This is a genomic window from Clostridium tagluense (assembly GCF_003865095.1).
Lineage (GTDB): Bacteria > Bacillota > Clostridia > Clostridiales > Clostridiaceae > Clostridium_AD > Clostridium_AD tagluense.
Genome location: NZ_BHYK01000001.1, coordinates 230687 through 331140, shown reverse-complemented (window position 1 = coordinate 331140; position 100454 = coordinate 230687). Strand labels below are relative to the sequence as shown.

Annotated in this window: 87 protein-coding genes, 2 tRNA genes, 1 pseudogene, 4 riboswitches and 1 other annotated feature (1 of these 95 cut by a window edge); of the genes and pseudogenes, 21 read left to right on the top strand and 69 right to left on the bottom strand. The window is 32.1% G+C overall.

Features of this window, described 5'->3' with window-relative positions; genetic code table 11:
* Positions 1–447: 447 nt before the first annotated feature.
* From Ctaglu_RS01545 to Ctaglu_RS01535, 3 genes are all read right to left on the bottom strand, one after another.
* Positions 448–1584 (bottom strand): hypothetical protein, encoded by a 1137-nt coding sequence (locus Ctaglu_RS01545; protein ID WP_124997344.1) that lies wholly within the window; start codon positions 1582–1584, stop codon positions 448–450.
* A 284-nt stretch (positions 1585–1868) separates the two neighbouring features.
* Positions 1869–2285 (bottom strand): hypothetical protein, encoded by a 417-nt coding sequence (locus Ctaglu_RS01540; RefSeq protein WP_124997342.1) that lies wholly within the window; start codon positions 2283–2285, stop codon positions 1869–1871.
* A 141-nt stretch (positions 2286–2426) separates the two neighbouring features.
* Complete coding sequence (locus Ctaglu_RS01535) at positions 2427–3821, bottom strand: L,D-transpeptidase family protein (protein ID WP_124997341.1); 1395 nt, start codon at positions 3819–3821, stop codon at positions 2427–2429.
* Between the two features lie 263 nt (positions 3822–4084).
* Between Ctaglu_RS01535 and Ctaglu_RS01530 the strand changes: the two are divergent.
* Positions 4085–6506: pseudogene (locus Ctaglu_RS01530) on the top strand (GxGYxYP domain-containing protein).
* Between the two features lie 148 nt (positions 6507–6654).
* On the opposite strand, the gene guaA reads toward Ctaglu_RS01530, so the two are convergent.
* The 4 genes from guaA to Ctaglu_RS01510 form a co-directional block, all read right to left on the bottom strand.
* Positions 6655–8190: a glutamine-hydrolyzing GMP synthase gene (gene guaA, locus Ctaglu_RS01525; protein ID WP_124997339.1), complete on the bottom strand. Its 1536-nt coding sequence runs from the start codon at positions 8188–8190 to the stop codon at positions 6655–6657.
* A gap of 31 nt (positions 8191–8221) precedes the next feature.
* Positions 8222–9676 (bottom strand): IMP dehydrogenase, encoded by a 1455-nt coding sequence (gene guaB, locus Ctaglu_RS01520; RefSeq protein ID WP_124997338.1) that lies wholly within the window; start codon positions 9674–9676, stop codon positions 8222–8224.
* A gap of 349 nt (positions 9677–10025) precedes the next feature.
* Positions 10026–10123: riboswitch (purine riboswitch) on the bottom strand.
* A 182-nt stretch (positions 10124–10305) separates the two neighbouring features.
* Entirely contained in the window at positions 10306–11934 is a 1629-nt protein-coding gene (gene groL / locus Ctaglu_RS01515) for a chaperonin GroEL (protein WP_124997336.1), read from the bottom strand.
* A 124-nt stretch (positions 11935–12058) separates the two neighbouring features.
* Positions 12059–12346 (bottom strand): co-chaperone GroES, encoded by a 288-nt coding sequence (locus Ctaglu_RS01510; RefSeq protein WP_124997334.1) that lies wholly within the window; start codon positions 12344–12346, stop codon positions 12059–12061.
* A 320-nt stretch (positions 12347–12666) separates the two neighbouring features.
* On the opposite strand from Ctaglu_RS01510, the gene Ctaglu_RS26435 reads away from it, so the two are divergent.
* A complete protein-coding gene (locus Ctaglu_RS26435; RefSeq protein WP_124997333.1) occupies positions 12667–13323 on the top strand; it encodes a TIGR01906 family membrane protein in 657 nt (218 codons plus the stop codon).
* Between the two features lie 33 nt (positions 13324–13356).
* On the opposite strand, the gene Ctaglu_RS01500 is transcribed toward Ctaglu_RS26435, so the two are convergent.
* The 13 genes from Ctaglu_RS01500 to Ctaglu_RS01440 form a co-directional block, all read right to left on the bottom strand.
* On the bottom strand, positions 13357–14070 hold the full coding sequence (locus tag Ctaglu_RS01500) for a TVP38/TMEM64 family protein (RefSeq protein ID WP_124997331.1): 714 nt from the start codon (positions 14068–14070) through the stop codon (positions 13357–13359).
* An 86-nt stretch (positions 14071–14156) separates the two neighbouring features.
* A complete protein-coding gene (locus tag Ctaglu_RS01495; protein WP_124997329.1) occupies positions 14157–15038 on the bottom strand; it encodes a DNA-3-methyladenine glycosylase family protein in 882 nt (293 codons plus the stop codon).
* A 19-nt stretch (positions 15039–15057) separates the two neighbouring features.
* Positions 15058–15471 carry a C-GCAxxG-C-C family (seleno)protein gene (locus tag Ctaglu_RS01490; protein ID WP_124997328.1) on the bottom strand — a complete coding sequence of 138 codons (414 nt, stop codon included), beginning with the start codon at positions 15469–15471 and terminating at the stop codon, positions 15058–15060.
* Positions 15472–15753: 282 nt separating this feature from the next.
* The gene (gap, locus tag Ctaglu_RS01485) at positions 15754–16794 is read right to left on the bottom strand and encodes a type I glyceraldehyde-3-phosphate dehydrogenase (RefSeq protein ID WP_124997326.1); all 1041 of its coding nucleotides are present in this window, start codon (positions 16792–16794) and stop codon (positions 15754–15756) included.
* A gap of 344 nt (positions 16795–17138) precedes the next feature.
* Positions 17139–18521: an NADPH-dependent glutamate synthase gene (gene gltA / locus Ctaglu_RS01480; protein ID WP_124997324.1), complete on the bottom strand. Its 1383-nt coding sequence runs from the start codon at positions 18519–18521 to the stop codon at positions 17139–17141.
* Positions 18521–19390 (bottom strand): sulfide/dihydroorotate dehydrogenase-like FAD/NAD-binding protein, encoded by an 870-nt coding sequence (locus Ctaglu_RS01475; protein WP_124997322.1) that lies wholly within the window; start codon positions 19388–19390, stop codon positions 18521–18523. The genes gltA and Ctaglu_RS01475 overlap by 1 nt, the downstream gene beginning before the upstream one ends.
* 139 nt (positions 19391–19529) lie before the next feature.
* Positions 19530–19633: riboswitch (glycine riboswitch) on the bottom strand.
* A gap of 285 nt (positions 19634–19918) precedes the next feature.
* Positions 19919–21085 carry an iron-containing alcohol dehydrogenase gene (locus tag Ctaglu_RS01470; protein ID WP_124997320.1) on the bottom strand — a complete coding sequence of 389 codons (1167 nt, stop codon included), beginning with the start codon at positions 21083–21085 and terminating at the stop codon, positions 19919–19921.
* Between the two features lie 330 nt (positions 21086–21415).
* Positions 21416–22264 (bottom strand): 3-hydroxybutyryl-CoA dehydrogenase, encoded by an 849-nt coding sequence (locus Ctaglu_RS01465; RefSeq protein ID WP_124997318.1) that lies wholly within the window; start codon positions 22262–22264, stop codon positions 21416–21418.
* A gap of 125 nt (positions 22265–22389) precedes the next feature.
* Positions 22390–23400 carry an electron transfer flavoprotein subunit alpha/FixB family protein gene (locus Ctaglu_RS01460; protein WP_124997316.1) on the bottom strand — a complete coding sequence of 337 codons (1011 nt, stop codon included), beginning with the start codon at positions 23398–23400 and terminating at the stop codon, positions 22390–22392.
* 13 nt (positions 23401–23413) lie between these two features.
* The gene (locus Ctaglu_RS01455) at positions 23414–24196 is read right to left on the bottom strand and encodes an electron transfer flavoprotein subunit beta/FixA family protein (RefSeq protein ID WP_124997314.1); all 783 of its coding nucleotides are present in this window, start codon (positions 24194–24196) and stop codon (positions 23414–23416) included.
* A 13-nt stretch (positions 24197–24209) separates the two neighbouring features.
* Complete coding sequence (locus tag Ctaglu_RS01450; protein ID WP_124997312.1) at positions 24210–25349, bottom strand: acyl-CoA dehydrogenase; 1140 nt, start codon at positions 25347–25349, stop codon at positions 24210–24212.
* A 73-nt stretch (positions 25350–25422) separates the two neighbouring features.
* The gene (locus tag Ctaglu_RS01445; protein ID WP_124997310.1) at positions 25423–26202 is read right to left on the bottom strand and encodes a short-chain-enoyl-CoA hydratase; all 780 of its coding nucleotides are present in this window, start codon (positions 26200–26202) and stop codon (positions 25423–25425) included.
* A gap of 199 nt (positions 26203–26401) precedes the next feature.
* Positions 26402–27040 (bottom strand): redox-sensing transcriptional repressor Rex, encoded by a 639-nt coding sequence (locus Ctaglu_RS01440; RefSeq protein ID WP_124997308.1) that lies wholly within the window; start codon positions 27038–27040, stop codon positions 26402–26404.
* A gap of 344 nt (positions 27041–27384) precedes the next feature.
* On the opposite strand from Ctaglu_RS01440, the gene abc-f reads away from it, so the two are divergent.
* Positions 27385–29310: a ribosomal protection-like ABC-F family protein gene (gene abc-f / locus Ctaglu_RS01435; RefSeq protein WP_124997377.1), complete on the top strand. Its 1926-nt coding sequence runs from the start codon at positions 27385–27387 to the stop codon at positions 29308–29310.
* 617 nt (positions 29311–29927) lie between these two features.
* Here the strand turns inward: abc-f and Ctaglu_RS01430 are convergent.
* The 17 genes from Ctaglu_RS01430 to Ctaglu_RS01350 form a co-directional block, all read right to left on the bottom strand.
* Positions 29928–31199: a M14 family metallopeptidase gene (locus Ctaglu_RS01430; protein WP_124997306.1), complete on the bottom strand. Its 1272-nt coding sequence runs from the start codon at positions 31197–31199 to the stop codon at positions 29928–29930.
* A 313-nt stretch (positions 31200–31512) separates the two neighbouring features.
* A complete protein-coding gene (gene dltD / locus Ctaglu_RS01425) occupies positions 31513–32712 on the bottom strand; it encodes a D-alanyl-lipoteichoic acid biosynthesis protein DltD (protein WP_124997304.1) in 1200 nt (399 codons plus the stop codon).
* Positions 32712–32951 (bottom strand): phosphopantetheine-binding protein, encoded by a 240-nt coding sequence (locus Ctaglu_RS01420; RefSeq protein WP_124997302.1) that lies wholly within the window; start codon positions 32949–32951, stop codon positions 32712–32714. The genes dltD and Ctaglu_RS01420 overlap by 1 nt, the downstream gene beginning before the upstream one ends.
* A gap of 14 nt (positions 32952–32965) precedes the next feature.
* Entirely contained in the window at positions 32966–34111 is a 1146-nt protein-coding gene (gene dltB, locus Ctaglu_RS01415; RefSeq protein WP_124997300.1) for a D-alanyl-lipoteichoic acid biosynthesis protein DltB, read from the bottom strand.
* Positions 34112–35587, bottom strand: coding sequence for a D-alanine--poly(phosphoribitol) ligase subunit DltA (gene dltA / locus Ctaglu_RS01410; RefSeq protein ID WP_124997298.1), 1476 nt, complete (start codon positions 35585–35587; stop codon positions 34112–34114).
* Between the two features lie 519 nt (positions 35588–36106).
* A complete protein-coding gene (gene kamE, locus Ctaglu_RS01405; RefSeq protein ID WP_124997296.1) occupies positions 36107–36895 on the bottom strand; it encodes a lysine 5,6-aminomutase subunit beta in 789 nt (262 codons plus the stop codon).
* Positions 36895–38451, bottom strand: a complete 1557-nt coding sequence (gene kamD / locus Ctaglu_RS01400) for a lysine 5,6-aminomutase subunit alpha (RefSeq protein WP_124997294.1) — start codon at positions 38449–38451, stop codon at positions 36895–36897. The genes kamE and kamD overlap by 1 nt, the downstream gene beginning before the upstream one ends.
* A gap of 1 nt (position 38452) precedes the next feature.
* Positions 38453–39922 carry a lysine 5,6-aminomutase reactivase ATPase KamC gene (kamC, locus tag Ctaglu_RS01395; RefSeq protein ID WP_124997292.1) on the bottom strand — a complete coding sequence of 490 codons (1470 nt, stop codon included), beginning with the start codon at positions 39920–39922 and terminating at the stop codon, positions 38453–38455.
* A gap of 1 nt (position 39923) precedes the next feature.
* Complete coding sequence (gene kamB, locus Ctaglu_RS01390; protein WP_124997374.1) at positions 39924–40949, bottom strand: lysine 5,6-aminomutase reactivase subunit KamB; 1026 nt, start codon at positions 40947–40949, stop codon at positions 39924–39926.
* A 19-nt stretch (positions 40950–40968) separates the two neighbouring features.
* Positions 40969–42222, bottom strand: coding sequence for a lysine 2,3-aminomutase (kamA, locus tag Ctaglu_RS01385; RefSeq protein WP_124997290.1), 1254 nt, complete (start codon positions 42220–42222; stop codon positions 40969–40971).
* A 97-nt stretch (positions 42223–42319) separates the two neighbouring features.
* Positions 42320–43357, bottom strand: a complete 1038-nt coding sequence (gene kdd / locus Ctaglu_RS01380) for an L-erythro-3,5-diaminohexanoate dehydrogenase (protein WP_124997372.1) — start codon at positions 43355–43357, stop codon at positions 42320–42322.
* 15 nt (positions 43358–43372) lie between these two features.
* Positions 43373–44038 carry a 3-oxoacid CoA-transferase subunit B gene (locus Ctaglu_RS01375; RefSeq protein WP_124997288.1) on the bottom strand — a complete coding sequence of 222 codons (666 nt, stop codon included), beginning with the start codon at positions 44036–44038 and terminating at the stop codon, positions 43373–43375.
* Between the two features lies 1 nt (position 44039).
* A complete protein-coding gene (atoD, locus tag Ctaglu_RS01370; protein WP_124997286.1) occupies positions 44040–44693 on the bottom strand; it encodes an acetate CoA-transferase subunit alpha in 654 nt (217 codons plus the stop codon).
* Positions 44693–45520: a 3-keto-5-aminohexanoate cleavage enzyme gene (gene kce, locus Ctaglu_RS01365; RefSeq protein ID WP_124997284.1), complete on the bottom strand. Its 828-nt coding sequence runs from the start codon at positions 45518–45520 to the stop codon at positions 44693–44695. Before kce ends, atoD begins: the two co-directional genes overlap by 1 nt.
* Positions 45521–45575: 55 nt before the next feature.
* Positions 45576–45956, bottom strand: a complete 381-nt coding sequence (gene kal / locus Ctaglu_RS01360; RefSeq protein WP_124997282.1) for a 3-aminobutyryl-CoA ammonia lyase — start codon at positions 45954–45956, stop codon at positions 45576–45578.
* Positions 45957–46103: 147 nt separating this feature from the next.
* Positions 46104–46284: riboswitch (Lysine riboswitch) on the bottom strand.
* A 54-nt stretch (positions 46285–46338) separates the two neighbouring features.
* On the bottom strand, positions 46339–47259 hold the full coding sequence (locus Ctaglu_RS01355; RefSeq protein WP_124997280.1) for a GNAT family N-acetyltransferase: 921 nt from the start codon (positions 47257–47259) through the stop codon (positions 46339–46341).
* Positions 47260–47345: 86 nt separating this feature from the next.
* Positions 47346–48317, bottom strand: coding sequence for a helix-turn-helix domain-containing protein (locus tag Ctaglu_RS01350; RefSeq protein ID WP_124997278.1), 972 nt, complete (start codon positions 48315–48317; stop codon positions 47346–47348).
* 392 nt (positions 48318–48709) lie between these two features.
* Between Ctaglu_RS01350 and Ctaglu_RS01345 the strand changes: the two genes are divergently transcribed.
* The 6 genes from Ctaglu_RS01345 (at position 48710) to Ctaglu_RS01320 (ending at position 54857) form a co-directional block, all read left to right on the top strand.
* Positions 48710–49693 carry an ABC transporter substrate-binding protein gene (locus Ctaglu_RS01345; protein ID WP_124997276.1) on the top strand — a complete coding sequence of 328 codons (984 nt, stop codon included), beginning with the start codon at positions 48710–48712 and terminating at the stop codon, positions 49691–49693.
* Complete coding sequence (locus tag Ctaglu_RS01340; RefSeq protein ID WP_124997274.1) at positions 49690–50721, top strand: FecCD family ABC transporter permease; 1032 nt, start codon at positions 49690–49692, stop codon at positions 50719–50721. Before Ctaglu_RS01345 ends, Ctaglu_RS01340 begins: the two co-directional genes overlap by 4 nt.
* Positions 50718–51731 carry a FecCD family ABC transporter permease gene (locus tag Ctaglu_RS01335; RefSeq protein ID WP_124997272.1) on the top strand — a complete coding sequence of 338 codons (1014 nt, stop codon included), beginning with the start codon at positions 50718–50720 and terminating at the stop codon, positions 51729–51731. The genes Ctaglu_RS01340 and Ctaglu_RS01335 overlap by 4 nt, the downstream gene beginning before the upstream one ends.
* Positions 51732–51742: 11 nt before the next feature.
* Positions 51743–52528, top strand: a complete 786-nt coding sequence (locus Ctaglu_RS01330) for an ABC transporter ATP-binding protein (RefSeq protein ID WP_124997270.1) — start codon at positions 51743–51745, stop codon at positions 52526–52528.
* A gap of 18 nt (positions 52529–52546) precedes the next feature.
* Positions 52547–54271, top strand: coding sequence for an ABC transporter ATP-binding protein (locus tag Ctaglu_RS01325; protein WP_124997268.1), 1725 nt, complete (start codon positions 52547–52549; stop codon positions 54269–54271).
* Positions 54272–54473: 202 nt separating this feature from the next.
* The gene (locus Ctaglu_RS01320) at positions 54474–54857 is read left to right on the top strand and encodes a metal-dependent transcriptional regulator (protein WP_124997266.1); all 384 of its coding nucleotides are present in this window, start codon (positions 54474–54476) and stop codon (positions 54855–54857) included.
* A gap of 2 nt (positions 54858–54859) precedes the next feature.
* On the opposite strand, the gene Ctaglu_RS01315 is transcribed toward Ctaglu_RS01320, so the two are convergent.
* The 5 genes from Ctaglu_RS01315 to Ctaglu_RS01295 form a co-directional block, all read right to left on the bottom strand.
* Positions 54860–55699 (bottom strand): formate/nitrite transporter family protein, encoded by an 840-nt coding sequence (locus Ctaglu_RS01315; protein WP_124997264.1) that lies wholly within the window; start codon positions 55697–55699, stop codon positions 54860–54862.
* 188 nt (positions 55700–55887) lie between these two features.
* Complete coding sequence (locus Ctaglu_RS01310) at positions 55888–56304, bottom strand: hypothetical protein (RefSeq protein ID WP_124997262.1); 417 nt, start codon at positions 56302–56304, stop codon at positions 55888–55890.
* 126 nt (positions 56305–56430) lie between these two features.
* Entirely contained in the window at positions 56431–57543 is a 1113-nt protein-coding gene (locus tag Ctaglu_RS01305) for a hypothetical protein (RefSeq protein WP_124997260.1), read from the bottom strand.
* A 265-nt stretch (positions 57544–57808) separates the two neighbouring features.
* Positions 57809–59836: a urocanate hydratase gene (gene hutU / locus Ctaglu_RS01300; protein ID WP_124997257.1), complete on the bottom strand. Its 2028-nt coding sequence runs from the start codon at positions 59834–59836 to the stop codon at positions 57809–57811.
* Between the two features lie 257 nt (positions 59837–60093).
* Positions 60094–60561 (bottom strand): response regulator, encoded by a 468-nt coding sequence (locus Ctaglu_RS01295; RefSeq protein ID WP_124997255.1) that lies wholly within the window; start codon positions 60559–60561, stop codon positions 60094–60096.
* Positions 60562–61067: 506 nt separating this feature from the next.
* Here Ctaglu_RS01295 and Ctaglu_RS01290 point away from each other — a divergent pair.
* A complete protein-coding gene (locus Ctaglu_RS01290) occupies positions 61068–61946 on the top strand; it encodes an AI-2E family transporter (RefSeq protein ID WP_307720454.1) in 879 nt (292 codons plus the stop codon).
* Positions 61947–61955: 9 nt separating this feature from the next.
* On the opposite strand, the gene tsaD is transcribed toward Ctaglu_RS01290, so the two are convergent.
* Positions 61956–62978, bottom strand: a complete 1023-nt coding sequence (tsaD, locus tag Ctaglu_RS01285; protein WP_124997253.1) for a tRNA (adenosine(37)-N6)-threonylcarbamoyltransferase complex transferase subunit TsaD — start codon at positions 62976–62978, stop codon at positions 61956–61958.
* Between the two features lie 258 nt (positions 62979–63236).
* Between tsaD and Ctaglu_RS01280 the strand changes: the two genes are divergently transcribed.
* The 3 genes from Ctaglu_RS01280 to Ctaglu_RS01275 all read left to right on the top strand — a co-directional run bounded on the left by Ctaglu_RS01280 (position 63237) and on the right by Ctaglu_RS01275 (position 65388).
* Positions 63237–63875: a RusA family crossover junction endodeoxyribonuclease gene (locus tag Ctaglu_RS01280; protein WP_124997251.1), complete on the top strand. Its 639-nt coding sequence runs from the start codon at positions 63237–63239 to the stop codon at positions 63873–63875.
* 108 nt (positions 63876–63983) lie between these two features.
* On the top strand, positions 63984–64127 hold the full coding sequence (locus Ctaglu_RS24965; RefSeq protein WP_185732558.1) for a hypothetical protein: 144 nt from the start codon (positions 63984–63986) through the stop codon (positions 64125–64127).
* A 151-nt stretch (positions 64128–64278) separates the two neighbouring features.
* Positions 64279–65388 (top strand): branched-chain amino acid aminotransferase, encoded by a 1110-nt coding sequence (locus Ctaglu_RS01275; RefSeq protein ID WP_264166403.1) that lies wholly within the window; start codon positions 64279–64281, stop codon positions 65386–65388.
* A 47-nt stretch (positions 65389–65435) separates the two neighbouring features.
* Here the strand turns inward: Ctaglu_RS01275 and Ctaglu_RS01270 are convergent, their stop codons facing one another.
* The 3 genes from Ctaglu_RS01270 to glgP all read right to left on the bottom strand — a co-directional run bounded on the left by Ctaglu_RS01270 (position 65436) and on the right by glgP (position 69412).
* On the bottom strand, positions 65436–66812 hold the full coding sequence (locus Ctaglu_RS01270) for an MATE family efflux transporter (protein ID WP_233439647.1): 1377 nt from the start codon (positions 66810–66812) through the stop codon (positions 65436–65438).
* A 27-nt stretch (positions 66813–66839) separates the two neighbouring features.
* A complete protein-coding gene (locus tag Ctaglu_RS01265; RefSeq protein WP_124997247.1) occupies positions 66840–67673 on the bottom strand; it encodes a hypothetical protein in 834 nt (277 codons plus the stop codon).
* 119 nt (positions 67674–67792) lie between these two features.
* Entirely contained in the window at positions 67793–69412 is a 1620-nt protein-coding gene (glgP, locus tag Ctaglu_RS01260) for an alpha-glucan family phosphorylase (protein WP_124997245.1), read from the bottom strand.
* 277 nt (positions 69413–69689) lie between these two features.
* Here glgP and Ctaglu_RS01255 point away from each other — a divergent pair, with 277 nt between their 5' ends.
* The gene (locus Ctaglu_RS01255; protein ID WP_124997243.1) at positions 69690–70301 is read left to right on the top strand and encodes a DUF4230 domain-containing protein; all 612 of its coding nucleotides are present in this window, start codon (positions 69690–69692) and stop codon (positions 70299–70301) included.
* 86 nt (positions 70302–70387) lie between these two features.
* Here the strand turns inward: Ctaglu_RS01255 and Ctaglu_RS01250 are convergent, their stop codons facing one another.
* From Ctaglu_RS01250 to Ctaglu_RS01235, 4 genes are all read right to left on the bottom strand, one after another.
* On the bottom strand, positions 70388–71332 hold the full coding sequence (locus tag Ctaglu_RS01250) for an ROK family protein (protein WP_124997241.1): 945 nt from the start codon (positions 71330–71332) through the stop codon (positions 70388–70390).
* Between the two features lie 285 nt (positions 71333–71617).
* Positions 71618–72457: a TPM domain-containing protein gene (locus tag Ctaglu_RS01245; RefSeq protein ID WP_124997239.1), complete on the bottom strand. Its 840-nt coding sequence runs from the start codon at positions 72455–72457 to the stop codon at positions 71618–71620.
* Between the two features lie 10 nt (positions 72458–72467).
* Entirely contained in the window at positions 72468–73037 is a 570-nt protein-coding gene (locus tag Ctaglu_RS01240; protein WP_124997237.1) for a LemA family protein, read from the bottom strand.
* Between the two features lie 279 nt (positions 73038–73316).
* Positions 73317–74327, bottom strand: a complete 1011-nt coding sequence (locus Ctaglu_RS01235; RefSeq protein ID WP_124997235.1) for a MarR family transcriptional regulator — start codon at positions 74325–74327, stop codon at positions 73317–73319.
* Positions 74328–74693: 366 nt separating this feature from the next.
* On the opposite strand from Ctaglu_RS01235, the gene Ctaglu_RS01230 reads away from it, so the two are divergent.
* Entirely contained in the window at positions 74694–76358 is a 1665-nt protein-coding gene (locus Ctaglu_RS01230; protein WP_124997233.1) for a SulP family inorganic anion transporter, read from the top strand.
* Positions 76359–76424: 66 nt separating this feature from the next.
* Here the strand turns inward: Ctaglu_RS01230 and Ctaglu_RS01225 are convergent, their stop codons facing one another.
* Positions 76425–76823: a CoA-binding protein gene (locus Ctaglu_RS01225; protein ID WP_124997231.1), complete on the bottom strand. Its 399-nt coding sequence runs from the start codon at positions 76821–76823 to the stop codon at positions 76425–76427.
* 209 nt (positions 76824–77032) lie between these two features.
* Here Ctaglu_RS01225 and Ctaglu_RS01220 point away from each other — a divergent pair, with 209 nt between their 5' ends.
* A complete protein-coding gene (locus tag Ctaglu_RS01220; RefSeq protein ID WP_124997229.1) occupies positions 77033–79033 on the top strand; it encodes a fructose-1,6-bisphosphatase in 2001 nt (666 codons plus the stop codon).
* A gap of 113 nt (positions 79034–79146) precedes the next feature.
* Here Ctaglu_RS01220 and Ctaglu_RS01215 read toward each other — a convergent pair whose 3' ends face one another.
* From Ctaglu_RS01215 to Ctaglu_RS01205, 3 genes are all read right to left on the bottom strand, one after another.
* Complete coding sequence (locus Ctaglu_RS01215; protein WP_124997226.1) at positions 79147–80457, bottom strand: S1C family serine protease; 1311 nt, start codon at positions 80455–80457, stop codon at positions 79147–79149.
* A 353-nt stretch (positions 80458–80810) separates the two neighbouring features.
* Positions 80811–82037, bottom strand: coding sequence for a peptidase T (gene pepT / locus Ctaglu_RS01210; RefSeq protein ID WP_124997224.1), 1227 nt, complete (start codon positions 82035–82037; stop codon positions 80811–80813).
* Between the two features lie 137 nt (positions 82038–82174).
* Entirely contained in the window at positions 82175–82765 is a 591-nt protein-coding gene (locus Ctaglu_RS01205; protein WP_124997222.1) for a DUF1836 domain-containing protein, read from the bottom strand.
* Positions 82766–83141: 376 nt separating this feature from the next.
* Here Ctaglu_RS01205 and trhA point away from each other — a divergent pair, with 376 nt between their 5' ends.
* Complete coding sequence (trhA, locus tag Ctaglu_RS01200) at positions 83142–83795, top strand: PAQR family membrane homeostasis protein TrhA (RefSeq protein ID WP_124997220.1); 654 nt, start codon at positions 83142–83144, stop codon at positions 83793–83795.
* Between the two features lie 127 nt (positions 83796–83922).
* Positions 83923–84411, top strand: a complete 489-nt coding sequence (locus Ctaglu_RS01195; protein WP_124997218.1) for a thioredoxin family protein — start codon at positions 83923–83925, stop codon at positions 84409–84411.
* Between the two features lie 75 nt (positions 84412–84486).
* Here the strand turns inward: Ctaglu_RS01195 and Ctaglu_RS01190 are convergent, their stop codons facing one another.
* The 12 genes from Ctaglu_RS01190 to Ctaglu_RS01135 form a co-directional block, all read right to left on the bottom strand.
* Positions 84487–85659: an NAD(P)-dependent malic enzyme gene (locus tag Ctaglu_RS01190; protein ID WP_124997216.1), complete on the bottom strand. Its 1173-nt coding sequence runs from the start codon at positions 85657–85659 to the stop codon at positions 84487–84489.
* 53 nt (positions 85660–85712) lie between these two features.
* Positions 85713–86342, bottom strand: coding sequence for an endonuclease III (nth, locus tag Ctaglu_RS01185; RefSeq protein WP_124997214.1), 630 nt, complete (start codon positions 86340–86342; stop codon positions 85713–85715).
* A gap of 146 nt (positions 86343–86488) precedes the next feature.
* Positions 86489–87448, bottom strand: a complete 960-nt coding sequence (locus Ctaglu_RS01180) for an L-threonine 3-dehydrogenase (RefSeq protein ID WP_124997212.1) — start codon at positions 87446–87448, stop codon at positions 86489–86491.
* Positions 87449–87551: 103 nt separating this feature from the next.
* Entirely contained in the window at positions 87552–88745 is a 1194-nt protein-coding gene (locus Ctaglu_RS01175) for a glycine C-acetyltransferase (RefSeq protein ID WP_124997210.1), read from the bottom strand.
* A gap of 285 nt (positions 88746–89030) precedes the next feature.
* The gene (locus tag Ctaglu_RS01170) at positions 89031–89738 is read right to left on the bottom strand and encodes a lysophospholipid acyltransferase family protein (RefSeq protein WP_124997208.1); all 708 of its coding nucleotides are present in this window, start codon (positions 89736–89738) and stop codon (positions 89031–89033) included.
* Positions 89739–89776: 38 nt separating this feature from the next.
* Positions 89777–90769 (bottom strand): tRNA epoxyqueuosine(34) reductase QueG, encoded by a 993-nt coding sequence (gene queG, locus Ctaglu_RS01165; protein WP_124997206.1) that lies wholly within the window; start codon positions 90767–90769, stop codon positions 89777–89779.
* 14 nt (positions 90770–90783) lie between these two features.
* On the bottom strand, positions 90784–91368 hold the full coding sequence (epsC, locus tag Ctaglu_RS01160; protein ID WP_124997204.1) for a serine O-acetyltransferase EpsC: 585 nt from the start codon (positions 91366–91368) through the stop codon (positions 90784–90786).
* 35 nt (positions 91369–91403) lie between these two features.
* On the bottom strand, positions 91404–92315 hold the full coding sequence (cysK, locus tag Ctaglu_RS01155; RefSeq protein ID WP_124997202.1) for a cysteine synthase A: 912 nt from the start codon (positions 92313–92315) through the stop codon (positions 91404–91406).
* A 142-nt stretch (positions 92316–92457) separates the two neighbouring features.
* Positions 92458–92717 (bottom strand) — a binding site (T-box leader).
* Between the two features lie 169 nt (positions 92718–92886).
* Positions 92887–93867, bottom strand: coding sequence for an NAD(P)/FAD-dependent oxidoreductase (locus Ctaglu_RS01150; protein ID WP_124997200.1), 981 nt, complete (start codon positions 93865–93867; stop codon positions 92887–92889).
* 142 nt (positions 93868–94009) lie between these two features.
* Positions 94010–94085: transfer RNA gene (locus Ctaglu_RS01145), tRNA-Trp, on the bottom strand.
* A gap of 24 nt (positions 94086–94109) precedes the next feature.
* Positions 94110–94185 (bottom strand) — tRNA-Trp (locus tag Ctaglu_RS01140).
* 240 nt (positions 94186–94425) lie between these two features.
* A complete protein-coding gene (locus Ctaglu_RS01135) occupies positions 94426–95046 on the bottom strand; it encodes a CBS domain-containing protein (RefSeq protein WP_124997198.1) in 621 nt (206 codons plus the stop codon).
* A 184-nt stretch (positions 95047–95230) separates the two neighbouring features.
* Between Ctaglu_RS01135 and tsaE the strand changes: the two genes are divergently transcribed.
* Genes tsaE through rimI form a run of 3 tightly spaced genes read left to right on the top strand, consistent with a single transcriptional unit; the run spans position 95231 to position 96841 of the window.
* A complete protein-coding gene (gene tsaE, locus Ctaglu_RS01130; RefSeq protein ID WP_124997196.1) occupies positions 95231–95689 on the top strand; it encodes a tRNA (adenosine(37)-N6)-threonylcarbamoyltransferase complex ATPase subunit type 1 TsaE in 459 nt (152 codons plus the stop codon).
* Positions 95686–96399 carry a tRNA (adenosine(37)-N6)-threonylcarbamoyltransferase complex dimerization subunit type 1 TsaB gene (gene tsaB / locus Ctaglu_RS01125; protein WP_124997194.1) on the top strand — a complete coding sequence of 238 codons (714 nt, stop codon included), beginning with the start codon at positions 95686–95688 and terminating at the stop codon, positions 96397–96399. Before tsaE ends, tsaB begins: the two co-directional genes overlap by 4 nt.
* Positions 96392–96841 (top strand): ribosomal protein S18-alanine N-acetyltransferase, encoded by a 450-nt coding sequence (rimI, locus tag Ctaglu_RS01120; RefSeq protein WP_124997192.1) that lies wholly within the window; start codon positions 96392–96394, stop codon positions 96839–96841. Before tsaB ends, rimI begins: the two co-directional genes overlap by 8 nt.
* 77 nt (positions 96842–96918) lie before the next feature.
* Here rimI and Ctaglu_RS01115 read toward each other — a convergent pair whose 3' ends face one another.
* The 3 genes from Ctaglu_RS01115 to Ctaglu_RS01105 form a co-directional block, all read right to left on the bottom strand.
* Entirely contained in the window at positions 96919–97560 is a 642-nt protein-coding gene (locus Ctaglu_RS01115; RefSeq protein ID WP_124997191.1) for an ECF transporter S component, read from the bottom strand.
* A gap of 87 nt (positions 97561–97647) precedes the next feature.
* Positions 97648–97761, bottom strand: a riboswitch (FMN riboswitch).
* Positions 97762–97818: 57 nt separating this feature from the next.
* Positions 97819–99981, bottom strand: coding sequence for a Tex family protein (locus Ctaglu_RS01110; RefSeq protein WP_124997189.1), 2163 nt, complete (start codon positions 99979–99981; stop codon positions 97819–97821).
* Between the two features lie 387 nt (positions 99982–100368).
* Positions 100369–100454: the 3' portion of a methyl-accepting chemotaxis protein gene (locus Ctaglu_RS01105; protein WP_124997187.1), read on the bottom strand. The gene runs 2029 nt beyond the window's last position; the window shows 86 of its 2115 coding nt (coding positions 2030–2115); the start codon falls outside the window, past its right edge; it ends in the stop codon at positions 100369–100371.

Genomic DNA, 100454 nt, shown 5'->3' with positions numbered 1-100454 from the left:
TTTGTAAGAACAAAAACATTAAATTCCATAAGTTTAAGGCTAAAAAGACAACGACCTTATTTCTTAAAGTTGTAATTGACATACAAATATTCCTATGTGCTTTTTTCATAAGTCAGTTAACACTATCTCTAATTATATAAATTAATTTTAGATATCCATCAGGGGTTCGCGTATGCCCTATCAGATATTTCAATATTGTATCTCTTACAATTTATATTATATAATCATATTATAGCTTGTCATGAAACTTAATAAATTCTTTATAATTATAATACAAAAAAGTGTTTATGATATTTCTTAATTTAAGAAATATCATAAGCACTTTTTTAAATTATGTTATCTACGTATTGATTATACTTAGTCAATTTTATTCTACTCCTGTAAAAATAATAGCCAATCACTGATTAGTATATTTTTTAAAAAGGATATCACCTTACAAATAAATATTTAATTAATAATATCTACCACTTTTTCTTTTTTCCACCTAATAGCTATAAGTATCAATCCAATAGAGACTAAAATGAAATAAGCTAAAGGTAAAAAATATTTAGGAAACCAAGTAATTGTTAGATTGTTCATAAGATATTTAGAAGATACATATATTATAATAAAAGTTATTGGTACTTGTACTCCTATAAGGGTTATATAATTTGGTGCTATCCTTGAAATAAAGGTTACTATTAAAGTAACAGCAAAACCTAAAACATATATTGCTATTATTGTAAGTTGTATATACTGTATGAAATTAATATTATACCAGTATAAATGAATATTAAAAACTGAATTTATGCTAGAATTTAAAAACATTCCTACTTTATTATGTGAATATAATATGAAAAAACAAGCAAGGTGTATGCTTATTATTATAAAGCTTGATATTAACGCTGAAACTAGCTTATTTCTAAATATTTTTCTTCCTGTCTTAGATGTATATTGAAGGTAATTTACCTTATTTATACTATCCTTTATATAAATAGGTGAAATCATAAATATTATACTTAAGACTATAAGCATTGCTACATTTTTTATTAAGTTGTTATAATTTTCAAAAACAAAATATGGAAGGATAGATGTTATAGAATCATTTTTAACTACTTCATTATATCTTTCCAATTGATTTTCGTTTAAATTTCTATCTATATTTCCATCAATTTCTCCGTACCGTTCTATAATATTCTCTCGAGCCTGCAATTCCCAGAATATATCTACATTATCCTCAAAAACAACTTTATCGCGTAATTTACCTAACTTCTCATTATTCCTATCTATTCCTTTGAACTTTTTATAGGTAGTTATTCCTGCAGATGCAAACTCTGGCCTAGCCTTAAGATACTTGTTAGCTTCCTGAATCTGGTTATTGTATAGTTCCTTAAAGTTTATAAATTCCTTTTTATCCATAGAAGTCCCATAATCCTTTAACATTTGAATACTTATTTTATAATTGTCCTTTTCTGGTCTTCCATTAGGAAAATATTTAAAATCAAAACTTATGAATAGATAATACATTATTAAGCTAATAAACATAATCATAATAACCATCTTAAAATTAAAAATTTTCTTTATCTCATTAAAAACTATCCTCATGATATACTTCCTTTCCCTAATATATATTTTGTTTTTTAAACCTTCTTATGCATATGCCACATATAGTTATGAGAATCACTGACCATACAGCTATTGTAATAACTTCATAATACTTAAAAGTAGCAAAAGGACCTTTTTCCATAAACCACAAAAACGGATTTGAGATAAGTGCAAAAGGGGTGACGTAAGCATTGTTAGTAACTCAAAAGCATAAAAAAAGATTCAGCCTAAGCCAAACCACTTTATATAATAATTACTAATTGTGGAATATCTATTCTTATATATTATTCTTTATATTTCTCAATATATTCTAGAAGTGCCATGCTAACTAAATCCATGCTTTTATAGTCTTTATATGTCTGGGTAAAATCCTTAAACTGCTCCCAAACTTCTGAATACAATCTAATAGTAGTTGTGGTCTTAAATTCCCCATTAAGCATATCTTCATCAATTTTTAGTTCTTGTTTTTGTGGTACATCCATTATAATTTTGTAATCTGTTATTTTCTCTTCTGTTTCAGTTTTATTTGCTACTTTTTTCTTTTCTTTTACAAAATCATAAGCTGAATCAATAGCTTCCTCTATGCTATCCGAATTAAAGCTCATACAAGGTGTTTCATCATCTAAAGTTAAACAAAATTTAGAACTTGATTGGATTTTTACCTTATATCCATCATCTATTAGCTTTTCTAATTTATTCATTTTTCACACACCCTTCAAATATATATTTGTTTTTAAATACTTTTTAAATACATTCTTCAGTTTGCTACCTAATATTTATGTATTTATTATGCCATACTTTAATATATATTATGTTTTATAATCATCTTCTTATAAATAGTTTTATTCCTCATAACAAACAATCGGAGTTCCCTCTTCTATATTTTCAAAAATTTCTTTAGCTAAATATATTGGAGCATTTATGCATCCATGGCTTCCTCTTCTCTTATATATCTCTCCTCCAAAAGAATATCTCCAACTTGCATCATGTATTCCTATATTCCCGAAAAAAGGCATCCAATAAGTTACTGGAGCTTCATAACCAGGTCCAGTTAATGTTGCCCCCTTTTGTTTATAATTAAGCATATAAGTTCCAAGGACAGTAGAATGTCCTCTATTTGGATTCCCCGATACTACAGAACCTTGTGTTATAAGCTCTCCATTTTTATAAAACCATAAATGCTGCCTTGTTATATTAACTTCTACATAAGTGTTGCCTATTTCATTTTCCGCCCTATATAAAGCCTTATTAGCATATATAGGTTCTTTTTTAAATACATTACCAAGTTTTATATTTTCTAATAATGCTTCTGTTTCAGCCTCACGATTAATTTCCCATCCATAAAGTCCACCGCTAACTTCTACTATTTTCCCCATAGAGGTTTTAAATTTTCTTGCGATTCCAACGGTATCATATTTTTCACTCAATTTTTTAACATATTTCATAACTGCTATTTTGCTTATAACAGTTTCTAAATTTTTATCAATACTAAGCCACTCATTTATTATATTTCCATCTAATATTTCCTTTTCATTCCCAAATTTATAAGTGATTTTTGCTTTCACATACTCATTTAGTAAATTCTTAGTTTCAAGTGCTTTATAAGAACTTAAAGTGTACCTTGGATTTTCATAACAAAGGGTTTCATTTAAATCTAATTTTCTTACTCCTTTTAATATGCCCATTTCTATATTTTCATAAAATCGATCTTTAATTATCTTATTTCCATATACTTCTTCAATGACTTTATAGGAACCATTTATATACTTAAAGCTTACATTCTGAGGTTCTATAATATCTGTAGTTAAACAATTTAATCCATTTATCTTATTTTTTAAATTATCTTTATTGTAAATAAATAAATCTTCAACATAATATTTTTGATCCTTTAGTAATGAAATTATCCATTTAAAAGAGTTTCGCCCTGGATAAACTTTATCAATACTATTTTTTTCATTGTACTCCATTCCTATATCTCTTCCTATTATCTCTTCTATTTCCCCATTTCTTTCTGCTAACTGTAACCTATAATCTATAACATAGCCTCTAATTGTATCCTCTGTATCTTCATGTGCTTTTAATGACACATCTACACCATTTATTACCGTATTAAAAAAGAAATGCTTAGAAAAGTATAAGGAAATAATTAAATATATTAGTAAAATTGAAGCTATGAAAATAATAACATTTCCTGTCCCCTTGCTTCTAAAAAGCTTTTTTATATCAACATTCTTCATACCGATTTATACCTTTCATCTAAAATTTAAATATTATAACTAGTTTATAATATGTTTGTATTTTTGATTTTAAAACTAAATATCTAGATACTAAGTCTGAAATTTGTTTTTATATATTACTTCAAACATAGATTTAATTTGGAACCAGTACCAAAACATTTCTTTAGCATAATATATTGTAATATTATATTTTTTGGAGGTTTTATATGTATACCAGGTATCCTTATTTCTATAACATGCTGAAATTAAATAAATATGTGCAGATGAACAATGAAATTATGTTTGCCAATATGATAAGGTGTTGGGATAAAACCATATCTCCTAGAGAAATAAAAACTGGAATGAACCAGGCTTCTGAAGTACCCTTAGATGACAAAAATATAAATCTTGTTTCAGATTCTCAAAATTATAATGACATGCCAAAACATTTTCGTAAATCTTCTGATTTAATAAATACGCAAAACAATAAAGAATTAAATCTAAGTGGATTAAACACATTAAACATTTCTGGTAGTCAACAATTTTCTGAGTTCAATTTACCTCTTATAATAGATAGCATAGGGGCTTCATTACCTATAGCAGTTATTGACTTAAGACAAGAATCACATGGATTTATTAATGGAACTCCTGTTAGTTGGGCTAATGCAAGAAATGATGCTAACATAGGTTTAACAATGGGTCAAGTTTTATTAAATGAATTTATTAAACTAAGTAGTATTAAATTAGGTGTGCCTATTACCTATTATAATCATCCCAATATAACTATAGTTCCAACAAAAGTTTCAGATGAAGATTATCTTGTTAATTCTAAATCACTATCATATATTCGCATCCCCGTTACTGATGGGAAGATACCTACAGATGACATGGTCGATTACTTTGTTGCGTTAGTAAAGATACAACCTAAAAATACCTGGCTTCATTTTCACTGCAAACAAGGAATAGGAAGGACTACTACCTTCATGATTATGTATGATATGCTTAAAAACTCCCACCAAGTTGCAGCTGATGATATTATAAATAGGCAACTATTATTAGCAAATTTTGATGAGAGTCATATTAAATCTTTTAAGAATAATGAAAGAATTAATTTTTTGCAAAACTTTTATAAATACTGTAAGGAGAGTAGTGATGATTAATATTACATGGCGCGACTTTAAAAAAACTCTCGATACTAATAATTATATAAAAAATCCTACAATTCCAACTTATTTATATGTTATTTCTCAAAACTCAATGACGCCTAGTGAAAAAGCAATGATAGCTACTCTTCAAGGCTTGGTTAATAGTCATTCCTCATCTCAAATATATACACTTAACTCCTCACAACCAGATTATCAAATATGGCTAGATGATTTAAAAAACAGATATGGAATTTCATATGAAAATGTCTCAGAGCCGTGGAGATTATTAGATATATTTAAAGATTATATAGACGGATATGTACTTTATAATAATAATTCTCTAAAAGATCCTTCAATAAATAATGCTTGTTCACTTGCTGCGTTAAATAATTGCATTGCAGTTGATGAAGTTATCCAAGATAAAGTACGCACCTATGGTATCACAAATATTAAAGGTGACTGTAGGAACACAGATGAAGCCTGGGCTTTCAATAATTTATGGAATTCTGGGCTCAACCATTCCATAGTAATTCAGTTATCTCCAGGCAAAGCTTCCGCGTTAAGAGATTATGCCATAATGACCAAATCACTAGTATTTTATGAGGATAAAATTAGCGATACATCTCTTCGCGATAAAATATTTTCTTCCATGGAAAATGACTCCATCTGCCTCGGTTGGGGACCAGATGAATTTATTAATGTTAGTACAACCTCAAAATATGGTGTTAGTATGGTTGCTGCAGATTGGTCTTATAATCTAACTGTTTTAAGTTCATTTCCTTCATTACCAATGACTCAAAAAACGTTAATGAATGTTCTAAGTAAAGAAAATGTTCATAATGTAACATTTATTATGTCTGATGGGGATAATGAGCAGTGGAACCTTGGAACTAATTATGGTTCTCACAAATGGTATGGCTCGCCTTATAAGGGTAGATTCAATTTGGGTTGGTCCTTGAGCCCATCCTTATATTACCTAGCACCTACTGTATTTAACTTATATTATGAGAGTGCAGCTCATGGATCTACTGATGATTATTTTATAGTACCACCATCTGGAAATGGCTATATGTACCCAAGTAAATTTGATAAGAATACGCTTGGAATGTATATTAATAGATTAAATGATTATATGGAAAAGGTAGATGAGAATTATATAGCAATTATTGATGACTCCTCTTTTCGCAATAATGAACTTTGGAGTAAATTTACTGTTAAGCCTAATATTTGCGGACTGTTTTATCTTGATTATCATAAGCATGACAACTATCATGGAGAAATTATTTGGTCAAATAATAAGCCTATAGTCTCCTGTAGAGATTTACTTTGGGATAGTCTGGAAAGTGAAAATGAGTTAGTGGAAAATATTAATAAACGGATTAACTCTGGGCAAGTAGATATTAATAATGCTAATAGTTATACCTTTGTTTATGTTCATGTTTGGAGCAAAAACCTTAGTAATATTGAAAGGGTTGTAAATAAGCTAAAGGAAAATTCTAAAGTGAGAGTAGTCACACCTAAAACATTTATGGAACTTATAAAGAAGAATGTTAAGCAGTAGTATTATAATACTCCTAGCTACACCCAAATCTATCAAGCAATTTAATTATTTAAAAAAAGTATCTATGACATCTCTTTTTATAGAAAATACCATAGATACTTTTTTTTATAACATTTTATTGATATTGCTAGGTTTATGATTCCTTATCTTATTCCCACTCAATAGTTGAAGGTGGCTTAGATGTTACGTCATAAACAATTCTGTTTACCCCTTTAACTTCGTTAACAATCCTTCTAGATACCTTATCTAATACTTCATATGGTATCCTAGCCCAATCTGATGTCATTCCATCTGAGCTAGTTACAGCCCTTAGAGCAACTGTATGACAATATGTTCTCTCATCTCCCATAACTCCAACGGACTTAATGTTAGGCAGACATGCAAAGTATTGCCATATTTCACTTTCTAGTCCCGCTTTAGCTACTTCATCTCTGAATATTGCATCAGCTTCTCTAGTTATAAATAATTTTTCATCTGTTATTTCTCCAAGTACTCTTATAGATAAACCCGGTCCTGGGAATGGCTGTCTCCATACTAGGTAATGAGGAATTCCAATTTCTTCTCCAACTGCTCTAACCTCATCTTTAAATAATTCACGCAGTGGCTCTATTAGTTCAAAATGCATATCTTCTGGAAGTCCTCCAACATTATGATGACTCTTTATAGTAGCTGAAGTCGAAGTACCACTTTCAACTACATCCGGATATATTGTTCCTTGCACAAGAAAGTCTAATTGTCCGAGTTTATTAGATTCTTCTTCAAAAACTCTTATAAATTCTTCTCCAATTATCTTTCTCTTTTGCTCTGGATCACTTATACCTTTAAGCTTACCTAAGAATCTATCTTGAGCATTAACTCTTATTATATTCATATCAAATTCGCCCTTGAATATTGTTTCAACTTGGTCTCCTTCATCTTTTCTGAGTAGACCGTGATCTACAAATACGCAAGTTAACTGCTTTCCTATGGCTTTATGTACAAGCATTGCAGCAACTGATGAATCCACTCCTCCAGAAAGAGCACAAAGCACCTTTTTATCTCCAACTAGTTCTTTTATAGCCTTTATTTTTTCCTGCGCAAAAGATGACATTGACCAATCACCCTTAACTTCGCATACATTATATAAGAACTTTCTAATCATTTCTTCACCAAAAAGAGTATGTTTTACTTCTGGGTGAAATTGAACTCCATAAAGCTTTTTAGAAACATTAGCCATAGCAGCTACAGGACAATCTTTAGTAGTTGCTATTATATCAAAGCCTTCTGGTACTGTGGATATGTGATCTGTATGACTCATCCAGCATTGGTTTTCGTCTATTCCTGCAAAAATAATAGAATCCTTGCTTAGTTCAACTTCTATTTTGCCATATTCACGAACATCAGGTGTTATAACTTTCCCACCAAAAGTTTGTGCCATTAATTGAGCACCATAGCATATTCCTAAAATAGGAATACCCATCTCAAATATTTCACTTTCCACTTTTGGAGCACCGCTGGCGTATACACTATTAGGACCGCCAGTGAATATTATTCCTTTTGGATTCATATTTTTTATTTTTTCCGCAGAAAATGTGTATGGTATTATCTCGCAGTAAACATTGTTTTCTCTAACTCTTCTTGCAATAAGTTGGTTATATTGACCACCAAAGTCAACTACTAAAATTAATTCTCTATTATTCAATATTTTTTCCTCCTTGTAGGCTTAAGGTTTTTCATTAGTTATTTACGCTATAATTTGGTGCTTCTTTTGTAATGTGTACGTCATGTGGATGACTTTCTCTTAGTCCTGCTGAGCTTTGAATAACAAAGGTTGAAGTCTCAAATAATTGTTCTAGAGTTGCTGATCCTAAATATCCCATTCCTGAACGTATACCACCAATCACCTGATATATAGTTTCTACAACGTCTCCTTTAAATGGTATTCTTCCTTCTACTCCTTCTGGCACTAACTTTTTATTTCCTTCTTGGAAATATCTATCCTTGCTTCCGCAAGCCATAGCAGCTAATGAACCCATGCCTCTATATACCTTATAGCTTCTTCCTTGATAGATTTCCATTTCACCTGGTGCTTCAGTGCATCCTGCAAACATAGATCCCATCATAACTACTTTTGCTCCCGCGGCTAGTGCCTTAACTATGTCTCCTGAATATTTTATGCCACCATCTGCAATTACAGGTACTCCGTATTTATTTGCCTCTTCTACGCAGTCCATAACTGCTGTGAGTTGTGGAACTCCTACTCCAGCCACAATCCTTGTAGTACAAATTGATCCAGGACCTATGCCTACTTTTATACAGTCAGCTCCTGCCTCAATTAAATCTCGGGTTGCCTGCGCCGTAGCAATGTTTCCTGCTATTATTTGAAGTTCTGGGTAAACAGATTTTATTTTCCTTACTGCATCCATTACTCCTAAAGAATGACCATGAGCTGTATCTAGGGTTACTACATCTACTCCAGCCTTTACTAAGGCTGTTACTCTCTCCATCATATCTGAAGTTACACCAACAGCTGCCCCACATAATAACCTTCCCCTAGAATCCTTTGCAGCAATAGGGAATTTTATAGTTTTCTCTATATCTTTTATTGTGATAAGTCCTCTTAAATTGTTTTCACTATCTACTAAAGGTAATTTTTCTATTTTATGTTTTTTAAGAAGTTGTTTAGCCTCTTCCATACTTGTTCCTTCTGATGCAGTAATTAAATTTTCACTTGTCATTATATCTTTAATTTTTTTACTATAATCAGTCTCAAAAACTATATCTCTATTAGTAATTATTCCAACCAATTTACCCTTTGTTGTAATTGGAACTCCTGATATTCTATATTTACTCATTAATGCTAGTGCATCTTCTAGAAGATTATCTGGTGATAGAAAGAAAGGGTCTGTAATTACGCCATTTTCTTGTCTTTTTACTCTGTCAACTTCAACGGCTTGTCTTTCAATACTCATGTTCTTATGTATAATTCCTATTCCGCCTTCTCTAGCCATAGCAATAGCCATTCTAGACTCAGTAACAGTGTCCATACCTGCACTAATTAGAGGTATGTTAAGTTTTATTTTTTTTGTAAGGTAAGTAACTAAGCTAACATCTCTAGGTAGTACCTCTGACTTATTTGGAACTAGCAATACATCATCAAATGTATATGCTTGTTTTAGTATCTTTGCCATTTAATCAACATCCTTTCAGAATTCTATTTTAAATTTATAAAATTAGGTGTAAGACTCATATCCATTTGGGATATTTATAATTCACCTTTATAATTAGCATAAAAATACTTATATATACCGAATTTTTAAAATATGATAGCTTCAAACTCTTAAAATATGGGGTAAATTAAAAGTTTAAAGCTATCTAGCAAGAGCTGCTAAGCTATAGAGAGCTACTAATATTCTCTCTTTGTATAGTTTTGTGACTGCAAAATAAAATTTTGCACTCACAACTCTACATAAGATGCAAAGCATAAAAAGGCATACCAATCCTACTTTGACTAAAGTAAAATTAGCATGCCTAAAGTAAGCTCATACTAAAATTACTCATAGTAGTCAATTTGCGGCTGACCGTAGATACTCCTTGCCATATTCAAGGGATATATGAGTGACGCTATTGTTTTTAAAGTTATTATTAATAATAGTAAATGTTTAAGAATTTGTCAATGACTATTTCTTACTAATTCTTAAAACTATTAGAAACATAGTTTTAATATTTAAAGGAATAAAAGAATTAACTAGGTTAAGTCCTAGTTAATTCTTTTATTTCAATATATTTTCATTTGAAATTATTATTATTTAAATTACTTTTAGTACATTCCTTCCATTCCCATTCCTGGTCCGCCACCCATTGGAGCTGGATTTTTTTCTGGAATGTCTGCTACTGCAACCTCTGTTGTTAAGAATGTTGCTGCAACAGATGCCGCGTTTTGTAGTGCTGATCTTACAACTTTTGTTGGATCTACAATTCCCGCTTTTATCATGTTTACCATTTCTCCACGTAATGCATCATATCCAACTTCTCCAGCGCTTTCTCTTACTTTTTCTATTATAACTGAAGCTTCTGCGCCAGCATTTGTAACTATTTGTCTTAATGGTTCTTCTAATGCTCTTTTAATTATGTTGATACCCACTTGAACATCTGCTATATCTGATGTTAATTTGGCAATCTCTAAAATAGCATTAATATAAACTGTTCCACCACCAGGTACGATTCCCTCTTCAACTGCTGCTTTTGTAGCTGCAAGAGCATCTTCTATACGGAGTTTCTTTTCTTTAAGTTCTGTTTCAGTAGCAGCTCCAACTTTTATTACAGCTACTCCACCTGCAAGTTTAGCAAGTCTTTCTTGCAATTTTTCTCTATCAAAATCTGATGTAGTTTCTTCAATTTGTCTCTTAATTTGAGAAACTCTATCATGTATTGAATCTTTTTCACCTTTTCCGTTTACTATTGTAGTGTTTTCTTTAGATATCTTAACACTTTCAGCTCTTCCAAGCATATCAACAGTAACATCTTTTAGTTCTCTTCCGAGTTCTTCACATATAACTTCTCCACCAGTTAAGATTGCTATATCTTGAAGCATTTCTTTTCTTCTATCACCAAAACCTGGAGCTTTAACAGCTACGCAAGTAAATGTTCCTCTTAATTTATTAACAACTAGTGTAGCTAATGCTTCACCTTCGATATCTTCAGCTATTATAAGTAGCTTTCTTCCTTGTTGAACAATTTGCTCAAGTATTGGAAGTATATCTTGTATGTTAGTAATTTTCTTGTCTGTTATTAAAATATAAGCTTCTTCAAGGTTTGCTTCCATTTTTTCAGGATCTGTAACCATATATGGACTTAAATATCCTCTATCAAACTGCATTCCTTCAACTACATCTAGCTCAGTTCCCATAGATTTTGATTCTTCTACAGTTATAACGCCTTCATTACCTACTTTTTCCATAGCATTAGCTATTAGAGTTCCAATTTCTTCATCACTAGCTGATATTGCAGCAACTCTAGCTATATCTTCTTTACCGTTAACTGGTTTAGAAGATTTTTTGATTTCTTCAACTGCTTTGTCCACAGCCATTTTTATACCAGTTCTTATTAGCATAGGATTGGCACCAGCTGTAACATTTTTCAAACCTTCTCTTATTATAGCTTGAGCAAGAAGTGTAGCTGTAGTTGTTCCATCTCCTGCTACATCATTTGTCTTTGTAGCAACTTCTTTAACAAGTTGTGCTCCCATATTTTCATAAGGATCTTCTAGTTCTATTTCTCTAGCTATAGTAACACCATCATTTGTTATTAATGGTGAACCAAATTTTTTATCTAAAATAACATTTCTTCCTTTGGGTCCTAGTGTAATTTTAACTGTATCCGCAAGCTTATCTACACCTCTTTGCATAGCTCTTCTTGCGTCTTCTCCAAATAATATATTTTTAGCCATTTTAAACCCTCCTATACGCTAATAATTAAATAATAATCTATCAACAATTAAACAATAATTTAATATTATTGTTTAATTGTTTAATTGTTGAATTATCACTTAATCATTATTGCGTTTAATTAAATTATTTTTCAATTATAGCTAGTAATTCTTCTTGTTTTAATATGATATATTCAATACCATCATATTTTATTTCGCTTCCTGAATATTTAGAGAATAATATTGTATCCCCTACTGTAACTTCCATTTTAATTAGTTTTCCATCCTCAACTTTTCCTGGTCCTACAGCCACTACCTCAGCTTCTTGTGGTTTTTCCTTTGAAGCCCCTGCAAGAAGTATTCCACTTTTAGTAGTTTCTTCTGCTTCTAATCTTTTAATTAATACTCTATCACTAAGTGGTCTAATGTTCATTTTAAACCCCTCCTTATATATTTTTTTGTTTTTGTTAGCACTCCGCACATCTGAGTGCTAATGTAACCTGTAACTAATATACTAATTAATAATGGATATAATATCAAATTCGTCTATTCTATATATTATACCATTTATAACGAAATATTCAAACTATGTTTGTTTATCATGGAATTCTATAGTTTATCTCTCATTTACTTTATTTTTCTATAATTTGTATTCCTATTGCATTTTGACACCATTTAATATGCCTTATTTATAATTATAATCATTGAATATGCTTTAATATATTGTTAAAATTAATAACCAGAGGTGATTTTATGAATATAAAAACTTTTTTTGAATTTTGCTTAAAAACATTTTTTATTTTGTGTTTTACTTTTTCTTTTATAACCTTAAGCGTTTATTTCACTTTGCTTTTTAAGCCCTTATATTATATGGATATTAATGTTTTAAATATTGAAGATTCCACCAATTTAAATAAAGGGGAACTAAAAGCTAATTATGACTATCTAATTACATATTTAACCCAAAATACAAGTGAAGAATTCAATCTTCCAACACTTCCTTCATCTGATCATGGCAAAATTCACTTTAAAGAAGTTAAAGTAATATTTGATAAACTTAAGATAATGCTGCTTTTCTCCATATTAATAAGCATTTTAGGTGTACTAGTAAACAAGAGGCATAAAAAAATAAGATACTTGCTCCGCAGCTCCATAGTTTTAATAATAATACCAATAATGTTACTTATACCTTTTATAATTAATTTCGATAAAAGTTTCACTGTTTTTCATCAAATCTTCTTCAACAATGATTACTGGCTATTTGACATTACAACTGACCCAATAATAACAATCCTTCCACAGAATTTTTTCTTTCATTGCTCACTATTAATAATTTTCTCCATTATTATAATAAGCATAGCCTTAAGATGTATATATAAATCACAATACAAAAAACAGCATTCTTTATAAGATTATATTATCAAATGCAATCTCCTTAATTTTTCAATAAGTTTTTTTCTTTTTAATGATAGCCTTGATTATTGCATTCCCTTTAAATATTCCTATTAGGGATAAAATAATCATGGTTATGCCTATAGTTATTAAACTTGTAACATCCCATGCATATATTTTTTGTCCAAAGTAAGAGGATATAAAAATGCCTGGAATTCTACCTAAGGTTGAATATATAAAGAAATCTTTAAAAGAAATATCTGATACTCCACATATATATGCTAGGGCATCTTTTGGTATTCCTGGGATTAAATAAAATATAAATACAACAAATTTTTTACTTCCTGCTTTTAATATTTTTCTAAAAAATTTTACCTTCTTATTTAGTATCAATTTTTCTACAAGAAGCTTACCATAGTTATTAGATATAAAATATACTACTATACTTCCTAAGGTAATACCCATTAAAGATATTATTCCACCTAAGAAAGTACCAAAAATGTATCCTCCAGCCACTTGTATAAATTCACCTGGAATAAAGAAAACGACAACTTGTATAACCTGCATCAGAATAAAAACTAAAATGCTGAAATTCCCATAAGAACGAATAACTTCTTTTAATATATTGGGGTTCTTAAACATATATGAATACTTGAAATAATATTCATATCCAATATATATGAATAGCAGCAAAACTGATGATAGTACTATATATTGTTTATATTTTGATAGCTTTATTGTGATAGAATTCCATATTGTTTTCATTGTTTTTTATCCTCATCATTCTTATAAAATTCAACATTATTCCCTATACTTATCTACTATTAGTATTTTGCTTAATTTTTGCTATTTTATTCGATTTTAATGTTATTTTCCCTTGCATAATAAAATAAATACTGTTGTGCGAACCCTGCCGTGTTTTCAAATTTATCTCTAGCAAAAATCCTTATTTTTGGTAGAGACACATCTGGTGCTAAGTAAAAAAATTGCATAGCTCTCTTTACCCATACATCCACTGGAAAAGCAGAATATTTTTGCATAGAAAATAACATGATACAATCAGAAACCTTTGGGCCAATACCACTAAGTTTTTTTAATTCTTCATGACAAACATTATCTTCCTGAGATTTAATAGATTCCAAATTCACTTCACCAGTATATACCCTATGCACTGTGTCTTTTACGTACTTAGACCTAAATCCTAGACCACAACTCTGAATGTCTTCTAATGACGCTCCTTCTAAATCTGCAGCGGTTGGAAAGGTGTAGTAGGTTTCGCCTTTATATTCTACTTTTTTCCCCCATTTTCTGCTCAAATTGTCTATTGCTCTTTTTATCATGGGGATTCTATTATTTGAAGAAATTATAAATGACATGGTAAGTTCAAAAGGCTCCTGTTGCAATAGTCTGATGCCATAGCCAAAATCAACGGATTTTTTAAGAAGAGGATCTTTCTGAAATTCATCTTTGATAACTGTATAATCTCTTTTAAGGTCAAAATAATCACACCAAAGTAGATTAAATTCTTCTTCATTTATATTATATATTTTTACCTGCGTATTTTTCTTTTCTACTTCTATTACCTTGCCATATGCCACCCCTATGTAGTTACCACTTGCTTGTTTGTTCCATCTAAAACATTGGCCGCACTCGAATATATGGTCTAATTCGAAATTCTCTACATCTTTTATAATGATACCTTCATTAAATGATTCAATATTTTTGTAATCCATAATTTTCCCTTTCCTTAGTTCAGTTATTTATTTTTAATTCTCGCGCAACAATTTCATCTAATATCTCAGTAGCTGTTTCAATCATAACCCTGCAACCACTATCTTGCTTTTTATATTTTGCTTTAAGTGACCCACAATTATCTGTCCCTAACTTTGCTTCAAACTTTTGGAAGAACTCCTGACATAGCTTCTTAACTCGCTCTCCTTCATGTGCTTTTTCTTTAGTGAATAATATACCTATAACTGAAAGCGAACCTGTTATAGCCCCACAAACGCTTTCAACACCCATTCCACCACCAAAGGATGACATAGCTTTAAATGTTTCACTTTTCAAATTCATATTATATTCATCACTAGCAGCATAAATCATCACCTCAGAACAACTTAAATCATATTCTTTAGTATAATATTTGTTTATTTTATCAATTAACATAAATATCGCCCCCCAATTGTTTAACCTTATTATATCAAATTATTATCACTTAGTTATGAATTTTTTGTGTTTTTTAATCCTTTTAGTCCTTTAATGTCAAATAGTTGTTAACCGACCCTTATGTTTTGCCCATTTTCCACTTAAGCAACTCCATAATTCACTGTTTAAAACTAAAGAAGGACGGTTAACAATTATTAACTAATAAACTAGTTAATAATTGTTAACCGTCCCCGTTTCTCCTACAAAAATCATTCCTTCATTTTAGATACTAATCCTTAGCACCTATATTACCATTTTCATATTTTTTGTATTACTTATTTTACTTGCTACAAGATTTACTAAATCTACTGTTCTAGATGAATATCCCCATTCATTATCATACCATGCTAGAACCTTTAAAATGTTTTTGCCTATGACCATGGTTGAAAGTCCATCAACTATAGATGATCTATCATCACCCTTATAATCTATAGATACTAATGGTTTTTCTGAATAACCTAATATACCTTTAAGCTCATGTTGCGATGCATATTGGAATGCACTATTTACTTGCTGCACAGTTACTTCCCTCGACATTTCACATATAAGCTCTGTTATAGACACGGCTGCGGTAGGTACCCTTAAAGATGAACCATTGATTTTGCCTTCAAGACTAGGAATTACCTTTGCAAGCGCTTTCGCAGCACCAGTAGTTGTAGGAATTATCGATTCCCCTGCTGCTCTAGCACGCCTTAGATCTTTATGAGTTTTGTCTAGTATTTTTTGATCATTAGTATATGAGTGTATTGTTGTCATACACCCATTAACTATACCAAATTGTTCATCCAATACTTTAGTAAAAGGTGCAAGGCAATTGGTAGTACAAGAAGCATTGGAAATAATATGGTGTTTTTGAGGATTATATTTTTCGTCATTAACTCCCATAACTATTGTTATATCCTCATTTTTTGCCGGTGCGGTAATTACTACCTTTTTAGCTCCTGCTTCAATGTGTTGCATAGCCTGCTCTCTCTTTGTATATATCCCTGTTGATTCTATAACAACATCTACGCCTAGTTGCTTCCAAGGCAAATTCTTAGCTTCTTTTTCGTTAAACACTTTAATTTCTTTACCATTTATTATTAATGAGTTACCTTGCGTTTCTACTTTGCCTTTAAATGTTCCATAACAAGAATCATAGGTAAAAAGATGTGCAAGAGTTTCTACATCTGCTCTTGCATTTATAGCTACTATTTCTGCTCCCTCATGTAAATTATCTTGTGCAATTCTTAATACAACCCTTCCTATTCTTCCAAACCCATTTATAGCAATTTTTACACACATATTTACTCCTCCAATATACATCTTATTTTATGTATTGTGATACATTATTTCTTTATAAAATTTAAAATACGCACATATTTTCAGTATTTAATATAGTTTTATATAATATATTAAACCGTTTACAATCAAATGTAATATATATAATTTTATGTGCTATACTATTTATATCAATGTACTACACTTTTGTCAATAGTAAATTTGTGAATATTTTTCTAAATATGTAATTATATATTCTATTAGCTACTTATTGCTTATGTTTGCTTTGATTATCTAAAAAAAATAAATATTAAAAAAAACTCCATAAACTAAAGTTTATGGAGCTTTTTTTAATATTTATTTTTTTATTAGTTTGCTAGCATTTCATTTATAGCTTTAGCAGCTTTTTTGCCTGCTTCCATTGCCAAAATAACTGTAGCAGCTCCTGAAACAGCGTCTCCACCAGCATATACATTCTTTTTAGAAGTTAAACCAGTTTCATCTTCTGCAACTATACACTTCCATTTATTAATCTCTAAACCTTCTGTTGTTGATGCAATTAATGGATTTGGTGATGTTCCTAGTGACATTATAACTGTATCTACATCAATTACAAATTCTGAACCTTTAATAGCTATAGGTCTTCTTCTACCTGAAGCATCTGGCTCGCCAAGTTCCATTTTTATACAGTTCATTCCTATAACATTTCCCGCATCATCTCCTAGGATTTCAATTGGATTCACAAGTAAATCCATTATAACTCCTTCTTCTTTTGCATGATGCACTTCTTCAGCTCTTGCTGGAAGTTCTGATTCTGATCTTCTGTATACTATATGACCTTCTGCACCTAGTCTTACTGCTGTACGTACAGCATCCATTGCAACATTACCTCCACCTACAACAGCAACCTTGCTGCCTGTTCTAATAGGGGTACGGTAACCCTCTTTATATGCTTTCATCAAATTGTTTCTAGTTAAATATTCATTAGCAGAGAATACTCCATTTAAATTTTCTCCCGGTATTCCCATGAACATTGGGAGTCCTGCACCTGAACCAATAAACACAGCAACAAAATCTTCTTCTTCCATTAACTGATTTATTGTTACAGTTCTTCCCACAATAACATTTGTTTCTATTTTAACTCCTAATTTTATAACATTTTCTACTTCATGTTTAACAACTGTTCCTTTTGGTAATCTAAATTCTGGAATTCCATACACCAAAACTCCACCAGCTTCATGAAGTGCTTCAAAAATAGTTACATCATATCCATCTTTAGCTAAATCCCCTGCACATGTAAGTCCAGCAGGACCACTTCCTATTACAGCAACTTTCTTACCATTTTTAGACTTTGTTTGTGAAATATCAACATTATGTACTCTTGAATAGTCACCTACAAATCTTTCAAGTTTACCTATAGCTACAGCTTCTCCCTTTATTCCAAGTATACATTTGCTTTCGCATTGAGTTTCTTGTGGACAGACTCTTCCACAAACAGCTGGTAATGCACTATATTTTGCTATTACTTTAACCGCCTCTTCAAATTCTCTATTCTTAACATGTTGAATAAACCCAGGAATATCTATGGCTACAGGACATTTAGTAACGCACTTTGGATTTTTACAGTTTAAGCATCTTGCAGCTTCTTCAACTGCCTCATCTTCTGTATAACCTAGACATACTTCTTCGAAATTAGTTGCTCTTATTTTCGGTTCTTGTTCTGCTATTTTCACTCTATTCATTTTACTCATTATTTAGTACCTCCTAATCCACAGCCTGGTTTAATGCCTTCATTTTTAGAAACTTCTTGCGTTTTATACATTGTTTGTCTTCTCATTGCTTCTTCAAAATTAACCTTGTGACCATCAAATTCTGGTCCGTCAACACAGGCAAACTTAGTCTCTCCGTCTACAGTAAGTCTACAAGCTCCACACATTCCTGTACCATCTACCATAATAGGGTTCATACTTACAATAGTTGTTATTCCAAGTTCTTCAGTTAATTTACAAACAAATTTCATCATTATCATTGGTCCAATGGCAATAACTAAATCGTATTTTTTGCCTTCATTTTGAACTAAATCTTTTAATTTATTTGTAACAAGTCCCTTATATCCATAAGAACCATCATCAGTACATGGATAAACGTTGCCTGCTACACTCTTCATTTCTTCTTCCATAATCACATATTCTTCAGCCTTTGCGCCTATTATTACATCTGCTTTTACACCTTGCTCATTTAGCCATTTAACTTGAGGATAAACTGGAGCTGTTCCAAGTCCACCTGCTATAAAAATAATTTTCTTATTCTTTAGTTCTTCAATGCTTTCACTCATTAATTCTGATGCTTGTCCAAGTGGTCCTACAAAATCTAAAAACGAGTCACCAACTTCATAGTTTTCCATTTCTTTTGTTGAACAGCCTATTGTTTGAACTACAATAGTAACTGTACCTCTTTTAGTGTCATAGTCAGAGATTGTAAGTGGTATTCTTTCACCTTTTTCGTCCATTTTGATAATTACAAATTGACCTGGTTTTGCTGATTTAGCTACTCTTGGCGCCTCAATATCCATTAAAAATATTTGTGGTGCTAATGCTCTTTTCTCAATTATTTTATACATTTTTATTCCTCCATATTCATCTATGATTTTATATTTAATTTTTTTGCAACATATTTATTAGTAAAACGATTGCAAGGCATCTTTATTTAGATACCTAAAGTAAATAGACAGGCAGTAAAGAGCATAGAAATACTAATGCTATTCACTACCTGTCCTTTTATCTGAAAGTTTCCTCAAAATAGTAAACTATTTGAGTTTCTTCTTCGATGCCCATACTAAATGGATCTCTCCAGGGACATGTCCAATTATTGTACTCTACCTGAAAGCTTCCGAGTGATTTTTAGCAAAATTTACTCGTTTCTTCTTCGGTTACCCCAAAATATATGGGATATCTCCAACAATTATCATCCACCCATATTAAATTACATTTATAGTTTAAGTCTTTCTACGTATATAGTCAACATAAACTAGCTTATCTCCTATTTGTTTTTTCTATAAGTAGCATAAAAATAGCATAAATTTGCAACTTAAAATCATCTTTTAAAATTGCAAATTTATTTTATATTACTTTATTCTAATCATTTAAGTCTAAAAATTAACTTTTTCTCCTGTAAATGTGCACGTAAATATTTTTTTCATTTCATCCACATTTATTGATCTTGGGTTAGATCCTGTGCATGCATCTTTTATAGCATTTTCAGCCATAAAATCTACATTTGCTTCAAATTCTTTTTTAGTTATACCATATTCAGCTAAAGAACATGGTATATTCATAACTTTATTTAAATCTCTTATCATATTAGTTAATGAATCTATTAATTCATCTTGCGTATTTCCACTTAAATTTAAGTTTCTTGCAATAGCCGCATATCTATCTCCACAAGCTTTTTTGTTGAAATCTATAACATATGGAAGAAATATTGCATTTGCACAGCCATGAGGGATATGTAATACAGCACCTGTTTTGTGTGCCATACTATGAGCAATTCCTAGTAGTGCATTTGAGAATGCCATTCCAGCTAAGCATTGCGCAATGTGCATTTCATTTCTCGCCTCTTCATTTCCTTCAAAGGACTTTAATAAATTTTCTTTAATCATAGTTATAGCTTGCATTGCCATTGGGTCTGAAAAGCTTGAATGAAGTCCTGCTACATAAGCTTCAATTGCATGAGTTAATGCATCCATGCCCGTATGCGCTACTAATTTAGGTGGCATTGTTTGAGCCAGTGCAGGATCAACTATTGCTATATCTGGTGTTAAATTGAAATCCGCTAGTGGATACTTTATTTTTGCTTTATAGTCGGTAATTACTGAAAATGCTGTAACCTCAGTTGCTGTTCCACTAGTTGATGGTATAGCTATAAATTTAGCTTTTTGTCTTAGTTCTGGAAGACCAAAGGGTATAACCGCTTGTTCAAAAGTAAATTCTGGATATTCATAGAAAATCCACATTGCTTTTGCTGCATCAATTGGTGAGCCCCCACCAATTGATACTATTAAGTCTGGCTCAAACTCTCTCATTACTTTTGCACCATTCATAACTGTTTCTACTGATGGATCTGGTTCTACTCCAGTAATATGCTTAACTTCAATTCCTGCTTCTTTTAAGTAATCTTCAACCTTATCTAAAAATCCAAATTTTTTCATAGAGCTTCCACCAGTAACTATTACTGCTTTTTTACCCTTTATAGTTTTTAAAACTTCTAATGAATTTTCTCCAAAATAAATGTCTCTTGGTAGTGTAAATCTATTCATTATATTTCCCCCCTATTTATATATAGAATCATATGTTTTTATACTTATATATTTTTATACTTATATGTTTGTCAACACTTATGCCAACTTTGTTATTTGTTTAACTACATTGTTAATTATATAACGTCAGCAATTTAAAGTCAACCTTCAAGCGACAAAATTTGATATATTTGGTAAAATAGTTTTAAATACTAACTTTTTTTTACTTAAACCTTACATGTTTTAGATATAGATAATTTTCATTTTTAACAAGTACGAAAAACAAGAGCATTATAACTTGCTATAAGTTATAATACCCTCTAGATTCATTTCTCATATTAAAATATTATATTATCTTGTATAATTAAAGAATCCTTTTTTAGTTTTTCTTCCTAATAATCCGCCTCTAACATATTTTCTTAAAAGACTATGAGCTCTGTATTTAGAGTCCCCAGTTTCTTTATATAAAACATCCATTATAGCAAGACATACGTCTAGTCCTATAAGGTCACCTAGTGCTAGTGGTCCCATTGGGTGATTAGCTCCTAGCATCATTGCTTTATCGATATCTTCTGCTGATGCAATACCTTCTGCAAATATTCCTATTGCTTCATTGACCATTGGTATTAATATTCTGTTTACCACAAATCCTGGTGCTTCTGCAATTTCTACAGGATCTTTTCCAATAGATATAGCAACTTCCTTTACAATGTTAAAAGTCTCTTCTGATGTTGCCATTCCTTTTATTACTTCTACAAGCTTCATCATTGGTGCTGGATTAAAGAAATGCATTCCTATAACCTTATCAGGTCTATTTGTAGCAGCTGCTACTTCTGTTATAGAAAGTGAAGATGTATTTGATGATAAAATAGTTTCTGGTTTGCAAATTTTATCGAGTTCTGCAAAAATTTGTTTCTTGATTTCCATGTTTTCTACAGCAGCTTCAACTACTAAATCACAATCTGCTGCTAAACTCATATCAGTAGTTCCTGTGATTCTTGAAAGTATTTCTTCCATATTTTCTACTGTTATTTTTTCCTTGCTAACTAATCTTTCTAGATTCTTTTTGATTCCAGCAAGTCCTTTATCTACAAATTCATCTTTTATATCTCTTATTATTACTTCATATCCTTTAGCTGCAAATGCCTGAACAATTCCAGCTCCCATAGTTCCAGCTCCAAGTACAAAAATCTTTTCCATAAATAACACGCTCCTCAAATTTCATTTTATTTAAAACTAAAAATAGTAACTATTTTTAAAACTTACTCTAATACTAAATTCTAGCATTAGAGCAAGTTCACTTTAATTAAACCTATTTAATTATATTATTTTTCATCATTTAATGCATTGATCTGAGCTACCATTTCAGGTAGAACTTTTGTATAATCTGCAGCTATTGCAATATCTGCAACTTTCATGATAGGTGCAGATGCATCCTTGTTTATAGCTATTATAAAATCAGAATCTTGCATACCAGCTAAATGCTGAATTGCTCCTGATATACCACAAGCTATATACACAGTTGGTCTAACAGTTTTTCCTGTTTGTCCTACTTGAAGTGATTTATCTACCCAACCATTCTCAACTGCTGCTCTCGATCCTCCAACAACTCCGCCTAGGCTAGTTGCTAGTGTTTCCAGTATTGCAAAGTTTTCTTTAGATCCAACGCCACGACCACCAGATACAATGATATTCGCTTCTCCAATATCTGCTATATCTTTAGCAAGCTTTACAACTTCTAAAGTTTTAGTTCTGATATCAGCCTCTGTTAGATTTACAGTAACTTTTTCGATCTTGCAAGTTCTATTTTTATCTTTAGCTAATTTTTCAAAAACTCCTGGTCTAATAGTAGCCATTTGTGGTCTATGATCGGAGCAAACTATTGTAGCCATAAGATTTCCTCCGAATGCTGGTCTTGTCATAAGTAAATTTTTAGTTTCTGTATCTACATCCAAGGAAGTACAGTCAGCTGTAAGTCCTGTTGAAAGTCTTGCTGCTACCCTTGGTCCTAAATCTCTTCCTAAATAACTTGCTCCAATAAATATGACTTCTGGCTTTCTTTCGATAGCAAGTTCACAAATAACTTTTGCATAGGCATCAGTTGAAAAGTGGGCAAGTAGTGGGTGCTCAGCTACTATAACTTTATCTGCTCCAAATGCTATGAGTTCAGACGTCATAGCATCTGTATTATCTCCAAGTACTACCGCTGTTAATTCTACTTTTAATTTATCTGCTATTTCCCGTCCCTTACCTAAAATCTCAAGTGATACTTTTTGAAGTTCTCCATCTCTTTGCTCAGCAAAGACCCAGATTCCTTTATAATCTTCTATATTCATGCTAAATCCCTCCTTAAATAAAGTGGTTTTCTTTTAATTTTGAAACTACATACTGAGCTGCTTCTTTAGGTGGTAACTTTACAAGTTCTCCGTTTCCCTTAGGTTCTTTAGTCATAGACTTCTTAACCTTTGTTGGCGAACCGCTTAGTCCAAGAAGAGCTTTATCTGCTCCAATAATATCTGCATTCCAAACTTTAACTTCTTTATTTTGATACATATCAAAAATGTTTTTTATATTCATGTATCTTGGCTGATTTAACTCTTTTATAGCTGTTAAAAGAACCGGTGTTTTAACTTCTATGTTTTCATATCCATCTTCCCAAGCTTTTCTAACTTTTAATCCGCCTTTAATTATCTCAACTTTTTCAACGTATGTTATTTGAGCAAGACCTAAGTGTTCTGCTATTTCTGGACCAACTTGCGCTGTATCTCCATCAATTGCTTGTCTACCTGCAAAAACTACATCGTAGTCCAATTTTCTCAAAGTTGCTGCCAATGCATGTGATGTAGCTAATGTATCTGCTCCTGCAAATGCTCTATCAGATACTAAAATTGCGTCATCCGCTCCCATAGCTAGTGCTTCTCTTAATGCTTTTTCCGCTTGTGGTGGTCCCATACTTATAACGGTTACATGAGCACCATCGCTATCTCTTAATCTTAGTGCTTCCTCTAGCGCATTTTTATCATCTGGATTTATGATTGATGGAACTCCTTCTCTTATAAGGGTTCCTGTCTTTGGATCTATTTTAACTTCATTTGTATCTGGAACTTGTTTTAAACATACAACTATATTCACTTTTAATCCCCTCCTACTTTAATAAGTTTGCAGCGATAACCATTTTTTGTACTTGTGAAGTTCCTTCGTAAATCTCAGTTATCTTAGCATCTCTCATCATTCTTTCTACTGGATATTCTTTTGTATATCCATATCCTCCGAAGATTTGAACAGCTTTAGTTGTAACTTCCATAGCCGTTTCTGATGCGTATAATTTTGCTCTAGCAGCTTCTAAACTGTATGGAAGGCCATTATCTTTATTCCATGCTGCCTTATATACTAAAAGTTTTGAAGCTTCAACTTTAACATCTAGTTCAGCCATCATCCATTGAAGTCCTTGGAATGCTGATAGAGGTTTTCCAAATTGTTTTCTTTCTTTCATGTATTTAGCTGCTGCTTCTAGTGCTCCTTCTGCAATTCCTAGTGCTTGAGCTGCTATACCAATTCTTCCTCCGTCAAGAGTTTTCATTGCTATACCAAATCCTTTTCCTTCTTTTCCAAGCATGTTTTCTTTTGGAACTATGCAATTTTCAAATACAAGTTCAGTAGTTGAAGAGGCTCTTATTCCTAATTTATCTTCGTGTTTACCAATTGAAAATCCAGGAAACTCTTTTTCAACTATGAAAGCAGTAATTCCTTTTGTTCCTTTGCTCTTATCAGTCATAGCAAAGACTATAAATGTATCCGCTACTCCGCCATTCGTGATAAATATTTTCGAACCATTTAATATATAATTATCGCCCTCTAAAACCGCTGTAGTTTGTTGCTCAGACGCGTCTGTTCCTGCATTGGGCTCAGTTAATCCGAAAGCACCTAATTTTTCACCTTTTGCAAGTGGAATTAGATATTTTTTCTTTTGCTCTAATGTACCAAACATGTCTATTGGGCCCGCGCACAATGAAGTATGGGCTGAAAGTATAACGCCTGTAGTTCCACATGCTTTTGATAATTCTTCAACAGCTATAACGTAAGATAAATTATCGCCACCCGCTCCACCAAATTCAGTTGAAATTGGAATACCAAGCATATGATATCTAGCCATTTTCTCTACAGTTTCCATAGGAAATCTTTCTGTTCTATCTATTTCTGCGGCTATTGGTTCAACTTCATTTATTGTGAATTCCCTTACCATTTGTTTTACAAATTCTTGTTGTTTTGTCAATGAAAAATCCATAACACTTCCTCCTCACTATTCTCTGATAAAAATAATAATTATTATCTTTATCTTATTTTTTTAAATTTTATGTTTATTTATTTTTAAAGCATTTTTCTGATTTTTCAAGAAATGCTGTCATTCCACTTTTTTGATCTTCTGTGGCAAAGCACGCGCCAAAAATTTCAGCTTCATAAATTAAAGCTGTATCTATATCCATTTGCATACCTCTATTGATTGCTGTTTTACATAACTTAACAGCTATAGGTGCATTGCTAACAATTTTTTTAGCTAATAGTTTTGCTTCTTCAATTAAATTTTCAGGTTCTACTACCTTATTAACAAGCCCTATCCTTAAGGCTTCTTCTGCATTAATAATTTCTGCAGTAAATAATAATTGTTTAGCCATACCTGTGCCCACAAGTCTAGCAAGTCTTTGTGTACCTCCAAATCCAGGTGTTATTCCAAGGCCTGCCTCTGGTTGTCCAAATTTTGCTTTTGATGAAGCTATTCTGATATCACAAGCCATAGAAAGCTCACAACCTCCACCTAGCGCAAAACCGTTTACTGCCGCTATTACAGGTTTTTCTAAAGTCTCTAGTTTTCTAAATACACTGTTTCCTAAATTACCAAATTTTCTACCACCCATTGCATCTAGATCCTTCATTTCTGAGATATCAGCTCCTGCGACAAAAGCTTTCCCCGCTCCTGTTATAATAACTGCGTAAATCTGGTCATCATTTGCAATTTCATCAATTGCGAGTTCCAGCTCTTTTAATGTTTCTGTGTTTAATGCATTTAGAGCTTTGGGTCTACTAATTGTAATAACTGCAACTTTGTCTTCTTTTTGAAAAAAAACATTTTTGTATTCCACAACAATTCACTCCTTACGAATTAATCCATTATTAACAATTCGTTAATAATATAACAATTAAGATTGAAAAAATAGTTGAGGTACTTTGCCCCAATCACATTATATCTCTTTACGGCACTTATTTCAACAAAAAAAACACCTTTTTATTTAAAAACAGTGTTTTCCAACTTTTAATTATGATAAGTGTTCCACCACTATTTTATGGATATGTCCTGTCATTCATTAAACAACTGAGGGTTAAAAGACTTTCACTTAAATGGACATTCTCTACTATTATTTCTTCCGGTACCTCTAAATCTACAGGTGCGAAATTCCATATACCCTTAACCCCATTTGTTACCATCATATCAGCCACTGTTTGAGCATTGTTTTTGGACACACAGATTACACCAATGTCTATGGGTGTTTCTTTTAAAAACGCCACTAATCCATCTATATCTATTACTTCAACATCTCTAATTTTCAGGCCTATAAGCTTTGGATTAATATCAAAAATACCCGCTAAGTTAAATGCTAGCTTTTCAAAATTAGTGTAATTTGCAATAGCTTGCCCAATATTGCCTGCACCTACTATTATCATCTTATATTCTTTTGATAATCCTAGTATTCCGCTGATTTCATTTAATAATTCTTTTACGTTATACCCGTACCCTTGTTGTCCAAAATCTCCGAAGCAATTCAAATCTTGTCTAATTTGAGATGCTGTAAACCCAATTTTCTCCCCTAATTCTTTTGAGGATATTCTATCTACATCATTTTTTAAAAGTTCTCTTAAGTATCTATGGTATTTAGGCAATCTTTTAATAACTGCCATTGATATATTCTTTTTTCTTTCCACAGTTTACATCCCTCCACCAACATCATAAATTTCATATTATTTATTTTACCACACTATTATAAGTTAACACTACTTTTTATTACAAATTTAATAGTTCTTATTGTATTTTCCCCATTTTACTTCCTTTCTACACTGTTTTTTAAAATTAATCCACATATATTTGTTTTTCACTACAAAAGTTTCAATATAAATAGTACAATAATATATGAATGAACTTTAATTGTTATTTATAATTAGTAGAGTCTCATATTTTTAGCAATTCAACTACATTAATTGCTTCAAATAACATTGCATTTTATTATTGTAATAATATTTTAATACTACAGAGTAGGAAGGTGAACATAATAATAGTTCTAAGTTGCAAAGATATTCACAAAAGTTATGGTATAGATGTTATTTTAGACAAAATAACTTTTAGTATAAATGAAGGTGAAAAGGTCGGTTTTATTGGTGCTAATGGAGCTGGTAAATCTACACTTTTCAAAATACTTACAAATCAATTGGATTCTGATAATGGTGAGCTATTTATAGATAAAAACAAAAGAATTGGTTATCTATCTCAGGATTTAAGATTAAATTCCAATAATACTATATACGAAGAAACACTTTTAGTATTCGATAATCTATTAGCCTTAGAAAAAAACCTTAAAGATTTAGAATCAAAAATGAATGAACCTTATGATGCTTCAAAAGAAGAATACACTAACAGAATAATAAAAGAGTATACATTAACCTATGACCTTTACAATAATCGCGGAGGATACACCTATAAAGGAGAAATTAGTAGGGTTCTTAAAGGACTTGGCTTTATGGAAGAAGATTACAATAAGCCAATTAACATATTAAGCGGTGGTCAAAAAACTAGAGTTGCACTATGCAAGTTATTACTTAAAAATCCAGATGTACTTTTATTGGATGAACCTACTAACCACCTAGACTTAGATGCAATAGAATGGTTAGAAGATTATTTGAAATCCTATAAAGGAACTATGTTTATAATATCCCATGATAGATTCTTTTTAGATGCTATTTCTAATAAAACCTTTGAACTGCTTAACGGTCATGTAGATTGTTATAATGGGAACTATACAACTTTTATTGACTTAAAGAAGAAAAATTATGAGATTCAGTTAAAAGCCTACAATTTGCAGCAATCAGAAATAAAAAGGCAAGAGGATATTATAACTAAGTATAGATCCTTTAATAGAGAAAAAAGTGTAAGAGCTGCAGACAGCAGACAAAAATCTTTAAACAAAATGGAAAAGATTGATCTACCCGATAGGGATCCTAAAGAAACCAGGATGAATTTCGAAACAGAAATTAAAAGTGGAAATGACGTTCTGCATATAGAAAATTTATCAAAATCATTTGGAGATAATCTTTTGTTCCAGAATTTAAATTTAGATATGAAAAGATCAGATAAGATTGCTCTTATTGGTGAAAATGGTCGCGGTAAAACCACTCTTTTTAAAATTATTATGGATAAAATGGCCAGTGATACAGGCATAAAAATATTAGGAAAAAATATTTTTGTAGGATATTATGACCAAGAACAATCAAATTTGAATGATGGAAAAACTATAATAGACGAGGTTTGGGATGAATTCCCTAAACTTACTACCACAGAAGTGCGCAGTGCCCTGGCTGCATTTTTATTCATAGGAGAAGATGTATTTAAAAGTATATCCGCATTAAGTGGTGGAGAAAGATGTAGGATTAATCTTCTGAAAATCATGCTATCTAAATCCAATTTCTTACTATTAGATGAACCAACAAATCACTTGGATATTATGTCCCGTGAAGCCTTAGAAGACTCAATCCTAGGATATGACGGCACAGTTATTGTAATATCTCATGATAGATATTTCTTAAACAAGGTAATTACTAAAATACTTGAATTAAATCAAGATGGCCTCAAAGAGTATTTAGGTAATTATAATTATTATATAGAAAAAAAGAAAAACCCTCTTAGGTTCCAAGTGGAAGAAGCCCAGGCCGGGATGTCAAAAACTCAAATTAATTTTGATAAAAAGAAGAAAAGAGAAGAGTCAAAGTTAGAAAAACAAAAGAAAACGGACCTAAAAGACCTGGAAGATAAAATTTCCTCATTGGAACAAGAATCGGAAAAATTGAATAACGATTTATGCCTTGAAGAGGTTTATTCAAACCCTACTCGAAGTTCTGACGTAAATAATCAACTTTCAAATGTTAAAAAGGAACTTCAAGATCTTTATGCAGCTTGGGAAGCCTTTTTAGATGACTCAGAATAAAAAAGTATGAAATTTATCCTGCGTGCCTTGCAAACGAGCTCGAAACTGGAAATTCCATTTAAAATTCTAATCTTTTGCCATATAAAATTTCCTATCGCTCACATTCGCCATCCTGGCTCAGGTTCGCTAGCCTGTCGTCCTGACAGGCTTACGGAAATTTTATATCGCAAAAGAAGAATTTTTAAATGGAATTTCAATGTTTCTTCGCTTCTTATTGCAATTCACTACGGATAAATTTCATACTTCCCAATATATTACTATTTTAACAGCCATCAAAAATATATAATAAGTTACAGACTCTTAGTTTATTTAGTGAACCTTAGGGTTTTTTACTATGAAAAATAATATGTATTGGTATTTTTTCTCAGATTATGCTAACAAAAGTATATATTGCGCAGAATGCATTTGAATAAGCCTTAGTAATTCAAAATTCATTTTATTTGTAGCTGCGTTAAGAAAAAAGCATGTTTGAGCGACAGCGAGTTTGCTTTTTTTAGCAGATGCAGATAAAATAAATTTTAGAATTACTTGGCGAAGTGAAAGCATTTTAGCAATATATACTTGACCTTATAGCATAATCTAAGAAAAAATTTCATGCCTTTTAGCATTTATAAAAGTTAAACCAATGCTCCTTCTAATAAGACTTTGATATTGTCTTTATAAATTTTATTAAATTGACTTATTGGAAGAGGATTTTCTCCAAGTCCAACCTCAATGGTATATCCAGGTTTTCTATATTTATCTATAAACCAATCCTTATATCCTGCAAAACTTGTAATTCCATAAGTTTCCGCGAGTTCATAACCACTTAATTTTGAAAATGTTTCCCCTATTTTTCTAGCTTCAAGCCTCGCCAAATTTTGAAAATCCCAGTATATCACTTCCCCTTGACTGTGATAGGCTATTACTAATCTAAAATTATTTTTTCTTGTAAAATTCGCTAGAGCTTTAGACTCCGATTCTGATTCTGGCGACGTACCTGAATATCTTGTAGGCCCTGGTCCATACACCCCATAGCTTTTTTCTGCCTCCTTTGACTCTAACCATAGAGCATCATAATTATGATTAAGGTCTACCCCCCTTATATTTGCGCTCCAAGTTTTAGAAAAATCCGTACTTCCATTATTCCACTTAATTAAATCATTGTAGTATGGATTACTCCTATCTAGCCCATTAAGCACTAAATCAACGCCATCTGGATTCACCATAGGCATCACATATATACTGCTCTTATTCCATATATCCTGGACATCGTACCCCTCTAAATTTTGTCCTGTAGCATAGGCTTTAGAAAAATTTTCAATAAACTTCATTAAAAGTACAGTAGTTATCCATTCAATAGCATGATGAGACCCATTATAAAAAACTTTATTAGGTCCGTTCCCCAGTTTTACATAATAAAGTTCTTTTCCTAGCTCACTCTTGCCTGCACTGGCAACTTCAATAAATGGGTACCTAGCCTTTAGTCCTTCTAAATCTTTTTTCATAATATCATAAGTGTAGTCAATATTTGTATAAACAACCTCCAATGAATAAGGAACTATAATCTCACTTCCAACTTTCAGATTATTAGGATTTATTTGAGGATTAGCAGTAATTATACTTAGAGGTGTAGTGTAATACCTCCTTGCTATAAGATATAGTGTATCTCCGGGTCTAATTCTGTAGGTATCATAACCCATTAAAAATCTATTCATGAGTTTATAAGTGTCGTCATTTACTACTCCGGTAGGTGATAGCCCAAAATATCTTTGGAACATCGATACTGCTGCTGCAGTTTTAGGTCCATAAATTCCATCTATTCCGTCCACACTGTAACCTAATTTATTAAGTAGTGCTTGTATTTCCATTACCTCGGTTCCTCTTGAGCCTATCTTTAGGATTTGCAAATTCCCCCTCCTAAAATTTCTTATAGTACTATCTTATGATATTTAATGAAAAGTGTTACAGATTTAAATGAATATATCGAAAATAAGCTTAAATTTACAATCACATCACCATATTTAAACCAACAAAAAAGCACGTAAGAATTTTTACGTGCTTTCTTGTTGATTAATGAATATCATTCTTGAAATATCAAGGACCACACACTAGAATTAAAACTGATTATAAATATAAGTAACTTTTGCATCAGGCTGAAATAAAAAAATATAACCGCAACCTAAGATGGCAATTGTATAAATAGCTATTATAAAAATTATATTATTTTTTAATTTCATTATAATATTTATCAATGGCTTCATTAACATACACCCAACCTTTCCATCCTAAATGGGAAGCATCTTTTAAAAAATAATTTTCATTTTCATGCATTGAAAAATCAGCAACTTCAAAGTCATAAGAATTAACCATATTATCTATCTTTTTATAATAAGCTTGCCTATCACTTTTATTAAAACCGGCATAATCATACCATTTGCCGTTTACAGGTATATTTAAAATTAATGGTTTAATTCCTTGTTCCTTGCAAACATCTAACAGTAATTTAAAATCCTCATATTCTGGAGATACCTTATAGGTATCTTTTTTCATTGATCCCTTTTGTTTTTCAAAGGTTCCTTTAATTCTGGAATTATAGATATGATTTTCCATGCCAAATTTATTATTATTTGACTTTGGTTTAGCAGTTTCCACAGCTTTTTTTAATTCATCATTCCAATTAATATTTGTATGCTGTGGTTGTTGATATTTTACAAGTTCAGGATTAGACTTAAGATATTTATTGCTATTTATATCATCCTTTAATGTTAACAGCTCATATTTTATCCAATAATATGGTGTCATTAAATATCTATTAGTTGTACTTATTAAGTCCTTATTACCATAAAGAGTGCAATATGTCCTCATAATCTGAAAATCTTTATTAGGTTTTTTTGAAGTAATTGATATTATTCTTTTTGCGAACTCTTCTTTTGTAGTTAAACTTATATCATTATTAAACAAAAAACCATATACCTGCAGCTCAGAAGAATTAGCTTCGAAAGTATTTTCATCAATACCTGCCTTTGTAAACCATTGAGGGGAGAGCACAAAAACAACCTTTTGTCCTTTTAAATTCTTACCAAGTGCTCCAAAATCAGCAACATGCACTAAACATTTATAACCTGATGTTCCTATAAGATTGATTTGGAAACCATCTTTTTTGCCATTAAAAAATTTAAAGGGATGAGTAGAATACCCATTGCTAGCTACAAATTCAGAGGAACCAAACATCAAAAGATTATCGCCTTCTCTTGCTCCCATTTTTTGAAGCATTACACCTTTAAATTTATTAGCAGTTAAATTTTCTCCAAACTTGTCATAATATTTTTTTGAAATAATACCTTCATAATAGTTTTGATAATAAAATAAAAAACCAATACTAATAACAATAGAGCAAACAAAAGCTATGACCTTTTTCATTATATTCTACTTTTAGAGAGGGTTTGAAGATACTCAGTAATTTTGTTTGGTGTTTCTATATCTTTTCTTTCAACAACAGCAGGGTCAAGTATGATATTAGTTTTTTCCTCTACTGCTACAATCAGTTCAATAACTCCTAATGAATCCAATCTTCCGCTGTCAAATAAATTCACATCACCTTCTTCATGTAAATCCTCCCCAGTAATTTCTTCTAATATATTAAAAACTAATTCTTGCATATAAATGCCTCCTTCTATTTAAATAAATATCCTGAAAATATTAAAAAACTAAAACATATCAAATTAAAGGTTACAACAGTTGAAGCAATTTTAAAATAAACCTTTCCTTTGATTTTTTTGTAGAGTACTTTTCTCTGAAAATAATCTGTAACTATGAGCAAAACCCCATGAAAGGCACCGTAAACGACATAATTCAACTGAATTCCATGCCATAGTCCCATGGTTATCATGTTTATCATGAAACCAATATATGAAGCTGTATATCTACTCTTGAACCACTTTTTCTTAATGGCACTCATTACGAATCTATTATAAATAAAATCTCTAAACCAAAAAGATAAGCTCATGTGCCACCTATTCCAAAAATCTTTTATATCCTTACTTATAAATGGAAGATTAAAGTTTTCAGGTGTTTTTATTCCCATTATATAGCTTACACCTATTGCAATTAAACTGTAACCGGCAAAATCAAAAAACAAATAAAAGCTATAAGAATACATATATTTAATTGCATTTAATAAAGTATGTGGTCTTAATGAGATTATATTAATGAAATATTTTTGTATATAATATCCTATTAGGAATTTATATCCTACGCCCTGTAAAATTTTAAATATTCCATCACCTAAATATTCAACATATTGTCTAGGTTTAATAGCCTTATTGCTTTCCTCCATAAATCTAATTGAACGATCCACGGGTCCAGAGCTTAAGGTTGGGAAAAATAATATAAAATAAGCAAGATCAAAAATATTTATTTTGGTTATATACCCATCAAAAATTTGTATTAGCATCTGAATAACTTTGAAAGTCAAATAAGAAATTCCTAAAAACCCAAGCTCTTTGTGTATAAATATATTGCTGAACTTTGAGTATATTAAAGGTGATAGACCAATTACTATTATAATCCAAAGTAACCATCTTTGTTTAAACTTTCTTACCATAAAGCTATAAATTATAATTAATAAAAATTCCATTACAAAAAATACAATTAAATATTCAACTTGTTGTCTTGAATTACCAAAAATCAAATAAATCATAAATAAGCTCGCCGGTAGTCCATACCACTTTATCCTTTTACCAAGCAAACCAACGACAATTGCGGGAATCAGTACCAAAATCATTAAATAAAAATACAAAAAATCTCCATAAGGAAGCATCTAAAATTCCTCCATTATCTTTTTTCTATCGATTTTTCCATTTCTATTTATAGGTAAAGCTTCTATTACCTTTACTTTGCGAGGTATCATATATGAAGGCAATAAATTCTTCAAGGAATTTTTAACTAAGATAATTATGTTTCCTTCAAACTTATCATTTAGCACTACAACTGTTGCCAAATATTTAATTTTATTTTTTTCCTTAATAGGTACTACAACGGCATTTTTTATGAAAGGAAGTTTTTTTATATTATTTTCGATGTCTTCAATTTCCACTCTATAACCATTAAGTTTAATTTGATTATCTATTCGTCCCTCATAATATAGTAGCCCATTATCAATATACCCCGTATCTCCTGTCCTATAACCCCTCTTTTCAACATCTGAAATTTCTCTTTTAAAAAAGGTTTTTTTTGTTAAAATAGGATCAGCAAAATATCCTATGCTTACACTGTCACCTACTATTAATATTTCATTTGTATTTTCTTCTATGATTATTTCACAGTCTTTTTTTACGTACCCAACTGGAAGACTTTCTTTACTTAAAAGCATTTCTTGTTTTATTTCAATTGCAGTTACTGCCACTGTTGCCTCTGTTGGACCATAGAAATTTATTATTTTAATCTTAGGAAATCTTTCCAATAATTTTTTTACACATTCCTTGGAAAGTGTTTCTCCACAGAATAACAACTGCCTCAATTCAGGTAATAATTTTTCATTAAATTGCTCACTTTGCAAACACATTTCTGCAAAGGAAGGAGTAGAAACCCAAGTTGTAATTCCTGAAGACTTGAAATTTATAAAAAGCTCAAGTAAATTAGCTATCATCTCTTTATCAATACTATATAGTATTGAACCAGAAACCAATGATAAATAAGTATCCATAACAGATAAATCAAAAGAAAAAGGCGCTTGATTCATAAATATTTTATCTTTTTTATCAATTAAATCCATACTCCAATCAATGAAACTTTGAATACAATTTTGGGTTATCTGTACTCCCTTTGGTTTACCAGTACTTCCTGAAGTATATATAATGTAATAAACCTCTTCCCCCTTAATTCTATAACTAATATTTGGAATTTTATTTTTATATTGTAATACATTTTTTTCTATTTCATTCTTATTTAATATTGTATCTGCAGGAATATCAATTAAATTATCTGATATGTTTATAATTAGTTTAGCACCAGAAGTAAATAAAATATCCTTAAGCCTTGTACTTGGAGTTGAGCTATCTACTGGAATATATGCATGTCCACTTTTTACACAAGCTAAAAAACTTATAAGCATTAAGTGATCTTTATGTCCAAAAACTATTATTGGAGTTTTGTCTTTTCCAAATAACTCTATAATATTTACAGCAAGTGAATCAGATTTTGTTTTTAACTCTCTATAAGTTAAGTTGCTATTCTTATAGATATGAGCTATTTTATTAGTATTACAATAACTCTCAATTATATCAATAAAATTCATAAATTCGCCTTCCTTCCTCCATATAAATTTATATCTCTTACATTTCCTTTCTTTTAATTTTAAAATTATCAATTCAAAATAACATTATTACTCCAATTAAACCCCACAATTCTACTTAATTCCTATTTCACTAAAATTTATTATATCAGTACTTTGCATAAATTCATATTTTAATATTTTTTTTCATAAAAATTTATCTTGTTTTGATAATTCATTTTATTTTAATGAACTAAATTATTCTCTTACATGTTTATATAAAGATAGTGCAAAATAATATTGGAATATATTATTTTGCACTATAAAAATGATGTCTTTTAAATTATAAGGAATGTAACACCATAGCAATTACAGTTACGTTCAAAAAACATAATAACCTTAATAAGTCTCCATTCCTTCAATTTATTTTAAAGGAGTGGAGACTTAAATAGTGACTTCTTACGTTCAATGTATTATAAATAAGATAATTATATTAAAATATTTCAAGCTGAACCCATTAAAATTTCTCTCTAAGTTTATTTTTTAAACAAGTCCTCTCTCAACCATTTCTGTAATTGCGAAACTTGCTATGTCCCCAGCAAATTTTCCTGGTCCGAAACCTGCATCGTATCCAAGTTCTTTAGCAAGTTCATGTGTTATTCTTGGACCTCCACAAATTAATACAACTTTATCTCTGATTCCTTCTGCTTCTAATAATTCTACTAGGTTAGTAAGGTTTTGAATGTGTACATCCTTTTGAGTTACAGTCTGAGAAACTAGAAGAACATCCGCTTTAAGTTCTATAGCTTTTTTAATAAATTCTTCATTCTCAACTTGACTTCCTAAGTTCAAAGCTTCTATCATAGGGTATCTCTCAAGACCATAGTGTCCTGCAAAACCCTTCATATTCATTACAGCATCTATACCAACTGTATGAGCATCTGTACCTGTACTAGCGCCAATTATTATAACTTCACGTTTAATGTTTTCTTTTATATACTCTCCAACTTCTTTCATATCCATTACTTCACATTCTACAGTTTGAACATGGATTTCTTCATAGTTTACAGTATGTGTTAATGAACCGTAAATCACATAGAAAGCAAATTCTTTATCTAAAGAACCATGATGAGCACAGATTGGATCTTTAAGTCCCATAGATCTAGCAAGCTGAAGTGCCGCTTCTACTCCTCTTTCATTATCCTCTACTGGAAGTGTAAAGCTCATTTGAACCTTACCATCATTCATCGTATCTCCATAAGGTTTAAGCTTTTTTAAATCTAAACTTTTATCATACTCTTTAACTTCTAATGAATATTGTCCTTCGCTCATTACTTTTTCCCTCCTAACATTAAATCTATAAATGGGTTGAAATAAGCTTTTTCTTTTTGAACAACTCCTGCAAGGCCTTTTCCACCTGTTAAAGGTCTTTTGATTCCTGCAAATTTTCCTTGCTCAAGGGTTCTGAATAACCCTTCTTTTTCAATTTCGCAAATTAAGTCTGTTGCTTTGTTTAATACCTCATCAACTCTTGTTTCCATCATGCCACCTTTTTTGAAGGTTATTTCTGATCCTAAATCCTTCATAGTTCTAAATATATACTGAGCATTGTCTATTGATATCGCTCTATCTGCCATAAATGGAGTGTGTATTGCTTCTGTAAGCATTCCAAGAAGATGTAATTTTTGTCCTGTCATAATAGTAACCATGTTGAATAATGCATCTTGCACTTGTCCTTTAAATATATCTCCAGTCTTAAACTTAGTTGGAGGCATATATTTGAGTGGAGCTTTAGGAAAGATTTCTCTTGCCATTTGCGCTTGTGCAAGTTCAAATAAAAATCCATTTTCAACATCTGGACTTATTTCAAAAGCATGACCAAGTCCCATTTGCTCTTCTGGAAGTCCAGCAACTAATGCAAATTGTTCATTTATAAATTGAGATGCAAGTACAGTATGAGCTTCTTCTACCGCATCTGCTGTAGTTAAGTAGTTATCTTCTCCAGTGTTTATTATAACTCCAGCGAATCCATTGATTATTCTTGAGAAATATTGATCAACTATAGTTCTTTGCATATTGATGTCGCGGAATAGAATTCCGTATAGAGCATCATTGAGCATAACGTCCAATCTTTCTATAGCTCCCATAGCAGCTATTTCAGGCATACATAATCCAGAACAATAGTTACAAAGTCTTATGTATCTTCCAACCTCTTCTCCAACTTCATCAAGAGCTGCTCTCATAAGTCTGAAGTTTTCTTGGGTTGCAACTGTTCCTCCGAAGCCTTCTGTTGTAGCTCCGTAGGGAACAAAGTCAAGTAAACTTTGTCCTGTAGTTCTTATAACCGCTATTACATCTGCGCCTTGCTTTGCAGCTGCTCTTGCTTGAATTATATCCTCATATATATTACCTGTAGCAACTATTACATAAAGATATGGACCACTTTTATCACCGAACTTTTCAAGGTATGATTCTCTCTTACCTCTATTTTCACTGATTTTAGCAACCATTTCTTTAGCAACTTTATCTACAGCCATTTTGATTTCGAATGCATCATGCATAGGAAGTTTAGTTAAGTCTATTTCACCTTTTGCTACTTTTTCTGAAATTTCTTGTGTTGAAAGGCCAGTTTCAATCATAGCATTTCCAATAAACATTGCAGCACCAAGTCCTAATCCATTGCCATTTTTAATGTTGTCTACTACGATATTGGGAATAGGTACTCCTACTTCATCTACCCCATCAATGCCTAAAAGTCTACAAACAGTTCTTTCTACTGTTACTGTAGTATGTATATCAATAAATTCTTGAGTATCTCTTGCTATATTTTTAGCTGATTGTCTAGCTTTATCGACTACAGCCCAATTTAAATTCAACTTGCTTTCCATATTATTCCTCCTCATTATAAAAACCTTTTGCTATATCTACTATTTCCTTTTGAAGGCCTAGTAATAATGCTATATTAAGTGCATCTTTTGGTACTTTATTTTCTTTTGAAACCTTCTCTAACTTATACTCCATATGCTCTTGTATTAATTCAACAGAGTGAGTTTTATTATTATTTATTTTATATTTTAAATCATCAAAATCTACATTTTTAAGTCCCATTACTTGATAATGCTCCATACTACCTTCAACCACTCCGTCATAATGAGTCGATATAAGGCTTGCAGAATTAAATTTAGTCAAGTATCTAGCAAGAGATTTTACAAGAAAGTACCCTTCTTTTGGGTTAGTGCCTCTTGCAAACTCATCTAGAGCTATAAATCCATCTTCTCTTTTTGCACACTCTACCACTTCTTTTAATTTTATTATCTCTGCTCCAAATGTGCTTAAACCTTTGGAGATAGACTGCATGTCATCTGAAACAAAATGAATAAACCCAAGAATCGGAAATTCAGCATCTTTTGCAAATACAAAAAAACCCATTTGGCCCAGCAATAGATTCAGAACAATAGTTTTTAGAGTAACACTTTTACCTCCCATATTCGCACCAGTTATAATAGTTGTTCCTGCAAATAGATCTATACTAACGGGGGTAAATCGTTTTTTATCTTTTTCTAATATTTCTTTAATTTCAGGACTAAAGGCGCTAGCAAGGTGAATCTTCATTTCGTTACAAATTTTTGGCCGTATCCCCCCATAAGCTATGGATAAATTGGCTTTAGCAATTAAAAAATCTAATCTACCTACGGCTTTTATATTCTGGTTTAGGGCCTTAGTATCTTTAGAAATATCTAATGTTAGCTCTTTTCTAATCCTTAGTTCTTCCGCTTCTTCCTCTATAACTAAGTCTAGCCGTTGCTGCTTTAACTCACTTATTTCTTCATCATTTTTTGCAGTAAAAATCTCTTTTTCCTTTTGTTTTTTCTTTTCACGAATGGATTTCAAGGTTTTAGAATACTCATCATAAACATAAAAAGTAGGTATTCCTGCCCCCTGTGGGTCCAGAGTATAAATAATTCCCTGTAATGATTCTAGATGAAGGTCTTCTATATTAAGATCTAAGCCCTCCAACACATTTTTTAATTCTGTTACCAGCATTGAAAAATATTTGATTTCGTATAATTCAACCTCATCTAATATTTTGTCTTCGCTACATCTTTTAATAGAATTTCTAACATCTTTAAGTTTACAAAATATTCTTCCTATTGCGTTATACTCTTCCACATGAGAATTCATAGAATTAATTATACTTTCTAGACTATTTAATTCATTGTTCAATTTATCTATTTCTGAATCTTTAAAAGGCACAATATTTTTTTTTTCTTGGAGTCCATAGGTGGTAGTTATTCCTAGTTTATCCATAACAAAAGAAAACCCAACTTGCTCCCTCTGCTGCTTATCTAAAAATTTCATTTTACGCCCCTCCAATTACATCAAATACAGGTACATTTAAATTATTCCTAAGTCCATCTAAAAACTTATACTTATCAAATTCATACCCATAAGGTGATTTTGGATTAGATGTAACACATACTATATTAATTGGATTTATTGTTTTTATGATTCCACCTTGAACTTTAAATTTATAAAGGGTATCCCTAGTTAAAAACAACTTTGTTCCATCTTCAACTAGGAAAGTTACTCCTCTATACATTTTTGTGGTGCTCATAATATCTTCTAAAAGGTTGTCTGAAACTACACCCTTAATAACTACATAAGAAGTAGTTTCGTCCAAAGCCTGAGCAATTTCCTTAGAAGATCCGAGTGCTGTAAGTGCATCTAGAATTTTCATATTATTGCCGCGGCTAATAATACCTATTCTTCCTTTGCACAAAACTTCACTGGCCAGCTTTAATATTTCATCATCTACTTCATTTTCTGTGGATAATAATTTAACAGCATGACTAGTTTCTTCTATAACCGCAGCCATACTTTTTGAAAGTGAGGCTCCAGTTGATAAAATTGTAGCATTTGTAATTGCTGGAGACGCAAAAGTTTTTCTACTAAGAGCCCCATCCACAATTGTAAGCTTACTTCCAAACTTCTTAAGATCCTCACATATTAAAGTCATATAAGAATTTACAGATGGACCACCTAAATCCACATATCCGTCGCTTAGCGCTCTGCATATAACTATTTCTCCCATAGGAGTATTGAACCCGGTAGTTTTTAAAATCTCTCGAGTTATATCACTATTTAATAAACATTGCTTGGCAGTAGCAATTAAAGTTCCGCACTCTACATAAATTTTAGGTTTTTCTGTTGCAGTTACTATATCTTGATCTTCTCCGTCTCTTCCTATAGAGGTAAGGCCGAGGGATATCCTCCCTCTGGCCTCTTTTAATATATGATTTAAGGTTGTTGTTTTTCCTACATTTTTATTCATTCCTATTATAGAAATGCTCTCATATTTCTGAACCATTTGGAAAATACTGAGCATTTCTTGATTAAGTTTCATTTTACTCGTGATGCGCTCTTAAATTTCTTTCAAGTCCAACTGGTTCCATTGCCATTCCTTCATGATTTAATAAACCCGCTACTCCTACTTTGTGAACCTTTTTCTTACCTTCGCATACGTCACAATGACAGTCTGATGTATAGCTAGTTGGTTGCTCATAAGAAGTTATAACACCTTCAAAATTTCTAAGTACTACTTTTTCAGGGCTTTGAGATATAAGATAGCTTGGCATTACTGGAATTTTTCCACCGCCACCTGGTGCATCAACAACAAATGTTGGTATACAGAATCCTGAAGTATGCCCTCTTAATGCTTCAATAATTTCTATTCCTTTAGCTACTGGTGTTCTAAAGTGCTCAAGTCCCATAGAAAGGTCACATTGATAGATATAGTATGGTCTAACTCTAATTTTAACAAGATCATGAACGAGTTCCATCATTACATGTGTACAATCATTAACCCCTCTTAAAAGAACTGTTTGGTTCCCTAAAGGTATTCCTGCATCTGCCATTCGAGCACAGGCAAGTTTTGAATCTTCTGTAATTTCATTTGGATGATTAAAATGAGTATTAAGCCAAATTGGGTGATATTTCTTTAACATATCTACAAGTTCTGGCGTAATTCTTTGTGGAAGAACTACTGGCACTCTTGAACCTAATCTTATTATTTCAACGTGTGGAATTTCTCTTAATTTTTTGATTATATATTCTAATTTATCATCTGAAACAAGTAGTGCATCTCCACCTGATAATAATACATCCCTAACTTGTGGCGTATTTCTGATGTACTCTATAGCCTTATCTATTCTATCCATTGGCATAGCACTATCGCTTTGTCCTGCAAATCTTCTTCTTGTACAATGTCTGCAATACATTGAACACATATCAGTTACTAATATTAATGCTCTGTCTGGGTATCTATGAGTTAGTCCTGGCACTGGAGAATCTGCATCTTCATGTAATGGGTCCAATAAATCAGCGTCTGCTTGATGCAATTCTAATGCAGTTGGTATAGCTTGCTTTCTTATTGGATCGTGTGGATCACTAGGGTCTATTAAAGATAGATAGTAAGGAGTTATAGCCATCCTTAATGTTTTAATACATTGTTTGACTCCTTCTTCTTCATCTTCTGTTAGAGGTATATATTTTTTTAACTCCTCTACAGTTTCAATTCTATTTTTAACCTGCCATTTCCAATCATTCCACTGCTCATCTGTTACATCTTTAAATAATTCAAATCTTCTATTAACTTTCATATTAGTACCTCCATCGTATAATAATTTTTATTTCATGATGTGTAGCTGATATATTAATACATTTTAGATCGAATATATTTTATCCTATAAAACAAAATTAAACGTATAATTCTTCGAATACACTTCTTAATGTTTCATTTTCTCTTAACTCTTCAAGGGTTATTTCTGCATGTCCTTTAGTGTATCCATTTCCTACTATCATAGTAACGTCTTTACCTACACCTTCAGCTCCAAGTGCTGCTTTTGTAAAGCTTGTAGCCATTGAGAAGAAGTAAACTATTCCGTCATCTTTTACTGGCAAAATTGTTGACATTTCAGTATTTGGAACGTTAACCATGTTTATTGCTACATCAACTTCGCATCCATTATTATGTGCTAGAGTAGTGTTCATTACATCAAGAGCGTTTCTAGCATCTCCTATAACTATTTGCATTTTAAGGCCTAATCTTGCAAGTCTTGCTGCTTCTTCTTCGTTTCTTACAAGACCTATAACATTGCCTGTTGGTCCTACTCTTTTAACTGCTTCATAGCTACAAAGCATTCCTGATTTTCCTGCTGCACCTAGAAGTAGAACTGATTGACCTGGCCTCACAAGTTTAGCAACTTGAGCTGGTGCTCCTGCAACGTCTAATGCTGCTAATGCTAAATTTTCATCCATATCTTTTGGAAGTTTTGCATATAGTCCGCTTTCAAACAAAATAGCTTTTCCTTTTATTACAACTCTATCAATATCTGGTTTAATATCTATAATTTCATCTATTTTTAAAGGTGTTAATGATAATGAAACTAATGTGGAAATTTTGTCTCCAACTTTAAGATCTGTTTTGCCTTTTAAAGCTCCGCCTATTTTTTCAACTGTTCCAATAAGCATTCCACCTGAACCTGTTACAGGATTTTGCATTTTTCCACTAAGCGTTACGATTTCAATGATTTTAGCTTTTATTTTTTCAATGTCATGTCCCGCTTCTTCCTCTATTTGAGTAAAACTAGCTGAGTCTATATTTAAAGCTTGAACATCAATTAAAATTTCATTATCGAATATATTCATATCATTTGATATTTTAGTTGCTGGTTGTGGTAATACACCTTTTGGTTCAATTGACCTGTGAGTTCCGTATTTACATCCTTTATTCATCATGAGTTCCTCCTCTTATACATCCATTGTTTTTAGATTTTCTGATATTATTAGTTCTGCCCCAGTAAGTGATTTAACTTCTTCAACTGTTGTCTCTTTATGAATTTCAATAAGTACAAGCCCTTTATCCGTAACTTCCATTACTCCAAGTTCTGTAACTATAAGGTTAACTTGTGCTTTTGCGGTTAGTGGTAAGGTGCATTTCTTTAATATTTTAGGAGTTCCTTTAGCTGTATGTTGCATTGCAATAATAACCTTTTTAGCTCCTACTACTAAATCCATTGCTCCACCCATACCTGGAACCATTTTACCTGGTACAATCCAATTAGCTAAATTACCTTCTTGATCTACTTCCAGCGCTCCAAGAACAGTCATATCAACGTGTCCGCCTCTTATTAAAGTGAAAGACATAGCGCTATCAAAGTATGCTCCACCAGGTAGTATTGTAGTAAATTGGCCACCTGCATTAGTTATATCCTTGTTTTCTTCTCCCTTTGGCGGAGTAGCTCCCATGCCAACCATACCATTTTCTGATTGGAAAGTAACATGAACACCTTCAGGAATATAGTTTGTAACTAATGTTGGAAGTCCTATGCCTAAATTAACAAGTTGTCCATCTTTTAATTCTTTACCAATTCTTTTTGCAATAATTTGTTTTGCAAGCTTACTATCTGTAATCATCTTAGCTCTCCTCCCCTATAATATAATCAACCAATACACTTGGAGTAATAATATTGTTTGGATCAAGCATTCCAACTTTCACAATTTTTTCTGCTTCTACTATCACAATTTCCGCTGCAGTAGCTATTAGTGGATTAAAGTTTCTTGTTGTCCCATAATAAACCGCATTTCCAACTTCATCTACAACACTCGCATAAACAAGTGCTAAATCTGCTTTAATTGGAAGTTCTAATAAATATTCTTTTCCCTCGATGGTAAGTTTTTGTTTTCCTTCTTCCACCATAGTACCAACTCCTGTAGGCGTAAGCACTCCACCAAGACCAGCTCCCGCTGCTCTTATTCTTTCAATTAATGTTCCTTGTGGTACAAGTTCTACTTCCATTTTTCCTTCTGTCATAAGTCTTCCTGTTTCGGCATTTGTTCCTATATGAGAAGCTACAACCCTTTTCACTTGACCATTTACTATAAGTTTACCTATACCTCTATCTATAAAACTTGTATCATTTGCTATTATAGTTAAGTCTTTAACCTTTGTCTCTATTAATAAGTCTATCATCTTTTCAGGTGTTCCACAGGCTAAAAACCCACCTATCATTATTGACATTCCATCTTTAAGTAACGGCCTGACTCTTTCTAAAGATACAACTTTATTCATTATTTCTCCCCCTGTAAACCTAATATTTCTCTTGCTTCCTTTGGACTAGCTATTTCTCTGCCTAGCTCTTTTGCAAGTCGAACTACTCTTTCTACTAATTCTGCATTTGATTTAGCTGGTATGCCTTTTTCAATATATACATTATCTTCAAATCCAACTCTTACATGTCCACCCATAATAATAGCCATGGCTGCCATTTGAAATTCGCTTCTACCTATACCTGATACAGTGTATGTACTTCCCGCTGGAATGCTTCCTGCCATAAATACCAAATCTCTTGGCGTTGCAGAAATTCCTCCATTTACACCCATAACAAAATTGAAATGCATTGGAGTTTTTATAAAGCCTTTCTTTTGAAGTCTTATAGCCATGTCTATCATGCCCTTATCAAAAACTTCTATTTCTGGCTTTACGGAAAGTTCCATCATCTTTTGGCCAAATTCTTTAATAGTGTTTTCGGTGTTTACGAAAACGTCATCTCCACCAAAATTACAGGTTCCCGCATCTAAAGTTGCCATTTCAGGTTTTAGATCAACAGGTTGTAATCTTTCTGCGTTACTCATACCAACCGCTCCGCCTGTAGAAGGCTGAACAATAACGTCTGGACATCTTTCCTTAATAGCTTCCATACAGGCTTTAAATCTCTCCCTATCTTGAGTAGGTGTCCCGTCATCTTTCCTTACGTGTAGATGAATAATGCTAGCCCCTGCACTATATGCTTTTTCAGCTTCTACTGCTATTTCCTCAACAGTATATGGTACGTTTGGATTATGTTCTTTTGTAACTTCTGCTCCGCATATAGCTGCAGTAATAATTAATTTTCCCACGTTGTAACCCCCTCTTTAAATATCAATTACTAAATGAAAAAGTTTACATTCGACGTTATTTTCTTTGCTTATCTTTTAGAACAACACAAGTCCCACTGGCCCTACAAACTACTATTGGCTCTTCTAATACATCACAAGCTGAATCATTTATATCCGGTCTTGGTACTATAACTTTTCTTGCTTCAAAAATCATTTTTCTTGATGAATTTCCTACCTTCACTATTTCTCCAACAGCTTCGATAAAGTCTCCTGCATAAACTGGTGCTAAAAATTCTACAGCATCATATGCTTTGAATAATCCTTCATCACCATCATTTAAAATCAAAAGTTCTGTAGCTACATCACCAAATAATTGAAGCATTCTTGCTCCGTCCACTAAATTTCCACCATAATGTGCATCATGCGCACTCATTCTCAATCTGATTAACGATTTCATTTTAATTTCCTCCTCTTTTATTGTAGTTGTCAGGATTGCAATACTTATGCTGCTTTTATTTTAAAAATAAAAAAAGGCGCTGAATTTTCAGTGCCTTAATTAACAGAAGTACTCAACCTATTAATGCAATGAAAAATTACTTTTCATTACATAAATAGCTCTCCATAAAAATCTTTATGGCAGTGATAGAAATACTACTCTCTATCCCCAAGAATATCTTGAAGAACCAAAATACTCTTTCGGCAAATAAATCCTTCGTTTTTGATATTGGATGTCCATATCCTTAGCATTCAAAAACTACCTCTTTTTTTGCACCTCTATTTATGTGAATTTATTAAATTTTAATTTATTGTTCTCAATTGAATTATAATCTGTTAATAATTCAAATACAATACTTTTCTTCAAAAAAATCAATATTTTTTTCAAACCAATAAGAAAATACACTTTCCTCTTCAAATCCTATCCGTTTATACATGTTCACTGCAATATCATTAGATGTAATTACTAAAAGTTTAATTTCATCTAAATTTTTCTCATATAGCTTTTTAATGCATTTTACTATTAATGCACTTCCCAAGCCTTTTTTTTGGTAAATAGGCGCAATCCCTAGGGTATCAACCCATCCTGTATTCCCATCTATAGAAAGCTCATATATACCACATGGATTATTTTGGTCAAAACATATTCCAATCAAATCTTCATTATTAGCATATTGAACTATATAATCCTTTACATCCAGGTCATCAATAGTTCCTCCATTAGGACTATTTCTAAAGGTTTTATTATGAATATTCATATATTCCTGTGAATTTAATATACAAAGAGGCCTAAGGTCTATTTTATTATTTACTTTTAAAACCATATTTTCATCTTTTTTATATTTCATTACTACTGCATCATAAATATGAGTAAATTCCAATTTACGAATATATGGGATGAGATGTACTTCATTTTTACGAATACCAATTTTTATATTTTTGGCAGTGTATGCATTACAACATTTAACTATTCTCTCCATTAAAAAGCATAAATTTTTTTCTGCATTTTCTCTTTCAACACAAATATCTGTAATAAATGCTTCTCCTTTAATACTGATTTCTTTAGTTATTACAGCGCTGCTTCCTTTAATGTGCCCCCTATCAAATAGTATAAAAACAGTGTCTCCCTCATCAAAAGTATCACTTTCATATATTTTAGTCATTTCTATATAGGTTTTATTATAAATTAAATCTGTACTTTTAATGAAATTATATAGTTCCTTCTTTTGCTGAGAAGATATTATTTTAAATTGTTTAATTTCCATTGGCTCATCCCCTTTTAATCATTTATCCAATAAATAATAAACGCAATTTATCTACTGCGCTATAAATTTTTATAGGTTTTATTTCATCACAATCCGAAACCCTTTCGGAATTGTCTGGGTGTTATGCCATGTGTTTTTTTAAATGCCGCTGTAAATTTCGATGGGCTTTCATAACCACACTTTTCTGCGATGTTTTTGATGCTTAGTTCATCAGCGCCTAGAAACATCATTGCCCGCTTCATTGTTTCTGTACGAATATAGTCGAAGATTGTCATATGGTAAAGTTGCTTGAAGGAGCGTCGCAGCTTTGTCTCACTCATCTCTGCAAGTCGGCACATAGCAATCATAGAGGGAGGGTTCAATACGTCCTGGTCTATGTTTACCTTCACCCCGTATGTTTTTTGTTCATTCTCCCATGTCACATGATTGCGACGGTTATCAATCCACGGCCTTTCGCGCTGTGTATTGCACACAATCAACGACAATAACTCACCCATCTTACATTCGAAATTCATCAGTGGCATATCACCGCTTCGTACACCCCACCGTATTTGCTCAAGAACAAGGGTGATATTTGGGGTATTGTAATGAGTTTCCTGTAAACAAGCTAGATTATCCATTGAAAAAGGTGGGTCAAGTGGTCTATCCTTAAGGAATTTTTGAATAAACTCTTCAAAAACCAGAACACAGGTATAGCAAGTGTGAACATTTGCGGGGAAGGTTATTTTTAGTGGCTTTTTAGGATTAACAATCACATGATTTATTGGAGTCAAGTGTTTTGCTGACTTCCCCCTCTGGGTAAATGTAATATCCCCGCAATCCACGCAGAATATCAACATACAAGGCTTTTCTATCTCCATTGTATATGATAGCGTCTTAGTTGGAATGAACCAAGCGCTGCTTACAAACAGCCCTTTGGCTGCATTCATTTCCATAATCCAGCCATTTTCCCAACTGGGTGGGAAGTTGTATTTGATGCCATTACCGTAAGGCCGTTTCTCCAAACCAAAGTTGGCTGCCATAGCTCCAAAACCCAATTGATATTCATTCGTAGTCATATTGACACCCCTCTTTCCTCACAAAGTAAACACAACACTTTATGATACTTTGTATTACAAACTGCTAATTATAGTGTATTATAACATTTCCACAAATATGGGACAAGCATAAAAAATATCCCGAAACGGTACAATCCTGCTCCAAAATGAATAAATTATAAATAGAAAAATAGTTAAAAAATACTGTTGCATACTGTGTTTAAGTCAATTGCCATTGTCTTCTAAGTTCTACTTAGTTACAAGCTGTCCTGTTGACAGACTAAAAAGTGATTGATACAATTGCTAATAGTTAGAACAGCCTAACATTTACCCTCTAGGCTTTATGAAATCGTCCTTATGACGCCCACTAGCCTTGAAAAACTTGTTTTTATCTAAAAGGAGGAATATATAAAATGAAAAACAAATTGATTTCCCTATTATGCGCAGGAGTAATTCTGGCATCTGGACTAGTAGGCTGCAGCACCGCAAGTACTTCCAAATCGCCTGCTACTAAGCCTTTGACTGTGGAAAACTCGTCGGAAAATGTTTCTGCAACTCGCACCATATCAACTAAACTTGGAGATGTAAAAGTTTCTTCAAATCCCAAAAGGGTTATTGTGCAGTATCTCATGGGAGACGTTATATCCCTTGGCATTAAACCCGTTGGTATATCTGAAGTATATACCGGCGCGGCATATCATAATATAACTGCTGGCATTAAAGACTTAGGACACTTTGGAAGCTGGGATGTTGAAGCTGTTATGCTTTTGAAGCCTGATTTGATTATCACCATTGATAAAGAACAGTCTGAAAAGCTTTCTAAAATTGCACCTACGGTTTATGTTCCTTATGGGGATATCTCAACAGAAGAAAGAGTAACACTGATTGGACAGGCATTAAATAAAGAAAAAGAAGCTAAGGAGGTTATTGGGAATTATCACGCAAATATTGAAGCATCAAAAAAGAAATTGCAAAAAGCTGGATTTAACAACCTAACAATCTCAGTATTAGAAGGCGACCAAAAAAGTATGGGTGTGAAAGGCGGAAAATTTGGTACGGGAATGGTAGCATACAATGCCCTTTCACTAAAAGCACCACAAAAAGTTCAAAAAAATATTATAGATAAGGATTCCTTCGCAGAAGAAGTTTCCTTTGAAGTTCTTCCTGAGTATTGTGGCGATTATATCATTCGTAATGTATATGAAGGCATGGACGATTTAACCAAAAATAAAATATGGAACTCACTTCCTGCAATCAAAAATAATCGCCTAATTGAAATGGAATTTGGTTTAAGCTATTACACAGATATTTATTCAGCAAATGCCCAAGTAAATTATATTACAAATGCTTTGCTTAAAGCTCAGAGCAGTAAGGTAATTGGAAAGGATAAACAATGACAGACATAAGCTCTATAGAGCCGAAAAAAAATGGACAGCTCAACTTCACCCTCTATATGATATTAGGAGTAGCACTCCTTTTACTGGCAACTGCAGCTTCAATTTCCTTCGGCGCAGCCGACATGGATTTGTCAATGGCATGGGGCGCAGTTTTCAGTTTTGATTCTAGTCTGACAGAGCACCGTATTATACAAAGCCTACGATTTCCCCGTACGGTGGCAGATATGATTGTGGGAGCCAGTCTGGCAGTAACAGGTGCAATTATGCAGGGAACTACTCGAAACCCACTTGCGGACTCTGGACTTATGGGCATAAGCTCTGGAGCCGCCTTTGCAATGGCACTATGCTTCGCTTTTTTACCTGAACGCAATTATGCTCAAACTATGCTCTTTGCATGCCTTGGTGCTGCAGTGACAACCGGTTTAACTTATTTTATTGCATCTATGAGAAAAAGAGGTATGACATCCCAACGCCTTGTTTTGGCAGGTATGTCTATCTCTATGTTATTCGGGGCCTTTAGCTCTGCCGTTGCAATAAAATACAATATAGGACAAGCATTAAGCTTTTGGACCGCAGGGGGTACAGCTAGTGCGAAATGGATTGAACTTCTAGCCATTAGTCCTCTGTTTTTTATTGGTACAGCGGCTGCAATTATTATTTCCCCCTCCGTCACCGTACTTAGCCTTGGAGAGGAAGTTGCCACGGGACTTGGACTTAACACAACACGTGTCAAGGCAATCTCCACACTTATTGTACTGGTGCTTACTGGACTTTCGGTAGTTACGGTTGGCCCTGTTGGCTTCGTTGGTCTTATAGTCCCCCATATCGTGCGGTATATGGTAGGTGTAGACTACCGCTATATCATTCCTGCATCAGCATTGTACGGAGCTGGATTTTTGGTTGTAGCAGACTTTTTGGGACGACTCATTAACCGCCCTTACGAAACACCCCTGGGTATTATCTTTGCTATTGTAGGCGTTCCGTACTTTCTTTATCTCTCCAGAAAACAAAGGAGGCAATTTGAATGAAGAAGCAAAAGTATACTCTTCAAAAAGGCTTACTTACCCTATTGATTCTCGTTGTACTTGTGCTAGCTATCTCCATTTTCAGTATCAATTCCGGCAAGATGAACCTATCGCCGGTAGAGGTACTAAGTGTAATTTTAGGCAAGGGCACGGATCAGCAGAACCTTATTGTGTTCCAGTTCCGGATGCCTCGCATCCTGCTTTCCATACTTGTAGGCATAGGTATGGGAGTGTCGGGCTGCATCATGCAGAGCCTTCTTAAAAATGATATGGCAAGCCCTGGCACCCTTGGTATCAGCTCTGGATCTGGGCTATTTATGCTGATTTATGTGTCTGTATTTTCCATGAATGGATATTCATCCGCATTCACACTACCTTTGATGTCCTTTGTTGGAGGCATAACCGCTGCTGCACTAATTTTCCTATTATCTTATCATAAAGGTAGGAATATCTCCTCAATAGGTCTGATTCTCACCGGCGTTGCCATGAGTAGTGGCTACGGTGCCCTATCACTAATGCTAACCCTTAAGCTTGACAAAGCACAGTTCGAGTTTGCGCAGCGCTGGCAGGCGGGTGACTTGTGGGGGACTGATTGGAAATATATTGCAGTTTTGCTTCCATGGACACTGCTGCTGTTTTTTTATGTACTTTATAAGTCTCGAATGCTTAATGCCTTGAATTTAGGAAATCAGACGGCCACAGGTCTTGGCGTTAGAGTTAAAAAAGAGTTTTTAGGGCTGTCCCTAGCGGCGGTGGCGCTTTCCTCTGGTAGCGTGGCACTAGGTGGAAATTTCTTCTTTGTTGGGATGATTAGCCCCCACCTAGGGCGCAAACTGATTGGCCCCAATCATAAAGTACTGATACCTGCTTCTGCACTAATTGGATCGCTAGTTGTACTTGTTGCAGACACTATCACTCGTACGGTAAGTTTAGGCGCGAATATTCCAACCGGTATTATCATCACCGTTTTGAGTACTCCATACTTTCTCTACCTACTAGCTAAAGCAAATTAGGAGGCATACATATGAACAGTATTGTAACAAATAACTTAGATATAGCTTATGACGAAACATTGATTGTAAAGTCGCTTAATATGAATATTCCCCATGGACAGATTACCTCAATTATTGGTCCTAACGGATGCGGCAAGTCTACAGTGTTAAAGGCTGTGGGCCGTATTTTAAAACCGAAAAATGGCCTGATTTATTTGAACGGCGAGGATATTCGAAATCTCTCCACAAAAGCGGTTGCTCAGGCAATGGCTGTGCTCCCCCAAACACCAACGGCTCCCAGTGGATTAACTGTGAAGGAACTGGTAGCCTACGGACGTTTCCCCCATCAAAAAGGCTTTGGAAGGCTGACTGCGGAGGATAATAGAATTGTGAAATGGGCTCTTGATATAACAAAGCTTACGGAGCTTGAACACCGAGAGGTGGATACACTTTCAGGAGGTCAACGCCAGAGAGTATGGATAGCCATGGCCCTTGCACAGCAGACAGACCTAATTCTTCTGGATGAACCAACAACATACCTCGACCTTTCACATCAGTTGGAGGTGTTGGAACTTCTCCATTCCCTAAACAAAAATCAAGGCTGTACTATTGTAATGGTGCTACATGATTTAAACCTTGCAGCGCGCTTTTCCGATTATATGATTGCCATACGTGGTGGCGACATAATCAAGCATGGAACACCAAAAGAGGTGATGACTGTCCCTGTGCTAAAAGAGGTATTCACTATCGATGCCAAGATTGTTCATGAACCTAGTACCGGAAGACCAGTATGCATTACCTATAATTTACTCAAATAAAAAAAGAGGTGCTATCATTTGAATATTTGCTTAAGAGTTCTGAAAGGTGCAAAAAAATATTGGATTTATATATTTATTGGAATGATTTCTGTAATTATTTCTACACTACTTCAGCTTTATTCTCCCTGGGTAATTCGGGAGCTCACTGCTCTTGCCATAAATGGCGATCCCGAAATCGCTTCTAAATCCCTTAGCATGGGGCTAATACTGCTTGCAACTTACGTTCTGAGGTGGTTTTGTTCTTTTACCAAGGGATACTTCACTCACTACGGTGCGTATCACTATGTTGCAGATTTACGTACAGCTTTGTATAACAAAATGCAGCATCTTTCCATGGGATATTATAATGATAAGCAAACAGGCCAACTGGCTAGTCGCATCATGAACGACGTGGTTAATACTGAGCTTTTGATTGCCCATGCTGTGCCTGATTTAATAGTTAATGTGTTGACCCTTGCAAGTGTGGCTGTGATGCTTTTTCTCATTAATGTTAAATTGGCCTTTATCAGCCTAATTGCCATTCCATTTTTGATGATTGCTAATGTAGGATATTCCAAATATGTCCGCCCACAATGGCGCCTAAACCAGAAAGCCCTGGGGGAACTGAGCGGTGCCCTTCATGATAATCTTTCGGGAATGAAAGAGATTCAGGTATTCAATCAACAGGATTATGAAACAGAAAAAATTGGCAGTCTTGCACGTCGCCAAACCAATGCCTTCCTTAATGCCACAAAAATGGGCGAACTGTTTCACCCGTCTATTGTGTTTCTTAGTTCAGTAGGTTCTGTAGCCGTTATTATTTACGGTGGCTATCTTAACTCCATAGGGGAGGCTTCTATCGCTGACATAGTAGGATTTATTATGTATCTTACACTGTTTTATGAACCCATAACCAACCTGTCCAACGTTAACGAGAACCTAAATAATGCTATTGCTGGCTGCGAGCGTGTATTTGAGGTTATGGACGAGGTTTCTAGTGTACAGGAAAATCCAAATCCCACAGAATTAAAAAATGTAAAGGGCGCGGTAGAATTTTGCAATCTTACATTTCATTACAATCCAGATTTAACAGTACTTTCTGGCATCAATCTAAAAATTAAGCCAGGTCAAACAGTTGCTTTAGTAGGCACCACCGGAGTGGGAAAATCTACAATTGCCAGCTTACTCAACCGCTTTTATGACCCTACTGAAGGTGAAATACGAGTAGATGGAATCAACATTCGGGACATATCCCTTAAAAGTCTACGTAGCAACGTCAGCATGGTACTTCAAGACACCTTTCTATTCAACGGCACAGTATACGAGAATATCGCTTACAGCTGTAAAAATGCATCACATAAACAGGTGATAGAAGCATCTAGGGCCGCCAATGCCCATGAATTTATAGAAACATTGGAGGATAGCTATAAAACCATTATTGGTGAACGTGGAGTTCGCCTATCCGGAGGACAAAAACAGCGAATCTCTATTGCCCGAGCTTTGCTACGAAACGCGCCTATTCTGATTTTGGACGAAGCAACCTCTTCCTTGGATACTAAAACAGAAAGAGAAATCCAGCATTCCCTAGAATACTTGTTCAAAGGGCGTACCACACTGGTTATTGCCCACAGGTTATCCACAATCCGCTCAGCAGATCAGATTGTGGTTCTAGCTGGAGCAGGTATTGCCGAGCAGGGTACTCATGATGAACTTATGAAAAAAGGAGGTTCCTATGCCAAGTTGTGTTCTATGCAAGCTTCATAACCATTACTCCAACTAGTAAAATATCCTGTCAAGAAGAACCCTCTTCTTGACAGGATATTTTATATTCATGCGATAATACAAATCTATTTCATATACACCTTGCATTTTAGGTTTTATAAATACTCTTTATTTTTATTAAACAACAGGTTATAATTAAAATATTAAAATAGTATAACTTGATTTTTGATATGGAGGGAAACTAATGAAAAACTTGACTTTTACCATGGAAAACTACCTTGAAGCTATATATAACCTATCTACTGAGGGGAAAGGAGCAAGAGTATCCGATATAGCTGAAATTCTTAATGTAACAAAAGCAAGCACCAATAGTGCCATGTCAACTCTCTCAGAAAAAGGATTGATTATAAATGAAAAATACAAGGAGGTATTCCTTACTCCCACAGGCCTTAAACTAGCTGAATTCACATCCAAAAAACATGAAGTGATTCAGAGATTGTTCGTAGAGGTTTTAAAGATTGATGCTCGTATTGCAGATAAAGATGCCTGCGCAATTGAGCACGTTATCAGCAGTGATTCGATTTATGCAATGCAACAATTCCTTTCTAATTTTACAAAAGAAAAATGATATTACCTATCAACATCTTTTAAAACTGCTTTATTAAATATTAACCAATAGGCTAGTCCTACAAAAATCCCGCCTCCAACTATATTCCCCAGTGTTGTAGGAATCAAATTTTGAGCAATATGTACAAAATTAATATTTGCTACTTTTTCTGCACTTTGGTGAGACAATTGTACATAATCAGGATTAACTTTTGCAAATAAACCTAACAAGAGATAGTACATATTTGCGACGCTGTGTTCAAAACCTGCAATAACAAATGCCATTATTGGGAAGAAAGAAATAAACACCTTGGAAACTACATCCTTCGCTGCATAGGATCCCCAAACTGCTAATGATACTACAAAATTACAAAGTATTCCGCTTGTAAAGGCTTGAATAAATGTAAGTCCACATTTATAAGCTGCTACCTTTATTACATATCCACCAAATTTCCCTCCGCTTGTGCTTAATAACCCACTATAATATATTAAAACTACAATAATAAATGCACCAATGAAATTTGCAAAATATACTATTGCCCAATTTTTAAGCATTTTTTTTAGTGTTATTTTCTTTTGAGCATAAGCTACAGTAAGTAAACAATTTCCAGTAAAAAGTTCAGCACCGCAAATTATAACAAGCATAAGTCCTACTGGAAATATTATTCCAGAAACAAGTTTAGCTACTCCTACATTTTCTATACTATGAGATGCCATTGCTGCTGAAAATCCTCCAATAGCTATAAATGCCCCTGCCAATATTCCAAGAATAAGCGTTTGAATAAACTTATTATTTGCCTTTTGTATTCCAAGGGATTCTACATAGTTACATACCTCTTTTGTGCTTAACATTGATTTATCCATATTAAAACTCCTTATAACATTTATTATTCTTTTAACAATATTTTAATGAAAATAAAGGGATAAATAATTAAAATTAATTTGAATTATTTATCCCTAATACCTATATAAGGCATCTTCAAAAAATAACTAGTATATACTAGCCTATATTTTTAAGATGCCTAAATAATAAATCTGAATGGGTTTTATTATTAATTAGCTTTATATATAACTTGTCCTAAATAAGTACATAATATAATTATTATCATGCATAACACCACTTGAATTGTTCCTTTTTTTATTAAAACTGAAAATTTCCTGCTATGTTTTTTGCTTATTCCATTTTTTTTAGTGGTTAATGTATTATCGTGTTGTATTGCTTTAGGATTAGGGTAAATGACCTCATCTTTTAAATAAGCAGCTATACTTATAATTAAAACAAAAGCTGATAAAATTATTGTAATAGAAAAAAAGTTCATATCCATAGCGTAACCTATCAATGCAGCTACTGGTATAATAACGCCCAGTAACATAGCCAATTTGCTACCTATTGATTTTGTTATAGACTTTGGCTTAGATTTTACATGGGCTTTTGTGTTTAGAGACCTATTAGTATTATTCTTTTTCATAATAACCCTTCTTCCATATTTTTTTCCAAAACTCTTACGGTTATTATACCAAATTTTTAAATATTTGTTAACAATATTTTATATCTAAACACAAAATCAAACTATATTGTCATAATTTTTTAAAATTTAAAAAAGTTCTATATTGTATATATCAATATCTTCTAATACTGTTCCTTCTGAAATAGCATCCTCAGGGAATATTTTAGCTAAAACTTTTTTAAATGATGCAATCTGCTCGTTAGAAAGTTCTAGCTTCTTTGCTAAGGTATTCTTCACCTTGATAAGATTATCAGCTTCTAATTTGTATATAAACTCATTACCTATAATTCTTATATTATTTTTATTATCGAATTCCATATCTCCAGTTGTATCAATACTTATGCTTATCTGCTTTAAATTGCTTATTGATTTATTATCACTATTAATTTTAGCTATATTAAGATAGGCACTTACCTTATCCTTTGGATTTTTTTCACTGGCTACCCAACTTCTGAAGGCAATGTTTTTACCATCCTTAGATATTACAGCGTCGAATATTTCTTCTTTATCCTTATTGGACTCAAAGATCTTATTACCATTAAGGAATAGATTAGCTTTTGGTGCTGGGAATATATGCGGTGTATTGCTGTAAAGAATATTTTTTTTGCTTATAGTAACATCTCTTATAGTACCCACACAAGATATTAGCTCTGCTTTACTTTTTATGTTATATACTGCATATCCTGAAACTGAAGGATTAATATGCCCTGTGACTAAAATATTCACATTATCTATCCATTTCATGTCAATAATTTGTTGGACGTTTTTATTATCTATAACAATATCTGTTAGGCTTTCGCTTTTAACATCGTAAATAACTATATGCGGTGGATATGTTGCTTTTTTTTCATTAAAATACCTAAATACTATTTTTGTTTTATCCGGAGAAAGCTTTAATATATCCTTAGATTTTGAATCATCACCTATGGATTTAATTTGCTGCTTTATTTCATCATAAAGATAAACATTGTTATTCTTTTCAAATGCTATCTTTGTTATTTTACTATTAACTACAATTTTTTCGTCATTATTAACTTCAGTCTTTTCACTGGGTATAACTTCTCTATTTTCACTTGTATTTTTAATAATCTTCCATATTTTATTTGGACCTGCCATTAGAGCAATTATGCTTAAAACTAAACACAAAGCAATAATGAATAACTTGAAATTTTTATTTACTTTTTTCCCATGGATATTCATAATTTTGCTCCTCTTACAGACATAAAAATAATTACTATTTTAAATCATTGAAACCTAGACCATTATACCCCACTTATACTAGTGTATCAACTAGAATGTTTTATATTTAACACAATTTCTATATGTTAAAATATTCATATAGGCACTTCTTATATAGCCCTTACATTTCTTCATTTTTTATAAATATTAATAATATATTTATAAGTAAAAAAAGGCATAAGTTTAATTTAACTAATGCCTTTTTCTTTACTTATAAATATTTTTTTTATTTATTAAAAACTTTTTCTATTGCTTTTGAAATAATTGCATCATCTGTTAAGTATGGCAATGTAATATGATCAATGTCAGCATTTTTCTTGTTGTAATCTATGCTTGTCTCTATTGAGTGTGGATTTCTAGCCCAAGCACGCCTGGCCACTCCACCCATAACATCCCAAGCCATAGATGACTTTATAATACTATCTATTCTGTCACTACCATCAAGGACAAGCCCAAAACCACCATTAATAGATTTACCTATACCTACCCCTCCACCATTGTGAAGAGCAATTAAACTCATGCCTCTGGCAGCATTTCCTGCAAAACATTGAACTGCCATGTCTGCCATTACATTACTTCCATCTTTTATATTAGAAGTTTCTCTAAATGGGGAATCAGTTCCACTAACATCATGATGATCACGACCAAGCATTATAGGACCAACTTCACCCAGTCTCACCATATCATTAAACTTCAAGGCAATATCTATTCTACCCTGTGCATCTTGATAAAGTATTCTAGCCTCAGTTCCAACTACCAATTTATTCTTTTCTGCATCTCTTATCCATATATAATTATCTCTGTCCTGTCCCCGTCTATTTGGATCAATACATCCCATAGCTGCCTTATCTGTCTTTACTAAATCCTCATGATTTCCACTTAAGCAAACCCATCTAAATGGTCCGTAACCATAGTCAAAAAGCATCGGTCCCATTATGTCTTCTACATAGGATGGGAATATAAATCCATCTTTCTCATCTACACCATTCTTAGATATTTCTATAGCGCCTGCATCATAAACAGCCTTCATAAATGAATTCCCATAATCAAAGAAATATGTTCCTGTAGCTACCATTTTCTTAATTAACTCAAAGTGTTTAATCAAGGTTTTATCAATTAACTTTGTAAATTTATCTCTATCTTCTTTTAATAACCTGGTTCGCTCATCAAAGGTAACTCCTTGAGGTGCATATCCTCCATCATAGGGTGCATGACAAGAGGTTTGGTCTGATAGTAAATCTATGTTTATATTGTTATCTACTACATATTGGAGTAAATCCACTATATTTCCGTGATAAGCAATAGATATAGACTCTTTTTTCTCTATTTTTTCTTCCACAATTTTAAATATATCTTGAAGGTTATCTGAGGCAATATTTACCCATCCTTGATCCAATCTTGTTTTAATTCTTGAATAATCAACTTCTGCTATAATTCCAATTCCATTTGCAATTTCTATAGCTTTAGGTTGAGCCCCACTCATTCCACCAAGTCCAGAAGTTATAAATGTTTTACCTCTTAAATCACCATCGTCTGGTATTCCAAGTTTCAATCTTCCTGCATTAAGCAAGGTGTTAAATGTACCATGTACTATCCCTTGTGGTCCAATGTACATCCATCCTCCTGCTGTCATTTGGCCATAGTTTGCAACTCCAAGTTGGGTTGCTACATGCCAATCCTTTGGATTATCAAACATTCCTATCATAAGCCCATTAGTTATAATAACTCTTGGTGATTGAGGTGATGATTTGAAAAGTCCAAGTGGATGTCCTGACTCTAGTACAAGTGTTTGATCTTCCGTTAAATTTTCTAAATATTTTTTTATCAGTCTATACTGCATCCAATTTTGACATACCTGTCCTGTTTCACCATAGGTCACTAATTCATAAGGATATAATGCTATATCTGAATCTAGATTATTCTCAATCATTACTTGAAAAGCCTTACCTTCTAAGCAATTACCGCTATATTCATTTATAGGCTTACCATAAATTCTGCCTTGTGGTCTAAAACGGTATCCATATATTCTTCCTTTTGTAATTAATTCCTCCATAAATTCTGGTGCAAGCTTTGCATGATATTTTTCTGGAATATACCTAAGTGCATTCTTAAGAGCAAGCTCAGTCTGATTCTTTGTAAGAGTAAATCCTCTGTCTGGTGCTCTTCTTATCCCCGCTGTAAACTCAGGCATACTTGGTAGTTCGTCATCTATTTTAATAGTCATAGCCTGTTCAATATCAAAATTATTAATCATATATGTGCCCTCCTATATTTTAACACTATTGTGTTATGTAACTACTCTGAATATTATTATTATTATTTTCTTCATGTTTAATATATTCTGCACTTTTTTACATATCCCTTCAATTTTCCACTATAAATAGCCATTAAATATTGTTTACACGTTAATACTTCATTATGCTACACTACTATAAATAATGAGTATAGGAACATTAAGGGGGATAACAATTAATAATTGTTATCCCCCTTAATTATTCATATACTCATTAACTAAAATTTATATTTTTCACCGCAATATTTACAAAATTTCGCAAGTTTCTCGTCATCATCCATTTTTACCCCACAGTATGTACAAAACAATGGCTTCATATGTTTACTGTATTTATTTAATAATGGTTCATTTTCAACCATAACTTTTTCCAATTTTTCTTTAGTTATGGGAGTATGTATAAACCCATCTATTACACTATTATTAAAATCCTCTAATTTAATATCATTACTTGAGGATAAAACACACTTTGTTTCAGGATACATTTCTTTTATTTGTTTCAGTATTTTATCACCTGTTTTTTCTTTCATAATAAAATTTGCTATAATAAAGTTACAGTTTAACTCCCTTGCATCCCTAACTGCATTAAATTCATTACTTATGATAACCTCATAGCCTAAATTTATAAGCATGTCCCTCATAATAAAATTTTCAAATTTACAATCATTAACTAAGAGCACTTTATACATATTTTTTCTCCTATTCAAAATATTTTTTATATGATTTGTTACTCTTTTAATATTTATTTTACTAAATAAAAAAACTCTTATGATTTTATATGAGTTATAAAATCAGTAATAATTTAGAATATATTATACATAATAAAAGTGTACCATTATATTTAAAGCTTTACAATTTCTTTTACATAAAAAATACAGATTACTGATATTTTATATACAAAATTTATGATATAATCGTTTAATGACACTATTACTAAAAATATCATTAATTAAGGAAGTGAATTAAACTTGTTTAACGATAAAAAAATCCCTTATATAAAATTAATTCCTATAATTTTATTATCATTTATTTTATTAAGAGTAGTAAATGATATAGAAATACTTACAACTTCCTTTAGCGTTTTTATATCCTACATAAGTTCCTTTATATGGGCATTCGGTATTGCTTACTTATTAAACCCTATAATGGTTAGTATTGAAAAAAATTCCATACAAAACGTGCTTTAACTTTACTTATTATATATGTATGTGTTTTAGGCATATCATTTTTTAGTATCACCATACTAACCCCCAATATAGGTGTAAGTATTCGTGAATTGACAGATGCCACTCCTGGGTACATAGCTAAAACTCAAATTTGGGTTTCTAATAATATGGATAAGGTTCAATTACTTGATAAATATGGTGTAACCAAATATTTAGAAGAAACTGCCTCAACATTCATGTCTAACTTAACTAGGTACCTAAATACAGGTATTAATTTTGCTTTCCTGACAGCTGTAGGCTTTACCTCTTCTTTTATGAAGTTTTTGCTTGGATTTGTTGTGTCGCTTTATCTTTTAAAGGATAAAGAGATATTAATACTAAATATAAAGAGACTGATTTATGCAATCTTTAAAAAAGAAAATGCAGATAGTTTACTAAAATTTAGTAAAGAAGCAAATTCTATTTTTTCAGGTTTTGTTATAGGTAAATTTATTGACTCTGTTATTATTGGTTTTATATGTTTTGTGGGCCTTAGCATTTTAAAAATGCCTTATGTTGCACTTATAAGCTTAATAGTTGGAGTTACAAATATGATCCCTTATTTTGGACCATTAATTGGAATGGTTCCCGCTTTCTTTATTACTCTACTTGATAGTCCTGTAAAAGCTTTTTGGGTACTTTTATTCATAATTATTCTTCAACAATTTGATGGATTATATTTAGGTCCAAAAATCCTTGGAAAATCTGTTGGTTTAAGTCCCTTGCTTATTATTCTTTCCATACTAATAGGTGGTGGAACCTTTGGAGTTCTTGGTATGTTCCTTGCAGTACCCACCATGGCCATTGTTATACTACTAGCTGAAAGATTCATTAATAGGAGACTAAAAGAAAAGGATATTAAGTTATAATATCCTTTCCTATCTTTCTCCAAGTTTTAAGTTTGGTATTGCATTGAGTTTTAGACCAGAAACTCTTTCTCTAATTAATTCAAAGTAAGCTGCACTTCCAATCATAGCTGCATTATCAGTGCAAAGCACCATTTCTGGAAACAAAACTTTTATATTTTTCTTTTGCCCTTCTTTTATCATAGTTTCTCTAAGGCAAGAATTTGATGCTACCCCACCAGCTATCGTTATCTTATCTACACCCTTTATTTCACATGCCTCTAAGGCATTATGAACCAAAACATTAACCACAGCCTTTTGAAAAGATGCTGCCACATCAGGTACATTAATCTCCTCGTTTTTCATGTTCATTTTATTTAGGTAATTTAGCACCGAAGATTTAACTCCACTAAAGGAAAAATCTAAGCTATTGTCATGAAAATTAGCTCTTGGAAATTTTATAGCATCTGCATTTCCTTGTTTTGCTATTTTATCTATTTTAGGCCCACCGGGATACCCAAGTCCAATAGCACGAGCCACCTTATCAAAGGCTTCTCCCGCTGCATCATCTCTAGTTTGACCCATAACTTCAAACTCACCGTGATCTTTCATATATACAACAAATGTATGCCCACCTGAAGCTACCAAACATACAAATGGTGGCTCTAGCTCCTTATATTGAATGAAATTAGCACTAATATGACCTTCTATATGATTAACTCCAATTAATGGTTTATTAGTTGCATATGCCAGTCCCTTAGCATATTGAACACCTACAAGTAGTGCTCCAACTAGCCCTGGCCCATAAGTTACTCCTATTGCATCTATATCATCTAATGTAACTTTAGCTTCATCTAAAGCCTCTTGAACTACAGCACTTATTACTTCTATATGTTTCCTAGATGCCACTTCTGGAACAACGCCTCCAAATTTTTCATGTATATCTATTTGTGATGCAATAATATTTGATAAAATTTCGCGACCATTAACTACCACAGCTGCCGCTGTCTCATCACAACTCGATTCTATTGCAAGTATTTTAATCTTCTTTTCCATTATTTTTACCCACCTTTAATATAGTTTATATAATTTTCCAGCTGTGTTCATAAGCCTTCTAAAAATGTTCGTATCTATTAATAACACAAATTAATTATACTTTATTGAGTTTAGCTTTTCAAATCTTTATATGCATTTTTAAGTGTCCTTACTGAGTATCTATACTTTATGATATAATTGTGTATGTGATTATATCATAGAAAATTAAGTTAAGACTAATAATTATCATCTATTGGAAATAGATTCTAGGGGGAAAATATGAGTAACACCTATGCAAAGGTCATAATAAAAGGCTCGCCTATTTCAAAATCTAATTTTAAACTATTCAACATGAATGGAAGAGCTATTTTGCCTTATAATTCTGGCAAATACCATGATAGATATGCTTTATATGAAGAAGAAATTGCTTATCAATGTAGAATTCAAAATTCCAATATTTTTTTAACAGAATCTCTTATTGCTGTTCTAAAGGTATATTATAAAAGTATAAAAAGACATCCGGACACAAACAACATAACAAAAAGTATCTTTGATGGTATAGAGAAAAGTGGACTTATAGTAAATGATGCCCAAGTTACAAGACTCATTATTGAGGAGTTTTATGATACAGAAAATCCCAGATTCGAATTAGAGCTTTTTGGTGAAAGTACCTATGCTATGAATTACTCAATAGTTGAAAAGAAAGAGAAGACGCAACCTATTAATTATGATCCACCTTCAAATAAGAAAAAAATAATAGGTTCTAAAGCTAATAAATCAAGTTCTGTGGTGGTTAATAGCTGCTCCTCAAAACTCATATGTGAAATATGTGGAAAATCAGTATTAAAGGATAACTGTATTTCTGCAAACAAAGGTAAAACTTCGCTCTGCAAAACCTGCTTCAAAAAATTATTTTAATAAATTTCAAAATGGAATAAACTGTCCCTCTTCATATATACATAATACCAATAAATATGGCTATGCTATTAATATAAATATCGCAAAATATGAAGGGAGACATCACTCATGAACAGAAATAAAAAAACTAAGAACAAAAAGGTTAATGAGGCTATAAATAACATGGAAAACAGTACGAGTTTTGAATCTTTAAATAATATGCATAATAATAAGTTTCAGGATAAAAAAAATAATCCTGAAGGATTAGAGTAATAATTTATAACAATACAATAAAACAATGACTAAAAATCACAAAATGAATAAAAAGTTGCATTAATGAATTGAAAATTCTATTAATGCAACTTTTTATTCATTTTAAAAATATTCTGAATTTATTTTATTAAATTGCTAATAATAATGTGACATGTCCACATTTTATGTTATAATACTCATATATTACATATATATTAGTTTCAAAAAAAAATTACATAATAGGAGGATTCATATGAAAACAAATGTTAATATCGATTGGAATAATTTAGGTTTTGATTACATGAAGACAGATTTAAGGTATGTTTCAATATGGAAAGATGGCAATTGGGACGCAGGAAATCTAGTTGAAGATAACAATATTACTATAAGTGAGGCTTCAACAGCTATTCATTATGGACAACAATGTTTCGAAGGCTTAAAAGCTTATCGTACAAAGGATGGTAAAATTCAACTGTTTAGACCTGATGAAAATGCTAAACGTATCAATAGAAGTTGTAATCGTATTCTTATGCCTGAAATACCTGTTGAAAAATTTATTGATGCATGTATTCAAGTTGTTAAAGCAAATGAAGCTTACGTTCCACCATATGGAACTGGCGCAACACTTTATCTTAGACCTTACGTAATAGGTATTGGTGATAATCTTGGAGTAAGAACAGCACCTGAATTTTTATTCGGCATATTCTGTTGCCCTGTAGGTGCTTACTTCAAAGGTGGAATGTCTCCAGTAAACTTTATGATTTCAGAAGAATTTGATAGAGCAGCACCACACGGAACTGGCGCTGCAAAAGTTGGAGGAAATTATGCTGCAAGTCTTTTAGCTCATGTACAAGCTGTAGAAAAAGGATTCGCAGACTGTATCTACCTTGATCCTGCAACTCATACTAAAATTGAAGAGGTTGGTGCTGCAAACTTCTTTGGAATTACTAATGATGATGTATTTGTAACTCCAAAATCACCATCAATACTTGCTAGTATAACTAAATACTCACTATTACACGTTGCAAAAGAATATTTAGGATTGAAAACAGAAGAAAGAGATGTTCTAATTAACAATCTTTCTGAATTTAAAGAAGCAGGCGCATGTGGTACTGCTGCTGTAATATCTCCTATCGGTGGTATAGAGTATAAGAATGAACTTCATGTTTTCCACAGTGAGACAGAAGTAGGTCCAGTTACTACAAAACTTTATAATACTCTTTATGGAATCCAATTTGGGGACGTAGAAGCTCCAAAAGGATGGATTGTAGAAGTAAAATAATAATTAGTACAATAAAAGGTTTACCAATTTTTATATTGGTAAACCTTTTATTGTTTATCCTCAAAAACCAATTCATTATTGTAAATATCTCTTGTTTTATATAAAGTTAAGCTCAAAATAAATCTCACCACTAAGTCGAGTCCCATAACTACCCATATAGCATTTATAGTCATATTAAATTTATATGTTAAAAGTAGTGATAAAGGAATTCTTATTACCCAAATTCCAACACCGGCTACAATCATGGGTACCTTTGTATATCCAGCACCTCTTAAAGCTCCATTAAAAACTCCTGCAATATTTTGAGGAAGTTGCACAAGTCCCATTACTATTAAGTATATTACTCCCATTTTTATGATTTTTACATCATTTGTAAGCAGTCTCATAACTGATTCCGGAAAAAATATTAATATAAAAGCACTTACGCTAGTAATCATAGCTGAACCTTTAAGCAATTCTTTCATGTATTTTCTCCCAAGCATAGAATCTTTGGCTCCCACTGCCTGACCAATAAATGCTGTGGCTGCAACTCCAAATCCCGTGGCTGGCATAAAAGAAATTGATTCAGCTTGAAGTCCAAGTTGATAAGATGCCATAGCTACTTCACCATAAGATAATATGACTCTTGTTAAAATTATAGCAGATATTTGCCAAAATATTGACTCTAAGGCTGTAGGCATTCCTACTTTATATACTTTACTAATTTGTACTAAGTCTAACTTAAAGAATTTTCTATTAAGTAATGAATACAATATACCAGATTTATTAAATAACACATAAATACCAAGGATAGCGCCAGTAAACTGTGCAATTATTGTAGCAATGGCAGCTCCTCTAATTCCCAAAGCAGGCATACCAAGCTTACCAAATATAAGTATAAAGCTAAAAACAATATTAGTTAAATTCATTATTAATGCTATTTTCATTGGTGTTTTGGCATTTCCTGTAGCCTGCAGTACTCCTGCCACTACAAGCATTATGGCCATAAAAGGTAGACCCCAGGATACTATCTTTAAATATATTACTGCATTAGCTAACAGGTCTGGTTTCGGATTGAAAATTTCCAGTAATAATGAGGCCTTCCAGTATACAAGTTGCTGGAACATAAAAACTAAGATTATTGAAGATAAGAGCGTTTGTTGAATAACATGCTTAACCTTTTTAGAATTGCCTGAACCATAAGCTTGTGCTACAAATACAACCCCACCTGTTGTTATCCCCTTAAATAAGGCCCATATAATTTGTGTGATTCTTGCACTAAGTCCTAGAGATACTATTGCAATAGCGTCGATACGCCCTATCATTGCCATAGAAACAAATCCGGCTGTCATCTGCAGAATATTTTCAATAGTTATAGGTAAAATCATGGAATAGATTTTTTTACGAACCTGTTTTTTATCGCTGATTTTCTCTTTTTCCCCCAAACTGCTCCCCCTTACTGCCATCATCAACTATTTTTTTATTTCTTTATTGCCATTTTCTGTGTAAGATATTTCGTTAGTTCCATTTTTATTTGTAATTTTTTTTCTTACTAATAGGTCCCTGCCTCCTGCATCTTTTATATGTGACTGGTGATGAATTGTATTATCTATAACCTTATTTACATTATCAATTATGTCTTTGCTAAGCTTAGTATATGAATCACTTTCAAAAATAGTATTTTTCACACTATTTTTGATTACATCAAAATGAGTGAAATTATTGAATTGTAAATTTTCAAACTCATTATTTATATTTTCAATTTCTAAAAGGCTTTCTCCAATTAATTCAAATAACTCTTTTAGAACCTCATTATTTTTAATTATCCCAGGAATTTTAACGCTAATTGTACTTTCAGTCTTGGCAGGAGATTGACATACCTGTTCACTTACTATTTCCAATACTATATCTAATTGAGTGTTTATTAATTCCCTAATAGTGTTATTCTGTAAAAATCTTTTAATAGCCACATCACTGTTACTTCTAACAATAAATTTATCACTTAAATCATCATAATTTACTTTTATATCCTGCATATCAAAAAAGTTAGGAAAATAATTATTAAAATGACCTCCAAACACCTTAAATTTAAAACCAGATTTATTTAAAAACACACAATAAACTCTAGTATATACAGGCTCATTTCTACTATGTGAATTATAAGTATCTAAAACAATAATCCAATCATGAAATTTTTTTATAACTTCGTAATTCTTAAAAACTGAATCTTTAACAATAAATTCAGCTTCTATATCAGCACTTAGCATTTTCCATACCTCTTCATGCGTAGGCCCAAATAACCTCATTGATTTCATCTCCTTTTATGTAGCTATACCTACCTATATAATAACTTATCTCCATTGTAAATTCTAGTATTTCCCATTAAAAACAATAAAAAAACCATGATTTTATCATGGTTTTTTTATTATTTTATATACATCTTGTTATAGTATTCATCTAACATTCTCTCTACTGAGAATTCATAGCTTGTAGTTTTAATGCTTTCTTTCATCATTTCTACCCACTTTTCTCTATTTTCATAATAAGTAGCCATAACTCTATTTATTAAAGTGTCATAAAGAGCCTGCGTATCATGTTTATCTAATTCCACTTCTGGCAAATCATCAAGACCTAGTCCATCTCCAAATTGCCATCCATTTACACCGTCATTGCAAGCTTCCGGCCACCAACCGTCTAGAATAGAACAGTTAAGCACACCATTCATTGCAGCTTTCATTCCTGAAGTTCCACTGGCCTCCAAAGGTCTTCTTGGATTGTTTAACCATATATCCGAACCTCTAGTTAGCATTCTTCCTATATTCATGTCGTAATTTTCTAGGAATACTACACTGTTTGGATACTTCTTCATCATTCTTACAAGCTTTGCCACTATTTCTTTTCCTATATCATCAAGGGGATGAGCTTTTCCTGAAAATACAATTTGAACTTTACCACTTTTTAGTAGTGGAGATATAATCTCTTCTTTTGTAAATATCAAATCGCTTCTCTTATAAGGTGCAGCCCTTCTTGAAAATCCAATAAGTAACTTATCTGCATCTAACTCTGCGCCTGTTCTTTCCTTAATAAATCCTATTAGCTCCTTTTTAACAATTATGTGATTTGCCCATAGGTCTCCATTGTTTTCATAGGCATTAGTAATTCGAGCATCTACCCAAGTTGGTTTATGAATTCCATTAGTTATACCAATAATTTCAGACCTTCCAGCAATAGTTTTCCACATTTTATTTGCAGTTAAGCTGTGAAGCTGTGCTACGGCATTTGCCTTTCTTGATAATCTAAGTCCAGCTACCGTCATATTAAATGGCTCTCCACCAAATCTAATCATTTGCTGCCTAGTTAATCCATTAAATGCGCCCATATACTCTAATTTGGAAACCTCATGAGATTCATTACCTTCAACTATTGGAGTATGAGTTGTAAATACTACCTCTTCGCAGGTTTTATTCCAAGACTCCTCAAAACTAAATCCTGATTGCATTTTTTCTTTTATAAGTTCTGTAGCGGCTAAGGCTGCATGACCTTCATTAAAATGGTATACATCTATAGGAATATCTAGGGCTCTTAAAGCTTTAACTCCCCCAATACCTAGTACTATTTCTTGAGCAATTCTTTCTTCTCCAAACCAGCCATACAACTGTCCAGTTATCCAGTTATCACCATTCTCTGGTATATCAGTATCTAAAAGGTATAGTGGATTATTTCCAAATTCCTCTAATTTCCAAACCTTACACACTACATCTATATCCCTTATCTTAACAGTTACTTTCACCCCTGTATCTTGCATGAAATCATATTCATAATTATGATATGTATCATAAGCTTTTCCATTTTCATCTATAAGTTGATCAGTGTACCCTTGTTTCCACTTAAGCCCTATTCCCACAAGTGGAAGATTTAAATCTTTAGCTCCTTTTAAATGGTCACCTGCAAGTATTCCCAGGCCTCCTGCATAAGCTTTAAAATCTGGATGTAGCCCATACTCCATACAAAAATAAGCAACCCTTGGAAGATTATTATTATCCATTAATTTTCCCCTCCTATAATCCTTTTTAATATTAAATCATCATCTATTTTAATTTTCATGTCTTAATAAATTTTCAGTCTATTTTGATTGTATCTTTTATAATTATTATACATAATTTTTTTAATTAGTGCAACCGTTTGCATCGAAATGTTTTCTATTAATTATTTTTCCCTACTTATACAAGTAATGATCTTTTCTTCTGAAATGCTATTAACTACCATATAATATATTAGCCATATTATATTATCATTTTACTATTATAAGGAGTTGCTTTAGCATGAATTTAAAATCAGCCTTCAAACCTATAAAACGCAAAAATAAACTTATTTTTTTAATTATACTATTATGTATAACTATCTCATCAATAATGATTTATTCTATTATAAACAATTTTAATAAGGATAAAGTTATAAGCACTGCTGTTATTGCAGAAAGGTTATCAAAAATATCAGAGCTATCCACAACAAAATATAGCTATTCTAATATAATAGCTCTAACAGATAGCAAAAAAATCAAAGATTTCCACATTCCCTTTACTGAAAAGTCCTTTTTAATCAAATACAGTGGCTATATTAAAGCAGGGGTAGATTTGAAAAATTTAGATATTGTTGTACTTCAAAAAAATATTACTATAACTTTAAAAAAATCTAAAATTCTTGATCATGTAATAAATAATGAAGATTTTTTTGTTTATGATGAAAAATCCTCAATGTTTAACAAACTTAGTATTCAGGATATGATAAATGAAATCAGCAATCAGAAAAACAAGGTTGAAGGTGATTTAATTAAAACAGGATTTTTAGAGGGCGCTAATACTAATGCTAAATTGCTTTTACAAGGTATTTTATGGGATATGGGTTTTGAAAATGTAACCATAATTTTCAAATAAATCACATTTAAAAAATAAAAAAAATCACCATGAAAATTTATCAAATTTAATAAGTTTTCATAGTGATTAAAAGAATATGGTTAAATCTATAGTTTGTCCAACATTGCCGCCCCAATAATACCAGCATCATTTCCTAGCGTTGCAATCTTTATGTAACAAACGGGTATTTCTTTAAACAATTTGTGTTTTTTAATATCATTTAGTAGCAATTCCATAAAAAATTCCCCAGCTGCTGAAACTCCACCGCCAATGCCTATCATTGTTACATCCAAGATATTTAATATATTACAAATTCCTATAGAAAAATATTTAACAAATCTCTCTACAACTAAATTAGCTAATTTATCTCCTTGTTTTGCAGAATCAAAAATTATTTTAGCATCGATTTGATCCAAACCATTTACTTTTTTAAGTATTAATGTATCCTGTGGATTTTCATTTATCAATTTTTTAGCATACTTAATTATACCTGTGGCTGAAGTAAAGGTTTCAAAGCAACCATTATTACCACAAGCACAATTATAAAAATTTTCTCCTACTGTCATGTGTCCTATTTCTGCTGCCGCTCCATTTTTCCCTCTATATAATTTACCATTTAAAATTATTCCGCCTCCAACACCAGTTCCTAAGGTTAAAAAGACTGAATTTAAATGATTTTTCATTGTTCCAAATAAATACTCACCACCAGCTGCAGCGTTTGCATCATTTTCTATGAATATTCTTTTACCAGTTTTTTCTTTAAGTATTTTGCATATATCTACATTTTTCCATCCTAAATTTACACATTCTTTTATTATTCCGCTCTTATAATCAACCAATCCTGGAACCCCAATACCTATAAGTTCAATGTCATCTATAGAAATATTGGAGACTTCCAAGGTTTTATATATTAAATTAACCATATCCTCGATTATTACTAGTGAGCTTCTTGAAGCTAAAGTTGGTGTGCTTTTTTTAAGGACTATATCCCCTTCATTTGTAACAATACCTACAACTATATTAGTTCCACCTAAATCAATCCCTATGCGCATAATTTTTACCTATCCTCTCATCTTTAATTAGCTTTTCTTTTAAAAAATAACTAGTCAAAGTACTAGTCTATTTTCTGATAATTTGTATAATATAATTTTATAAATGTTTAAAAGCAGAAAGTAAATTGTTTTTCTGCTTTTTAACGTTTAATTCCTCTAGCACGATACTAGAGGCCACATTTTTAATATGCCTATTCATATTATACTTTTAAATTTATAAAATTAACACTGTAATATAATCCAATAATTTAGTTGATTTTTATTATATTCCACTAAATCAATATCTTACCACCCTCCTGAGGAACCTCCACCACTTGATGACCCTCCTCCAAAGCCTCCAGAATCACCTCCTGAACCGCCTCCGAACCCGCCACCATTTCTTCCACCCCGTCTACCTATGGAACTCCAAAATAGTAATGTAATTATAAATCTAGTTATTCTGCCTCTATTAAAAATAAAATCAAGAAACACTAATACAATAACTCCTATTACTAAAATTCCATTGGACTTTTTAGTCATGTTTGGATTTTCTGCACTTTCACTATACCTTGGAACATTAATATTTTTATCTAGCTTCACTTCATATTCTTTAGCTATACTATCACATAAAACTGAATATGCTGCCCTAATTCCCTGTCCATATTGGTTTACCTTGAATTTTGGCACTGCAAAATCATTCATTACCCTTGAGGAGTATATATCTGTAATAGCTCCTTCTAGAGCTGTACCTACTTCTACTCTCCATTTTTTATCTTTTACTGATAATAAAATTAATAATCCATTATTCTTATCCTTTTGCCCTATACCCCAGTTTCTAAAAATACCATTGGCATAAGATTCTATAGTTTCTCCCTGCAGTGAATCTATAACCACAACAGTAGCCTGGGCACCTGTTTTATCTTCTAATTCCTTACCTACTGACAAAATATATTGCATAGAGTCACCATCTATCACTTTAGCGTAATCATTAACATATTTTAACTGTGTAGGTCTTGGAAATTTAATCTCTGCATTTACTGAATTAATCGCCATTATCCCACTTAGTAAAAATATACTTATCATAAGCGCCAAAATGTTTTTCGGTTTAATCTTCTTTCTCGTTAATTTAATTAAATAAGTCTTCATAATTTAACCCCTACTTACTAAAGTTAACTTTTGGCACTTCTTTAGCTGATTCACTAGCTTTATAATATGCTCTTTCTTGAAATCTAAAAATTCCTGCAATGATTGTATTTGGAAATTTTTTAATAGTGGTGTTATAATTATCTACACTTTTATTATAATCCTGTCTTGCTATCCCTATTCTATTTTCAGTACCCTCTAATGCTGCTGTTAAATCCCTAAAATTAGCACTAGATTTTAAATCTGGATACCTTTCTACAACTACTAAAAGCCTTGAAAGTGCACTACCAAGTTCACTATCTGCCTTTGCTTTATCCCCTACAGTTTGTGCACCTCCGAGTTTTGCCCTAGCCTCAGCTATTTTAATAAAAATATCTTTCTCTTGAGAGGCATATCCTTTCACGGTTTCTACTAAATTTGGGATTAAATCCGACCTTCTCTGAAGTTGAGTATCTATGTTTCCTTCTGCCACCTTTACCTTTTGTTCTAAACTCACCATTTTATTGTAGCCTCCAATAATAGGCATTGTTATTACTAGAATAATCGCTACAACAATTGCAATGGTTCTTAAAGTTTTATTCATCTCTATACCACCTTTCTATTTATAGAATTTATAATAGTTGTTAATTATTTAATTATTAAATCAAACTTACCCTTATATAATAAGTTATGAATTGTATAAGGATACTATACTAATTTGCTATTTATTATTAAAAATTATGTATTATTCAAGAAAGATATTTTCTTAATATACCACAAAGCACTCCAAATATTTTGTAATAATAAAAGCAAAAAAAAATAAGCCCCGTTACCATAAAAATAAAATCAGCAACTCCATGGGCTATATTAGAAATTTCAATTGTCAAAATGCTTTATTTTTAATAATATCAAAGGTCTTTTTTATATATTCCTCTGTTTTATGATTTCCCAATCTATTATTCATTTTACTTAAAAGGCCATTTAACTTTAACATATCCTTAGAATTTATATCTTTCAATTCTTCAAATATCAAGAGTGTTTTTTGATTTTTTGTGTAGTCTTCTATTATCAAATTTTCACCAAGCTCCGATATATCTAAATAATGGGCATTTTTTATTAAAGCCTTTTCTTTATGAATAAATTCCTTATTATTTAAATTTTTTACTATCACATGAACTGTAGAGGGTGACCAAAAACTAATTTCACTTAATTCACTTGAATTAATTCCAGGAAAAGCTGCTATTATCCATAAGGCTCTAAGTTGAGGATACGTAACATTAAATTCCTTAAGTGGTTCTCTATGATTACTTTTAACAGTTAAAATGAATGTTCTTAGAAGGTTATATATACTAATTGTCTTTTTTATAATACTAACCGTATTTATATCAAAATCTTTGAAATCAATTTTTAAATTCATTTCATTAATCTTCTTAATATAATCGAAAATAAATTCTTTCTTTTCTTTTATGATAATTTTAGTAAAAATATCTATAATAAAATCTAATTCACTATGTGAAAATATGCCTATTAAGTCAAAAAGGTAAAACTTTTTTTGCTTATCTTGTTTGTTTATATCAATAAACCAATTACCCATTTCTGTTAATTGAAACTTGTATACTTTTTTATTTATAGTTTCTTCTTTAAATATCAACTTTTTATTCATTAAAATCTTAATCATGTTACTAACTGTAGGTGAAGTCCAACATCCAATTCTTGCGATATTACTAAGTGAAGTTCCTGGATACACTTTAATAATCCAAAGAACCCTAAGTTGTGGTAGTGTTATACCAGAAGGTTCCACCATCCTTCCATAATTAGATTCAATTTTCAAAAAAGCGTATCTTGCTAGATTATATAACGAATGTACATTAAACAAATACTCACTTTGTTCCATAATATCCCCTTATGTGACCTAATATGCCAGTTATTATTTGCATAAATCACTATTTTCATTTGCTACCTATTGTTTAATAGATTGTACCAAAGATATTATAGCAAATCAACAAAAGGATTTCATCTTATGATAAAGTGCACATTACTAATTGTTTTTTTTCGCAAAATATGATATTATTATACATGATATGTAGTATTTAATATTGCGTATAGTTAAATATAATTTTATTGTTTTTAAGATTTTTTTCTTAAGAACTAATATATTTATAATAAGATAATATTAGAAATGACTAATTTCAAGTAAAATAATACTTGAATATACTTTATTTCTAATATTCGAATACTAATTAAATAGAGGAGTGAAAATATGTTCGTACCAAAACTGTTTACCTGTTTAAAAACCTATTCAAAGGATCAATTTGTTAAAGATTTTATTGCTGGAATTATTGTTGCCATTATTGCCCTACCTCTAGCTATAGCTCTTGCCATAGCATCTGGAGTCTCTCCTGAAAAAGGAATTTACACTGCTATTGTGGGTGGCTTTATAGTCTCTTTACTAGGAGGAAGTAGAGTTCAAATTGGAGGTCCCACCGGCGCTTTTGTAGTTATTGTATTTGGTATTATTGAGAAATTTGGCATTGACGGCCTAATCGTAGCTACAATAATGGCAGGCTTCTTTCTTATAATAATGGGCTTTTTTAAATTTGGCGGTATGCTAAAATTCATTCCTTACCCTATTACCACTGGATTTACAAGTGGTATTGCTGTTATTATTTTTTCCACTCAAATTAAAGATTTTTTTGGTCTAACCATGAAAACCGTTCCCTCAGACTTTATTCCTAAATGGGGTGCTTATTTTAATAGTTTTAGCACTTTAAATTTACAAAGTATGCTTATGGGTATTTTTTCACTTTTAATAATTATATTTTGGCCTAAAATAAATAAAAAAATTCCAGGAACGCTTATTGCAATAGTATTAACTACTATAATAACTCTTTTATTTAATTTGAATATAGAGACCATTGGAAGTCGTTTTGGTGATATTTCAAGTTCATTGCCTGCTATTTCTCTTCCTCATACTTCTTTTGCTATGATAAAAGAGCTAATGCTTCCAGCTCTAACCATTGCAATTTTAGGTTCAATAGAATCCTTATTATCTGCTGTAGTAGCTGATGGTATGATTGGTGGTTCACACCGTTCTAACATGGAGCTTGTGGCTCAAGGCGTCGCTAATATTTGTTCTGGACTCGTGGGCGGCATTCCTGTAACTGGTGCCATAGCAAGAACTGCGGCAAATGTAAAAAATGGTGGTAGAACACCCATCGCGGGTATTGTTCATTCCCTGGCTCTATTAATGATACTTCTAGTATGTATGCCCTATGTAAAACTTGTACCTATGTCATCTTTAGCCGCAATATTAATTATAGTGTCTTATAATATGGGTGAATGGGAAGCTTTCCAACGAATACTTAAAGCTCCTAAAAGCGATGCTATAGTGCTTTTAGTTACTTTTTCATTAACAATTTTCTTTGATTTAGTAATTGCTATAGGGATAGGTCTACTTCTTGCCTCATTACTATTTATGAAAAGAATGGCCGATGTTTCAGATGTGCGATATATTCTTGATGAATATGAAGATAAAGATCAAATAGAACTTATCGATAGCATAAAAACTCCTGAAAATGTATCTTTATATGAAATTAATGGTCCTTTCTTTTTCGGTGCAGCAGACAAGTTTATGCATGCAATTAGAGAAATAGGTATTCCTACTAAAATATTAATTGTAAAAATGTCCAATGTACCGGCTATGGATGCCACAGGATACCATGCATTAGAAATGCTTTATGGTATTTGCAAAAAACATCACACTCACTTAATAATATTAAATCTTCAATCACAGCCTACTACTGTTCTTGGTAAATACGGATTTATAGACGCTTTAGGAGTAGAAAATATCTGCAATAATATTGATGAAGCTATTGAAAGAGCTAATATCTTATTAGAAAAGCCTAATGCACTACTTAAAATATAAAGTTTTGTAAGTTATTCAAAAGGTGCACTGGCATGAGCCTGTGCACCTTTTTTTTTAACCATATAATTAAATTTTACCTAATTCTACATATAAACATTCATGGAAAACAATATTTAGTTCATTATTTTTGGCCTTATCTAAAACTTCTTGGTTATAAGAACCTGGTTGAAACCATACATTATCTATTCCAAAATCTATAATTTCATCTAGAGCCCTTAAGGCTACATTAGGATTTACTATAACACTAACCGCATCTACAGCTTCTGGTAAATCCTTTAATGAATGATAAATTTTAGTTCCATTTATTTCATCGTATTTAGGATTTATTCCATACACTGTATATCCCTTTTTCTTAAGTAGCATTAATATTTTATATCCAAACTTACTTTCATCTGGCGATGCTCCAATTAATGCCCACTTCTTCATTTTAACCATTTCATCACTTTTAATTTTTATATCTTTCATATATACCTCCTATTTTTTATGCTTTATTAAATAATTATCTAAAGATTATACTTTTGTAGTGTTTTTGTCAACTAATCCATATTAAAATAAAAAATATTTTGTTTTCATAATACAATACTCCATAATAATGTATTATAATATTAAGTGTAGCCTTTATATTAAATAGGCTACACAAATAAAATCATGAAAGTTATAAAGGAGAGTCAAAAATGATATTTTCTAGTGAGACACCAGTTGATACTATAGAAGAAGATTTGAGATACCTTACGTTATTGGCTAGCAAGTATCCTACAATTCCAGATGCTTGTACAGAAATCATAAATTTACAGGCTATTTTAAATCTACCTAAAGGAACTGAGCATTTTCTTACAGATGTTCATGGAGAATATGAATCTTTTACTCATGTTCTTAGGAATGCCTCTGGAGTAATCAAACGAAAGATTAATGATATTTTTGGTAATTCACTTAGAGAAATTGAGAAAAAAGAACTAGCAACCATTATATATTATCCAGAACAAAAATTAGACCTAGCACTTAGAGAAGAACTTGATATAGATGATTGGTACAAAATTACCCTTCATAAGCTTATTAAAATTTGTAGAACCATCTCCTCTAAATATACTAGATCTAAAGTTAGAAAAGCACTGCCTCCAGATTTTGCATACATTATTGAAGAATTACTCCACGAACAACAAAACACCTTTAATAAACAGGAGTATTACAATGGAATTATTCAAACTATAATTAAAATTGGTAGAGCTAAAGAATTTATAGTTGCTATTTCAAACCTAATTCAAAGGCTTACTATAGATAGACTTCATATTTTAGGCGATATTTATGATAGAGGTCCTGGTGCTCATATAATCTTAGATACCCTTATGCACTACCACTCTATTGATATACAATGGGGTAACCACGATATACTTTGGATGGGAGCCGCCGCTGGCTCTGAAAGTTGCATTGCTAATGTTCTTCGTATTTCAACCAGATATGCAAATTTAGATACTGTGGAGGAAGGTTATGGTATAAACTTATTGCCACTAGCAACCTTCGCTTTAGATTTTTATAAAGATGACCCCTGTAAATCCTTTAAGCCTAAACTTTTCCCTGAAAATAATTATAGAGAAAATGACCTTAATTTAATGTCTCAAATGCATAAAGCCATTACTATAATTCAGTTTAAACTTGAAGGCGCTATAATAAAAAGATGCCCTAATTATGAAATGCAAAACAGATTACTTCTCCATAAAATAGACTATGAAAAGGGTACCATAGATATCGACGGAAAAGAATATATACTAAACGATACTAATTTCCCAACTATAGATCCAAAAGACCCTTATAAATTAACCCAGGAGGAAAGAGAACTTGTAGGCAAACTTAAATCTTCTTTCTCAAATAGTGAAAAGCTTCAAAAACATGTACGTTTTCTATATTCTAAAGGAAGTATGTACTTAAAGTACAACTCCAACTTGCTTTATCATGGATGTATTGCACTAAACGCAGATGGTAGCTTTAAGAAAATGAAAATAGACAATGTTACTTATAGCGGAAAATCCTATATAGATCGAACTGAGCGAATAGCAAGAGAAGCTTACTTTGGGAAAGTTGATTCAGAATCTAAGCTTTATGCCTTAGACTCCATATGGTATTTATGGTGCGGTTCAAACTCTCCATTATTTGGTAAAGATAAAATGACTACCTTTGAAAGGTACTTTATAAATGACAAAAGTACTCATAAAGAAATTAAGAACCCATATTATAACTATAGAGACGATGAATCAATATGTAATAATATATTGTCTGAATTTGAATTAAACCCCAATGATTCACATATTATAAATGGTCATGTTCCAGTTAAGACCAAACAAGGTGAAAGTCCTATAAAGGCTAATGGTAAACTTTTAGTTATTGATGGTGGCTTTTCTAAGGCCTATCAACCAGAGACAGGCATAGCTGGATATACTCTTATTTATAATTCCTATGGATTGCTACTGGCATCCCATGCTCCTTTTGAATCTACTCAGAAAGCTATCGATGAAGGGAAGGATATTCTTTCTTCTACTATAGTTTTAGAAAAATCTACGAATCGTATTCGTGTAACAGATACTGATGTAGGCCTGGAAATTAAGGATCAAATTAAAGATTTAGAGCTACTTCTTACAGCATATAGAAAAGGCCTTATTAAAGAACAACGGGTAACTCTATAAATAACTTTCTGCAAAATACAGTATAATCATCACTCACCTACAGAAATAGGTGAGTGACCTTCTAAGAATGCCATTAAAGCCACTTAACGCATATTGCGCTAAGTGGCTTTAATTTAAACAGAAAGTGTTAAATTTACTTTTATTGTTTTACTATCTCTAACTAATTCTACTTTAACTACATCACCAGCCTTATGTGTACCTTTAATCTTATTTAGTTCATCCACAGTTTTAATCTTTTTGCCATCGAACTGTACAATAATATCCCCAGGTGCTATCCCGGCTTTTTCTGCAGCACTAAACTCTTTTATTTGTGAAACATACACGCCTACTGGAATATTGTATTGCTTAGAAATGTCTGCGGTTATGTCTCTACAAGAAATTCCAATATTAAGGATTGGTTTAATTAAAGCATCGATTTTAGGGTTTACTGTATTAATTGGTATTGCAAAACCCAATCCTTCAACACCTTCTTGACCTATTTTAGCAGTATTTATTCCTATAACTTGCCCCTTAGTATTCACAAGTGGACCACCACTATTCCCTGGGTTAATAGCTGCATCTGTTTGGATAAATTTCAAATCTTTATTTTCAATGCTTACTTGCCTATTAACTGCACTAACAATTCCTGTAGTAACAGATCCTAAAAATTCTTTTCCTAAGGGATTCCCAATTGCTACTACTGATTCTCCTACTTCAAGCTTATCTGAATCTCCAAATTCAGCAACACCCGGAACCTTAGTTCCATCTGCTAATTTAATTACAGCCACATCTGCTGCAGCATCATAATTAACTATTTTTGCAGAAACTTCCCGTCCATCACTAAGCATAACTTTAATATTCTGTGCTCCGCTTATAACATGATAATTAGTTAAAATATATCCATCTTCACTAAATATCATACCAGTACCCACACCTTCTGGCTGAGTACCCTGCCCTCTAACCGCGCTACTTACACTCGTACTATTGGTAGAAATTGCAACTACTGCCTTACTTACCTTTTTTACAATTTCAGGTACAGTTAAATTTTCTGTACTACTGGCAGGTATAAGCTTTGCTTTTGAATTACTAGCAACCGTTGTAGCAGTTGTTTGGGGTGTATTAGTAGTGCTTGCATTTTTCATCATATTCATCGTAACAACAGCAGAGCCTACACCTCCAAGTGTAGAGCATATCGCACCTACTATTATATATGATACTATCCTTTTTCTCATGCCGCCTTTATCTTTTTTCACATTTTTATCATTTATTTCAGTATAATTAGTGTCTTCTACTTGTAGACGCAAGGTTTCACTTTGTTTTTCACTAAGCACATCTTTAGTTACATTTACATTTTGCTCAGGATTAATATTTTCCTGTGAGTGATTTATATTCTCACCCCAATTATTATTTTCATTTGTTACATCATTATTATTATTTTCGTTCATATTATTTACCTCCTTATTGGAATTGGTTTCTATAGGTATATAAAAGTTATTATCTCTTATCTAACTTTAAATTATAGTAAATAGGATATTTATATTCCTTTTTGAATTTCTGCTTGTATTTTACCTTTAAGTATATATTAATACTTATATGTTACAGTTTAGTGTCAACTTTATTAACAAACCTTTAATAAATATTGTACATTTTTAAAACACTATTTATTATTTACTCTTTGGTTAGTATACACAATTATTTGTATTTATAAAAAAATAGTGAAATTATTATATAAAATATAATGATTTCACTATTTAACCACAATTCATCATTGAGTTGTTATTGCTTTTCACATGTCTTATTATTTACCAGCATATAGTTCAACTATTTTAAGTATTACCTCAACAGCTTTTTCCATAGCAAATGTAGGTATGAATTCATATTTACCATGGAAATTATGTCCACCTGCAAATATATTTGGTGTAGGCAGTCCCATAAATGAAAGCCTTGCACCATCTGTACCGCCTCTAATAGGTACCATTATAGGATTTACCCCTACCTGCTTCATAGCCAAAAATGCTGTATCTACAATATGTTTAACTGGCTCTATTTTTTCTTTCATATTAAAATACTGGTCCTTTATTTCTATTTCAACAGTTCCAGTACCGTATTTGTCATTTAGCGTCTTTACTATATTTTTGATAAATGTTTTTCTATTTTCATAGCTTTCAGCATCAAAATCTCTTATGATATATTGAAGTTTTGTTCCTTCAACCTCTCCATTAAGAGCTATTAAATGATAAAATCCTTCATACCCTTCTGTAGTACCTGGTGTCTCATTTGATGGCAATGAATTCATAAATTCGTTTGCTATAAGTGTAGAGTGAATCATTTTTCCTTTTGCTGAACCTGGGTGAACATTTCTGCCATGAATAGAAATTTTTGCTCCTGCCGCATTAAAATTTTCAGACTCTAATTCCCCAATAGTACCGCCATCCATAGTATATGCAAAATCTGCAGCAAATTTTTTCACATCGAAAAGATCTGCCCCACGTCCTACTTCTTCATCTGGTGTAAATCCAATACAAACCTTACCATGTTTAAAGCCAGGATTTTCCATTAAATATTCTACAGCAGTCATTATCTCAGAAATTCCAGCCTTATCATCAGCTCCTAGTAGTGTAGTTCCATCTGTAGTTATAAGAGTTTTTCCTATATAATTCTTGAGCTCTGGAAAATCTTTTGGGGATAATACTATATTATTTTCTTTATTTAATATTATGTCTTCTCCGTCATAGTTGTAAACAAATTTAGGATTAACGTTTTTTCCTGACATATCTGGAGCAGTATCCATATGTGCTATAAATCCTATTGTTGGTATATCTTTTTCTACATTTGACGGAATAATCGCCATTACATACCCATTATCATCTATACTTACCTCTTGTATACCCATTTCCTTTAATTCAGCAACTAATTGTTTGCCAAGTATCATTTGACCATTTGTACTTGGAACGGTAGTTGATTCCTCATCAGATTTAGTATCGTAGCTTACATATTTTAAAAATTTTTCTACAACTTTTGACATACACCCATCTCCTTATTTTCATGTACCTAATTGATTTTATTTATTGTATACATTTACATTATACTACAATAAGTCCAAATTTTAAACATTGATAATAAGACATTTTTACATTTCAAAAATAAGATATATAAAATTTATTATTTTTTATTTAAAAAATTATCAATTAATTTTTCTGCCATTCTCTTTTGCATATTAGCTTTATTAATAAGTAACAGTACCATTAATATTAATTCTATTAACTCACCATCCGCTTTTCCCATCTCTTTAATTCTACCCTTTATAAATTCCCTATCTTTATCTATATCACTTACAAAATTTTGATTTTGAACTTCTTTGATATCTAAAAAACTATTGTACAAATTTTCTAATGAAAGACTTGTACCCTTTGGAGCTTTCATATCAATAATAGAATCAAAAATTATATTAATATCATTAATTGATATACTCTGCTTTAAATTATAAATAAGCATTAACAGTATCATATGCTCATTAGTATATTTCTTGTTTTTTGCTGGCATCAATACTTTACCCTTGGTATAATTATTAATCATAGTTTTTGTAAGAATCTTATCATCATCATTTCTTTTAAGACTCCCAAGCTTTTCATTAAAGAAAGTTGTAACTTGATCCATATATAAATCTACGCAAGGTATTTCCATTAAAGTAATATCTTTTGTTCCTATAATCTCTTCTACTAATTTATCTAAGCTTTCCTTGTTATAATCCATTTCTTTCACCTCCTCTTCATTATATAGTATTAATTACTAGTAATCCACAAATAAGCGTAATCTATATGTACTAGTGCTTCTGAATTACTAAAATTACTTTAATATATTTGTAGCATTTTTAAGCTATATGTTGCAATTTAATAACAATTTAAATTATTGCCTAAATTCAGTATAAATATGGATAAAATCATTATTGATATATATCATTTTATATTGTAGTATTAGTATATGTCATACATAGTTATAAAAACCATGTATAGGATCTTTATAACTGGATATCCTATATTTAACCAGTACATATCACAAGGAGTTTTATCTTTGTTTTTTATATTATTACCTATAAATAAAAAATTATAAATTAGAAGGAGTGATCTATTTGTTATCAAAATTTAGAGAACCTGTAAGTAGCATTACACATTTAATCGGAGCCATCTTATCCACAATAGGGTTAATACTTCTTATTAAGTACTCTTTAGACACCACAAATGTTCATAACACTATTATCCTTGCAGTGTTTGGAATAAGCTCAATCCTACTTTACTGCGCAAGTTCAACCTATCATAAATCTACATCTTCAAAAAAGGTTATAAAAATACTTAGAAGGGTAGACCATTCTATGATATACGTTCTAATTGCAGGGACTTATACTCCTATATGCCTAATTGCTTTAAAAGGCACTATGGGAACTGTACTTTTTGTAGTTATTTGGCTACTGGCTCTTATTGGAATTATACTTAAGATAGTTTGGTTTGATGCCCCTAGATGGTTGTACACTGGATTCTATATTTTAATGGGTTGGATTTCTATTTTTGCTGTTGTACCTATTATAAAAGCTGTATCCTTAGGTGGCTTTATGTGGCTTTTAGCTGGTGGGCTCTTTTATACTATAGGAGGTCTTATATATGCAACTAAATGGCCCAAAATAAATATTAAGCTTTTTGGATTTCATGAAATATTTCATATTTTTATAATGCTGGGTAGTCTTTGCCTTTATATACTTATGTTTAAGTACATAATGTACATTAATTAGGTTTGTATTATCTAGTCACATAAAGAGTCAGTAGAAATATCTTTGACTTGTTATTTATTTTCATGTGCACTATTATTAAATAGTACACTTAAAGTTAATAATTTCACTGAAAGTAGGGATGTTAATTATGATAAATTTATCAAAGGGTTTAACTTTTGAAGAGTATTTGGAAAAATCCAAACTAGAAAATGGCGATACACAGCTTATAGCCTATAATTCTACTAGCTTGTCTTCAAGCACCAAAAAATCTCTTAAAAATTTAACTTCCACTATTAATGTAGCAGTTTTTTCTGAAGGATACTGCCCTGATTGTATTGTTACATTACCCTTAATTAAGCGAATGGCACAGGAAAATAAAAGCATAAACTTATATTGTTTTCCCAAAAGCGGTTATGAAAGCTTTTTAGAAGAATACACAGGTGACGTTCGGATTCCGACTATTATAACTTTTGATTCAGAAATGAATCCAAAAGGAGCTTATGTAGAGTTTCCAAAAAAACTACTAGAAAAGATGATGTCCTTAAAAATTGAAGGAAAGAAAAATATGGTTAATGATTATAGGCTTGGGAAATATAATGACCTTATTGAAGAAGAACTTTTAGATATGATTCTATGATTTTTATAAAATCCAAAAGCCCTTTAATGTTTACAAACATTAAAGGGCTTTATCCATCAATTTTAAACACTGGCGCTAAATTCTAGCAAGGCCCATCTCTCTTGCAACTCTCATAACCTCTGTAGCTACAGATTCACAAACTCGAGGATCAAAAACATCTGGAATTATATAATCTGCCGCTAATTTTTCATTACTAATCAAATTAGCAATTCCTCTAGCTGCTCCCAATTTCATTTCATCATTAATTTCTTTTGTTCTAACTGCTAGTGCACCTTTAAATATTCCTGGAAAAACCAGAACATTATTTATTTGATTTGCAAAGTCTGATCTTCCCGTGGCCACTACTGCAGCTCCAGCCTCTTTTGCGACATCTGGCATAATCTCTGGTGTTGGATTAGCCATGGCGAAGACTATACTGTTTTTATTCATAGTTGAAACCATTTGGCTTGTTAATACCCCTGGTGCAGATACTCCTATAAAAACATCCATGCCTACAATTACTTCTTTTAAAGTTCCTCTTTGAATATCTCTATTTGTACTTTTAGCAATCTCAGCTTGAGCTGGATTTAAAATAGTGTCACCTTCTGCTACTGCTCCATGTTTATCACAAAGTACTATATTTTTAGCTCCAGCACTTAATAACAGCTTACATACTGCAATCCCAGCTGATCCCGCTCCATTAATTACTATGTTTACACTTTCTAGTTTCTTATTAACAAATTTTAAAGCATTATAAAGTCCTGCTAAAACCACAATTGCAGTACCATGTTGATCATCATGAAATACAGGTATATCCAATTCTTCTTTTAATCTTTTTTCTATATAAAAACATTCTGGTGCTTTTATATCTTCAAGATTAATCCCTCCAAATACTGGTGATATTAACTTAACAGTTCTTATAATCTCTTCAGGGTCTTCAGTGTCCAGGCATATAGGAAAAGCATCTATTCCTCCAAATTTCTTGAACAATAGAGCCTTACCTTCCATTACAGGCAGTCCTGCCTCTGGCCCAATACTGCCTAGTCCAAGAACCGCTGTACCGTTAGTAACTATTGCCACAGTATTTCCTTTTATAGTGTAATCATAAACTTTATTTTTATCTTTTGCGATTTCTAAACAAGGCTCTGCTACCCCTGGTGTATAAGCAATAGATAGATCATGTTTAGTTTCAAGTTTTATTTTTCCTATTACCTCCAGAACTCCCCTGTTTTCTTTATGCATCTTCAATGATTCTTCTTGTATTGACATATGAAACCCTCCTTATTATTATCTAGCATCTATATTGATTACTAATTTAATATTTATTTTCCATTTAAAAATTCACAATATGGCGCTATAGGGCACATATCACAATTAGGCTTCCTAGCTTTACATATTTTTCGACCATGCCATATAATATAATGATGAGCATCACTCCACATTTTTCTAGGAATGTTTTTCATAAGCTCTTGCTCTACCTCTTCTACATTTTTACCTGAGGCAAGACCAATTCTTTTTGAAACTCTAAAAACGTGTGTATCTACGGCAATGGCTGGAATACCAAATGCATTAGATAATACCACATTGGCTGTCTTTCTACCTACACCGCTCAGCTCTATTAATTCTTCCATAGTGCTTGGTACTAGGCCCCCATGTTTTTCTAATATAATTTTTGTAGCACCTAATATATTTTTACTCTTATTATTATAAAATCCACAGCTTTTAATTTTTTCTCCTAGTTCCTCTTGTGATAAAGTAATCATAGCTGCAGGTGTATTATATTCCTTATACAGCTCTTTTGTAACAATATTTACTCGCTCATCAGTGCATTGTGCTGATAGTATAGTTGAGACTAAAAGTTCATAATGATTGTTGAAATTAAGGCCACACTTTGCGCCTGCGTATGTTTCATTAAGAATTTCAAGCACTGTTTTAATTGTTTTCTTATTCATATAAATCACCTACTTTTTACTAGCAAGAATATTTCCTTAGGATTATTCTATCACATTCTATAGCAAAATAATTTAATTCTAGAATTATTAATAAAAATACGCTGTTTTCCTCATATGTGAGGAAAACAACGTATAAATTATAACTATTACTTAGCGCCAATTCCTTTAGCACGTAATTTTTGAAGCATATCTGTAGTCATTTTTGCTAAATCATATTCAGCTACAAATCCCCACTCATTTTTAGCACAAGTTGAATCCATTGAATTTGGCCATGAATCAGCGATTCCTTGTCTTATTGGATCTACATTATAATCCATAATAAACTCTGGCATATGTTTTTTGATTTCAGCCGCTATTTCTTCTGGTTCAAAACTCATAGCTGCAATATTAAATGCATTTCTATGTATTAATTTTGATGCATCAGCTTCCAATAAATTAATTATTGCACTTATTGCATCTGGCATATACATCATATCCATTTTTGTACCACTCGCAATGAATGAGGTGTACTTACCTGACTTTAACGCCTCATAGTATATATCAACTGCATAATCAGTTGTTCCGCCTCCTGGAAGAACTTCATAAGAAATTAGTCCTGGGAACCTTACTCCTCTTGTATCAACACCAAATTTTTTATAGTAATAATCACATAATAATTCTCCTGCAACTTTATTCACACCATACATAGTTGTTGGTCTTTGAATTGTATCTTGAGGAGTATTATCTTTAGGCGTAGATGGTCCAAATGCGCCTATAGAACTTGGTGTAAAGAACTTGCATTTCACTTCTCTTGCAACTTCTAAAGCGTTTACAAGCCCACCCATATTTATATTCCAAGCTAGAAGTGGTTTTGCTTCTGCTGTTGCTGATAATAAAGCTGCCAAATGAACTAATGTATCTATTTCATATTTTTTAGCAAGGTGAAGCATAGCTTCATGATCAGTTACATCCAATATTTCAAAAGGCCCGGTCGTAACTACGGGACTACCCTCTAGCTTTCTTAAATCTGTAGCTATTACATTTTCACTACCATAAATTCCTCTCATTTTCATTACAAGTTCTGAACCTATTTGCCCTAAGGCTCCTGTTACTAATATTTTTTTCATTACATTCCCTCCATATTTAGCTAACAACGCATAATGTTGCAAACGTTTAATTTAAGCTCATAGGTATAACGCCTAATTATTAGGCGTTATACTCTGTTTTTATTTATTTTATTATTTTCATTTCTCTTCCAACTTTTGCATAAATAATTAATGCTTTATCTAACATTTCTTTTGTATGAGCTGCTGTAGGCATATTCCTTACTCTTCCAGTTCCCTTTCTAACTGTTGGGAATACTATTGATTTTGCGTAAACGCCCTCTTCAAAAAGTTTTTTACTGAATTCTTGAGTTTTAACTTCGTCTCCTATGATACATGGAGTAATTGGGGTTTCACTGTTTCCAATATCAAATCCAAGTTCTTTTAAACCCTTCTTCAAATAATTTGCATTTTCCCAAAGTTTATCATGTAACTCTGTACTTTCTGTAAGAATGTTAATAGCTTCAATAGCAGCGCCTGCTGCTCCTGGAGTTAGTGATGTTGAGAATAGGAATGGTCTAGCACGAACCATAAGCCAATCAATTAAGTCTCTTGTTCCAGCTACATATCCACCTACAGCACCAATAGCCTTTGATAATGTACCAATTTGAAAGTCTATCTTATCGGACAAACCAAAGTGATGTACGGTACCTGTACCTTTTCCCATTACTCCTGAACCGTGAGCATCATCTACGTATGTTATTAAGTCAAACTCTTCTGCTATTTTTACAATTTCAGGAAGTTTAGCAACGTCGCCATCCATAGAGAATACACCGTCAGTAATAACCATTATTTTTTCATATAAGCCTGATTCCACTGCTTCTTTTGCCTTATTTCTTAAATCTACCATATCTGAATGTTCTACTCTTATGATTTTTGCACCAGATAACCTGCACCCATCTATTATTGATGCATGATTTAAGGAATCTGAAAGAATAGCATCTTTTTTATTCATTACTGCTGAAATTGCTCCCATATTACAATTGAATCCTGACTGGAAAGCAATAGCTGCCTCTGTATGTTTAAATTTAGCAAGTTTTTGCTCTAATTTAGTATGGATTTCTAATGTACCATTTATTGTTCTAACGGCACCTGCTCCTGAACCATATTGCTTAGTTGCTTCAATAGTAGCTTCAATCATTCTAGGATTAGTAGCAAGACCTAAATAGTTATTTGAAGATAGGTTAATTAATTCATTATCACCAATTTTAATAACAGGTCCATTTGAACTCTTTAGTACATTTATTACGTTATACAAACCTTTACTTTTTAAATCATCTAAATTATCTTTTAAAAATTTCCCTAATACTTTACTTCCCATGGTAACATGCCTCCAACCTTTTATTTTGTATATTCTTATAAAAACATATAAGAATTTTATATTTAATCACAAGTTCATTATATATCTTTTAGCTCCAAATGCCAAATTAAATTGCAAAAACCTTATCTTAAAAGCAATATTTCTTTTATTTTTTTATATTTATGATTTTTTTCCATCATTGTTAATTAATACTCTGCATTTTCTTATGCTATATAAGACACAATTAAAAACAAGATTTCGGTTTTTAAACACAACTCTTGTTCTTAAGCATTTTCTTATTATTACCTATTTTAAATTAGAATATACTCCTCTATATTTCTCTGGAAGTAACATAGCTATCCCCCACATTATTTCATGCATAGCCCTATCATGATACTGATTTTTATCTTCATCCACATTTTTAATAGGAAGCATAATAGGTTCACCAACACTAATGTTTACATCTGCATAATTAAATTTTTCTGAGGCCATGTTATTTTCATTAATAGGTAATAATTTTTCTGTTCCCCAAATGCCCATTGGAACAATTGTTGCCTTTGATAATTTAGCCATTAATAAAAGGCCCTTCTTAGCTTCTGCCATTTGCCCACTTCTACTCCTGGTTCCTTCTGGAAAAATCATAATATTATTTCCTTGTTTTAACGTATTAACAATTTTAGATATAGCTTCCTTATCTGCAGAATTAGGTTTTATATTTATAGTCTTAGCCACGTGAAACCCTAGTTTAGTAAGCTTGTTATCTGTTAGCTTTACACCAGCAACAAAGGTTACATTGTTATCCTTTAATAGCCTATTCATAACTATACCATCAGCATTACTTAAATGATTGCATATAAAAATTATAGGAGATTTAGCTCCAACAATTTTCTCCATTCCAGAAGTTTTTATATTTGCGTATTTATTAATGTATGAATCAATTAATTTATTTGCTATAAATGATACAACTTTATCCGGCAAAAAATCTATTATCCTTAGCACTACTGGAGAAACCATTAAAATTCCACCTTTCATAAAAAGTATTTATAAAATTATTATAATTTGAAAAACTTTAAAAGTCTATAATAATAATCCCTTATATAAGGTGATGTATCCTTCTCTACAGTTATAAACTTAACCCTTTCACTGTGAATCGCATTAATAATTGCATTCCTTTTAAGTATATTTTTACCTCTCCACCCACAAGAAGTCATTTTATACTTATCTTTAAATAAATCATTATCCATATTGATTAAAGTCTTTACATCCATGTTTTTCATATATTCATATGGTTTAAATCCACTAATATCACTAAATTGGATTCCACTATTGTATGGGCAAGCTCTCTGACAGGTATCGCACCCAAATAGTCTACCATTTAATTTTTCAAACCAGGAATCCTCTATATGTTTTTTTTGAGTTATGTAAGAAAGACATACATTTGCATCATTATTTATTCCTGCTTTACCTTTCACTATAGCATTTGTAGGACATGCTTCTAGACATCTCTCACAATTACCACATTTTTGAACAATTGGTTTGTCTGGTAGGATTATTAAATCTGTTATAATTTCACCTAAAAAAACATATGATCCGTATTTTTCTGTTATCAAGGTATTATTTTTCCCTATAAACCCTATTCCACTATTACAGGCGATATATCTCTCTGGAAGCGCATTGCTATCCACAAAAGACATAGCCTTTCCGCCTATACCCTCAATGAATTTGCAAATTTTCTCCATATACTCGGTTGTAACAACATGATAATCCCTTCCAAGCGTGTATTTAGAAAATTGCGTCTTCTTATTGAAATCTAAACTATATAGATAAGGAAATGCAATGGTAATTATTGTTTTTCCTTCTGGCATATATAAAAATGGATTTATCCTCTTATCTACGCTATGTTCCTCAAACTCATTTTCTAGTCCAAGCTTCTTTCTTGTCTCAAAATAAGGATTTAGCTCATGAAAAATTCTACACTCGCTAAATCCTATTGTGTCTATTCCATTTTTTATACAAAACTCTATAATTTCTTCCTTAATGCCCATATTGTCAGTCCTTTTTATATTATCATATCATTATACATCCTTTTAGTCTTCCCTAAATAATCCTTAATCTCTATTATAGGAATAGTTTTCCCAAAAATTATTCTAGCGGGAATACCAACGGCAGTTGCCTTAGCTAATACATCTTTTAAAACTACAGCATTGGCACCAATTTTGCTACCAGATCCTATTTTAATTGGTCCCAAAATTTTCGCACCAGCACCTACAACCACATCATTTCCTAAAGTAGGATGCCTTTTTCCTTTATCCTTACCTGTTCCACCAAGTGTAACCCCTTGGTACAAGGTTACATTGTTCCCTATTTCTGTTGTCTCTCCTATTACTACGCCCATTCCATGATCTATAAATAACCCTTTTCCTATTTTTGCCCCAGGATGAATTTCTATTCCAGTAAAAAACCTAGCTAGTTGTGATAGCGCTCTAGATATAAAATAAGCTTTATGATTATATAGAAAATGAGCTACTCTATATAATATTATAGCATGTGTAGATGGATATAGAAGTATTACTTCCACCCAATTCTTAGCTGCTGGATCCTTTTCTAATACATTTTTAATTTCATATTTCAGCATTTTAAGCATATAACTATTCACTCCCACAAAGCAATATTGTTGATTTAGTCATAAATCCCCATGGAGATATATTTTTCTCCTCCGTCCGGTGCAACAGTAACAACTTTTTTGCCCTTACCTATTCTACTGGCAATTTTTATAGCTGCTGCGATATTAGCCCCTGTTGAAATCCCAACTAATATACCTTCTTCACTGGCCATTAGTTTTGACATTTCAAAAGCCTCCTCATCAGATATTTTTATTATTTCATCAACAACGCCAGTATCATAAATATCTGGTGTAAAACCTGCGCCTATTCCTTGTATTTTATGTGGTCCAGGTTCTCCACCTGATAATACAGGAGATTTTTCTGGTTCAACTGCAACTACTTTAATGTCTTTTCTAATTTCTTTTAATCTTCTTCCTACTCCAGTAATTGTTCCACCAGTTCCCACTCCCGATACAAACGCATCTAAGTCCATCACATCTTCCACTATTTCTTCTGCAGTTGTAGCATAATGTTTTTCTGGATTTGCTAAATTAGTAAATTGCTGAGGTATAAAGAAATTAGGTTTTCCCTCTGCTACTTCCTTAGCCTTGTTTATAGCGCCCTTCATGCCCTTGGTACCATCCGTAAGCACAAGTTGTGCTCCATATGCCTTAATTAAATTCCTTCTTTCAACGCTCATGCTATCTGGCATTACAATAATCACTTCGTACCCTTTAATTCTGCCAATCATGGCCAAAGCTATTCCCATATTTCCACTAGATGGTTCAACTATGGTGAATCCTTCTTTTAATAATCCTAAATTTTCAGCTTTTTCTATCATCCCAAGGGCTGCTCTATCTTTTATGCTTCCAGCCGGATTAAACTTTTCAAGTTTCACATAAATATCAGCCATGTCACCCTTAACTAATTTATTTAATTTCAAAATCGGTGTTGCTCCTATCATATCTAAAACGTTGTTATACATCATAATAATATCCCTCCAAATTTAAAATAATTGATTTACTTTAAGATCTATATATATTTCTAAAATTATAAAATAAAAAATAACAGTTATATACTCATCAGTGAATTATCTGAAAATTTTTGAGTACAAAAAAAACTCCCTCTAATCTAGAGACGAAGTTTTGCTTCGTGGTCCCACTCTAAGTTATAATCACTATAGTGATTATAAAGCCACTTTTTCAAGCACAGCGCTATGCTCTATCCCTATAACGGGGGAACCCCGATGCAGCCTACCATAGGCATATACCTAATTCGGTGCACAACTCCAAAGGGCACTTCATATAAGCTTCCCATAAGAATCTTCTCAGCTTTAGACTCTCTCTCTGTATATTATTCTTATACTACTTTCCTTTTTCTCAGTATTTCCTAGTATTTTAGTATGATTTACTTTTCTTTATTATATTATATTCTTAACATCAAAATATGTCAATACTATTTAGTTATTTTTGTACATTGCTTTTCTGAGTAGTTATGATGGAATGTCATCTTATAATTTTCTACAAAAAAAACTGTTAGAATAAACTAACAGATAATTCCTAAATATTATATTTTTTTAAATATTGCGTAGTAACGATACCTATATTTTGGCTTTGATTTACAACATTCTCAGAAAAATCATAACCAAGAGCAACATTTCCACAAGCAAAAATACCTGCTATATTAGTTTGTGATTTTTCATTTAATAGAATTTGTCCTGTTGATGAGCCAATTTCTATTTTTGCTTGTTTTGCGAGTTCATTATCTGGATATAATTTTACAGATAAAAGTAACGCATCACAAGAAATATATTCCTCGCTCCCTTTAATAACTTCGTTATTCTCATCTAACTTCACTAAAGTAACGCCTTCAATTCTACTTTTGCCTGCAATGGCAATAATCTTTTGCTTTGTTCTTAATGGTATATTAAAATCATTAAGGGAATTACTCAGTTTTTTATCAAGTGCATCAATATAATCTTTACTTTCAACTATGGCTTTAACATTAGCCCCTTCAATAGAAAGTCTACTTGCCATTTTTAATGCAATATCTCCTGTACCTAATATGATAATTTGTTTTCCTGGCATATATCCTTCTATATTTACAAATTTCTGCGCAGACCCTACAGTATATATACCTGCACAGTTGGTACCTGCTAGATTAGAAAATCCTCTTGGTCTTTCTCTACACCCAGTGGCAATTATTATAGCTTTGGCTTTTATTTTAAAAATTCCATCATAAGTATTCACTGCATTAATTTCTTTAGTAGGACTTAAATTTAAAACCGCGGTGTCTAACTTATATGAAATACCCATTTTATTAATTTTATCTATGAATTTCTGTACAAATTCAGGTCCAGTCAAGTCTTCACCAAAAGTGCTCACTCCAAACCCATTGTGGATACATTGATTTATTGTTCCGCCCAATTGATTTTCTCTTTCCAAAATCAGGATTTCACCCTCGTAGTGTTCTTTAGCTGAAATAGCAGCTGCAAGGCCTGCGATGCCTCCCCCGATTACTACTATGTCATATTGCTGCATTACATACCCTCCTATTTTAAGGCACCTAAAAAAATGGCCAGTCCATATGCTAGTCAATTTTTGGAAACACCTAATACTAAAATTTGATAGTGCATTATAAATAAACGTAAAAACCTGTGAAAATAATTTCACAGGTTTTATTTGGCAGGGGTAGTAGGACTCGAACCTACAACCAATGGTTTTGGAGACCACTACTCTACCAATTGAGCCATACCCCTTTATTACGTATAAAATTTTAAAAATGGCAGGGGTAGTAGGACTCGAACCTACAACCAATGGTTTTGGAGACCACTACTCTACCAATTGAGCCATACCCCTAATTTACATTCAAAGTGTATCATGTATCTTTAATAAATGCAAGTGTTTTATATTTAAAGGACATTTCTGAAGGAAAACCTACTACTTCTATAAGTAGGAATTACATACTATAACAAGAAGAAACCTTCTGAAGTCGTTAATATTACAGCTTCCCAGATGGTGATTCAACTTATTAAGAAACACAGGTTAAATACCTCATACACACTCTGCGCTTCTTAATAGTTATTTTATTATTAGCGATTATTCCACTTTAAAACCTGCTGACTTTACTTTTGCAACGATCTCATCAAAATTTTCTGTATCAAGTCTTACAACAATTTCCTTAACCTCTGTAAGACTCTTTGGATCAATAACTACAAAACTAATTATATCACCTTTGTTTTCAGTTATTATTTTTGAAAGCTTAGATATCTGGCCTTGAATGTCATAAGCTATAACAGCTAAACGTTTTCCTTTATTAAGACCAAATAACTCAGTAAATTGATGAAATATAGCATGGTGTGTAACTATACCTTTAAAATCACCATTGTTATCCACTACAGCAACAAAAGAAACACTTCTTGTCTCTAAAAAATGTGCTGCTTCTTCTGCTTGCTCCATTGGATTAATAACAGGTACATCAGTCCTCATTACATTTTCAACCATAAAATCAGATAATAAGCATTTCTTATCAAGACAATTTTCATAATAATAAGTATAAATTCTTTCTTTTGAAATTGATCCAATAAATTTATTACCCTCAGCCACAGGAATTGATAAAAAGTTATTTTGATCCATAACCTCTAAAGCTTTACCTATTGTCACCTTTGGTGTTACCGTAATTAATTTTTCTCTTAATAGCATCAAATTATTAACAAACATTATTTTCCCCTCCTTAATATGGTATATAAGCTATTATACATTATTTTATAATTTATGTGTAAATAATTGTTTTTTATTTTACAAATATAATTAATAAAAATAAATCCATATATTATGGTCAATCTCCTATATTACCTTTTCTTTTTTTATTTTTTAGGATAAAATATCTAGTGAGGTGAAACTTATGGAATTTGTAGTAACTACAGTAGAAGAAACTTATAAAATAGGAGAACTAATAGGTGAACTTGTAAATTCAGGTGATATAATCTGCTTAATTGGTGACCTAGGCACCGGCAAAACTCATTTAACAAAGGGAATTGCAAAAGGCTTAGGTATTGAAGACCATGTAACTAGCCCTACTTTTACAATTGTAAATGAATATACAGGTCGTTTAACCTTATATCATTTTGATGTATATAGGGTAAATGATCCGGACGAAATAGAAGCTATAGGCTTTGATGAATATATATTTAGTGATGCGGTTAGTATTATTGAATGGGCTAATTATATTGAGGAATTGATTCCACGGAATAATTTAACCATTACCATCGAAAAGCTTCCCGAATTTGGAGATAATTGTAGAAAAATCAGCGCATGCTATTCTGATAAAAGATATGATTATATAAAGGAGATAAAAATATGAAGATTTTAAGTATAGATTCCGCTACAGCTGCAGCTACTTGTGCCATTCTTGAGGATCACAACGTACTTGGCGAGATAACTTTTAACTATAAAAAGCAACATTCTTTAATACTTATGCCTATAATCGATGAATTATTTAATAATGTAGGAATGAACATAGGCGATATAGATGCCTTTGTAGGTTCAAAGGGACCTGGGTCCTTTACAGGCCTTAGAATAGGGCTTTCTACCATTAAAGGGCTTAGCCAAGGCACAGGGAAGCCCTTTGTAACCGTATCTACCTTAGATTCCTTAGCATTTAACTTAGCATATACAGATGGTATTGTCTGTCCTATACTAGATGCACTGCGGGATAATGTTTATACAGCCTTATATACTTTTAATAATTGCGAGCTTACCCGCATTACTGACTATATAAATATTTCTATAGATGAATTAATAAATATGCTTAAAGAGAAAAACTGCAATATTTCTTTTGTAGGAGATGCTGTTCCAAAATTCAGAGAAAAACTTATAGAACACTTTCCCATGGCCAGATTTGCGCCAGCTCATTTAAATTTAGCTAGGGCATCATCCCTAGGAGAATTAGGTCTTAAACTAGTATCTAAGGGAACAGCGGATGATTTATACGCGTCAGTACCTATTTACCTTCGAAAACCCCAAGCAGAGCGAGAGTACGAAGAAAAAATGAGGCAAAATAAAAATGAATAGCGATTTTAAAATTTGCCCAATGGATAAGTCGTCTATTAAATCTATCCTCAATATTAGTGAATTAAGCTTTCCTATTTCTTGGAGTTTAGAATCCCTAGAAAGTGAATTAGATAATAAATTTGCTAAATACGTAGTACTCAAGAAGGGTGATTCTATAGTAGGTTATGGAGGCATGTGGTTAATTATAGATGAGTCCCATATTACTAATGTTGCAATTCATCCTGACGCCCGAGGCCACGGTGGTGGAGATTTAATCGTAGAAGCCTTATTTAGAATTTGTAGAAAGCAAAAAGTAACAGCTATAACCTTAGAAGTTAGAAGTTCAAATTTTCTTGCTATAAACTTATATGAAAAACATGGCTTTGAAAAGGTAAGCGTTAGACCTCATTATTATGAAGACAACGGGGAAGATGCAGTAATTATGTGGAATCGTAATCTGTAACATAAATCTTGAAAAATATTAACTAGTAAAGGGGTGCCTATGAAATAGGTACCCCTTTACGTTTATACCATTATTTTCTATATTTTTGACTGATAATTGCCTTGTCTGTTTTTGTATTCTCTCTCTGCGTTTTCTTTATGAAGTATAGGAGAAACACTTTTATATAGAGCTAGGGTTACTGATGATACTACTATTCCTTTAATAAAAGTAAAAGGAATAATTGACCAAATAATGAACGAATTCAAATCCACAATATTGTGATTTATTTTTGATCCCATTGCTACAACAGCAGCTATTGGGAATCCTAATACACTTTCGTATAGCGGTAGAACAACAAAATAGTTTAATATCCCTGCAAAAATTGACATACAAATTACTCCTATTAATAATGCAACAATAGCTCCACCCTTGTTTTTGCGAGCCTTATATATAAATCCAGATACTAATACTAAACTTGAGCCTAATAAAAAATTTGCTAGTTCTCCAACGAAAGCTGTTTTAGTAGCTAGCAATCCATGTAATATATTTTTAATGAGTTCAATAATAACGCCTGCTATTGGCCCTAATGCAAATGCACCTAACAGCGCTGGCAGGTCACTGATATCAAATTTCAAGAATTCCGGAAATATAGGTATTGGTAATTCAATGTACATCAAAAGAAAAGCCATAACAGATAAAAGTGAAATTTTAATAAGTTTAACAAGTTTTTCGTCTCTCATTTTTATACCCCCTAATTAATATGTCTTCTAGGGATGGATATAATAAAAACCCTGACATAGAACTATGTCAGGGCGAATTCGCATATATCACATCTTCTTTTATCCAGACTTTACTGTCGGCTTCGGAGTTAAACCGAATCTGCCTTTCGGCTCGCGGGCTTTACCGCCGGTGGGGAAATTCGCCCCGCCCTGAAGATTATCAAATTTTATTTTATAATTTAATTATATCTAAATTTAATAGAAAAAGCAATATACAAATTATATATTTTTCATAGATAATGATATTCTTTTCCTTTTCTCATCAACTTCTAGCACACTAACTTCTACTATATCTCCAACTGTAACTACATCCAATGGATGCTTTACAAATTTATCTGATAGCTGGCTTATATGTACTAACCCATCCTGGTGAACTCCAATATCAACAAAAGCTCCAAAGTCAGATACATTTCTAACTGTACCCATAAGTTTCATCCCTGGTTTAAGATGAGACATTTGAACTACACCTGTTTTTAATAGTGGCTTAGGTAATTCTTCTCTTGGATCTCTACCTGGCTTTTTAATTTCTTTAATAATATCTCTAAGCGTTGGGACTCCTATTTCTAATTTTTCAGCCAGCTCATTTAGATTAATATTTTTAACTCGCTCATCCATATCTTTAAAATTTAGTGATTTAAGATCTTCTTTTGTATATTGCAGAAAATCTAGCATTTTTTTTGTAGCATTATATGATTCAGGATGAACTGAAGTATTATCTAGGAACTCTTTGCTCTCCATGACTCTTAAAAATCCCGCACATTGCTCATATGCCTTTGCACCTAATCTTTTCACTTTTAATAATTCTTTTCTAGCTATAAATTTACCATTTTCTTCTCTATATGCTACTATATTTTGAGCTATTGTAGCATTTATACCTGATATATAAGACAATAGTGAAGGGGTTGCAATATTAAGATCTACTCCAACGGCATTAACACAGTCTTCAACTACTCCTTTTAAGGATTCATCAAGTTTTTTAGGTGTTACATCATGTTGGTATTGTCCAACTCCAATGGCTTTAGGATCAATTTTCACAAGCTCCACTAAAGGATCTTGAAGTCTTCTTCCTATAGAAATAGCTCCTCTAATAGATACATCTATATCTGGATATTCTTTTGATGCAAGCTCTGAAGCTGAATATACGGATGCACCTGCTTCTGAAACTATAACGTAGTACAAATCTTTTGCGCATTCTTCTTTAAGTTCTTTAATTATCTGGGCTAGAATTTCTTCAGACTCACGACTAGCAGTTCCGTTACCTAATGATATTACTTCTACATTATGCTTATTTACTAATGCTTTAATAATACCTATAGATTTTTGTACACCATCCTTACTGCCCGCAGTAGCATATACCGTAGCCATATCTAAAACCTTTCCCGTATCATCCAGAACTGCTATTTTGCACCCAGTTCTAAACCCAGGGTCAAATCCAAGCACTACCTTCCCTTTTATAGGGGATTGCATTAAAAGAGCTTTTAAATTAGCTTTAAATATTTCAATAGCACCTATTTCACCTTTTTCTGTGAGTTCTGACCTTATTTCCCTTTCAATTGATGGAAATATAAGTCTTTTTACAGAATCAACTATACTTAGTTCTATATACTTATCTGTTTCACTATTTCCCTTTAAACATTTGTCTCTTAAGTACTGGTTAATCTTATCATTATCAGCTTTAATTTTCACAGAAAGTATCTTGCTACTTTCGCCTCTATTTATAGCAAGAATTCTATGTGGTGGAATAGATTTAACTCCTTCTTTATACTCATAGTACATTTCAAAAGGTGTAGTCTCATCCGAAGCACCCTTAGTTTCTACAATGCCTTGATTATGCACCAGTGCCCTAATCCACTTTCGGAAGTCAGCTTCATCTGAAATCATCTCACTGATAATATCACCAGCGCCTTCAAATGCCTCCATGGCTGTAGTAACTCCTTTTTCCTGACTTATAAATTTCTGCGCATACTCATTTATATCACCTTTAAACTCACCACTAAAAATAATTTCAGCAAGAGGCTTTAGTCCCTTTTCTATTGCAATGATGGCTCTTGTTCTTTTCTTAGGCTTAAAAGGTCTATAAATATCCTCTATTTCTGTAAGAGTCTCGCATTTCTTTATGGAATTTTCAATTTCTTCTGTTAGATTTTCTTGTTCTCCAATAATACGTAGTACGTCTGTTTTTCTTCCTTCTAAATTTCTAAGATATATAAGTCTCTCTGTGAAATTTCTAAGTACTATATCATCAAGTCCACCTGTTCTTTCTTTTCTATATCTAGCTATAAAAGGAACTGTATTTCCCTCATCTAATAACTGGATTACACTTTCCGATTGCTCTTTGCTTATTCCAAATTCACTTATTAATCTGCTTTCTATATTTTCCATATTTTCCTAACTATTTTTATAAGGTACATAAGACAAACAACTGGTCAGTATTTTATTATTTATTTTATGCGCCTAAATAGTCAGTCCTCCTCTCGTAATTTATATTTTAAATCTAAGGTCACAAAATTAACATATTTAATCATACCCCAAGTTCTACCTTAATATCTATATAAAGATAAAATTTTTCAGGAGAAATATATGAAATTTTTAATATGCTCTTATTTTTAACCCTTTGTATTTTATTGTTTTTTTATAGTTCACATATATATTATACCCTATATAGATTGAATCCTACAAATGTGTACCAAAATATAAAATATGTCTTCGGTAGAATAATAAAACACCTATATCTCAGTGGATATAGGTGTTTTATTATTTGAATATGCCTTATACCTTAAACTTCGAAACCAACTCCACAAGCTTTTCATTTCTTTCTTTAACATACTCTGAAAGTTCCTTGGCTTCCTGTGATT

Coding starts and splice junctions, on each gene's coding strand:
- gltA (WP_124997324.1), bottom strand. CDS start 18,521: ATGAGTAAAATGAATAGAGTGAAAATAGCAGAACAAGAACCGAAAATA.
- Ctaglu_RS01305 (WP_124997260.1), bottom strand. CDS start 57,543: ATGAATATCCATGGGAAAAAAGTAAATAAAAATTTCAAGTTATTCATT.
- Ctaglu_RS01255 (WP_124997243.1), top strand. CDS start 69,690: ATGAATTTAAAATCAGCCTTCAAACCTATAAAACGCAAAAATAAACTT.
- dltA (WP_124997298.1), bottom strand. CDS start 35,587: ATGAATTTTATTGATATAATTGAGAGTTATTGTAATACTAATAAAATA.
- Ctaglu_RS01265 (WP_124997247.1), bottom strand. CDS start 67,673: ATGAGGTTATTTGGGCCTACGCATGAAGAGGTATGGAAAATGCTAAGT.
- Ctaglu_RS01220 (WP_124997229.1), top strand. CDS start 77,033: ATGATATTTTCTAGTGAGACACCAGTTGATACTATAGAAGAAGATTTG.
- Ctaglu_RS01475 (WP_124997322.1), bottom strand. CDS start 19,390: ATGTATAAAATAATTGAGAAAAGAGCATTAGCACCACAAATATTTTTA.
- Ctaglu_RS01235 (WP_124997235.1), bottom strand. CDS start 74,327: ATGGAACAAAGTGAGTATTTGTTTAATGTACATTCGTTATATAATCTA.
- Ctaglu_RS01420 (WP_124997302.1), bottom strand. CDS start 32,951: ATGCAAGAATTAGTTTTTAATATATTAGAAGAAATTACTGGGGAGGAT.
- Ctaglu_RS01490 (WP_124997328.1), bottom strand. CDS start 15,471: ATGTTAATTGATAAAATAAACAAATATTATACTAAAGAATATGATTTA.
- kal (WP_124997282.1), bottom strand. CDS start 45,956: ATGAAATCGTTAATCAGATTGAGAATGAGTGCGCATGATGCACATTAT.
- Ctaglu_RS01495 (WP_124997329.1), bottom strand. CDS start 15,038: ATGGATTACAAAAATATTGAATCATTTAATGAAGGTATCATTATAAAA.
- Ctaglu_RS01545 (WP_124997344.1), bottom strand. CDS start 1,584: ATGAGGATAGTTTTTAATGAGATAAAGAAAATTTTTAATTTTAAGATG.
- epsC (WP_124997204.1), bottom strand. CDS start 91,368: ATGCTTAAAATGCTGAAATATGAAATTAAAAATGTATTAGAAAAGGAT.
- Ctaglu_RS01355 (WP_124997280.1), bottom strand. CDS start 47,259: ATGGAAATTAAACAATTTAAAATAATATCTTCTCAGCAAAAGAAGGAA.
- Ctaglu_RS01335 (WP_124997272.1), top strand. CDS start 50,718: ATGAAGAAGCAAAAGTATACTCTTCAAAAAGGCTTACTTACCCTATTG.
- Ctaglu_RS01230 (WP_124997233.1), top strand. CDS start 74,694: ATGTTCGTACCAAAACTGTTTACCTGTTTAAAAACCTATTCAAAGGAT.
- Ctaglu_RS01500 (WP_124997331.1), bottom strand. CDS start 14,070: ATGAAAACAATATGGAATTCTATCACAATAAAGCTATCAAAATATAAA.
- kamE (WP_124997296.1), bottom strand. CDS start 36,895: ATGAGCGAAGGACAATATTCATTAGAAGTTAAAGAGTATGATAAAAGT.
- Ctaglu_RS01295 (WP_124997255.1), bottom strand. CDS start 60,561: ATGTATAAAGTGCTCTTAGTTAATGATTGTAAATTTGAAAATTTTATT.
- gap (WP_124997326.1), bottom strand. CDS start 16,794: ATGTGTGTAAAAATTGCTATAAATGGGTTTGGAAGAATAGGAAGGGTT.
- Ctaglu_RS01315 (WP_124997264.1), bottom strand. CDS start 55,699: ATGGATAAATCAATGTTAAGCACAAAAGAGGTATGTAACTATGTAGAA.
- kamC (WP_124997292.1), bottom strand. CDS start 39,922: ATGAAATTTTTAGATAAGCAGCAGAGGGAGCAAGTTGGGTTTTCTTTT.
- Ctaglu_RS01205 (WP_124997222.1), bottom strand. CDS start 82,765: ATGGATTATAACAAGGAAAGCTTAGATAAATTAGTAGAAGAGATTATA.
- Ctaglu_RS01280 (WP_124997251.1), top strand. CDS start 63,237: ATGAGTAACACCTATGCAAAGGTCATAATAAAAGGCTCGCCTATTTCA.
- Ctaglu_RS01540 (WP_124997342.1), bottom strand. CDS start 2,285: ATGAATAAATTAGAAAAGCTAATAGATGATGGATATAAGGTAAAAATC.
- Ctaglu_RS01115 (WP_124997191.1), bottom strand. CDS start 97,560: ATGAGAGACGAAAAACTTGTTAAACTTATTAAAATTTCACTTTTATCT.
- queG (WP_124997206.1), bottom strand. CDS start 90,769: ATGGGCATTAAGGAAGAAATTATAGAGTTTTGTATAAAAAATGGAATA.
- Ctaglu_RS26435 (WP_124997333.1), top strand. CDS start 12,667: ATGAATATAAAAACTTTTTTTGAATTTTGCTTAAAAACATTTTTTATT.
- Ctaglu_RS01245 (WP_124997239.1), bottom strand. CDS start 72,457: ATGAAGACTTATTTAATTAAATTAACGAGAAAGAAGATTAAACCGAAA.
- pepT (WP_124997224.1), bottom strand. CDS start 82,037: ATGTCAAAAGTTGTAGAAAAATTTTTAAAATATGTAAGCTACGATACT.
- Ctaglu_RS01150 (WP_124997200.1), bottom strand. CDS start 93,867: ATGCAGCAATATGACATAGTAGTAATCGGGGGAGGCATCGCAGGCCTT.
- Ctaglu_RS01460 (WP_124997316.1), bottom strand. CDS start 23,400: ATGAATATAGAAGATTATAAAGGAATCTGGGTCTTTGCTGAGCAAAGA.
- Ctaglu_RS01470 (WP_124997320.1), bottom strand. CDS start 21,085: ATGAATAGATTTACACTACCAAGAGACATTTATTTTGGAGAAAATTCA.
- Ctaglu_RS01225 (WP_124997231.1), bottom strand. CDS start 76,823: ATGAAAGATATAAAAATTAAAAGTGATGAAATGGTTAAAATGAAGAAG.
- groL (WP_124997336.1), bottom strand. CDS start 11,934: ATGGCTAAAAATATATTATTTGGAGAAGACGCAAGAAGAGCTATGCAA.
- Ctaglu_RS01190 (WP_124997216.1), bottom strand. CDS start 85,659: ATGTCAATACAAGAAGAATCATTGAAGATGCATAAAGAAAACAGGGGA.
- hutU (WP_124997257.1), bottom strand. CDS start 59,836: ATGATTAATAATTTTGATATTGAACAGGCTATGACTATTAAAATAGAT.
- kamA (WP_124997290.1), bottom strand. CDS start 42,222: ATGAAAGTTAATAGAAGATTTGAATTATTTAAAGATGTAACAGATGAG.
- Ctaglu_RS01195 (WP_124997218.1), top strand. CDS start 83,923: ATGATAAATTTATCAAAGGGTTTAACTTTTGAAGAGTATTTGGAAAAA.
- tsaE (WP_124997196.1), top strand. CDS start 95,231: ATGGAATTTGTAGTAACTACAGTAGAAGAAACTTATAAAATAGGAGAA.
- Ctaglu_RS01345 (WP_124997276.1), top strand. CDS start 48,710: ATGAAAAACAAATTGATTTCCCTATTATGCGCAGGAGTAATTCTGGCA.
- Ctaglu_RS01535 (WP_124997341.1), bottom strand. CDS start 3,821: ATGAAGAATGTTGATATAAAAAAGCTTTTTAGAAGCAAGGGGACAGGA.
- glgP (WP_124997245.1), bottom strand. CDS start 69,412: ATGGATAATAATAATCTTCCAAGGGTTGCTTATTTTTGTATGGAGTAT.
- atoD (WP_124997286.1), bottom strand. CDS start 44,693: ATGAATAAAGTTGTATCTTTAGAAAGAGTCAGGCCGTTACTTAAAGAT.
- tsaD (WP_124997253.1), bottom strand. CDS start 62,978: ATGGAAAAGAAGATTAAAATACTTGCAATAGAATCGAGTTGTGATGAG.
- cysK (WP_124997202.1), bottom strand. CDS start 92,315: ATGATGTATAACAACGTTTTAGATATGATAGGAGCAACACCGATTTTG.
- guaB (WP_124997338.1), bottom strand. CDS start 9,676: ATGGCAAAGATACTAAAACAAGCATATACATTTGATGATGTATTGCTA.
- Ctaglu_RS01465 (WP_124997318.1), bottom strand. CDS start 22,264: ATGGAAAAGATTTTTGTACTTGGAGCTGGAACTATGGGAGCTGGAATT.
- kamD (WP_124997294.1), bottom strand. CDS start 38,451: ATGGAAAGCAAGTTGAATTTAAATTGGGCTGTAGTCGATAAAGCTAGA.
- Ctaglu_RS01275 (WP_264166403.1), top strand. CDS start 64,279: ATGTCCACATTTTATGTTATAATACTCATATATTACATATATATTAGT.
- dltB (WP_124997300.1), bottom strand. CDS start 34,111: ATGCTTCCTTATGGAGATTTTTTGTATTTTTATTTAATGATTTTGGTA.
- Ctaglu_RS01250 (WP_124997241.1), bottom strand. CDS start 71,332: ATGCGCATAGGGATTGATTTAGGTGGAACTAATATAGTTGTAGGTATT.
- Ctaglu_RS01450 (WP_124997312.1), bottom strand. CDS start 25,349: ATGGATTTTTCATTGACAAAACAACAAGAATTTGTAAAACAAATGGTA.
- dltD (WP_124997304.1), bottom strand. CDS start 32,712: ATGAAAAAGGTCATAGCTTTTGTTTGCTCTATTGTTATTAGTATTGGT.
- Ctaglu_RS01170 (WP_124997208.1), bottom strand. CDS start 89,738: ATGGTTTCTCCAGTAGTGCTAAGGATAATAGATTTTTTGCCGGATAAA.
- Ctaglu_RS01510 (WP_124997334.1), bottom strand. CDS start 12,346: ATGAACATTAGACCACTTAGTGATAGAGTATTAATTAAAAGATTAGAA.
- Ctaglu_RS01320 (WP_124997266.1), top strand. CDS start 54,474: ATGAAAAACTTGACTTTTACCATGGAAAACTACCTTGAAGCTATATAT.
- Ctaglu_RS01180 (WP_124997212.1), bottom strand. CDS start 87,448: ATGAAAAAAATATTAGTAACAGGAGCCTTAGGGCAAATAGGTTCAGAA.
- rimI (WP_124997192.1), top strand. CDS start 96,392: ATGAATAGCGATTTTAAAATTTGCCCAATGGATAAGTCGTCTATTAAA.
- Ctaglu_RS01375 (WP_124997288.1), bottom strand. CDS start 44,038: ATGATTACAGATAGTAAGCTTGCAAAACAAATTATTGCAAAAAGAATT.
- kamB (WP_124997374.1), bottom strand. CDS start 40,949: ATGCTCAGTATTTTCCAAATGGTTCAGAAATATGAGAGCATTTCTATA.
- Ctaglu_RS01310 (WP_124997262.1), bottom strand. CDS start 56,304: ATGAAAAAGAATAATACTAATAGGTCTCTAAACACAAAAGCCCATGTA.
- Ctaglu_RS01240 (WP_124997237.1), bottom strand. CDS start 73,037: ATGAATAAAACTTTAAGAACCATTGCAATTGTTGTAGCGATTATTCTA.
- kdd (WP_124997372.1), bottom strand. CDS start 43,357: ATGAATAAAGGATGTAAATACGGAACTCACAGGTCAATTGAACCAAAA.
- Ctaglu_RS01215 (WP_124997226.1), bottom strand. CDS start 80,457: ATGAACGAAAATAATAATAATGATGTAACAAATGAAAATAATAATTGG.
- Ctaglu_RS01330 (WP_124997270.1), top strand. CDS start 51,743: ATGAACAGTATTGTAACAAATAACTTAGATATAGCTTATGACGAAACA.
- Ctaglu_RS01350 (WP_124997278.1), bottom strand. CDS start 48,317: ATGACTACGAATGAATATCAATTGGGTTTTGGAGCTATGGCAGCCAAC.
- Ctaglu_RS01340 (WP_124997274.1), top strand. CDS start 49,690: ATGACAGACATAAGCTCTATAGAGCCGAAAAAAAATGGACAGCTCAAC.
- Ctaglu_RS24965 (WP_185732558.1), top strand. CDS start 63,984: ATGAACAGAAATAAAAAAACTAAGAACAAAAAGGTTAATGAGGCTATA.
- tsaB (WP_124997194.1), top strand. CDS start 95,686: ATGAAGATTTTAAGTATAGATTCCGCTACAGCTGCAGCTACTTGTGCC.
- Ctaglu_RS01110 (WP_124997189.1), bottom strand. CDS start 99,981: ATGGAAAATATAGAAAGCAGATTAATAAGTGAATTTGGAATAAGCAAA.
- Ctaglu_RS01175 (WP_124997210.1), bottom strand. CDS start 88,745: ATGGGAAGTAAAGTATTAGGGAAATTTTTAAAAGATAATTTAGATGAT.
- nth (WP_124997214.1), bottom strand. CDS start 86,342: ATGAATAAGAAAACAATTAAAACAGTGCTTGAAATTCTTAATGAAACA.
- Ctaglu_RS01135 (WP_124997198.1), bottom strand. CDS start 95,046: ATGTTTGTTAATAATTTGATGCTATTAAGAGAAAAATTAATTACGGTA.